Source organism: Paenibacillus nasutitermitis (assembly GCF_014641075.1).
Taxonomy (GTDB): Bacteria; Bacillota; Bacilli; order Paenibacillales; family Paenibacillaceae; genus Paenibacillus_Z; species Paenibacillus_Z nasutitermitis.
Genome location: NZ_BMHP01000004.1, coordinates 1 through 115343, shown reverse-complemented (window position 1 = coordinate 115343; position 115343 = coordinate 1). Strand labels below are relative to the sequence as shown.

Genomic DNA, 115343 nt, shown 5'->3' with positions numbered 1-115343 from the left:
ATGTTGATTGAGTTCTTTATAAAATCAGCGACTCCCTCTGTGAAGGGAATCGGACATACGAGCCAAAATCCCTGGAGCCTAAGGCCCCAGGGATTTTTATATCGCTTTTAACGCCATTACTATTTCACCTCGTTAAGGAGAAGTACCGGCAATTCTTCTGACCTCCATCAGGCTGATGCGGTGATTCGTCACCTCGTGATACAGCGTATCTTCCTCCACGTGATCGATAAACAGAATGCCGTCCAGATGATCCACCTCATGCTGAATGCATCGGGCGAGAAAACCTTCTCCTTCGATCACCCGTTCCTCCCCCGCCCGGTTCAGCGTCCGCACCGCGACTTCCTGCGCCCTTTGAACGATGCCCGCATAGCCGGGAAAAGAGAGACAGGCCTCCGGCCCGATCTGCTGCCTGCTTGCACGGATGATTTGCGGATTAATCAGCTCAATCAGCCCCTCGCCGCAATCCATCACAACGACTCTGCGAAGTATGCCCACCTGCGGCGCCGCCAGACCCGCCCGCCCATCGGAAGCATATAACGTCTCGGCCATATCGTCCAGCAGCTTGATGATTCTGGGCGTGATCGCATCGACCGGCTTGGCTTTCTTGCGGAGGATAGGATCGCCGAACGGCAAAATTTCTTTAACACTCATCCTCTTTATGCTCCTTTCACCTGATCGGACGTATGCACCCAGAGATCATTAGGCTTGCAGTCCAAAGCCGTACATAAAGCATCGAGCGTATCGGCTTTCATCTGCTTCGGATTTCCCTTCAGCAGGGCGCTGATGGAAGGCGCGGACAGCCGGTACCCCGTTCTTTCTATCAGCAGACGGCCAAGCGCCACTCCCGACCAGATTCCCCGCTCCGCCATTACTTGTCGAAGCATCCATTCCAGCATAACACCACTCCCTATTCGCGAAAAAATTAGGTAATAATTAATTTTATTAGGTATTACCTAATATTATGTCACCCGCAAAGAGAAGTAAACCTATTCGCCCCTGTAACTTTTTCGAGCCTGCCAACGTGGTGTATGATGTAACCTATGCGAGGGCGGAAGGAGGGAAAGCGGTTGTGACTGCGGGTTTGGATGAACTATACCGCCAACATATGAATGACATATACCTATATCTGTATAAACTATCCGGCAGCAGACACACGGCTGAAGACCTCACCCAGGAAACCTACTTTCGCGCTTTCCGGTTTCTGGACACCTATCAGGGCGGGAAAGTCCGCCCCTGGCTGTACAAGGTAGCCTATCACGCTTTTATCGACTGGCAGCGCAAGAAAGCCCGCCGCCGGGAGGTCCCCCTTGACACACAGCCGGAAACGGCAAGTTCCCTCAGCAGCGGACCTGAGAACAGCCTGCTCGACCGGGAACTGCACGAGAAGTTCGAGGCGCTTGCAGGAGAGCTGCCGCATAAGCAGCATCAGTCGCTGCTGCTGCTCTACTACCATCAGCTTACCTATGACGAAATTGCCGGGATTCTGGATATCCCGCTGGCCGACGTAAAAATTTCAATCTATCGCGGCAGGCAAAAATTGCGTCAATTATGGAGGAAAGATAACGATGACTCAACCAACCGATGAACAATTAAACAACAAGCTGAACGCTTATTTACGGGGAGAGCTCTCCGAAGAGGAGATCCAGCTGCTGCGCAGCGAGCTGGAGCAGAACGAAGCTTTTGCCGGGCAGCTGGAGCTGCTTCTGCTGGGGCACTCTCCCGGCACTTCCGACCAGCACCCTGAAGCCGGCTCCGGCCTGCCTGTCGATCTGCAAACCCGGATCATGCGCCGGGGCAAATGGCGAAGCCGGTTCTCTGTCGTTTCAGCTACCTTCACGACACTGGCGGCCATTTTCGTAGTTCTGATCCTATATACGTATGCGAATACCTTTTTTGCCACCCGCTGGTTCGGTCCGGAAGCCGAAGCCATCAGACGCGTCACCTCTGATGTGATCTCCTTTACCAAACCGGGAGTTATTGCCGGGAATTCCTCGACCGGAACCACGCTACTTACCTTCACAAGCCGTTATGAGCTTCGCGAGCAGATTGGCAGAAATCAAAGGAGCGTCGGCTATTTCCGGGAAAACCTGTTTTTTTCCAAAGTATCCAGCCGTTATGATTGGACCGGAGGGCAGCATACGACTTCTTTCTTTTTTCAATATCCAAAAGCCGCTGCCGATCAGGCCTCGCAGCCATCAAGCCAGAATGGCTGGGTGACGCTTGCGAAACTGCCGGAAGGCACCGTGTCCCAGCTGGCAGTCTCGTTCCGGCACCTGCTTACGCATGATGAATATTTTGCGATTATCGATAAATATGACCTCGACACCACCTGGTTTGCGGTGGATACCGGCGTTGAGAGCTCTCTTTCCGCAAACCATCATCTGCTTGGAACAGGACTCGTATTCGGTTACGCTCCGGGGGTGCTGCGGTATGGCGATGATCCCGGTTTCTCGTCCATTGAAGTGAATGGGGAGGGCGAGCGGCGGGCGGAGACCTATCTGAGAGAAATCCAATATCTGATCGATCACAGCAAATTGACAGAGGCCCTTATGCGCAACAACGCCCGGGATCCGCAGGTCAGGAAGCTGACTATGGAGGAGCGTTATAACTACATGAAGCAGAACGGGGTGAAGCTGTACGGGGCTGTTGTGACGGGTCCGACCAAAGAGCTTCTCAAGCTTAAGCAGGAGTCCGAATTCACGGTGCCGCTGGTGGGCATGACGGATTGGTGGAACTGGGACCAGCAACAAGCCAGCGGCGTGGAATACAGCTATTGACGAGAAAGGTTATCCCCCTGTGGATAACCGAAACTGTGGATATGTGAATGTGGTTTCTGAAACATATGCACAGCCTTAATTTCAATGGTATGGATAAGTGGATAAGTCTGTGGATAACAGTAAATAACAGCTGATTTGGTCTGAACCCATATATTCGACGTTTCTGCGCCAACGAGATGAACAAACGATGTCTTGTCTGTTGCCACATTATAATAGAGTACAACGGAGAAAACAGAGGCAAGGGTAATAGCGGCTATAATAATGGCAATCATCACGTTCTGCCTGCTATTCATAACCATCGTTTTGCATGCAAGCACAAATTGGAGACCGCCTTTGGTTTTGTCCAGCGGAACTAAAAAAGCCCCGTTCCTGCCTGCGAACGGGGCTTTGTTTGAGCGGCTTCGTTAATCCAGCCACCCATTCTTCCGGGCAATGCCAATGGCGTCGATCCGGTTCTTGGCCTCCAGCTTCTGGATCGCCTCCGAGAGATAATTCCGTACCGTACCCGATGTCAAAAAAAGCCGGGCTGCAATATCGACGGCTGTCAGCCCTTCCGCTGCCAGCTTCAGCACCTCGCGTTCACGCTCGCTGAGCGGATTCTCCGCCTCCCAGAAGGTCAAGGCCAACTCCGGGCTGACTGCACGTCCACCGCGATCTACACTTCGCAGTGCCTCGCCAAGCTCATGGATCGGGGAATCCTTAAGCAGAAACCCCCGCACTCCGGCACGCATCGCCCGCTGAAAATAACCCGCCCGCGAGAAGGTGGTCAGAATCACTACGCTGCAGGGATTCTTCTGCTCCTTTAATCGTTCCGCTACATCCAGCCCGCTAAGCTTCGGCATTTCAATGTCCATGATACACAAATCAGGCATAAGCGAAACAATCATGGCAAGAGCCTCTTCTCCGTCCTCCGCCTGACCGATTACTTCAATATCATCCTCCAGATCAAGCAGCGCGCTCAGCGCCCCCCGCAGCATCGCCTGATCTTCTGCGACAATCACTTTCATGTTCAACCCCGCTTCCTTACCCGATCGTTTTGGCTACGCGCGGCACCGTGAAAGTCACAGTCGTTCCACGGCCATCCAAAGATTCAATATTCAAATTGCCTTCGACCAGCTTAAGACGCTCCTTCATTCCTTTCAAGCCGTTGCCTGCGCTTATCCCCCTGCCCGAGGCCGGATCGATCCCGCTGCCATCATCGGAAACCCTTAGACGGAAGAAGTCTGTTTCCTCCATCCATTCCACTGTGCATACTTTTGCGCTGCTGTGCTTCACTATATTCGTCACCGCTTCGCGCAGGCACATGCCTAGTATATTGTCTGCAAGCGGGGACTCCGTAGAGGCATCTTCGCCATTGGCAGCATCCAGTACAATATCGGCCGCCGCCAATATTTGCTTGGCGTGAACCAGCTCGTCCCGGACCGTCACGGTATTCATTCCGGATACCAGCTCCCGTACCTGCTTCAGAGCCGCACGCGAGGTAACGTGAATATCCTTTACCTCCTGCACTGCGCGCTGTGGATTCTTGACGATCAGCTTCTCCGCCAGCTCGCTCTTGAGTGTGATCAGAGACAAGGTATGGCCGAGCGTATCATGCAGGTCCCGGGAAATTCTTTGACGTTCCTCATTTTTGGAGAGGCGTGCGATTTCTTCGTTCGCCATATGGAGCTTCTCCCGAAGCTCCCGGGATTTTTGCCCCAGCCGCATGGCAAACGGCATGAAAAGCATCACGAGCATCGCCGGTACAAGCTGAATCATTTCATCAGCGTGTTGATAAACTTTATCGTACAGGCCTATTCCGATAAACAGCGTCAGCAATGCACCGATGCCGATGCTGAGCTGTTTCTTAGTCGATACCATGCCGATGATAGGGGATGGAAAAAAAGCCATGTACAGGAAACCCTCCCCATAACGCAAGCAGAACAACGCGATAATGATCAGCTGGATCAACGCTGACACAAGCCTTCCACGATTCACCCTCGAGCTGTACAGATAGAGGGCTGCAAACACTGCAATGAGGGAAAGGCCCGCCAATAGCTCGCTCAGCGGGCGCTGCCACAGCTCATAGAGCGGAAACGCCAAATAAAATAAAAAGATAAATGAAAAATAACGGGGCGGCCCTGACCGGGGCCGCACGCCTGTTTGCGCCATATTACACCGCTTCCCGTTTTTTAAGGATATAAGAGGATAATAACATAAACACCAGCACATAAGCACCCAGAATCAGAACGCCGCTCCAGTCGATCGAACCGCCGCCAACCAGGTTCCATGCCCCCTGACCAAGCCGGAAGGTCGGTGTGAATTTGGCAATGTTCTGCAGCGTCTCAGACATCGTGGAAGTCGGCATCCATAAGCCTCCGAGTATGGAGAGCCCCATATAGATAATCATCGTGACCACTTGAACGACATCCGCATTGCGTATCGTTCCGAGCAGCGTGCCAAGCGCCATAAAGGAAAAGCCCCCGATCCAGATCCATAGCCCGCTTTCCACCCAGACTGCAGGGGAAAGCGCAATTTGTTTGCCGATTCCGCCAACAATGAACATCGCGGCAATAATGAATAGATTAATGACCGCCTGAGCGGCTACCTTCGATACAAGATACGACCAGGAAGGCAGAGGGGTAATATGCAGCATTCTAACCCAGCCTTGGGAACGCTCCTTGGAAATTCGTTGGGCAAAGGACATCAAGCTGGCTCCAATTACGCCGTATGCCGTCATCGACATCAGATAGTAGGAAGCCCAATCCGTTTCCCCCACCGTATTATTTCCCATTGTACTGGTGAAGATAAAGAAGAAACCGACCGGCATAATGATGGAGAAAAAAACAAATCGTTTATTCCGTGCCGTTCTTATCATTTCCGCCTTGCATTGTGCCCATGTCGCGCGCATACTGGCATTTTTCATATGAATCACTCCTATTTCGAGGTAGTTTGCTGGACCAGCGCCTGAAAGGCATCTTCCAATCCGCCGCTCTGAATTTCAATATCCCGCATGTCGAGCCGCTTCTCAATAAGGGCGGCAATCAACCGGTCCGTATTGCCGCTGAACAGCCGCACCTTGCGTCCGCTCCACTGAATGTCAGTCACACCCGGCATGGCCGCAAGGGCTTCCGACGTAACGGAAGCTCCCGCCGTGAAGGAGATAACACGGCCCGCCGTTTCCGACTTGATTTCGCTTGGCGTGCCGTCGGCAATCAACTGACCATTATTAATGACAACAATCCGGTCGGCCACACTGTCCGCTTCCTCCAGGTAATGGGTCGTCAGAACAATAGTCCGTCCCTTACCCGCCATGGCGCGTATCGTATCCCAGAACAGCTGGCGCGAGGTCACATCCATGCCCACTGTCGGCTCATCGAGAAACAACACCTCGGGATCGCCCGCTGCTGCCAGCGCAAAGCCGAGTCTGCGCTGCTGGCCGCCGGAGAGCGCCGTCGCCATTTTGTTCTTCTCTTCTTCCAGGCCGGAAATGCGCAGCAACTGCTCGAGCGCCAGCGGCTTCTCATAATAATGGCGGAACAGATTAATGGTCTCGTGAACCTTCAGATTATCGATCACACTGACATCCTGGAGCATAGCTCCGATCCGGTCGCGAATCCGTGTCTCGCGGGGATCTCCGCCGAGCAGTCTGACTCGCCCGCTGGTTGGCTGATGCAGGCCGAGTATCATCGACACCGTTGTTGTTTTCCCGGCACCATTGGGGCCGAGCAGCGCTGTGACGCTGCCCTTCTCGATCGTCATGGTCAAGCTGTCCACGGCTTTCTTACCTTTATAAATCTTGGTAACCTGTTCTAATTGTATCGCTTCCGTCATCTATGCTCACTCCTCATCACATGCATCAAGTTGATGCTTTTGCTGTTTACTGGCTGATTCCATCTTACCAAGTCCCATTTCAATCGGGAATTCATGAATGTAATGAGTTGCGTATGACAAGTGTCATCCGGCGGCATGAACAGAATAAGATTTTGTTGACAAAGTAAATATATCTGTGTTACGATATAGATCTATATGTAGTGTAACCTCATGGTTTTCCCCGATTTAGTTTTAGTTAAGATGGTTATCCTCCCATCCAGTTAACACATTCCTTCTATCAACGGCTGCTTTAAGGAACACGGATTCAAACTGGCGCGGTCATTGGAACCGCAAGGACGACTGAGAGGTATGGGCTTTCGTTGTTTTCGTGCAAGTGAATCGAAGACCTAAATGTTACGCTATTATATACATCGCATAAGCGCTCCGCCAACCCGATTGAATCGGCTTGACGGCGCAGCACACGCGATTCATACAAACAAATGGCCCCCGCTGATGATTCAGCGGGGGCCGACTAATTTTATGGGGTTGTTTTTTAGTTCAGGAAAACGCGGCCATTCCGACACCTTCTGCTTAACAGCAACTCCAGCGGTTACTTACTTTTATTTTGCTTAAGCACGCCGATCTTTAAGAAACTGTCTCCAGACCCCGCTCTCCTCCTCCGTCATTTCTCCAATCATGGAGGAAAAATCCACATGGCGATGGGCGAGATCCTTCAGGATATTAAACTGCTGGTATGAGCCGGTGAATCGGCTCAGTGAAGGGGAATCCGCGATGGATTCCAATCTTCCGATCTGCGGGCTCATTTCCAGCGTCAGCTCCTTGAGGCCGGTGAGCTCCGCCAATGCATGGATATCCTCCACTGACACAGCCTTCAGCTTCAGCAGGGACAGCTTCCCGCAGGAGCGCAAAAAATCCAAATTGTCGAGCGTTTCGTTCTCCAGTTCAAGCGACAGCAGCTTGGCCAGATTGCCAAGAGGCTCCATATCCTGCTGCCGCAGAACCTCAAAACCGGATATCGACAAATGGGTCAACGACCGCAAAGCGGCGATTTCGCGGATTTGCCCTGAATCCGGACTTGAGACCGATAATGACCGCAAGCTCTTGATCGACTGCAGGGGAGTCAGACTATCCGGCTGCGTATGCTCGACGTTTAGTTCCTTCAGCTTCGGCAAAACGCAAAGCGGCGACAAATCGCGCACCTCCGTCCTGGTCAGGATCAATTTCTGCAGCTCCGGCAAGGACTGAAGCGGCTTCAGATCCTGGATCGGATTGCCTCCCAGATACAATACTTTCAATTGCTTGCAGCCTGTCAGCGGTTCGATATCACGGATTTCGTTCATGCTGAGGACTAGCTCCCTGACCTCCAGACAGTGGCGAAGCGGTTCGACTCCGGTCAGGCCGCTGCGCATGAAAAGCAGCTGCTTGGCTTTGCGCAAAGCATCTGCCGTGCTTCCTCGCTTTGTCAGCAGCTTCTCCCATTGTTCATCTAGCGCGGCAAACTCATGGCCATTCTCCGGATTTTGTGCGACCGGTTCAAGAACCGGCAGTTCCATGCTGCGCAGGGCATCGAGAAAGTGAACCTCACCCTCGCGGTCATAAGTCCAATGAACATATTCATCATCACGGTGGATACTGTACGCTTCTTCCCGCACCTTGTCCCGTATGAACTGCAGCAAGTCCGACAGCCTTCGGGCTACTACATACTTGACCTCTTCATCGCGGCCGAAATTAATAATCTGCCCGCTAATTCCGAGATCACCCGGATCCGTATCCACGCCCAGATGGTTGCCGCCGCCATCCTCGCTGATCGGCAGCCAGCCCCGGTTAATATATTGCTCCTTGATCCAGCCTGCCGGAACAGAATAATGCTCGCCTTCCTCACCATAATCCTCTTCCAGGCCAGCCCATACCCCCCGCTCTGATATCAGTTCATCAAGCGTGAGAAAACGAAGCCCGAAGAACAGCCCCGGCCCATCCGCTCTCTCACCGTCATGAAGCCTGTACAGATTACGCAAGTCCTCCGGAAACACCGTTCCCAGCCTCGCTTCGATCTCATCCAACCGTTCTTCCGAAGCACCCGGATTCAGGGCGCTCAGAATCTCCGGAAACGCGTCCTGTAGCAGCGTTTTTATTTCATTCAGGTATGTTTTGAGCATTTTACCAATTCCCACTTTCCGCTAAGATGCAACTCCGAGTGACCCTGTCCGTTATTTGCAACCTGATTGGACAAGCAGCTAATCTTTCTTTCGTTACGGGGTAAGCAAATCCTTCCCGCCACTCCCCTCATTCCAGGCAAGTTGGTGAATGTACAATAGCCAAAAGACCACCGAAGATTACGCTTCGGTGGTCTTTCGCACATTGACGCTATTCCGGCCTGATCAGCCAAGCTCAATCTCCACGCCGGCCTCGCGGACAACCCTGGCCAGCTCATCATCGGGCAGGTCATCGGCAATAATGCGGTGCACATCGGCAAAGGAAGCGAAGGATACCAGCTCCTTCTCTCCGAATTTGCTGTGGTCAAGCACCACATTCACCTCCGAGGACTGCCTGATGGCCAGCTTCTTGATTTCCGCCTCGTACACATTGGAGTTGCTGAAGCCGTGAAGCAGGCTGACGCCGCTTGCACCCAGGAAAATACGGTCGAACGCCATACCGGCCACCGTCCCAGCGGCGATCGGTCCGACCAGAGAGCCTGTCGTTTCCAGCAGCGTTCCGCCGGTGACGATGACCGGAATTTGCTTGCCCGTCAGCTCCGCAGCTACATTAAGCGCGTTGGTCACCACGGTGATGCGGGCGGCCGGTTTCAGGTACCGGGCCACCTGAAGCGTCGTAGAGCCACCGTCGATAAAAATCGATTCGCCGGGCAGCACCCGCTCGGCAGCTCTTTTCCCGATCCGCCGCTTCTCTTCGGTCATATAACCGGAACGCTCCTGAAGCGCAATATCGTTGCCGAACACGATAGCACCGCCAAAGGTCCGCTTCGCATATCCGGCGGCTTCCAGCTTCTCCAAGTCTCTGCGTATGGTCATTTCCGTTACGGCGAACGTTTCCTTAAGGTCAGCGATTTTCACTTCGCCTTCCGCGTTCAGCCGTTCCAATATTTGCTGCTGTCGCTCATTAAGCACGATATTCATCTATGCGGTCCTCCCGCCAAAACGGCTCTTCGGTGATTGTATCTATTATTCACGATTTCCAAGCAAGGTTCAACTCCAGCTTGTAATCGACCGATTCGCCGGGCTCAAGCTCACGGTAATGTCCGGATCCACGCACTCCGTCCACCGTACAGTTAGCCGGTTCCAGTCCCATCACATGCTCGCCTGCTCCAGGCATCCGCCACTGCAGCAGTCGGGGCAGTGTGTCCGCCGACCAGCGGAGACTGACGGACAGCGGGGCCGGCCCGGCTCCGCCGGGGAAGGCAGGACAATGGATCGCCGCTTCCGCCATTCCCCACTCATCAGCAATGCCCGACGCGAGGCAGTGCTCATACACACGCTCGGCAGCGGCAGGATCTGGCTGTTCCCAGATGTCGTAACCTTCTGGCGGCACTCCGGCAGTTATGGGAATGACGTCCGCTTCAGGAAACGTAAACTGCGTCCCCTCGCCAAGCAGCGGAAAACCGAAATTAAAATGATAGAGCATCATATGCGGACAACACTTGAAGCCGGCATTCTCCACCCGGTCTTCGATGATAATCCTGTTCTCGCCCAGCTTGCTGGAGATGGTGCGGATGAGCCGCAGCTTCGATCCGAAGACGGCCGTCTCTTCCACAACTCCGGATACGCTGAGCGTAAGCTCATCCCCGTTCCATACCTCGGCGGCATGCACCTGCCGGGCCGGTGTATGATGAACCCGCCCATGCAGCCCATATCGTCCAGTGCTGTCCTCTGCTGGTGAACCCACATGGGACAGCCCGCAGGTCATCAGCAATCCGCCGGATGCGGTGCGAAGCCAGTTGGTCCCTTCCGCCTCATAGTAAGCGGGGTGGACATCTCCATTCGGGGATTGCCAGCTGATCGGCGTTCCGCCCAGCTCTGCAAGCGAAATATCAAGTCCCTTGGAGGGGATGACATTATAGGCCAGTCCGGCGCCGGTCCGCACCTGGATCATCTCAACGCCCTTCTCCTTGCCTTCCGTCAGCTGCATACGCCGCACGCTGCCGATTTGACCGATGCTGCCGACATGTGCCTCAAGCTCGCGGCGGGTCCACTCCCTACCATATAATCGCATCCGCATATCCACTCCTAATTTTAGGATGTCAGAATCCCTTCAGCCACTGCTTAAACGCTTGTTCTCCGATAATTAAGCTTCGTCTTCTGTAATGACAGGCATCCGCTCAATATTCGGATCCGTGAAAATATCAAATTCATCCCGGCTGGTGCTGGAAAATTCGGAAACAATGGAACCTTCGTCACCCGCCTGGAACCAGTGCTTGGTTCCAGGCGCAATCGTATACTGCTCGCCCGGGCTGAGTGAAACTTCATGAAAAACCGTATAATAGGCGCTGCTGGCCGCCGGAACCACGGCTGCTATTTGCTCGGTCGGCGCCCCTTCCACGTACAGGAAAACCTTGCCCCAGCGGCAGCGGAAGGTTTCCATCTTCCCTGGCTCTCCGGCAATCGGCGGATGGATATGCTCCGGGCAGGTTTGCCGCGGAAAGAGTACAAGCTCCTTGGCGCAGTAGCGGTCTGTATTCACATAAGTAATAAGCTCCAGGCCTTCCGTTTCCAGCCGGTCCAGTCCAAAACCTGCCACTTCAATTCCCGCCTGCTCCTCAGCTGTAATCGTGATGCCCGCTTCCGCGAACATTGCTGCCGCACGCTGCTGCGCTTGCTTCACTTCGCTTCTTAACATAATGAATTGACCTCCTTTAATATAAAGGCTGCTAACCAATTGACCTATGTTTGTGGGACTTCCTTATGCGCCCTGCTGCTATCTGACTTACAAATGGCACCGGGGCTGAGTACAATTCCACAGCCCCAGGCAAGCCCGCAAAGCAGGCAGCTTCATCTTGTCTTCTTATCCAGGTCCCTGCGACCTGCGCAAAAGCGCCTGAGGCAAGCCTACTTGGCCGACCATACGCCGCTTTGGGCATCATACCGCCAGCCGGGGAGCGACAGGGTCACGTCCCGCTGCTTCCAGCCAGCGCCAATGCGCCCGCGGACCTCTTCCCAGAGCGGGATGCCGCTCGTCGCATCGGGTTGCTCCACATTGCATGCGCCAACGCCGACGGCGCTGCGCAGCGCCTCCTCAAGAGACAACCCCTTGACCATAGCGGTGAGAAATCCGGCAATCGTACAATCGCCTGCCCCTGTCGTTCCCGCTACTTCAACCGAATAGCAGGGTGCCAGAAGCTCGCGTCCCTCCCATTCCTCCATAACATCAGGGGCCGGCGCGCATTGGCCCATCCGTGCAAGCCGCGCGGCATCTCCCGTCGTCTTGACGTACAGCCCATGCTCGCCCAGCTTGATGGCGGCAACGGCAGCGCCCATCTCCAGCATTTCGTCAGCGAGCGACGAAAGCAGTGCGCCATCCGCATAAGCGAGCAGATCGCCTGTGCTGTTATCGCTTTCAAGCCGATCGTAAAGCTCCCGGCGCAGCATATACAGGATTTCTTCAAAGCTGGGAAGAAACACATCCACATGGGGCAAGGCCAGCTGCAGGATAGCCCGCCAATCAGCTTTACCGGCATCGGAGTCCGGATCCGGCTTCGCCATATCGAGCGAGACCGTCAGCCCTTCCCCCTTCACCCGGGACAGCAGCTCGCCAAGCTGCACGCCCCCGCTGCTGTACATGCTGCGCATGAGAGGCGGATAACCGAAATGAAACAGGCGGGCGCCCGCAAGCGCCTCCGCCTGCACATCAGCCGCTTCGAACGTGTCGTTCGTACCCGTGCAGTGCAGGAAGGTGCGGTCCACCCCCGGCGGGCTGATGACGATGGAGTAGGAGCTGTGTCCGCCCTCGGAGCGGATCATGCCTTCCGTCAGCTCCGGGCCATAGCCGGCCAGCACCTCCAGAATGGCTTTTCCGAACCAGTCCTCTCCGATCTTGCCCATCAGACTGGTACGGATCCCCAGGCGGTGCAGCGCAAGGCCCGTGTTGGACACCGCGCCACCCGTGGAGATGACAGCCGGTCCGACATCGACCAGCTTGCCGGGCACCAGAATGCCGCTTTCCTTGGCATGCAGGGCAGGAATCAGGTCCAAACAAATATGCCCGGCAACAATAACCTCCGCCGCTTGAGCGCTCAACTTAATCCCTCCAGTCAATCGCTACCGTTTGTCCGGTACGCTGCGACTCCAGCGCAGCCGTGAACACGCGGTGGCTTCCCGCCGCTTCCTCCGGCGTTGCGCAGCGGAACGGCTGCTGCATCTGCCCGCCGCTTGTCAGCTCGTCGCAGAAAGCCGCCCACATCTGCAGGATGGAATCGGAGAAACCGAATTCGAAGATCCCGCCGGTAATCGTGCCGTAAGCCGATTTATATGGCGCATCGGCGACATGCCAGGCCTGCACGCCACCCGGCGCGTAAGGAAGCGAAGCCACCTGCTTCGGATTCTTGGTTGTGAACTCAGCTGAGAATTCCGTCCCTTGTATGCGGATAAACCAGGTGTTGGCGTGTCCCGGTGCAATACGCTTGGTGGACAGCACCATCGGGAACTTCTGATCTGCGGTTTCGACTTCGCAGGCCAGAATCGCATTATCCCACGTTTCGCAAGCGGCCTGGCCGCCTTTGCCGTCAGGACGCTCCTCTACAATCTTGGACAGCAGCGCCCGCACATTGGCAGGCTTCCAGCCAAAACGGATCGGCAGATGGAGCACATGCATGCCGAGATCGCCCATACAGCCGTACTCCCCATTCGTCGCAATTCTCCGCTTCCAGTTGATCACCTTGGTAGGATCAAGATCGCTGGAGTGCCAGAAGCCCGCTTCGACCTCGATGATCCGGCCAAACCGGTTCTCGTTCACCCACTGCACGATTTGTTGAGCGCCCGGGAAGAAAGGAAACTCGGAGGAGCAGCGGACAATCACGCCGGGATTGTCCCGCAGCGCCTGCTCGATAACGGCATTCGCCTGCGCGTCGATGCCAAACGGCTTCTCGCCTAACAGATGCTTGCCGGCCTGGATAATGTCCACATAGATCTGCGCATGCAGATTATGCGGAACTGCGCAGTAGACGGCATCGACGGACTCGTCGGCGAGCAGCTCCTTGTAGTCGGAATATGCCGCTTGGACGCTCGGCACATGCTCGGTGAACCACTGTGTCGCCGCAGGATTGGCATCGCAGACCGCGACGATGCTCGGCTGGAAATCAACATCCGCCAGATGCAGCCAGCGCGCGGCGGCGCTTGCGAATTCCTTGCCCATCAAGCCGCATCCGATGACGCCGAAACGTATTTGCTTTTTCTCCATTATTGTCCTTCTCCCTTCAACAATTCAAGCGCTTCTGCAGAAGATGCTCCATGATGCACAATGGCCATCAGCGCATTGGTCATTCCCGCCGGGTTCAGGTGCTGGATCACGTTGCGGCCATACACGATTCCCGACGCGCCTTGGTTCATCAGCTCCACGGTCCGGTCGACGATTTCCTCGTCGCTTGCCCGGCCGCCGCCGCGCACCAATACAGGAATGCCGGACGCCACCTCGATGACACGGTGGTATTCAGAAACATCATCGCAAGGATCGGCTTTGATCACATCGGCGCCAAGCTCCACGCCCTGGCGGACCAGCGCCATAATCTTACGGATATCGCCATCCACCATGTAGCCGCCCTTCTGCTCATTGGGCAGCATGACCAGCGGTTCTACCATTAACGGCATGCCGTACTTCTCGCTTTCGGTCTTTAACACCGAAATGTTTCTTACACACTGGTGGTGAAGTTCAGGCTGGTTGGGGAGCAGCAGAAGATTCACGCATACAGCGACCGCATCGAGGCGGACAGCCTGTTCGATGGCGCGGTCAACCAGCTCGCTGAACAGGAACTTCGGCAGCTCCGAGCCGTAGATATTGGCCGCATCCGTACGCAGCACAAGGCCAGGCTTCTTCTTGCCGGGGATGGTCTGCAGAAGACGCGCTTGGCCGGTACTGAGCTGGATACAATCCGGATTGGCTTCCACGATGGTTGATATCGCCTGCTTCATGTTTTCAATACCTGCCAAAAAAGAAAACTCGTTAAAAAAACCATGATCGATTGCAACATCAAAACATTTTCCTTGCTCACTGAACATTCGATTCAAACGCGGGGTTACCGGCATCATGATCAACTCCTTATAATGTTTAAATGTAACAAATAATGTTGTTTTATAACTTTTATATTAGTATAAACCTCTTTCGTTGTCTATGCTTTTATATAAAAAGGCATTGCACGCGACCGGCGCAACCTTTCCGCGATATCCAACGTTTTACAGATGATAGCCTGCAAGCAGCAGATCATTCCTTTCTACTAACATAATGAAAGCATGGTGAATTCTGATGACGTTCCACAAAATCAAAAAAACAGCCATCGCGCTATTGTCGGCTGCACTGTTGGCAACAGCGGCGCCCGCCCTTGCCGCACCCGCCGCGGCTGCGGCTCAGAAACAGGAGCAGCTTGTCCTGCACATCACGTACAACGGGTTTGAACGTACGCTAAGCTACCCGCTGCTGATTACACCCGGCCGGGTATGGATGGGCGTCTACGATCTGGGTGATGCGGTACAGGATTATAGACGTGAAGTCGACGATAAATCCGGCACCGTTATCTTTACCAGTCCCTGGCGGCGCATCGAGCTGCATGTCGGCAGCAAAACAGCCGATATCAATGGGAACAAAATTTCCCTCAGTGCCGCTCCACTCCGCAAGCATGGCATCATTTATCTGCCTGTACAGGTGCTTACCAAGCTGATGAATCAGGGCGTGCAGTGGGACACGAAGCAATCCCGTCTGACCGTTCGCACCGAGACCCGCGTCTTATCTGTGGGCGGTGCCGATTCCTGGTTTTGGGTGGATAAGCTGTACGGGAATATCTATAAAGCAAAACCGAAGCAGCATGCGGTCAAGATTGCCCGCACCACCAAAGATTTGCGTTATGCAAGTGAGCTGCAGATCGACATCCTGGGCAACGACAAGCACCTGCTTCGCATGATGGATGGATACGCCGAGCCGCACATTATAACGAAGCTGCTGGTTAACCAGAACCAGCTGGTACACGAAGCGAAGGTTCAGTACAAGGAAAAGTGGTATGTGCCCGGCATTGAACGCGCAGGCGAGGATCTGCTTATGATCAATGGCCGCAAGCTGGCGGTTGTATCGCCGGAAGGCTTTGTGAGCGCCGAATATAATATGCAGGAGCTGGGAGGCGCCGATGAGGATTATGTGGTAGAGGCCCTATACGATGATGCGCTTCTGCTGCGCACTTATTCCTCGCGCACGTTACGGCTTATTGACCTCAACACGAAGAAAAAGTACCTGCTCGGCCAGGAGCTGCTCAGCGAGGAAGAGCAGAAGGCGATCGAGAGCAGCAACGCTTACGGGTATGGTTTTCAGGGCGACCAGCTCACCCTGACGGGCCGGAAAGGAGATCAGTTCACTTTCAAGCACAGGAGTCTTCTCGCACCTTTCGACGAATCCACCTTAACCTTTACCCTTCCCCGCGAATCCGCAGCGGACAGCTAACAAAAATAAACCGCCGAGGCTCCAAGCCTTGGCGGTTCATTTTATTTGTCAGACCCCCGCAGGACGGGCTCTTCCGCAATGAAAACGATTCTGTGCTTGCCCGTATCCGTTGTCCGGAAAAACCATGTATAGAACATCCGGGTCATCCACAAGGTCCCCATCACGCTCAGCCAAGTCCAATACCAGAACCAATGCAGATACATAATCAGCTCCGTATGATTTTTAAACCATAGTTCCGGCACGACAATGGCCATCGCAACGAGCATGTAATAAACAGTTTGCCAGAGCGCCTTTACTCCCGCCGGATAGATCAAGTTGAAATAGACGGCAATGACCGGATAGGCGATATATTCGAACGTGATGCTGGTATGGCTGCCTATATGGAACATTCTCACGGGATAAGCGAGCAATCCCCATTCCACCGCGAAGATCCCCAGTATCCATGTAATCAGCTGATGGAACAGCACGATGACATGCGCCTCCCGCCTGCGTTCCGGGGGTACCAGCAGAAACGCGATGATACAAAGAGTGTTTACCGCCATGAGTATATAATGATCAGCTTTGATCGCCATTAACGTTGTCCCCTTTTGCCCGAAGCTGGTAAAACCATTCATAATATTTACGTGTCCCGTAAAATCCGCCCAGGTAGACAAGTGACCTCCATATCCAATGGAAATGCTCGTAACGGATTAACAAGGTATGGCGGGCGACAAGGGAAATAACCAGGGTCAGGGAGCCGATATATAGCAGCATGTAAAGCAGTTTTCTCCATTTTCCCCGCCGTGGGTAAAATAAAACAAAAAAGACCGAAACAGCCGGATACAACATAAAGTAGAGGCTGAAATTGCTCCCCAGTGCCAGAGGGAACTCCCTTACCGGATTACGCATCAACCCGAGCTCGACAAGTACCAGGCTGGAAAGCCAAGTGATGGCTTGATTAAACAGGAACAGAAGGGCTACCTCCCGATAGCGCTCCCGCGGGAAAAGCAGCAGAACCGGGATACAAATTATCCAGATTGCCGCCAATATCATTCGCTCGACCGCCATGCCCATGCCCATGCCCTCCCATAAATCCGCCGTCATCTATAAATATGACTGTATTCCCGCCATTCTAAACCTGCCTGTCCAACAAATACCCGCTTCGATATGGAAGTATGGAACGATTGCGAGGGCCGCGGATGGGGACAAAAAAAAGCGCCGTCCGCATAAAAATGCAGATGGCGCCGGAATGCTTTTTATTCAGGTCTCAGGGACCTTAAGACTTCTCGCTATATAAATAACCGGCGTAGAGGCCGCGGAGATCACGAATTTAATGATGTAGGTTGTCAGAAAAATCTCCAGCCACACATCAAACGGATATTCGCCGCCGAATGCAATCGCGCAGAAAATGAGCGAGTCCACTAACTGGCTGATGCCTGTGCTTCCGTTATTGCGGATCCACAACTGGCCGGGCTTCGGGAAGACCCGCTTGAGAAAGGAATATATCCGCACATCGAGAAACTGGCTGGTGAAATAGGCGCATAAGCTGCCAAGCGCGATCTTGGGCAGCAGCCCGAAGATAACCTCCAGCGGTTCCTGGCCAAAGTCTCCTTCCTGAGACTTGAAGACCAGCGCCATTTGCATCACGATCATCGACATGAGCATGAAGAAAAAGCCGAACCAGACCGCTTTCTTCGCTTCCTTCTGCCCGTATCTCTCATTCAGCAAATCCGTTGTCAGGTAAATCGTGCCGTACATCGTGTTGCCGAGCGTCATGGTCAGCCCAAACATCTCGATCGTCTTCACCACCTGAATATTGGCGAGAACCGTTGCTACCGCTACCCATACATATAGCCCATTCTTGCCAAACATACGGTAGCATAACAGAAACAGCGAGAAGTTGACGAGGACAAACAAGACGCCCCAATAAAAATTAAACATGCCAAATTACCCTCCTAGTTTTGATAACGCGGGAGTGTCCCGAACCGCGGCTTCGCATCATGCGAAGCGTTTTTCATTATAGCACAGAGCGGTGCAGTTGACTGCTGCTAGGTATATCCTGCCGTGCCTTATTTCAGCAGGCTGACAATACGGTCCTCAAATTTGAGCGGCGCGGTCATGGGCGAGAAGCGTTTGACGGCCTCCCCGTTCCGGTTGACCAGAAATTTGGTGAAATTCCATTTAATCGCCGAACCCATCAGACCGCGCGTGGATTTCTTTAAGTAGTCAAAAAGCGGATCGGCATCCGGCCCGTTCACATGAATCTTGGCAAACAGCGGGAATGTCACGCCGAAATTGATCCGGCAGGCTTCCTGAACCTCGCTGTCGCTGCCAGGCTCCTGATTCTGAAATTGATTGCAGGGGAAGCCCAGCACCGTGAAGCCCTGCTCCTTATAGGTTTCATACAGCTTTTGAAGCCCGTCGAACTGCGGGGCGAAGCCGCATTTGGTCGCCGTATTCACAATCAGCACAACCTGACCGCGGTAATCCGCCAGCGACTGCTGTCCGCCATCCATGGTCTTTACGCTGAAATCATACATATTCAAAGCCCATCACCTCTTTCTAACGACTTTTCTTCTATTATAACCTCCATGTCTGCCAAAAAGCCCGTCGGCGGCTGCGTTTTCCCTACACCACAATAATAACGGTTCCGCTTAACTCGAACGGCTCCGTCCGCTCATTCGAGAAACTGTATTTACAAAACCTGCCTTTTCCGTTATTATACGATTTATGAAACATTGGTTTTATTAGATGAAACCTTATCATTATCGACGCAGGCTCCATTATATTTGGCAGCGATGTCGATACCCGCTGGAAAGTCCGTTTCTACCATTTGAAAACGAGAGGATCGATGAACCATGTCCAAAACCATTCATGTTGAAGAGGCCCCGCAATTTCCGCTGCCATTCTCGCACGCTGTCCGTTCCGGAGACTTCGTCTACGTATCCGGGCAAGTGGGTGTTAACCCCGCCAACAACGAAGTGGTCGGCAATACCATCGAAGAACAGACACGACAATGCCTGGCCAACCTCGAAATCATTCTGGGGAAAGAAGGATTGACGCTGGATCATGTGATCAAGGTAAACGCGTTTGTCAGCCGCAGCGAGGATTTCCCGGGCTACAACCGGACGTATGCGGAAGTTTTCTCTTCCCCTTACCCGGCCAGAACCACAGCTCCTGTTGATCTTGGCGCCTATTTGGTTGAAATCGACGTGATCGCTTACGCTCCCGCCAAACGGGGTGAAAGCCAGTAAGCATAAGATGCGCGGATAGCGGCCGACCTCATAAGTTACTTGAATTGAGCGCGTACGAGCAGCTCATCCGCTGGTGCGCGCAGATTATCGCCGATTAATGTGGACTGCATGAAAGTGAGGGAATACAAGTATGAAGCTGGCCGTTGCAGGAATTTTCCATGAAACGAATACATTCGCCCCGGGAATAACGGAATCGGATGATTTTGCCCGGGAATGGGTTCAGGGCAACGATGCTTTTTATAGAAGATATGAGCATACCGGCACATCAATGGGCGGCGTTATTGACGGCGCACAGCTGGAGCAGGCGGAGCTTGCTTGCGGCCTGTACGCGGCGGCCACGCCAAGCGCCATGGTAAGCCGCAATGCGGCGGAGGCTTTAATGGATGCCGTGCTCTCTTCTATCGATTTGTCATCCGATGGCATTATCCTTATCCTGCATGGCGCAATGGTCGCTGAGGGAATGTCCGATGTGGAAGGCGAGCTGCTTCGCCGGATCCGGGAGCTGACAGGACCCGCCATGCCCATCGCCATAACGCTCGATCTGCATGCCAATATCAGCCGGCAAATGGCAGACCATGCCGATCTCCTGGTCGGTTATGACACGTATCCGCATATTGACGCCTGCGAACGCGCAGTGGAAGCCGTTCAACTGCTGGCACGCATGATTCGCGGCGACATCAAGCCGGTCCTCTCCCTGGCCCAGCCGCGCCTGCTTATCGTCCCGCAGGTGATGCTGACTGACACGGATGGCCCGATGAAGGCTTTGATGGAGCGGGCGTTCGCTATCGAACGCGATCCGGCTATCCTCAATGTCACCGTTGCGGGGGGCTTCCCCTACAGCGATGTGCCGGATGCGGGAGTCGCATTTGTGGTGACGGCGGATCATAACGCACGCCTTGCCGCGCAATATGCGGAGGAGCTTAGTCTTATGGCCTGGGAGCTTCGGGACCAGCTTAAATCCGCCGGATATGCGGCAGCCGAGGCCGCAGCGCTTGCTTTTGCGGAACCGGAAGGCCCGGTTATACTCGTCGAAGGATCGGATAATGTGGGCGGTGGAGCGCCAGCGGACGCCACACATGTATTGAAGGAGCTCATTGGCGCCCCGAAGAAATCGCTTATCGTAATCCGCGATGCGGATGCGGCGGCCTTGGCTCACCGGCAGGGTACCGGCACGGCGTTTCAGGCCGCAATCGGCGGCAAAAACGGCGGCCTTCATGGGGAGCCCGTCCTGATTGCAGGCGTTGTCCGCTTCCTGTTTGACGGTCCATACACTCATATTGGTCCCTATATGACGGGGCAATGGGCCGATATGGGCCAAACCGCTGTCATCGAGTCGGGAAATTTAACCGTTATCCTGACCGAAAAACGCACAGCGCCCTGGGATATCGGCCACGTCACATCAGTAGGCCTGCGTGCCGAGGACTACCACGTCATTGTCGTAAAATCCGCTGTCGCATGGAAAACCGCTTTTGGTCCTCTATGCAAAAAAATCATACCGGTCGATACGCCCGGCTGCTGCGGTGAAAATCTTTCCCATTTTCACTACACCCAAATCAAGCGTCCCATTTATCCTCTTGATTCTGAGACGACCTATAGGAGAGTGATTTCCGATGAAAACCTATGATAAGTCCATCTCCAGACTGCAGGCTGCCAAACAGCATCTGGCAGGCGGCGTAGCGAGCTCATTGCGCGCTTCGATGAAGCCCGTCCCCTTGTATGCCGAATCGGCAAAGGGCGCCCGGATCCGGGATGTGGATGGCAATGAATATATCGACTATTTGCTGGCCTACGGCCCATTGATTCTTGGACATTCGCATGATGGATTGAACGCGAGCGTCAATCAGGCCATGCACAGCGGATATGCCTTCGGCTTGCAGCATGATGGCGAGATCGAGCTTGCGAACCTGCTGGCACAGGTGCTTCCATGCGCCGACAAAGTGTCGCTGAGCGGCTCCGGCACGGAAGCGGTTATGCTGGCGCTGCGATTGTCCCGCGCCTTCACCGGGAAAACCAAAATCGTCCGCTTCCACGGCCATTACCACGGCTGGTCGGATTCCATCTTCACCTCCTTCCCCAGCTCCGGCATGAGCCAGCAGGCATCCGAAGCCGAAGCTTCCAGGGTCCCCCCGGGCACCTTTGGACAGAGCGCAAACAGCCTGGAGGATATCATTCTCTTGCCCTGGAACGACCCTGCGGCGCTGGAGTCTCTTCTGCGCAGCCGCGGCGATGAAATCGCGGCGGTCATTACCGAGCCGGTCATGTGCAATTCCGGCTGCATCCAACCGCTGCCGGGCTATCTGGAGCTGATCCGCAAGCTGACGGAGGAGCAGCAGATCGTTATGATTATGGATGAGGTCATCACCGGCTTCCGGCTTGGACTCGGTGGCGCGCATGAAAGATTCGGCATCCTTCCGGACCTGGTGGTGATCGGCAAAGCCATGGGCGGCGGGATCGCTATCAGCGCGGTGGCCGGCAAGGCCGAAATCATGCAGCTGGTGGATGACGGCAAGGTGAGCCATCTTGGAACATTGAACGGCAACTGCATATCCACGGCTGCGGCGATCGCCACCATCAGTCACCTTGCTCAAGATAATGGCGCCGTCTATGGCCGCATGGAGGAGCTTTTTAACGGGTTTGCCGACGGTATCCGTTCTCTGCTAGGCAAGCATGGGATTGCCGGTGTCGTCAACCAGATCGGGCCTGTGATGCATATGATGTTTATCGATGCCGCTGAAGTCAACGACTTCGATACGTTCAACCAACGGGATTCCGCCCGTTATGCCCGTTTTGCGGAGCTGATGCTGGAGGAAGGCGTTCTGCTTCGCCCCAATGGCTTATGGTACATCTCCACGGCGCACCATAAGCGGGATATCGAGGAGACGCTGGATGCCATGGACCGCGCGCTGGCCCGGATGCGGAGCTGATTTTACATATGGCGCCAAATACCCTAAAATGTATCCATATTTCATAATTAGGAGATTCGAGCTATGGAACCAGGGAAAGCCGAACCGGAAACACAATTAAAGGAAAAACAGGACCGTTACGCCATTCAATCGATCGAGAAAGCGATGGATGTTATCGAAGTGCTGTCGACCCATGATTCTCTGAGCCTGATCGAACTGGCGGAGCTGGTCAATCAGCCCAAGTCCTCGTTATACCGCATCATATTGACGCTGGAGAAACGCGGATTTATCAGCCGAAGCGAAGAGGACGGCAAATATTGCCTTGGCTATAAGCAACTGGTCATGACAAAGAACCTTTTAGAACGGAGCTCCCTGCGGAATGCGTCGCAAACCGAAATGATCCGTCTTGTCGACAAATTTGGAGATACGGTAAACCTGTGCGTGTTGTTCGAGCAGGAGATTTTATACGTGGATATTATTGAAGGGACTTATGCCCTGCGCATGTCAGACAAGGTCGGCTCCAAATCGCCTTTTCACGCGACGGCTACCGGCAAAGCGATCTCCGCCTTCCTTCCGGAGGAAACGGTGAAGGACATGATAAAGGCCAAGGGTCTGCCCCCGCTTACGCCGAATACGATTACAGACGAGCAGACGTTCATCAATGAGCTTAACCGCATTAAGGAGCAGGGCTTTGCTTTGGATAATGAGGAGATTGTCCAGGGTGCCCGGTGTATCGCTGTGCCGCTGTTCGATATGTTCGGCCGGATTCAAGGGGCGGTCAGCTTATCCGGGGCTTTGCACCGCCTTCCGGATGAGCAGATCGGGGCCATTGCCGATGTGATCAAAGAGGCTGGGGTCCAAATATCGCGGAAATTGGGATACGGACAACCCCCGAGCTGATCCAGGAAAGCCTCTTAAGCATCCGATGAAAGAAATCGGCGCTCAAGAGGCTTTTTTTGATGCCCTATCAGGTTATTTCACTTTCTGTGTTACCTCTTTTGGAGGCCTTGCGGTCGATTCGCGCTGAACCAGCTCCGGCTGCATGACAATCCGCTGCTTCGTGGAATCCCTGTCTCCCAAATTGCCGATCAACAGTTCAAAAACCAGCTTCACCATCTGCTCCATCGGCTGGGCAATGGTCGTCAGCGCAGGCGTGGTCACTGTCGAGAGGATCGTATTGTCGAATCCGATGACGGAAAGCTCCTCCGGTACCGCCACTCCGGCTTCCCGCGCGGCTTGAAGCGCCCCGATCGCCAGCAGATCATTGCAGCAGAACAATGCGGTGGGACGGTTGTCCCGGCGCAAAAGCTCGCCCGCTGCCCGTTTGCCGTCCGCGATACTGGATTCGCAGGAAAGAATATAGTCCTCTTCTATGGCCGCTCCCGCTTCGAAGAGCGCGAATTTGAAGCCTTTCACCCGCTCGACACTGCTGCTCACCTTGAAATTCTCCGACAATACAGCGACCTGCCGGTGTCCAAGCGCAAGCAGATGCCCGGCGGCGAACGTGCCGCCCTTGAAATCATCCGTCAGCACGCTATGCACCGACAAGCCGGAGACCTCCCTGGCAAACATGACAATCGGAAGCGATTTCCCGGCAAGCTGCATCAGCATATCCGTATTCTCGACCCCGGTTCCGATAATGATGCCGTCGATGCTTTTCTGCTCCAGCAGCCGGATGTATTTCTCCACCCGCTCATCCTTGTTATCCGTGCTGCATGTAATCACGCTGTATCCCGCTTGATGAGCCAGATCCTCGACCGAGCGCGCAATTTCCGAGAAGAAGGGATTGGATACATCCGGAATCAGCAATCCCAGCGTATAGGTTTTTTTGCCCATTAAGGCCGAAGCGATCACACTGGGCTTATATTGCAGCCGCTCCATCACCTTAAATATTTCATCCCGCTTCTTTTTGCCGATTTTGCCTTTGCCGTTTATAGCATTGGAGACGGAAGCGATGGAAACGCCCGCCTCTTTGGCGACATCATAGATCGTGGTAGCTTTCATGGCGAAACCTCATTAGCACTTGAATTGACAAAGGCGGACCTGGAAGAAACGCCCTTATCTTTCGTATATTATCCGCTGTTTCCCGGAGCAATGCAATATACGCTACTCTTCAGGCGGCGCGGATGGTTTCTTCATGATCCACTCATGCGCCGGATCGTTATGAAACTTCCATACGCGGGATGGTCCCGCCATCACATTCAGGTAATACACCTCGTAGCCCGGCGGTGCCGAGACCGGGTGGTAGCCCCTGGGAACAAGTACCGCCTGCCCATCCCCGACCGCCAAGGTTTCATCCAGCGAGCGGTCGTCCGTATACACCCGCTGCATGGCAAAACCCTGCTCGGGCTGAACGCGGAAATAGTAGGTTTCCTCCAATAAGGATTCTTCCGGGAGCGCATCCCGGTCATGCTTGTGGGGCGGGTAGCTGGACCAGTGTCCCTCCGGTGTGAACACCTCTACCACCAGCAGGCTGTCCGCCGGTTCCTGTTCAGGCAGTATATTATGAATGAGGCGCTCGATGTTTCCTTGTCCGCGTACTTCTACGCCTACGGCATCGGGACCAATCAGACGCGACGGATGATTGCCCTGCCCGGGTGCGGCGCATACCGCCAGCTCCAGCGTAGTCAGAGCTTTCACCTCATAACGATTATGGTCTGCCACATATACCGAATAAGGCGGGATCCGCTCGAACACACTCATGCGCTGCCCGATATTCAGCCATTCCCCGTCAGCCGTCTTGACGTCTGCCCTCCCGCTGAGCAGAACCAGGCAGATCTCCTTGTCAGCGGTCTCCCGCGTTAACGTCTGGCCGGCCTCCAGCCGGTAAACCTCAAACCCGACGTAAGTCCATCCCGCGGATTCCGGCGTAATCGACATCAATAAACCATCCTCGCCCGCCTGCTGGCCGGGACGTACAATCAGATTCGGCATGCTTCATCCCCCTAAGAGTTTCTAGCAACTTCCTGAATTACCCCAAAGCAAGCTGGAAACTCACTTCGGAAGGTTATGCTGAGTTTCTAGCGCAACTTCCTGAAATCACTCCAAAGCGAGCTGGAAACTCACTTCGGAAGATTATGCTGAGTTTCTGGCGCAACTTCCTGAAATCACTCCTAAGCGAGCTGGAAACTCACTTCGGAAGCATATGCTGAGTTTCTAGCGCAACTTCCTGAATTACCCCAAAGCGAGCTGGAAACTCACTTGGAAACATAAGCTATTCGAACTCCTTCAACTCCGATAGCTTCACAATCCGCCGCTCCTGATGGGACAGCTTGGCCGCCCAGGCGATCCGTTCCGCCTGTCTGCCGTCATTTCCATTGACCGGCACAGATTTCCCGTGCAGCAAGCAATCTATGAACTGCTCGGTCTCATCGATGTATGCGCCCTGGTACCGCTCCAGAAAGAAATGCAGCGGCTTCTCGCTCCTTGTCCCGTTCCCGGTCGTAATAACCGCCGTACTGGGAAAGTCATTGGCGACGGATACGGAGCCTTTGGAACCGAACACTTCCGCTCGCTGATCGTAGCCGTAAACCGCTCGGCGGCTGCCGTCAATAAGTCCTAACGCACCGTTTGCAAAACGCAGGGTAACAATAGCCGTATCCACATCGCCATATTGGGCGAATACGGGATCCACCAGAACGCTGCCCTGGGCGAAAACCTCATCTACTTCGCTGCCGCAAAGGAAACGCGCCATATCGAAATCATGGATCATCATGTCCATAAAAATACCGCCCGACACCTTGAGATACGCCTCCGGCGGCGGCTCCGGATCGCGGGAAGTGATTTTGATCAAATGGGGACTGCCGATCTCTCCGGCCTGAACATGCTCGCGGAGCCGTTTGAAATTATGGTCGAACCTGCGGTTAAAGCCGATTTGCAGCTGCACGCCCGCCTTGCGGACCGCTTCAACCGCCTCCTCCGTCTGGCGGATATCCATGCTGACGGGCTTCTCGCAGAAGATATGCTTGCCCCGCGCCGCAGCCCTCTTGATCAAATCGACATGCGTATCTGTAGACGAACAAATGAATACCGCATCAATCTCCGGATTGGACAGTATCGCTTCGCTGTCCTGCGTGACGGTGGGTATGCCTCTTTGCTCCGCCCACGCCTGCAGCTCCTCCCCGCCATAAAGATCGCTGACCGCGATTATTTCGGCCTGGGGTATCCTTCTTAAATTGTCGGCATGAATCTTTCCGATTCGCCCTGCGCCGATCACACCGATTTTAATTTTATTCACGCTCATCGTCCTCCGCTCCAACCACTTCATTCTTTCTTCCGCCGGGAATTTCGCTGGCTACCAGCGGGCGGTTACCATTTTTTTGCGTGTATAAAACTCAACGCCATCGCTGCCATTGGCATGCAGATCCCCGTAAAACGATTTTTTCCAGCCCGAGAAAGGAAAGAAAGCCATCGGGGCCGGGACGCCCAGATTAATGCCCAGCATGCCCGCATCAATCGTCTCCCGGAACTGGCGTACGCTGCTGCCGTTCTGCGTAAACAGGCAGGCGCCGTTGGCAAGCTCCGAGCGGTTGGCTATTTCGATCGCCTCTTCCAGCGTATCGGCTCTCATCACCGAGAGAACCGGGGCAAATATTTCGTCCTTCCAGATTTTCATCTCCGAGCTGACCTTGTCGAACACGGTAGGGCCGATAAAATATCCCTGTCCGTCTGCCGCTGCGTCCTTGCGCCCATCCCGGACCAGCATGCCACCTTCGGATTCTCCGGATTCAATATAATGGAGGGTCCGGTCCTTATGCGGCGCCCGGATAACCGGTCCCAGGAAGGTGCCTTCGTTCAAACCGTTCCCAATAATCAGACGGTCTGCGGCATCCGTCAGTCTCCGGACAAGCTCATCCCCGATTTCGCCGACAGCGACAACGACCGCGCAAGCCATGCAGCGCTCGCCCGCCGAGCCGAAAGCGGCGTTGACGATTTCCTTCACAGCAAGGTCAAGATCGGCGTCGGGGAGCACAATGGAATGATTTTTGGCGCCTGCCAGCGCCTGCACTCTTTTGCCGTGCTTCGAAGCCGTCGTATACACATACTCGGCAACAGGCTGCGAGCCGACAAAAGAAACAGCCTGAATGTCCTTGTGCTCCAGAATGCCGTTCACGACATCGCGGGCACCATGCACAATATTGAGCACGCCGCCGGGCAGTCCCGCTTCATGGAACAGCTCGGCCAGCCGGCAGGCCAGCTGCGGCGTCCGCTCGGACGGCTTCAGCACAAAGGTGTTTCCGCAGGCAATAGCCAGCGGGAACATCCAGCAGGGCACCATCATCGGGAAGTTAAATGGCGTGATGCCGCCCACAACGCCGATCGGATACCGGTACATGCCGGATTCCAGGTTCGTTGCGATGTCCGGCAGCTGCTTGCCCATCATGAGGGATGGCGCACCGGCGGCAAATTCGACGCATTCGATGCCCCGGAGCACTTCACCGTATGCCTCGCTGTAGCTTTTACCATTCTCCAGCGTGACCAGCTTCGCGAGTTCTTCCCAATGGTCCACCAGAAGCTGCTGATATTTGAACAATATGCGCGCACGGCGCGGTACAGCCGTGCGGCTCCAGGCGGGAAAAGCCTGCTTCGCCGCCTGAACCGCCAAATCGACATCCGCTTGTACGGAAAGCGGCACCTTCACCAGCACTTCTTCCGTGGCCGGATTATAGACGTCCTCGGTTCCCTTGGCAGTCGCGGCGATCCATTCGCCGCCGATCCAGTTTTTAAGCGTCTGTGTCATGTATGTCTCCCCATTTCCGTAGATGATGTTGAACAAGGTTGCATCCAGAAGGACCTCGAAGATCGCCCGCGGTCTGCTCTCGTCAGTTTGCCGTAATTTCGCCGCGGTTGCAGCGCTCGATATAGGTATCGACCTGCTCGGCGGTAGGCATGGCGTCCGAGCAGCTGTGGCTGGAGATTACGATGCATGCCGCAGCGCTGCCGTATTCCATGCTCCGCTCGATACTCCAGCCGGACAGAATGCCGTATAAGAAACCCGCCGCATAGGAATCGCCTGCGCCGAAGGTCTTCACCACTTTGGCCGGATAGGACTTGGCCCGATGCTCCGCGCCATCCCGCGTATAAGCGATGGAGCCTTCCTTGCCATGCTTAATAATGACGATGCCGGTGGAATAATTGAACCATTTGGCGGCCGTAAACAGGTCGCTTCGCTCCGGATTCGGCTCGAACCGCTCCATCATGTCGAACTCTTCCCGCGTGCCGATGATGATGTCGCATTTCTCCGCCGCCAGATTATAGTAGACGGCGGTTTCCTCTGCCGATTTCCACGTATACGGACGGTAATCGATATCGAATACGACTGTCGTCCCGTGCTTTCGCGCATAGTCGAGCGCCAGAAAAACAGCCTCGCGGGAAGGGCTTGCCGCAAGCGCCGTTCCCGAGATAAGCAGCACGCTGCTCCCCGCGATCAATTCCTCGTTCACCTCGGAGGGGCTGAGCTTCAGGTCGGCCGCGTTGTCCCGGTACATCAGAATGCTGCAGTCGGTTGGACTTTTGATTTCCGTAAAAGCAAGTCCCGTTACCGCACCCGTCTTGTCCGTGACCACGTTGGCCGTGTCGATTCCGTTCTTCTCCAGATAGCCGGTGATGAACCTCCCCATGGCGTCATCGGCGATCTTGCCGATGAAAGCCGTTCGAAGGCCCAGCCGGCTCATTCCGATAGTGATGTTGGCCGGCGAACCGCCGACGTATTTGGTAAAGCTCATCGTCTCTTCCATCGGACGGTTGATCTCATTGGCGTTCAAATCGACGCAGAGACGGCCGATCGCCGTAAAATCAAAGCTTCTTCCTGCGGGAAAGGTAACGTCGCTCATCGCCGGCCACCCGCCCCGTCCGGCAGGATGGATTGCAGATACGCAATCGCCTTGGCCGCATACTCGCGAGCAGGATGAATAGCAGGATCCTGCTCTCCTTCAAGCATCGCCCAGCCGCTGTAGTTTCTGACTACCAGTTCTTCAAGAATCGGACGGAAATCAATGACGCCATCTCCAGGAACCGTAAAGACCCCGTTACGGATACAGGTAATGAAATCGCATTGCCCGGCCCTGGCCCGTTCAAGCTCCTCCATACGGACATCTTTGAGATGAACGTAAGCGATCCGGTCATAATGCTTGCGCAGAACCGTCAGGGGATCGGCTCCGCCGTAAAGTGCATGGCCCGTATCAAAAAGCAGATAGACGGAGGCCGGATCGGTCAGCTCCATCAGCTTGTCGATTTCCTCCGGACGTTCGACCACGGTGCCTCCATGATGGTGATAAGTCAGCTTCATCCCATACTCCCGGGCGATTTGGCCGGCCGCGTTCAATCCTTCCGCCAGACTGCTCCAGCCGGCGTCGTCCAGTCTGAGCACCTCACGCTCAGAGGAGGAGCGTCTCGGGTCAAAATGCTGGGAACCGCCGATTTCGCAGGTGCTGATGACCGTACTGCCCATATCCTGCAGAAATTGGGCATGCTCCCGGAAGGCTTTCAGCTCGCTTTGGCGGTAGGCGGGATCCGAGAACAGGACCGATTTCCACTGGGAAACCAGCCGGATATTCCGCCGGGACAGCTCCTTCTTCAGGAGTGCGATATCCTTGGGATATTTGCGCCCCATCTCCGTACCCGTCAGACCCAGCGACTGAATATCGTCCAGGATCTGCTCATAGCCCGTTGCATCCCCATGCTCCTTCACGTCCTCGCCGACCCAGTTGATAGGATGGGCGCCTAATTGAAAAGGAAATGACATGACGTAACCTCCTAAAAGTTTTCTTGTACTTCCTTGAATACGCTCCTCTGCAACAAGAAAACTCGCATCGGAAGCATAAGCTGAGTTTTCTTGCACTTCCTTGAATATGCTCCTCTGCAACAAGAAAACTCACACCGGAAGCATAAGCTGAGTTTTCTTGTACTTCCTTGAATATGCTCCTCTGCAACAAGAAAACTCGCATCGGAAGCATAAGCTGAGTTTTCTTGTACTTAGCGCTCAATAAGCTTTTGCCGTCCGCAGCATTTTCTGCATTTCCGCATGCGCTTCCAGCACCTTGCCGCTCCCGGAAACGGCCGGAATGCCCACATTCCACCAGGACTCGTACCCGTCGGTATTCGTTCCCGGAATAACCGGGATTTCGATCAGCGTCGTGACCGTCTCTTCCTTCGCCTTAAGGAGCGCCTCGCGCAGCTCCTCCGCGGATTGCGCTTTGTAGGCCGCGGCCCCCAGGCTGCGAGCATGAGCGGCAAAATCTATCGGCATGAATCCGCCCGTATAACGGCCTGTTTGCGACTCGCGGTAGCGGAATTCATTGCCGAATCCGTCACTGCCATGTCCCTTTTGCAAATTATGAATGCACTGATAACCATGATTGTCGAACAGCAGCACCGTAAGCTTCCGGCCTTCCTGGAGACTTGTAACCAGCTCGGAGTGCAGCATCAGATAACTGCCGTCTCCCACAAGCGCGTAGACATCCCGGTCCTTCTCCGCGAGTGCGGCGCCGAACGCCCCGCTGACTTCATACCCCATACAGGAGAACCCGTATTCAAGGTGGTAGCCGCCCGGCCTGCCAACGCGCCACAGACGCTGGAGATCGCCCGGCAGGCTGCCCGCGGCGCACACCACAACGGCATCTTCCCCGACGGTTTCATTGATTACACCCAGAGCGCGGGTCTGTGCAAGGCCGTCTTCCCGTTCGAGCCCGTACAGTCTGTCAACCTCGTTCTCCCATTCCGTTCTCAGAATGGTTATCTCTTCCCCGTAATTGGCAGCATATCTCTCAGCCGTCAGTTGTTCCTTCAGCACCGAGAGGGCTTCCTTCGCATCCGCAGTCAACGCCGCCCCGCCAAGCTTAGCGGAGTCCATCGCATTGATGTTGATATTCAGAACCTGCACGTCAGGATGGAAAGCAGACTTCGATGCTGTCGTAAAGTCCGAATAACGGGTTCCAACGCCGATGATTAAATCCGCCGTCTTGGCCAGTTTGTTTGCTGCCAGCCCTCCCGTCACGCCAATCCCTCCGACATTCAGAGGATGCTTCCACGACAAAACGCCTTTGCCCGCTTGCGTCTCCGCGACGGGGATGCCAAACGATTCGGCGAAGGCTTGCAGCTCTTCCATAGCCGAAGCATAACGGATTCCGCCCCCGGCAATAATGAGTGGCCGCCGCTTGGACCGGATCAACGACACGGCACGTCCCAGCGATTCACGGTCCGGCACGCGCCTTTCAATATAATGAATGCGCTTACCAAAGAATGCCTCGGGATAATCATAAGCCTCCGCTTGGACATCCTGCGGCAGCGCCAGCGTAACCGCGCCGGTCTCGGCTGGATCCGTCAGCACCCTCATCGCATTCAGAGCTGCATTCATGAGCTGCTCGGGACGGATGATCCGGTCCCAATATTTGCTCACCGGCTTGAAGCAGTCCGTAGCCGCAACGGTGTAGTCGCAGACCACTTCCACCTGCTGCAGAACCGGATCGGGCTGCCTGGAAGCAAAATTATCGCCGGGCAGCAGCAGCAGCGGGATACGGTTTACCGTAGCGGTACCGGCTGCCGTCACCATGTTCAAAGCACCCGGGCCGATAGATGAGGTACAGGCGAAAATCTGCCTGCGGTTCTTCTGTTTGGCATACGCGGTTGCGGCATGGGCCATGCCCTGCTCGCTTTTTCCTTGTATATACTGCAGGCTGCCGGCGCTCCGCTCCAGTGCTTCACCGATCCCCGTCACATTGCCATGACCGAAAATCCCCATCACACCGGCAACAAATTTCGTTTCTTCGCCATCGATGGAAAGATATTGATTATCCAGAAAGCGCAAAAGAGCCTGTGCCATCGTCAAACGGATAGTACTCATATGATCCTCCTCAGCAATTGGATTAAGCGCTTATTCCATTTAATATCATTAACAACTAACCAGGTATAATTATCAATAAGTAAAGCGCTTAACTTATTATAGGTCGGAATGGAATGCGGAATCAACCTTTTTCTTTGATCCGCTTTTTTTGCCATACGACCGCGCTTATAGCCATCACCGGCATGCAGCGACGCAACGTCTCAACGCCGCATCAGCCCGGCCGGGTAATGCGCACTGGGGCTAGCCGCCGAGTTGACAAATGGTGGTTGTGGAGAGATTATGGGGACAATCCAGAAATATGTGATGAAGAGGGTGTTCCTTGATGACAACCAGCATGAATCCTAAGGTTGATGCATTTATTAGCAAGGCCAAAAAGTGGAAGGAAGAATATGAGAAGCTAAGAAAGATCGTTCTTGACTGTGAGCTGACCGAAGAATTTAAGTGGATGCATCCTTGTTATACGTTTGAGAACAACAACATCGTTATCATCCATGGATTTAAAGAATATTGTGCGCTTCTGTTTCACAAAGGTGCCTTGTTGCAGGATGCCCATGGGATTCTAATCCAGCAAACGGAGAATGTGCAGGCGGCGCGCCAGATTCGGTTCACCAATGTGCAAGAAATTATTGAGAAGGAATCCATCTTGAGATCCTATATTTATGAAGCCATTGAAGTTGAAAAAGCAGGTTTGCAAGTAAATTTTAAAACGAATACAGAATTCAAAATTGCTGAAGAACTTCAACATAAATTCGCTGAAATCCCTGCCTTGAAAACGGCTTTTGAAGCATTGACGCCGGGACGGCAAAGAGCATACTTGCTTTATTTCTCTGAACCCAAACAACCCAAAACCCGAGAGTCCAGGGTTCAAAAATATATGCAGCAGATTCTCAATGGAAAGGGATTAAATGATTAGAACCGTTGCAGGATGGCGATTCTTCCGCCCTGCTGGATACGCAGGTGATTGCCCTCTGCAGAACGGCATCCGCCGGCTAGAAGATGCGTGCCTCGAGGCACGAGCCGTCTCAAAGGCTGGATGGACCGTTTTAAGGGCGTGGCAACTATATACCTCGACCATTTTTTGAGCTGGTTTCTTAGAACCTTCAGTTAAAATAAATAAAAATGAGGAAAAATAGTATGCGAGAGAAAAAAGTCCGAGGAATTAAACGGAAGTCTAATAAAATGATTGAAAGAATTGAAGAAAATACATTAGAGTTCCCAACAGAATTTTACAATGGATACTGGCATCTGCACCTACCAGTTGCTCAAGACTTTATAAATTCCGACAAAACACCAAAAAAAATCAAACGACTCTGCATTCAAACACTTTTGGATAGAGCTGAACATCTAATTGGATTGAAGCCAAATGACAAAGAACAATATCGTGTTGTAGTCGCAGTTGATTTACCTGACTTATGGGGTTCGCAAATTATTATATTTAAAGGTGACTCCCATTTTAAAGATTTCTTTAACAGGAATGACGAATATCAAAGGTGGCTTCATCTATCTGATAACAGAAACATTCAAAAGGAATGGAAATTATCTGTTCCTGATGATTTGCAACTATCAGGTTTCAAAGAAGTAATTACTGATGAGGCTGGATACCACTATGAAGGTGAAATTTGGTTTATAGGGGAATTAAAATAAAACTTTAAGGGACATCTAAGTTCATACGTCTCTCTTCTTAGTCAAAAAAATTTAACAGAGATAATTAAAAAAGGGTCCGGCAAGGCCGCCAAATCGGCAGCTTCAAACCGCACCCTTCTTTAAGGCATTATTCGCAAAACACGGATGGTTTACCGGCTTCCATCATCCAGCATCGCCAGTGCCCGCACCGGCGATCCGTCCCTTCCAACAATCTTCAGCGGCGCCGCCATGAAGAAGAAGCGGCTGGCTTGAATCTGCGCCAGATTGGCCAGTCCCTCCACAATGACAATCTCGGCGCCGAGCAGCGCCTGATGGACAGGATCGAAGTCCACCGGATTCGGCGTAGGCACATCCATGCCGATCATGCCGATCTCCCGGGAGGCCAGCCACTGGGCCAGCTCCAGCGTCATATATGGAAAATCGGAGAAATAATGCTTCTGGGGAAACTGCCGGTCCCAGTCGGTCCGGTAGATGACCCTCGCCCCCTTGACGATTCCTTCCTCATAGGGCAGAAAATCCGCAATCTGCAGCGCTTCCTTCGGCTGCTTGTGGGACAGATCAACGAGCAGCGCCTCGCCGATGCATTTGTGCAAATCCAGCTGCTCGACTGTTTTGCCCGCTCTCACAAAATGAAAGGGGGCATCCAGATGGGTTCCCTGGTGTGTGCTCATGGAGAGCTGGGTCATGTTATAGCCCAGCGAATCAATGGTGTGATAGGCTGTGACATGGCATTCCGGATCATTGGCGAACGTAGGCGCGCCCTCATAAATATCCAATGACAAATCGATAAACGTGTTCATCACGCTTCAACCGCCTTCCGCATGGATTTAAAACCGCTTATGGCACCAGAAAAATTTTGCTCACATCCGCTCTGCCGTCTACCAGCTCACGGAAAGCGGCCGGTCCTTCAGACAGTTTCCGGCTCCGGGTCCAGCCCTCTGTCGTAATCCGTCCCGACTGGATCAGCTCCAGCGCCTGCCGGAAGTCCTGGTCCGAATACGTATAGGAGCCCAGCAGCGCGATCTCCTGCCTGACCAGATCATTGACCGGCAGGCTGCTTACCTGCTGCCCCAGACCAACCATAATAATTCGGCCGCCGGGGTTGACGAGCCTCATCGCCTGCTCGCGCGTCGGCTGGACGCCGACACAATCGATGATGACGTCTATCCCCTGTGGAAACAGCCCGGACCACCGTTTCTCCAGCTCGCCCGGGTGGATGACGGCCGCTCCCAGCTTGGCCGCATGCTCCAGCCGGGAGGCCTGAAGGTCCACCAGCGTGATTCGCCCGGCTCCCATATGGCGGGCCGCCTGGAGAGTCAGCAGTCCGATGGGTCCTGCGCCGAAGATCAGCACCTCTTCCAGCGGCTGTACGCCCAGCTTCACCGCGTGAATGGATACAGCAAGCGGCTCCGCCAGGGAAGCCAGCGAGCTGTCCAGTTCCTCCGGAACCGGCAGCACGTTGGCTGCCGGCGCGGTGACGAACCGGGCGAAAGCGCCGGGGCGATGAATGCCGATAATGCGTCTGCTGCGGCAAACATTTTGTTTGCCGGCAAGACAGTGGTCGCAGATGCCGCAGGCGATCAGCGGGTTGACCACCACTTTCGCGCCGATGGACAAGCTGCCCGTGTTCGCTCCCAGCTTCACAATATGGCCGCAGAATTCATGCCCCATGACCAAAGGTGCAACCCTGATGCTGCTATGTCCCATATAACCTTCCAGCTCACTGCCGCAAATACCGACCGATCTTACTTCAATAAGAACCTCATCCGCCCCGGGAACCGGAATATCCAATTCCTCCAGCGTGATATGCTCCGGTCCTTGATAAACCAACGCCTCCATGGGCGACCACATCCTTTGCTCTTATCGGATCCAACTGCCGGGAACAGCCGCGGCATACTGTTATACCGCGCAGCTTGACTTGCTTCCGGGAAGCAAGCTGTCGAACTTATGATTAAATGGTGTATTGTCCTTGCCGAGGCCGGCAACAGGCACATTGGGGCTGGCAACAGTGATACCGGTTTAGACGCCGGCAGTCGGACTGCCGGACGCCTTCGGAAACCCGCCTGTTGTCCGTTTACCGGCTGCCGCCTTTAAGGCGCATCCTTCACCCCGTTAACAATATGCAGCGGGGATTCCCCGTTGAACAGACGCTTGATTTCCAGGGCGGCATATTCCTGGAGACGCAGCAACGAATCCTCGGAATACCAGGCGCAGTGACTGGTAATGAGGCATTGCTCCAGCTGGAGCAGGGGGTGGGCCGGATCAATCGGCTCCTTCTCCAGCACATCCAGCGCTGCGCCCGCAATCATCCCCTTCTGCAGCGCCTCGACCAGATCTTCCGTGGCGATGATGCCGCCGCGTGAGGTATTGACAAGAAAGGCCGACGGCTTCATCTTCCCGAAGGATGCCAATGACATAATTCCCCGCGTCTCGTTGGTAAGCGGCAGATGGAGCGACAGAATATCGCTTGTGTGAAGCAGCGTCTCGAAATCCACCTGCTCTACCCCCAGCTCGCGGAATAATTCCTCCGGCGCATAGGGGTCATAGGCGATCGCCTTCAGGCCGAATGCCTGGGCTCGCCTGATCACAGCTCTGGCAATATTGCCAAAGCCGGCTGTGCCGATGGTTTTTCCCGCGAGTCCCATAATCGGGCGGCAGGGGGCAATCTGCCATTCCCCGGCACGGACCTGCTCTACAACCCGGGGGATCTTCCGTACCGCTCCTAGCATCAGGGCCAGCGTATGATCAGCCACTTCCTGGATCGCATAGTCGGGAATATTCACCACCGGAATATTCTTCGCTGCCGCTGCCTCCAGGTCCACATTGTCCACACCGATCCCATACCGGACAATAATGCGGCAGCGTTTGAGCGCATAGATGGCTTCTGCGGTCAGCGGCGCCCATTGCGTCAGAATGGCGTCGGCCTCCCCGCACAATGCCGCAACCTCCCCCGGCGTCTTGCATTGCCCCTTAAGAAAAGCGAAGCCAAGCGGCTGCAAAATTGCTTCCTCCTGATCCAGATTGGGAAAGCCATAATCTGTTACGGCAACGGTCAGCGTGCTCCCGCTCATTGGCTTGCCTCCTCTTTCAGGCGGATGCGGAACCGGTAATGGCCGGAACCGGCCTGGAGCACTCTTTTGCCATCCTTCATTCCCAGATCGAGAATGTGAGCCGCATCCGCTACAGCCAGGCCGCTCTCTTCAATCTGTTCCTTCCCGTCATCGGGAAGATAGATATCCGCCCGCGTATTCGCCGGGATGGTAACTTCTACATGCGCATAACCGTCCGCCGTACTCCAATGACTGCTGATGCGGCCGTACAGACTGTCATATTCACATTCCACCTTCGCCAGCCGGCCGCTGATGACAGGCTTGATATGAATATGTTTGTAGCCCGCTGCCTCAGCAGGCAGATCAATGCCGCCCATATAGCGGTATAGCCACTCCCCGACCGCTCCTAGAGCATAATGGTTAAAGGAGTTCATTCCCGGGTTCTGGAAGCCCTTCTCATCGGTCCAGCCGTCCCATCTTTCCCAGATCGTCGTAGCTCCGTGACGGATAGAGTACAGCCAGGAAGGATACGTATCCTGAAGCAGCAGACGGTAAGCGGCATCCTCATGTCCGGTATCACACAAGACAGGCAATAAATATTTAATGCCATGAATGCCTGTGGTTATATGCCAGCCATGCTCTTCAATATCGCGGACCAGATGGCCTGCAGCCGCGGATCTTTTGTCCGCCGGAATCAGATCCATGAACAATGCCATGGCATAACCCGTCTGGGTCTCGCCTTTGATGCGTCCATCGCCGCTCACATAAGCTTCATTGAACTGCGTCTTGATCTCTCCGAACAATGCGGCGTAGGCGGCTGCATCTTCCGTTTTGCCGATGATGGCGGCCATTTCCGCAAACAGCCTGGTCGAGTAGGCGAAATATGCGGTGGAGAACACTTCGAATGGCGTATCGGCATTCAGCGACAGCCAGTCGCCGAAATTCTGCGAATCCTCGCGAAGCAGCTTCGGACTCATGCGTTTCATATACGCGATCCATCCGGCCATCGCTCCGTAATGCTCTTCGATGATTCGACGGTCTCCATAGACCCGGTACATCGTCCAGGGGATAATCACGCCTGCGTCCGCCCAACCGGCCGAAGCGAAAAATGTACACTCATCCGGTATCCCTTTCAAAAATGGGACGGTATCCGTAAAAGCTCCCGTTCCGCGCTGCGCATCCACAATATCCATCATGAATTTTGCCATAAAGCCGGACACATCCATGTTATAGGAGGCCGTCCGCGAGAAGATTTGCGCATCCCCGGTCCAGCCCATCCGTTCATCCCGCTGCGGGCAATCGGTCGGCACACTGATGAAATTGGCCCGCTGCGTCCACATAATATTGCTGAACAGCTGATTGACGCCGGGATCCGAGGTTGCAATCCTTCCCGTCTGCTTCATCGCATTATGAATGACCTTCCCCGTGAGTCCGAGCAGTTTAACGTCCGGGGAAGTGGTGATTTCAATATAACGAAAACCGTGGAAGGTAAAATGAGGCTCATAGACCTCCTCTGCCGCTCCTTTGAGCGTATAGCTGTCCGTCTGCTTCGCCGTACGCAAATTTTCCGTGTACAGCGTGCCGTCCGGATTCAGCACTTCCGCATACCTCAGCGTAACCGTCGAGTCCCGCTGCCCTTGAAGCCTGATCTGCGCCCAGCCGACCATGTTCTGTCCCATGTCCACGATCAGCGCGCCCGACTCCATAGCGGTCTGCAGGGCGGGCTCCAGCTGCTCCGTAATTTGAATCGGAGGACTTGCGGAGGCCGTGATCCATCCCCGGTAATCGCCGAACTGCCGGGCGCTGCGCCAGTTGGAATCATCAAAATCCGGCTCGTTCCAGCCTTCATGCTCCAGCCGTGCGTCATACTGTTCGCCCATCATAAAATCCGAAGAAAGAATGGGCCCCCGGGCTGCTTTCCAGGATGAATCCGTGCCGAGGACTTCGGTCGTCCCGTCCGCATATTCAAGCTGCAACTGCAGCAGGAGAAGGGGGGTCTTGCCGTATTGCTCCTGCCCATACCACGCTATATGTCCGCTGTACCATCCGTCTCCTACGATGCCACCAAGGAGGTTGCCGCCTTCATGAAGCAGATGCGTGATCTCATAGGTCCGGTAATTGACGCGGATATTGTAATCCGTCCATTCCGGGGCAAACCAATCCTCCCCCAGACGCGCGCCGTTCAGGTGAAGCTCGGCTGCGCCAAGCGCAGAAGCATATAGAACGGCCCTCTTCAGAGGTTTGCCGATCTCAAAAGGCTTGCGGTAGCAGGTCGCCGGACGGCCCACCTCATCCGTTCCGTATCCCAAGCCGACCCATTTTGCTTGCCAGTCGCTGCGGGCCAGCAGTCCCATTGTCCACACACCTGGTTCACTCCAGTCAGAAGGATGCCCCTGGGCATCCCAGACCATCACCTTCCAGCAGCAAATAGAACCGGATTCCAGCGTGTTTCCATCGTATTCAACGAATATGGATTGATCCGAATCCATTTTGCCCGAATCCCACAGGTCGCCGGCACCGCTATCCAGCCGCTCTGGGGAAGAAGCAACCAATACCCGGTAAGCGGACTGCATGAATCCCCGCCCGGAGGATTGAATGACCCAGCTCAGCCGCGGCCGCGGCGAATCTATCCCGTATGGCTGCTCCATATATTCCGTACGCAGTTGGATCACTTTAATATCGCTCATGTTCTGGTCTCCTCCTATTTGGCCAAATATCCGCCGTCCGCCATAAGATCCTCCCCTGTAATGAAGGAGGCGTCATCCGATGCCAGAAACGCCACCGCGCTCGCCACTTCCTCGGGCCTGCCCTGCCGCTTGAGAATATGCAGGTCAGACACCCGCTTATTCTCACCCTCGATATCAAGGCCAAGCGCAATACAGCTGTTCTCGAAAGCCTGCGTCCGTATATAACCCGGACAGACGCTGTTCACCCGGATTCCAAAGTCGGCCAGATCCACAGCCCAGCATTTGGTCAGACCCCGAATAGCAAACTTCGTGGCATTGTAGGTGGCAAACTGGGACTGCCCAATGAATCCGCTTACAGATGACATATTTACAATAGCGCCGCTGCCGGACCTCTTCAGCAGGGGAATACAATTTTGCGTGACGAGCGTGGTTCCGATCACATTGACGCTGAGAATTTTGTTCCAGTCCTCCGGCGAAGCCTCAACGCCCTTGAACAGGAAAGCCGCAGCATTGTTCACCAGAATATGAACGTTCTCATGCTGCGAGGCGATTCTGGAGAAAAAGTCCTTCACCTGGGTCTCATCGGCGATATCGACCCGGGAGCTGAAGACGGCATTCCCGGTAGCGCGGCTAATGTTCTCCGCCGTCTGCACAACTTCGTTCTGCACATCCAGCAGCCAGACGATACAGCCCTCCTCGCTCAATCTGAGCGCGATCGCTTCTCCCAGACCCTGGGCCCCTCCGGTAACAACAGCCACCTTGCCCTTCAATCCTCTCATTGGCCACCTCCGGTTCTTGACTTCCTCTCGTAAATCTTATTTACTTTCTGGTTATATGTCAATATATCCATTATGAATAAAAATGTATATCCAATTATATATGAAATGGCATTATAGCTGATTATTATCTTTATTCGTTGAGCCAGGAAGTTACCCTTTCCTTCCATCAGCCATCAGCGGTTGTTCGGGCGAGCGGGGCGGCTTTCTTGAAGCGGTATCGCATTTAGAACCTGCGGTACCAAGGAGGGAAGCCGTCGCCATCCCCATGACTCCCAGGTTTTTCTCCTGCAAAGACAAAGAAGCCACGCCCGGATACGCGCAGTCACTGCGTATCCAGGCGCGGCTTCCGCCGCTCACTTTCATTCTCTACCATGCTGACGGTTACTCCCCAACCTCCGCGAGCCGTTTGATTTCCACAAGCCTTGGATCCAGCCGGATGTGGCGGGTTTCTCCTGTTCCCTCGATTTGGTCCACGACCAGCTGCGCCGCATGGATCCCCATCTCGGACGGGGACTGGTCAATATAAGCGGAGGGCAGCATTCCCCCCGGCACGAATCCGGGCTCGTCAAAGCAAATCAGGTTTATCCCGCTTCTGCCAAGCTGGCGCAATGCTCTTCCGATATAACGCATCAAATGCGCATCAACCGCCGCAATCGCTTCAAGATCGGCATTGCCACGCAGAAATTCGGTTATCTCCGCAGGCACATCCTCCGGTACAATCGGCTCCGAATCCTCGACTATGCCGGAGGAAACCGTCAGGCAGCGGCTGCCGGATACCGGCGGGATCCCCCGTTCCACCAGCGCGGATTGAAAGCCGAACAACCTTTCCTTCACGCCTTCGGTATACGTCTGCGGGTAAGTAACCAGCCCGATACGCCTGTAATTCAGACTCGCCAAATAATCCCCCATCAGGCGGCCGGCCTTCTCGGTATCGCAAAAGACACGGCTTGCCTGATAGTCGCTGACATATTTCTCTACAAAGACGAGCGGGAATTTGTGCAGAATCAGCCTGATCATATCATCGTGAAAATAGCCCCCTCTTGTGGCCACAATAATGAGCCCGTCAACGGGAAGTCCGAGCAAATCCCGCAGCGCTGCGGCAGCCTCCTCCTCAGATCCGCCAATGCGTTTGAACACGAGGTGGTACCCCTGCTTGCCCAACTGGGACTCCACTCCGGAGATCAAGCGGGCGGCATATTGAAATTCCATCCAGGGCATGATGACGCCGATCAGCCTTTTGGATGCGGATGAGGGAACACCAGCAGACAAGGACAAGGACGACGAGGACGACGAGGACGACGAAGGCGAAGGCGAGGGCTTCCCGTGGAGAACTTTCACAACGGAAGCCGCCTGCTTCGTCGGGGTGCCACTTTCCGAAACGAAGGTGCCTTTCCCCCTCATCCGATACAAGTACCCCTGCGTGACCAGGCCCAAGATGGCATTCTTGGCCGTGATCCGGCTGACCTGGAACTGCTCGGCCAGCAGCCGCTCCGCAGGAATCTGGGTATGCGGCCCCCAGGCGGCGGACTCGATTTGACCGAGAATATAATTCTGTATCTGGGCATACAACGGGATTAGTTTGGTGCTCATTCTTAAAAGCCGGCTCCTTCATAGTTGAAATAGGCAAATTGGATATATTGAGTATATCCCATCCGGTTTCACTCAACAAGAGTATCGCCTATTGCCGGGATGGCCGGTGCGGGCTCAAGCGGTCCTTAGCGTATTAGATTTTTAAGGAATGTCAGCCGGTAAATATGCTTGGGCCGCCCTTTGGCGCCAGCTTTCTCCTCGCCGACAATTTCGACCATTCCGGCATCCAGCCAGGAAAGCAGGAACCGGTGCGTGCTTCTGACGGTGACGCCCAGAATCGCCGCAAGCTGCTGCGCAATATAGTCCGTCCTGCCCGTACGGGTAACGGCAGCGATCAGCTTGCTCAGATAAACCGAGGTCAAGCCCGCATTCTCCGCCTGCTTCAAAAGGTCAACATCCAGTAGCGACAGATCATAAGCAAGCGGCTCCGTCATTTCCAGCGGACCGATCATGCTCTGATCCTCGCGGACAATAAAACACATATTGCCCCCGGCACTCTTCGATTGGCGCAAGGCTATCCTCGCATGTGTCCCGGCATCATTGGCCGACCGGCCGAATCCAATGCCGATGCTGAGCGAAAGCCCATGCTGCTTCTCCGCCTCTCGGGCAAGAGGAATCGTTTTGTACCCTCCTGTTTCCCGTTCAAAAATCCCCCTTGTCGTAATAAACAGATATTCATCCCCGCCCATGTGGCTCATATAGCCGTCGAGCGTCTCGACATAACCCAGCACCATGCGGTGAATATCCAGCTTTAGCCGCTGCACCTCATGCTCGGAGGCTTTGTTGACGGCCACCCGGTTGAAGTCGTCGACATTCACCAGGCCAACCACGATTTGCGATTCCTTGCTTCGCCGCGTCTCCGTCGATAACAAGGCTCTCTCTAGAGTTACAACGGTATCCTGCGCGGTAGGAATGACCCATTCATTGGGGATGCCAAGCTTCGTCAGCGCCTCAGCCACCTGTCTGACACAGGTCAAAACAGCGCGGTACTGAAGCTGCTCCACTTGTTTGCGGTGAAAGGCTATCAATTGTTCATCCGAAGCATGTGCGGTATCCTTATAATAAACCGCTTCACAAGCGGGCAGGCTCAGCTCCTTGAACGCTTTCTCCACGATCTGCGGTGAAAGGGTATCTACGGAAAAGCTGGTCAGACCGGCCTGTTTCTCCAGCCGGAACAACGCCCGGTATAGGCCAGTTCCGGTCAGAGGCACATGAATAACCGGAATGGAGAAATGAAGCTTGTCCTTCACAAGCTGGTGGGAAACCGGGTCGGTGAACAGCAGCACCTCCACCTTATCCATGAGCTCCAGGCATTTCCCCAGAATCTCATCCTCTTCCAGGTAAGGCCTTGGCAGAGGTTGGAAGGAAGGAAAGGCGCGCAGCGTATCCATCACCTGGCGGACAAGCACTTCCGGGCCGATGACCCCTATGGCGATACCCTGCTCTGCGGCAGCTGTTGGTCCATCAGACATGCACATATCTCCATCCTGTTTGAGTTAAAGAACGGCCGCAGCTGCTGCCGCACGCACGTTTACTATCGCGCCTGAAGCCCTGCAATCCGGCTGTCGACGTCAATTGCGGGGCTGCTACTTGAGACTGGCCGGCTCCGGGAAAGCCAGCAGCTTTCCTTTGGTTTGTACGACAATCATTCCGTCCGCTTTAAAGGTTGGCCCAAATACGCGGCCATAGGTCAGAAGCTGCGACACTGGCTGGGCTTTAACCAAATCGATGGCGACCAGGCGGCCATCGGTCTGGGCCACATACATGCCACCGCCGATCAGATCGATGCGGGCGACGGGATTGGAGAGGCCTCCATTGTAGAAGACCGGCCCCTTGTTCACCAGCTTGACGCCAAAAACACTTTGGCTGTCCGAGAAGATCAGCCGCCCGGCATACGGACCCAGCGCATAACGGACATCGCCGGCGGACGGCGACAGATAGGTCTGCATCGCAGCCTTGTCCGGATCCTCATTGCGGGGATAAGCGTATACTTTGAGCCCTACGGCGATATAGACCTGATCGCCGCTGATCCAGGCGGATCCCGGGGAATAGAATTCTTGTTTATCCAGATCGATCTTCTCCGGATTATATTCAACGGATTGGATCGCTTTGCCTGTCTCGATGCCCAGCGTATCCAGCGTCGTCAGCATCCCTTTGTCGATGATGGTCTGCTGCCGCTGCACGATAACCGTATCGCCTTCAACCGCAATGGGAAAACCTTTGTTCATTTTATTCCAGGCTTCCTTGCCGTTCTGCAGATTGAATGCATGCAGCACCTCGTAGGAGTAGGCGCCGGACTCGATATTTGCGGCAAATACACGCTCGCCGGCAAACAACAGCGGTCCCGGCAGAGACTCTTTATAGTCATCGCGCCATAAGAGGGAGCCGTCCGTAATCCGGTAAGCCTGAATATCTCCATTCAGCGCATACAACCGCCCGCCATTTACATACAGCTGCGAGACTCCTTTGCTAGGTATAGAAGAGGTCCACAGCTTCTTGCCGTTAGCGGCATCTACGGCATACAGCGTACCATTATTTGCAGCCGCATATACGCGGCCGTTCTCATATACGACAGTTGTCTTGATACCGCTCCCGAAGGACCACAGCTTCTTGCCTGTCCGGGTCTGAACAGCCACCAGCTGGCCGCCCTGCACCAGAAACAGCTTGTTTTCCCCTGCAGCTACGGCGCCTCCGCTCATTGCCTCGTCATCTGCCGGCTTGTCCATGGCCATGGCCCAATAATCCTTGATAGCCGGCACTTGAACGGGGGTATCGAGATTGTTGCCCACATACGATGTATGCGGATCCACGTGTGCATATACCGCGGAGCCGGCCAACATGGAGAGAGTTACTGCTGCCAGCATGACGGTTACCCGTCCCGGCAGCCATTTGATAGGGTGGAACATCTGAATCACTCACCTGCCTCATTCTGATCATCTGGCGAAATACGATTTTATTCATTTTAGCATAATTAACGGTCCATAATGGAATGAATGCTATCTTCGCTTGGGTCGGCAGCCGGATTTGTTTCCACACAAGTCAGCAAAAAGCGGCACGGATGCCGCAGTCGCTAAGACCGCGGCATTCGTGCCGCTGAGCTTTCATATGAAATGTAACGGGGTTAATCCTTAATCCCGTACATGAATTACTGTCTAATGTAAGGTAGTGCTTACTTCACAGCCAACCCCTCTATTTTTATGTACCAGCGAAGAGTCAGCTTGTTTTGCGAAAAACTCCTTGGAGCAAACTAATTATTTTTATTATTATTTTAAAAGAACCTTGAAAGAAGTCACTTAGATATTTTCGGACTAGGAACCGTACCAGGCTAAAGAGTAATGAAATAGATATTATAAGCACAAATAGTTTTATTCCAGTTTCTATAAATTCCACTTAGACACAGCACCTCCTATTCAATTCCTTTATACTAGCCCCTATGAGATGAATTCTAATGATGGGTTTCCTGCCTGTAAGGATTCTGAATAATTACCGTTCGAATATTCCATTATAACCTTCGTCCAGAATGCCTTCGCAGGCAAATTTTTCTCCAACCAAGAAACGCTCCAATTACCTTTAAACATCTCAAACACTTTATGCGCTACTTCTTTACCCATTCCACGTTCTCGATACTTTCTTAATATGAAAAACTCCGCAACTGAAACTTTAGGCGATTCACTATCAGCGATTTCCCTAACTAAAACAAATCCAGCGAGCTTGCCTGACTCCATAATAAAGAAGGGAAAACGCCCTTCTTCTGTCCAGTAATGGTCGAGGTACTTGTAGTCAAAAAGACCATATTCGTTCACATCGTTTTCACTGTTATCTTCAAATAGACTCATATCATACTGATATAATTCCATCAGGTTACGTAGTATCATTTTCTTCTCAAAGGAAACCTTGATTAGTTCCATACAATACCCACCTCGTACATTCGATATACCCCAGCCTCACCGAGAAAATCTTTTCTGGTCAATCCTTTTTCTCCAAGCAATATCCGATAATTCGTTATCGTACCATCATGTGACCTGTTACTTCAACAATTCCGCTACAAAATTACGAACTTCCTGCGGTGACTTTAAAATGATGATTTTTTAAGACTGATTCTTTCTTCGCAGCCTTCAGCCATATCCGTTCTTTTCATGTTTCGATACTGGAATCTTCTCTTCAACACACGGATCAAGCAGATCCACCTCGACAGATCAAAAAATATAATCGTATCAGCCGCCTGCAGCCTAATGTCAATTGTGCCTCCATAATTGCCGTCGATAATCCAACTTGTGTGACTTACGAGCTTCTCTTGAACATCTTTTTGCTCGTTTTTGGGCGTGCTAATCCAGCCGGGTTTCCAAAAAATCGCATCCAGATGATGAACATCAATTGATAAAATCCTACCGAGCTCGCGTGCCAAAGTTGATTTACCCGAACCTCCAGAACCTATAAGTACAATTCTTTTCATATTAATCCTCATCAAATGAATTTAATTCAACTCCCTCAGTACGATTTAGCTTAATTCATTCTCCACGGAAACCCGCGATTGTCATTCGAGTTGTGACTATTGAGTTATAATATACCGAAAGTTTTCACTGTACGAATTTTTCTTTTGCTCCACTCGTCGTAAATGGTCATAAAAGCTTTGAGAAAATTTAAATACGTGACCGAAATCCCAATCTTGTTCGCTATAGTCCTTTTGCCAAAACTGAATTTCAGTCGGCAGCGCGTTTACTCGCACCGCCGCTTGCAGAGGCAAATGATCGACAGGCGAAACCAATTTGATTGAATCTCCAGGTTTAACGTTACGACTATAGCGTAGAACTTTAATCAGCTTCATTATTGGAAGTAATCCTCTTTCGAAAAAGGAGACATGGCCTAGATCAAACAAGATGTTTAACGCATGTGAGAAAGTCAGCATGTGTCCAATTAAATCATGATGTGATTCCGCGCGATAAATGACGGGGAACTCGGTCAGCTGTTCCAGCACAAGCAATGATAGCTCTTTGGGATTCGATATAGTCGGAAAGCCGTCTTCATCTGTAATCTGCATCCTTTTCACCTCGGAAGCAGTAAAACCAATCCATGAACGTCCCGGAATCGTCCTCTCAAACGAGAGAATGAGATCGGTTATTCCTGCAATTTCCCCAGCACTTCCCCAACCTTTTAGTTCATGAATAGCCAACAAACTTGCTGCGCTGTAGATTACATTATGACCGACCCAGTGCAGCTCGTCGATCGTTTTATCAAGTGCTTCAAGTATGTCAGCTTCAGCCGTATGTGTGTTACAATCGGAACGGTGTTGAGTGCTTTTCACCCCAAGAATCTTTTGTACCATCGCTCTCGCCTGCGAAGCTATGAGTTCAGTGATTTCTTGTCTCAAATTATTCGTTGAAACGAAAAAGTAACTACCGATCGCGGCAGCACCATAATGAGCTTGCCAGATGTCACCTGTTTCTTGTTTGCATGAAGCGATGATCGTTAATCCGTCTCTCAATATGGATTGGTTCAACATCATGTCCTCCAATGTAATTTCCGTTACACTAAATTTTCGCGAGCCAATTCAACAATCCTGCCCATTAGTTGAGAAACGGCAGCCATTTGACCGGCTGCCGTTTCTCAGGTTTCATAGAGCTCCCTCAGTACGATTTAGTTTTCTCACGAATGCTCGCTATCGTTCTGCGTTAGTTCAACAACTTTAAGGTTTGTGGCTTTTTATAATTAAGAATGGTGCTAGCTTTTCTATTATGCATCACAATCGGTGTATTTCTCCATGATTCGTGTTTTTCGATTCCTTCCTTCACATATGAGCATCTAAATTTCAATTCATCTTCTGTGTATTCGACTACGCTGTGAATTGGATGCTCCCAACTAAGAACTAATACTTCATCAGGCTTCAGACTACGATATATATTTGTTAATGACTTCTGCAAATTTACTGTCCATCCAAGGGCATAAATTGATAGGGACTTATCGAAATGATCTAAGGGTAATCCTGGTATTTCCTCCATAGAGGCCTCATTAAATTGATAGTCCAATCATTCTCTTTTTGACCAACATACACTAGAGATATCAAACAAGAGGAGTTGATACTTTGGTACGTATTCTCGATAAAGCTGCCGTCCAGCCACGCCGTAGATTCAACTTGGCGAACTCATTTATTATCCGATCAGCAAGATCTCGCCTTGCAACAATCACTATACGGATTCCAGTCAATTCACAACCCAATCGGGTAGATTTGGTAGCAACAGTAGGTGTTCGAGGTGTCACTGGCATTGCGCAAATACTCTTTAGAATCTTCCGCGATGGAAGAGAGATTTTCAACACACAACAAGGTATTGAATCTGTTGGTTCTGAACAAAATTATGCAGTTACGTTCCAGGCGGAAGATAGAAATGTAAGAGCTGGTGCCCATGTTTACACAGTCACAGCAGAAAACCGTACTGCAAATACAAGAGCCGATGTTGTTGGGCCTATATCGTTTAGTGGGTTAGCCGTTAAAACGAGAACCTAATACCCTATTTGCAATTTTCAGTAAGTCCACGCTTTGCAACTTCTCTTAGATGTAGAAGCAAGGTTTCGTCTGAAAGAGAAACAAGCTCATGCGGCAGTAAATAAAGGCTTAATAAGTGGATGGCTGACTTACACTCCCAATCCTTAAATATCGTAAGGAACTCTGGAAAATACCGATCTAGCCAATTATGGACACGTCCTTGCACCACTCACAGATCAGTCGACAGATGATCGCGAATTTTCATTGCTTCCCGTCGTTCAGCGTAAATGCCCTGAGGGAGATTGGGTACAGCGTACCTTCCGTCTTTGACCAGTTGAGCGATTACTTTTGCATCCTTAACGTCATTCTTTGTTGGCGAGTTGTCGTCCAACTCTTTACTTTTCTTGACGAGTAGCGGATTTACCACGCCATACTTGACCTGCTGTGTTCTTAGGAAATGAGCAAGATTCAGTCAGTAGTGGCCTGTAGGTTCCATGCCGACAATGACGTCCTGGAAGCCTTGCTCCGCCCCCAGTTTCTCGAACCAGCTAACGAAGTATTCATCTCGATTATTTTCAAACGCAATTGGCTTCCCGTACTCGACTCCGCGGTAGTCTTCGCGCGAGCCACATGTTTGAATTTAGCGATGTCTACACCGACAATTAAGGTTGAAGAAGTGATTTGATTAATTCTTTCATTTTGAGTAGAATGCATGTTGTAGTCTCCTTGGTTTGTTTTTGGATCCGACGCTGGCCAGCATCTGGGACCCTAAACATCATACCAAGGAGTCTTTTTATATTTCAAACTCCGTATTTCTTCTGTATTCGAATTGTCTCTCTTACTCCAGGCTTATCTAACCCACTTGTTAACTAGGCTCCGGAACGTTCGGGGTCAGAGATTTATTATCAATAGGAGAAGAAAGTACGATGGACGTCGCGAATTTCCCGTACTTTACGATTTGATTTTCGAATATCTCTAAATCTGGCAGCGACTCGGTAACTACTTTCAGCAAGTGATTGTACTCTCCACCACTTATTCTGTGGCACTCAATGACTTCCTGGGCGGATCGGCAGAAAGCATAGAAAGATTCGCAATTCGTTGCTCGCAGCCAGATGACCGCCATCGCATGCTTACCTATCTTTTCTCTTGCAACTACCGTCCGATAGTTTCTGATAATCCCCCTTTCCTCCATCCTCCGAACTCTCTCCGTCGCGGCAGGCTGGGTTAGCCCGACCATCTTGCCTAGTTCCGTCATCGAGATTCTTGCATTATCCTGCAGAGCTAACAAAATATACTTATCAACCTGATCCAAGTTAGCCACTTCCTTATATTGTATAAGCGAACGGTACATTATTTCTTAATTATCTAAGCGAATCAATGAAAACACTTTGTTTACACCATGTAACATCTCTATATTATCAAATATAATTTGTGGAGTAAATTGAAACGAGGAGCGAGTTCATATGAGCATGAGCAAAAAGGTAATTGTAATCGTTGGGGCAGGTACCGGTGTGAGTTCAAGCGTAGCCAGGAAGTTCGGTTCACACGGGTTCAAAGTTATCCTTGTTGCCCGAAACGAAAAAGTATTGGCAGAACTAGTGAGAAGCCTTGAAACCCAAGATATTGAGGCATATGGATTTACAGCGAACGCCGCAGATCCCGTTGCTCTTCAAATGGCATTCGAACATATCAAAAGAGATTACGGAATCCCAGAAGCGCTAGTCTACAATGCGGCAGTAATTAAACTAGGTACCGCATCGAAACTAAAAGAGGCCGAGCTGTTGGATGATCTAAATGTGAATGTGGTAGGGGCTTTAAGTAGCGCTTTACAAGTCATTCCCGACTTCATCGAACGGAAGAGCGGAACGATCTTGTTCACAGGCGGCGGATTTGCCTTGTATCCTTCTTACGAATTGGCTTCTTTGTCTATCGGAAAGGCCGCTCTACGCAGCTTAGTCTATACATTGGGTGAAGAATTGGAACCTTACGGCATCTATGTGGGTACTATCACAATCGCTGGTACAGTTGCGGTTAACACAAATTTCGACCCTGATCGAATCGCCCATGCTTATTGGGAAATGTATGAAAAGCAGAATGAACGTGAGCTCATCTATCAATAGTGTTCCCTCTAAATCTGCAGCGAAATTAAGGGGAACTTTGGGGCAACTGTTTTTGCATAAATCTGCCCGTCAATAAGTGTATAAGTGGAGCTACCCTTTGCGGCAGCTCCACACTATCGGTTGAAATAGGTAAGCATTTGAAGTGATCTCCAGCTTTTCCCCTGCTCCACACGGAGCGTGCCAGTTTCCCAGCACTCCGCGTCCCCTCTAACTGAATGTACTAGATCATAAGTTCCTCGTTACTCATAGATTTGGGTGAGTTAGATTGGTTCAAGTCCGTATCTTTCACGGTACTGGTTGGCTTTGATTTTCATCAAATCCGTTATACCAAGTCTATGCATGAGTAAGTCAATTGTCTCTTTTTGTGTTTGATGAATAAGCTGTTGTACTTCTTTGTGGAGAATGCGTAAGTTACTGAACTTGTCGCTTCCTCCAAGATGCAATGGGGTAAAGTGGTGACAATGAACATCGGTGGCGAACAGGTACATGCCTGTAATTTCGCACTTTCCCAATTTCATACTGTAACGACTCAACCGAATTGGTTCGGGATGTTGGAGTTCATCAAGTGATATATTTCTTGACGTAGATCCGGTCGAAGCTTTTTGTATATCTGTTCTCTTCCTGACGTTGTGAAGAGCGAGAGGCTTCGGCTGAAGCCCATGCTGTTCTTTGTTTTCACATTAGCCAGAGGGAATAAATATATATCTGCAATTCGGAACGTTCTGTAACCCATGCTGTAAAATTTGCTGTATGTTGGCGGAGGGTTAGCAGGATGTTCATATTTCCCGACCTGTTTAAGACGATTGTACAGGCTTGGAGATCTTAGGCAAGACGTGAGAACGCCACACTAACATGTGTTGCTCGATTGAAATAGTTATGAATCCCCAAAACAAACCTGTTGAAGAGAGTTGCATCTAGAGCAGTTGGTGGGGCCTTTATTTTTTGAATGCGTTTTTTGGCTTCAGTCTTGATTTTCTGCTTCTTATTTGCTTTAATGCCTGTGTGGGCTACTCGCTTCTTTCCCTTTTTATTCGCGCGGATCGTGAATCCAAGGAATTCCGATTCTCGCTTTCGCAGTTTGTCCTGCATAGTCAGACTCACTTCAAATTCAGCACCCTCGCTCATACCGTTCCTTGTTTTGATATCTCCTCTTCCAGCCGGCAATTGAATCCATAAATCTCTACACCTCTCTAAAGCACCACATACTTTGGCGTTTTAAAAGTAAAAGTTCCAATTTAAGGTACAGGCGAATTAGGGGGTTACGCATAACTGCCAGTTAATTCAATGGAAACGGCAGCCGATCATATGGCAGAATGACCATGGACGATCTCGTCAACGACGTGCTCGATCGGTGCGGTGGCGTCGATTATAATCCCGTTTTTCGGAATGCCTACTTTTGTTTGGTGCAAGCGCCGAATGATTTCCCGTTCTTCTATTCTGCCACCCCAGTCAGTTGGGTCCAGCGCCACTCGCTCATCAATCCGCCGGAGACAGGTTTCCAGGTCGACCTCAAGGACAAACACGCTGTCGAAGAGATCAATGAATTCGGGAAAATTCCGCGAACCACCGCAGAAAAATGTTACCGCCTCATCTTGATTGGCGACCAAAGCTTTCACTTTATCTACATGCCAAATATGGTGTTCGTGTTTAAAGCCATCCCTCGGGGTACCGGTTTCCGGATCGCCTTGATAAGCCAATTCACGGTCACCATTAATGGCATGGTAGCCGCGTCGCTGCAATTCGTTGCAGACCGTAGTTTTGCCGGTGCCGGAAACGCCTTCAATCAGATAATTCCTAATGCCCACAGCAGACCCTCCATTCAACTGGATAAGCACAAAATATTGGCTTACCATACTGATTGTGACTCAACATGGAAGCTGTACAGCAAACTCCGCCCCTCCATCGGCGCTGTTCTTCACTTCGATTGATCCACCATGTAAGATTACAATTTGCCTTGTGATTGCAAGGCCAAGTCCAACGCCCCCGCTTCGTTCCGACTTATCGACCTTGTAGAACCGATCGAACAAATGCGGAATCTCTTTTTCCGGAATACCCGGTCCGGTATCCTTGACGATAACGACTACAAATGCCGGATCCTCCGATGGGGAAATGCGAATGGAAATATCACCTCCAGCAGGTGTATAGCGGAGGGAATTGCCTACCAAATTCAAGAAGACTTGCTTGATTCGCTTTACATCAATGTTTACGTCAACTCCCGCCTCACGGTCCGGACCGAATAAATGAATTCCGTGAGCCTCGGCCTCAGGCTGGATAAGTTCAACCAAGTCCGTGAGCAGGCTTGTCAGATCGCTTTTTTTCGTTTGTAAATGCAGTTCTCCCGCCTCAGCCGATGTTAGAAAACGCAGCTCATCGACCAAATGGATCAAGCGCAGCACTTCATCGTGGAGCGGTAGCAGCGCCTCAGGGTTAACGGGTGTTGTATTCTGCTGGACCAGCTCGAGCTTGGTTAATACAATCGATAACGGGGTCCGAAGCTCATGCGCCACATCCTCAACCAGCCGTTTGCGACTGTTTTTGGTCTTGCGCAGCTGACGTGTCATCTTGTTGAAAGCACTGCTTACCTGACCATACTCGTCCATTCGTTGAATGGGGATTTCCGTGTCCAGTTGTTCATCCGCCACTTTTTCCATCACGGAAATCAGCCTTTCTAGCGGCCTTGTCATCAGCCCGGATAGCCAATAGCAGATAACAAGAGCTAGCCCGGCTGTGAACAGGGTGACATTGACTGCTTTCACCTCCATTTGATCCATGACATAGTCTTTGAAACCCGCAATTTGCCCCGGATTAATATCCCTCGGTACACCTTCTGTAAAATACCTGCCAAACAGGCTCCCCAGATACCCCTGAGTCGTTCCGATATAAGCCGTACTAACCAGAATCACCAGCAGAGCCATCCCGCTGAATATTTTAAACCGGACCGTCATAAAGCATCACCGAATCGATAACCGAACCCGTAAACCGTTTGTATGTATTGTGGGTTGCCAGGGTCAGGCTCCAGTTTCTTCCTCAGCTTGCTAATATGCGAATCCAACGTTCTCTCATAATTGATCAATTCCTCGCCCATCGCCGCTCGCATCAGCTGCAACCGACTGTAGACCACGCCAGGTCGCGATGCAAGAGCGATTAAAAGCTTAAACTCCGTAGGAGTAAGCGTGATGATTTCCCCTTCTCGGGTAACCAGATATCTCGCCTGATCGATGATTAGATTCCCTCGTTGCATGACGTCATTCTCATCATGCTTCGTTTGAACCCTGCGCAAAACAGCGTGAATGCGGGATGTCAACTCCCGTAAACTGAACGGCTTCGTCATATAATCGTCGGCTCCGAGCTCCAGACCGATGATTTTATCGCTTTCCTCGGATTTGGCCGTGACCATGATAATCCCACAATTGACGGTCTGCCTCAATTCGCGGCATACCTCTATTCCGCTTTTTCCCGGCAGCATCCAGTCGAGCACAACGACATCGGGATTAGCTGTCTGAGCGATATGCATCGCTTCAAGACCGTCCATGGCAGTCTGGACCTGGATTCCTTCCTGCTCCAAATACTGCTTCATCGAGTCAAGCATTTGCTTCTCATCCTCAACGATAAGAACCTTCGTTTTCATGTTATGTTCCTTCCTTATGTCATGTCTATTGATGGTATTATAGCACTCGATTTGGCGTTTCTTGGTAAGTTCCATGCAAAAAACAGGATTCCTCCACAAGTTCTAAACATCTGATCTGTACAATGATGTAAGAACCAAATAATGACTTGGAGGAATTCCACATGACAAGAATGAGTCTTTATGGATACATCAGCTTTGCCGGCGTCATCATTTTTACCGTATTGATGTTGGCGCTGCACTCAATGCAGCCTGAAATTTCCATACTATATGATGCGATGAGCTATTATGTCTACGGTCAGCAAGGCTGGATGCTTCCGGCAAGTCTTATTGGACTAGGGGCTGGATCCCTCGCACTTGCAATCGGTATGTGGCACACGCTGCGGGGCGGTTTTGCTAAAGCGGGGGGATTGTTCGTTGCGATTTGGGGCCTCTCCTTGATAGTTGCAGCCATTTATCCGACAGATCCCCCGGGAAGCTGGAATCAGCCTCCTTCGACGAGCGGGATGATTCATTTCACAGCGGCCAACCTGTCCTTTATTTCCCTGATGCTAGCTTCCGTATTTCTTGCGCCTGTACTTGCGAAAGACTCGCGATGGAGCCCGGTCAAGAAGTGGATCATACCCATCACGAGCCTAACTGTCATTTCGCTCATATTGATCATGATATCTATATCATCCATTTTCCTATCGGACGGAGCTCCGCTTTATTTCGGATTGACAGAACGCTTGTATATCCTGAGTTGTCTTTGTTGGATCATCATGTCTTCCATAGGATTACGACAAACAGGAAGATGACTAATCATTAACTCATAAGCCCAATATTTTGGAGGGACTTCCACTTATGTTGAATTTTACGGATATCTACACGATGTTTACTTTATATGAATTCCTGTTCTCGATTGGTATGATCATTGCGCTCATAATATCGGGATATTTCGTGAAATCCATTGGCTATAGCCCAACCATTAGGGCTCGATTTGATCGAACTCGCTCTTGCTCTGACAAAGCAATCCCAAGTACGCATAAAGCACATCGGGGTGCGTCGCGCTCGGGCGATCGGTGCCCGGCAGGTTATAGCGAATCAGACGTTTTGGCTATACGTGTATGGGAAAGGAGTAGGCCGATGAGTGCGAAGCCCGAATGGGCCGTCAACGTTTCCAAGGACTCATCCAGATTAAAGCGAACAGGCTTCATGCTGCACCTCCAGGGTGAATGCGCCAATAGAGAAAATCATTACTTTGCTCTATTTCACTCCCTCAGACGTGCGATTTCTATCATTTTCAGTTTTTCATTTCACGGATTCAGGATAAAGTTTATGGCTATGTACCTGTATTAATTTAAGGAATTTCATTTGCAGATCATAAAATGCACTAAATGATTGTAATGATATAATCAATATGTTATTGTTGGAAAAGAGTTACAATACATTCCAATACAAGGAGGAATTATATGAGCAGAAAGATTTGCGGATAGTTGCAATCACTTTTTTGTAAGCGCTTTACCTTGTTCGTTTTTTTGCAACTACAACTACTTGCGCATCTCCGATCCAACGATGCTTGTAAGTTCATATCAGGCGACTACATCAAATGCGACGTGAAATTGAAAAACAATGCTTCGGAGCGTTCGGTATCGAAATCATCAAGAGGGAACCGGTCTTCATGACGCTTTACCGGGACGACTTTCGTCACATCCGACAACTTGCAATAAACAAGGATCGAATCCCTTTACGAATCTATCAATTATTGGCGAGGAGTAGGTAATAATGAAAAAATCCAAGCATATTCGAAAAGTGTCCATTGGCATAATGGTGTTTGTCTTATTTCTCTGTACGTCTGTTGCAACCGCTTTCGCCGGACAAAAAGACGATTCGCTTTTTGATGTAAAAGCGGATTATAAGGCGAAGGGCAACGGCACAGCCGACGATACGAAGAACATTCAAAAAGCGATCGACGACGCGCAACGCTCCGGCGGGGGAGTTGTGTATTTCCCGAAAGGCAAATACAAGATCACTTCAGCGCTGACGGTAACGGGAAGCAACGTCATTCTGAAAGGGATCGGCAAAGCTTCCGTGCTCGTTCAGGCCAAAGATACGGGGGCCGTCGTCAAAATCGGCAATCCGACGGTTTTAGACAAGACGACGTTCAATAAAGTCGTCAATTTGACGATCGACCGCGCCGTCGCACCGAACCCGGATTTCGAAAATCATCCTTCCTACGGCATCTTCGTCGAACGTGCCCGGTTTACGGACATTGATGGCGTCACCGTCTACAATGCCGGCTACGGCATCGCAGTCGGCGTCAAAGGAGCCGTAGGCATCCCCAACCAATTCACGAACATCGTGAATTCTCGCGTAATGTTGGCTGGCAGCGTTCGCGGGTCGAGCGCGTTTCCTGGCGCGAACGTCGTTTATTGGTCGGGAGCCGATCACAAAATGACAAACACGTTCCTTGAGCCGACCCATGTCGGGGTGTCGATGGAAGACAACTCGAACGCGCTCAGTCTCGATAATGTGACCGTCGTCAACGGTGGTCCCTTCGATTACGGTGTCGTCAGCACGGGCACCGGGTTTGCGCGCTACATCACAAATTCCATACTCGAAAACGCCAAACAACAGCAAATTTACATTACCGGATTGACGCAGCGGTTTACGCTGGCCAACTCCTGGCTCGGCGCCGGCGATTCGGAGGGCGTCAAGCGCGGTGGCGTTCTTATCGATCCGAAAGCCAGCAAAGTGACGATACTGGGCAACCGGATCGGGCATCAGAAGTCTGCCGGCGTCTTGAGCCAAGGGAACGACGTTATTATTTCGAACAATATTTTCGAAGACAACGTTACGAGCGGCGTGGAGGCGGACAGTCTCGAAGTGCGCGGCGGCGAGAATGTCACGATTCAGGGCAACCGGATTTTTTCTCCAACCGACCGGTCCGGCATTGGTTTGTACGACGGCTCGAACAAAGTTCTGAATCATTTTATCGTGACGGGCAACGATTTGTCGGACAAACCCGGTCTTGGTATTCTGAACCAGGCTTCCGGAGAATCCGCTATCGTCAAGGACAACCAGCTTCCGCCGGAAGGTCCGGGAAATCCGCAAGAAAGACCAACCTACGTGTCGCATAAAGCGGCTACGCCTGTCACAACGGACGGGGTCAAAAGCGCAGGCGAATGGGATAACGCAGGCGAAATAACGGTGTCCACCGACTCTGCGGATGTTAAAGCATTCGGCCAAGTATGGGGCGCGGTAGACGATGCCGCAGATCTGACCGCAAAATACAGGGTGAAATGGGACGACGACTATTTGTACTTGCTTGACGAGAGGACGAGCGACGACGTGTTGCAGTTTACGGAAACGGGTGGGCTTATGTTTTTGTCGGACGCAACGATGATGTTCCTCAATCTTTCCGGCGAGCAGTCGGGGGCGGATTACAAAAACGGCGATTTCGCCCTGTTCTTTACGCCAAGCGGGCCGGACTCTAAACCTCACGCGTTCGTACGCGAAGGAAGGGACTCGGGCAAAGTCGAGTACGCGACGGAAGAAATCAAGATGGGATCCAAGCTAGCAGCCAATTCCTACACGCTCGAGGTCGCCATTCCATGGAGTTTGCTCAAAACGACACCGTCGGCACTTTCCGGTTTCAAGGCGGGCTTTTCGTTACTCGCGACAGATCGGGACGATCCGAACGACTGGGGTCAAATCATGTGGGTAGGCAACGGGGATGGGCAACAGCATTGGGCTTCCATGATATTGGAATAGTGGCGATATTTAATCCGAACGGCGAATGTCGGCCGTTTGCACTGAATAACAATGCTTCTTCCTGCCCAAAGCACTACAAGCTGTAGAATCTGATAGAGAGAAGCAGTTCCAGTCACTGGAATCGCGGGTCCGTTTTGAAAAATAAGACGTTACAAAAGCGATCAAACGGACTTTCAATAGATCGCTGATAACAAATTCGCCTTCTTCTGCCGAAGAGGGCGTTTTTTTGCGTCGCGCGCCCAGCCAAGCCAGGTACAACTAATTGAGCATGCAGACTTGACTTAAATGCTATATTTGATATGATAATTAAAAAGTCGAATTCAGGTGAGATACGATGTCAAAAGAGATGAGAATGCCGTTGTATTTGACGATACAAGAATATTTTAAGCAAAAAATCATTTCGAAAGAGCTGCTGCCGAACGATCGAATTCCGACGGAAAAAGAGTTGATGAAGCAATTTAACGTAAGCCGGATTACGGTTGCGAAAGCCCTTTCTCTCTTGGCAGAGGAAGGGTGGATCCACCGGATTCCGGGACGCGGTAGCTTCGTTGCCGAAACCGTTCCGGTTCTGCATGACGACGTCCCGGGCCAACACGATCCGGTCTCCCCCCTCGAGTCGGTGAGAAATCAATCGTTGATCGGTCTGATTATCCCGCATATCGACAGCTTCTTTGCCATTCGTTTGCTTCGCGGCATAGAGCAGGTGTTAAAAAAGAATGGATATTCCTTTGTTATCATGGTCACTTACAATTCCAGGGAAGAGGAGCAAAAAGCGATTCGTGAACTGATCTCCAAAGGCGTAGCGGGCTTACTCATTTTCACGGGAGATCAGGAAATATATAACGACGAGCTGTTGACGTTGAAAGTCAAACGATTTCCGTTCGTACTGGTCGACCGTTATTTGCCGGGGGTGGAAACGCATTATATCGGATCCGACAACAAGTCGAGTGCGCGGGAGGCCGTTTCTTATTTATGGGAACTGGGACACCGGGATATTGCCATATGCAGCAATACGCAGCTGCCTACCGTTACCGTGAATGACCGCATTGATGGCTACATGGAAGAATTGAAGAATCGGGGAGTGATGATCAATCCGGCTTTGATGCTAACGGACATCGAAGTGGACGCAGCGGAAGAAATCAACCAAGATCATCCGCTATACAGATATATCAAAGCCCGGAGCGCCACAGCCTACCTTGCTATGCACGCTATGCTCGGCGTACACATTACCCGCATCGCCAAACATATCGGCTTGCGTATCCCTGAGGATATTTCCATCGTGACTTACGACAACCCTTTCCCCCGATTCGGCGATGACTTGGATTCTTTTACCCACATAGCGCAGTCCGAACAGCAAATAGGCACCGAAGCCGCGCGTGTGCTGATCGAGCTGCTGCAAAAAGGGGATCGCGCTCAAGGCTACCGGAAAATCATCGTACCGCCGAAGCTGGTGCCCGGGAAATCGACCGGTTCTCTGGAATTGCACCAACAGGGAATCGACCGGTGAGTTGGTGGGTTGGACGAACTGGTTCTGCAAGCTTGAAAAGGTGTTGGAACCATACTCGCCTGTTTATCCCGAAAAAATCAAAACCGGCTGCACGCTGTTTGCAGCCGGTTTATATTTACTCATTAATAGGGTCAGCCTGGAGAAGAGGCCTTTTTGCAAAAGTCCAAAAAGATGCGGGATCATCCCGAAACAAAAACAACGAGCACCCTAAGGAGCCCGCTTGTACCTGCTCTTCCACTATGAAACGTTTCTTAATCCCGTTCCTCCAGGTTACGCTGCAAATACTGCTCCAGCGTATTGGTGATTTCGAATACCGTATGCGCCAGATCATAGTTCTCAAACGCATGCTCGCATCTGGCATGTGCCGCCATGTCCGTCTCGTAACGGCTTAGCCGCTCCTCGATGACATCCCCGCTGATTCCCTCCTGACGCTGGCGCTCTTCAACGGTCCCCCGGTCGGCATAGATGAACAGCCGGACCACCTGAGTCCCGTAGATCTGCTTCAGCATATCCGCGCCCTCCGCGTTCACAATCAGGTAGATGCAGCCGTTATTCCGGAAGCTGCGGCGGATGTCGTTGTCCCGGATTCCGTATTGATTTGAATTGATGGTCACGCTTTCAATAAAATCACCGCTTGCATCCAGCTCTTCATACAGCTCAGGAGTAATGAAATGGTAATCCTGACCGTTCACTTCCCCGGGTCTGGGCTTGCGTGTCGCGTACGACAGCACCTTGGTCAGCCCCAGAGTGGAACCTACGCTGTCTGCTATTGTTTTGCGTCCCGACCCGTCCGGACCAGTAAAGACAAATATAAATTCGCGATCACGGGAATCTGCCATTCTCATTACCTCCTTCTTCCTCTTATTACCTATATTCAGCGAAACCCGGGAAAATCCTTCATCTCTAAAGCAAAAAGTGAGAATTGTCCACTTTCTCAGACGATTTCAATGTTATTTTGCATATTCGTGGAACTATTGGCTGCAGGGGTGAGTCCTATTTAGTGGGGTGAATGCGGTGGAACACGATCATTGGAAACATGTTCTCTCCATGGACAGCGCCATGCTGGAGGACATGATGGACCGATATGGAAACGATATATGGAATTACGCTTATTTCCTCACCAAAGACAGAGAGCTGGCCAAGGATATTGCCCAGGAGGTATTTATTAAAGCCTATTACAGCATCCACACCTTTCGGGGTCAGTCCACTCTGAAAACCTGGCTGCTTACGATAACGCGGAATACGGCCTTCCGCTCCAAACGCTCGGCTTTTCTGCGCAAGGTAAAATTGTTGGCCTATGTACCCTCCGGGAAAACCATGCCATCAGCAGAGCAGGAAAGTCTCGACAAGCAGGTCGTCGATGACATCTGGAAGGTGATTATGGACCTTCCGCAAAAATACCGGGAGGTGCTGACATTGGACATGCATTATGGTTTATCCATGGATGAAATGGCACAGCTGCTGAAAGTAGCCGCGGGAACCGTAAAGTCCAGGCTTCACCGCGCCCGCGGCAAGGTCGAGCAGAAGCTTAAGGAGGTGCGCTTGTGAGCAGCAAACCGCAGTGGTATGAACGCGGCCGCAATGGCCCCTTTGAGGGAGAGCCTTTCGACGCCGGTATGCGGCAGCAGGTCCGGCAGCGGATTAAGAAGCGTCATGAAATATCATCCGGAAAACGGCGGATGCCTGTCTATATGCTGTCCGCTGCGGCTGTCGTGCTGCTCGTTGTAGGCCTTTGGATTTCTTTCCTGGACAAAAGCCCCATCACTTCCCCCACTGACTCATCCGCCATCGGGAGCGGCGGTGGACAGGACGGGCAGCAGCAGCTTCAGCCGGTCATCCGGGCGGAGGGCGCTGCGGATAATGGGCGGCTCTTGATTGTCCCCGACGGGGAAGAAACGCAGGACGTGCTGGGAGCCCCCAGCTGCTACGGGCTGGAAACGGATATCAGCTTCAAGGGCAATTATCGTGTGGTTTATGAAACACACGGCAAACAAAACACAATTGCCGCCCTTGCGGATCTGAATTTCATTCAGCCTTCCGCCGGAACGGCAGCTTTGACACGGCTGCAGTTTCCCGAAGCCGATGTGTTCCTGCTGATCCCACAGTATAGGGACTGCCACGGGATCAGCTTCTATGCCTATGCCGTTGCCAAGGACGGCGGGGAAGCTTTTCCGCTCACCTTCAGCACAGACGGAACGCAGAGCGACACCTCCTACTATGCTCCGGACCAAGCGCCGGGTGTCGATGACGGCAGGCTTGTTCTCCCTTCCACCGAGGGGCCTGGGGGCGAGACGGCGGAAGGACCGCAGGACCGGATTTTCACGCTTGATCTGACTGCCAGATCTTTTGTCCAAATCCGGGACCAGACCGGGCAGCCAACCGGTGGCTCCTAGCGAATGCCAGTCTTTCGTTTATATGCAAAAAAAAGCGTGTTATCCCCCATGGGACGAACCTCTGTTTGTGAGACAGGGGTCAGCCCTTAGGATAACACGCTTTTTCACCTATAGAACTGGTTCTTCATCAATTGTAAAGCGGATCAGTACTGGTCAACTGATTGATCTCGCGGAACTGAACTTCGCCGTTCTCCGCTATTGTCATGTCAAACACAACCCAGTAAATTTCATTCCCGGCGCCTTCCGGTACGGTATATACCTGTGTAGGTTCCGTTACAGCGCCTCTGTATACTTCGATTCGGGCACCGGACATTCTCAGGGTGCTCAGGCCGGAGTAATGATGCACATAGAACGTATAGGTTCCGTTGACGTCCTTGCGGATCGTGGTCGTTTCCGGTCCATAGGAGGTGGTATCATCCAGATCCAGATCGACAATCAATTCCCCTTCATGCATATAGCTCTTGCCTGCATACCAGGTATGGAATTTCCCGCCGTCAAATTTCGGCCCCAGAAGATGGGAATCCAAATCCCGCGGATCATTTCCCCACGTCAGAACAATTCTTGTCTCGAGCGCGTTCGGAATTCCGATGGCGGTTTGGTTCTCCGCCTCATTTTTCACATTTGCAGCAGATACCGCGATTAAATAAGTCGTAATATAATCGGTTCCTTCACCGCCAAGCTCGCCCGTATAGATCCCAGGCGGCAAATAAATGAAATAATTGCCTCTGGCATCCGTCGTCGCTTCGCCCGCGATGTCGCCTTGAGTGGTGTTAAAGCCCTTGCGGAACGTAATCTTCAGTCCCGCTACCGGACTGCCGGAAACATTCTTGATATGTCCGCCGAAGCCCGTCAGCCTGATCGAACCGCTCTGGCTGCCTGCGAATTTGGTTTTGTCCGCATTGGCTTCTACCGTAACATACAGAGTGGAACCATAGCTGTCAACCGGATCAAACGTGAACCTTCCTTCACTGTATTGCAGGTTCGCCAGTTCATAAGCAGCACCATTCACTGTAGCGCTGACTGTGAAATCAGACAATGTCTCATCGGTTACATCCCCGTTGAACGCAACATCAATTGCGCCGTTCGTCACACGAATGCTTCCAATGGTCGGATAGGACTCGCCTGGTTTATAGACGGAAACCGTTACCGGCACTTGAATTTGGAAGTCACCGTAATTGGCATTGATATACGTCATGCCATCGCCGACAGCAGTGACATTCCCGTAGACTACCTGTGCAACAGAGAGATCGCTGCTGCTCCATGCCGCAAAGGAAGTCAGATCTCTGCTTCCATCGCTTTTAATGCCTGTAAAGACGATTTGGTAGGTTGCCCCTACTGCAGACAGAGTAAATTCCTGCGGCGTGTACGTGGTGCTGATAACCGTAGGGTCTGCAACAATGACAGGCTTTCCGGCTAATCCGCTGAAATCTACGCCTTCCACATTGACTTGTGCGGACTGGATGGTCCCCTGTCCGGCAAAAGTAACAATCGCATCCGCGATTAAACGCGATACGGTCGATCCTTCAGCCAGATGGAAAGACGCGTTCAAAGCCCGCGCGAATACGTTCAGATCCCCGATAGATGAGCCGGAAGCAAGCGTAACCGCAACCTGCTCTGCACGGACCATGACCGAATCAAACGATCCGTTAAACGTAATCGCCGCATTTTGCGGTACGGATTCAGTGATGTCTACGGGACCGATGCGGCCCACAGAACCCGTTGTTTCGAGAATCGCACCGGATTGAAGCTGAATTTGCTCCACATTCGTTCCGTTCTCCAGCACAAGCCGGATGCTTCCATCCGCTTTGTTGACGATCACCGTGGCCAGAATCGAGTCCGCCACGTGAATGCTGTTGGCGCCGCCCCCGAACACTTTGGTTTCGCCTGTTACGGTAACATGATCAAGCGTTACATCGCCATCGCCGATACCACCAAGAAGCGAAAGATTTCCATTAATGGTCGTGTTCTTCAAGACCACATCGCGAGAGCTGATCGTGACATTGCCGGTCACATCGCCAAGTGAATATTCTCCTGGAGCCGTGATGGTATTCGATACGGGAGTTTCTCCGCCGCCGTTTCCACCATTGCCATTACCATTGCCGTTATTGCCGCCGGTGTTGCCCTCGCCTTTATCACCGTCGGTGCTGCCAATCGGTCCGCCATTGAATCCCGGATCGTCTTTGACTTTGGGCTCTTCTGTCTCTTCATCTCCGGCGTTGTCCGGCAACAGAAGCAGCGCCTTCGCCGCATAAGTCTCTTTATGGACAATAAATTCGTAGGCCAGACGCGCCAAAGCCTGGCGGTCAGCTATACCCGCAGGATTAAAGCGGAACGAACCCTCCTTACTGGCGACGCCTTTAATGAATCCCAACTGGTATGCAAAGGATACCGCCGGTTTGGCCCAGGCTGATACCTTAGCCATATCCGAAAGGCTCTCATCCAGCTTCAAGGATTTGGCATCTGTTTCCCAACCGAAAGCACGAATGAAAAACACAGCCAGTTCCTCTCGGGAAACGGTTTTGTCCGGGGAAAAGGTCGTGGAGGAGGTGCCCTGGGTAATACCCGCTTTCACCAACGCGCCCACATAACCGGCAAACCACTTGCCTGCCGATACATCCTTGAACGCGGCAGCCTCTGCTGCGTCCTGCTCCAAATTCATGGAAAGCACCAGAATTTTCGCCAGCTGCGCCCGGGTAACGGATTCAGCAGGCTTGAAGGTTCCATCGCCGAACCCGGAGATGATCCCCTTGTTTACTAATTCCGTAATCTCATCTTTGGCATAGGACTTGCTTATGTCGTTTAAGGAAACGCCTGGTTCCTTGGCCGCAAATACATAATGCGAAGAAAGAATCGATACGATCATTGCAAATACTAATAATGAAGATACTTTCTTATGTAACAGTCTTAAGCCCACATTCGTTCTCTCCCTTTAATCCATCTGGTTTGTTGTACATCAAAGATGACTTACCTGCCCACCCGACTCGAATCCAATAATCACTCCTTTACAATAACTGGTAAATTTATAGGCCTATTAGATCAGGTTAATATTACCATGTATGAGATAATTCTCAACACATTTCCTGCCATTTTTAAGTGAATTTTAGAATACCGTGTCGAATAGACTAGTTTTTTTATGTCAAACGACCCACATACCATATATAAATGATAAATCGCAAGAAATTATTCGCTACAAACAGGCTGCTCAGCAGCTGCCCCATCCGCCTCAAGCGTGTGAGAATAAGGGTTCGCTTCCGGCCTGAAATATAGCAATCCATAAGAAATACCGGAATCTGTGGCATGTTACGCTGAACAAAGGATAAACTCTAAACCAAAGGATGAAAGGATGCTGCAAAATGGCTAAACATACAACCTATTTCATGTCGGAGGATGCGAGAGCTCAGGCTGAGTTCTATATCCAGTCGCTTGGCGGGAAAATAAACTCCATTACGACCTACGGCGAGCTCCCCGATGCCCCTGAAGAGCTGAAGGACAAAGTGATCAACATGAGCTTTAAAGCAGCGGGGGTGAATTTCTATATCTCCGATTCTGATTATGACCAGCTCCGGCACGGAAACGCGGTTCATCAGTCTCTCGAGTTTGCGACGGAATCCGAAGCACGCGAAGCTTTCGCCAATCTGTCGGAAGGCGGCAAGGTGACGCATCCACTAACGCCGGCTTTCTGGGGAGCCTTGTTCGGCCAGCTTGAAGACAAATACGGCATATCGTGGATGATCACTACCGAACCGGTAGCCGATACCACGCAGCAGGCTTAACCACTCCGCTTTCTTGACTCTATATGGCACAAAAAGAAGGGCAGCCGGAAACATGAATTCATGTTTCCGGCTGCCCTTCTGTCCTTATTTCTCACTTTGCCGACTTTAATCCCCGTTCATATGCTGTTTTGTAAATATTCAGAATTTCATCTACACCGAGTTTTTGCAGGTCGCTCGCATACTGGCTCCATGTATCAAGACTTTTGGTTCCAAGTACGAACTTGGCGACATTCTCCTCGCGAAACTTGTCAATTTCCTGACCCTTCGTTGTCAGAACCAAAACCTCCTCAGGCGTAAAGGCAGGTCTCGGCTGCTGCTTATCCACATATTTCGGCGCTTGTTCATATGCATATTTCAGCTCATCCGAAGCCAAAGCAATAATCGTATCGGAGTCATACCAAAGGTTTGCTCCGTAAGTTGCAATTCCCGTTTTTTTCTGCAGATCGGTAAGGTCGGCATAGCCTCCGGTAAACTCTTTTTTGCCATCGCCATTTACTTTGTACGAATTTCCCTCTTCTCCCCAGCTGACAATATCTCTGCCCTCTTCAGAATAGAGATAATCGATGTATGTCATCACATTATCGATTTGCTTCGAGGTGGAAGACACCATAATCCCCGACTGGTCAAATTGCGTATTTGCATTAAGAGCTTTACCATTCTCCCAACCGGCAGGAGGAGGCATGAAAGTAAGGTTGAAGTCCGGATTCTCCTGACGCATAGGCTTGTTAAAGAAATCAATTCTTCCAATAAAGTCGATGGTGACAAACGCCCGGTTCGTGGAGATGATATCTTGCCACTGCTTCGTATCAATCGACAGGAAATCGGGAGGGATTAATCCTTCCTTCAAAAATGTATGCAGGTATTCAACGATTTTCTTGTAATTATCCTCAACGGGAGCATACCGCCATTCTTTTTTCTCAAAATCATAATAATATTTACTGCCCGTTTCAAATGACGGTGCTATATTCAGAATTTTATCCAAACCATTGCGGAAGGAAAGCGGATAGCTTTCAGGATATTTCTCTTTTAATTTCTTGAGAACCGTGTGCAGTTCATCCCAAGTTTTCGGCTCGCTCAGCTGGTTCTGATCAAAGATGTCTTTCCGGTACAAATACATCATGGCATTGGTTACACCGAGTCCTTCACTGGGGAACATATACAACTTTCCGTCCGCAGACATGGTATTCTGTATAAGGGTCGGATACGCTTCCATAAACTTTTTAAAATTCGGCATATCTTTATCCACATAATCAAAAATATTGGCCAAAGCTCCCTGGTCCCCAAATTTCTTCGCGAGTTCTCCGTCCAGCGTCAACATCATATCAGGCAGATTTCCGGAGGCAACGGTAAGATTTAACGCATCGCTTAATTCGCCGGACGGAACCTGAACATCCAGCGTGACCCCTGTTTTTTCCTTGAGCAGCTTCCATACGAGCCAATCTTTGTTATACGGCCAGCTTGGAAGCGAATAATTAAGAAACGATATCGTGGATTCCTTTGGTGCAGCTTCTCCCGCAGCCGGTTCCGCTGCTTCTCCTGATGATGACGCATTTTCACCTTTTTTTGTGTTTTCCCCCGCCGAACCTTCATTATTGGAGCTCGAACAGCCTGCAAACAATCCCATCGCGAGTACGAACGAAATAATAACGAATAACTTCTTCATTCCAATTCTCCTTTTCCCTTTTGTATTTTCCCTCTCGCCTTCCCTTAAATCCTATATTAACCCTTGACCGACCCGATCATTGCGCCTTGAACAAAATACTTTTGCAAGAACGGGTAGACCAAAAGAATGGGAACCGTAGAAATGATAATGGTCGCATATTTCAAAGATTCGTCCACGATAAGCGCATCCTGCCCAATGGAAGTGACTTGAACAGAAGTGATTTGCCCGGCTAAAACGATATTCCTGAGCACAACCTGCAGCGGAAACAAATCCGCATCCCGCAGGTACAGCAGCGCGGAATAGAAGTTGTTCCATATCCCGACGGCATAGAATAGACCGATTGTCGCCAGCACAGATTTGGAGAGCGGGATGACAAGACGGAAGAAGATACCGATATCATTCAATCCATCAAGCTTCGCGGATTCCTCCAGTTCCTTCGGAAAGCTTGAAAAGAACGTCCGCATAATAATCAAATACCAGGAGACTACCGCAGTCGGCAAAATCATCGCCCATCTCGTATCGACCAGCCCGAGACTTTTGACCACCAGGAAAGTGGGGATCATACCCCCGCCGAAAAATAGGGTGAACACGATGAGCATCGTGAATGTCCGATGGAAAAGCATTTCTTTTTTGGATATCGCATAAGCGCCAGCGGATGTGACCATAAGCGAAAGAGCCGTTCCCGCTACGGCATAAATCACAGTGTTCAGATACCCGGTTGAAATTCGCGGATCCTCCAGCACAAGACGATAGACTTTGAAGTTTATGCCTTTCGGCCATAAACTGATTTGACCTGAAAGCACATAAATATCCTTGCTTAGTGAAACGGCAATCATATAAACAAAGGGATATAAGGTTGCAACCACTACACCAAGCAGAATTAAAACCATCACGACTTTGCCCAAGCTAAATCTAGCTTTCACCGGATTCACTCCCCCCTACCATACGCTGGTCTCTCCAGCCTTACGGCTAATATAATTGGCAGAATAAATAAAGATCAGACCGATGATCCCCGTGAATACATCGATAGCCGCCGCATAGCTGAAATTGCCCTGTCCCAGACCCGTCCGATATACAAAGGTGCTGAGAATATCCGATGTCTCGTAAATAGCAGGGTTATACATCAGGAACACCTTTTCGAAGCTGATATCGAGCACACTTCCAATATTCAGGATAAACAAAATGACGATAACGGGCGTAATACCCGGCAATGTGATATGAAACGTTTGCTTCCACCGGCTGGCCCCATCCATTCCCGCTGCTTCATACAGTCTCGGGTCAATCGACGAAAGGGCGGCCAAATATAAGATGGTCTCCCATCCCGTATGCTGCCAAATTTCTGAAGCCACGTATATGGCGCGGAAAAATTCCGGTCTCGACATAAAATTAACGGGGTCCATCCCGAGTGTTTCAATCACCTGATTGACAATCCCGCCAGAAGGCGACAGAAACATCAGAACCATACTTACAACGACTACATTGGAAATAAAATGAGGTAGATAGCTGATTGTCTGTACGAACTTTTTGAAGAACAGATGTCTGACTTCATTTAAGATAAGAGCCAATAGGATCGGCGCAGGAAATCCAAATAAGAGCTTATATAATCCGAGAAGAAGCGTATTGCGCATTAGTTTGAAGAAATCATGACTGTGGAAGAACATCTCATAATATTTAAAACCAACCCATGGGCTGTCGAATACCCCTTTAAACAAGTTGTAATCTTTGAACGAGATGATGACCCCGAACATCGGCAGATACCGGAATAAAATGTAGTAAATCAGACAAGGCAGGAACAACAGCAGCAAATATTTACTTTGGTTAAATCTTCTCAATAGCGTTTCAGCCATTCACATTCTCCTGTCCTTAGAAATTCGCGGGTGCCCCTTGCATTTAGCGGATGGTATTATATTATTAGATAAAATTAGAGAATTACATTGTCGCTTTTATGATTTCTTCATCAATCGGGGCATAAATGAAGATTAGTGAAGGAATTCGAAAATGTGACATACCGGGGGATTCACTTATGCAAAAGGTGCTGCAGCTTAAATTGAAAACGGATTCTTTATTTATTCGACTGTTAATCAGCTTCCTGATTATTATCGGGCTGCTTGTTTCCTTCAACTTCTATTCGTTTGCTTTTTTCCGCAATAACATACAGGATGAGATCATCCAGTATAATACGTCCAATTTGAAGAACACGACCGAAGGCTTCGAGAAGCATTTCCAGTTGTTGAATAATCTTGTCCTGGGGTTGTATATGAACGATCAAGTGGGGTTGTTATTAAATAATAAGAACATGAATTATTATCCTTCCCGTCAAATGACCCGGGATGTGCAGAATGTCGTATCCAACCCTCTCCTGTATATAGACAATCTTGTCCTTTACTTTAAAGACAGCTCATTTATATTGGACAAAAGCGGAAGCACGAGAGCGGAAACGATGTTCTCCAAATTTTATCAAAGCGATGCTTATCCCTATGATTTCTGGAAGAATCAATTCAAAGATAACGATGCCTTTCATATATATCCTGCTGTCGATTTTAAAGAAATCATCTTCAAGAACGCTTCATCCCCGAGAGGCAAGCTGTTTCCCATTATTGTTAAAAACAAGTTCATTCAAAATTTCTATATCACCGCTTTTATTGATGCGGACAAGCTGATTCACGCCTATCATCGTTCGATCAATGACAACTTTTATATCCTCGACCATCAAGGAACCGCTCTATTTTCCTCGAACATGACAGACGGGAAAATACTGCCCGATCCTGCGTCTGAGCTGGATGGGAGCGCAAGTTACAAGAAGCATGGGGATTCTTATTATTTCTATAAAACAGGGAGCTTCACAGGACTCACCTACGTCAATATCATTCCTGTCCAAAATATATCATCACAAGTCACCCGCTTAAATTACACCCTTATCTCGTTGTTTATTGCTGCTGTCGCGATCAGTTTAATCGCTTCCATATTGTTTAGCATGCAGATTCATAGTCCGGTCAAACAAATCATTCGTTCGTTTCAACAGTTCAACACGCGAAATCCCGTCCGCAGCCGGATCAAGGAATTTCAGGATATTCATACGGTTCTGGCCAATAAGAATTCGTTGCTGAAATATTATGCGTATTCGAATGAACTAAAGAAGATCAATCGTAACTTTCATGAGTTAAAGGACCCTTTGACAGGCAATAGGCCTTTCCTGTTTATCCTTTTCCAGCTCACCTTTAAGCATCGTTTTTATGATGAATTCAGCGCCGATAGCGATCGGGCCATAAATTTCATCAGAGAATATATTAATCGTGCCCTGTTAGAAAAATACGCGGATTCCAGTGCTTTTCAAATTGAAAACAATCAAATTCTGACCCTGATTTTCGCCGACGATGGCGATGCGCAATTGTTGGAAATTTTGGAGCAATTGAAGAAAGTATTCGATCTGGACCGGGACCTTTGCTATTTGACGATTGCAGTCAGCACCGTCCATCAACATTCATCAGAGTTCACTTCGGCATACGAGCAGGTCATTAAACGCATCCAGCAGCGAAAACTAATGGACGAAACCCAAATCATAGGGGAGGAAGAAGACCGGACGCCCGCGTATAGCCTTAATCTGAACCTGGAGAGAGAATTCGAGATCTATATGCAATCCGGCAATGAGCTGGAGCTCATCCGCTTTACTCACAAGGTACTCGCCATGATGCAGAAGAAAGACGCAAGCGCTTCTGACTTCTATCAAATAGCCGAACTGTTGTCCAGGAAGGTGTTCCGGGCCTTGACTGAAAAGAACCTGGACCCTGGGCCTGACTATGCCGCGGATCAATTGTCCAATCGGCTGGCTGATTGTCATAATCTGGATCAGCTCACACAGCTTCTCGAACAGCTTCTATCCCATTCAGCCCGCTTGATCAGACAAAAGAAAGAAGCGCGTGATGTAATCACGAGCTTCGTCTATGAATATATCGAGAACAATTATGCGGAAGATATTTCACTCGATACCGTTGCGGACAAAATGAATATTACCGGAGGTTATTTATCCTCTTACTTTAAAGAGAAAACAGGCAAAAATTTCATTGATTATTTGAATGAGATCAGAATCACGAAAGCAAAGGAAATCCTGCTGCAATCGAATATGAGGATTCAGGATGTCGCCTTGAAAGTGGGCTACCAGAACATGAACTCCTTTAACCGCATGTTCAAGAAATACGCGGGATCAACCCCGAGTGCATTCAGGCAAACCCATGCCAAATCCGATTAATGTCCGAAATCAAGATAATACGTTGTCTGCTTTGGAATGAATTCTTCCAGTTTCTTTATGGTATCCGGATCGCCTTGCAAACGTTCTGCCCAGTGTAGAAAGGAAGGCGACCGGTAACCGAGCAGCATCGTGGTTAAGGTTTGAATGTCACAGGAAACTTTCCTATTAACGGCGTCCGAGCGTTCAATAACAGCTGCGCCATCGCTTCCGATCTTCAGCAGAAATGCGCCATCGTTCCAAGGTGCGAAACGGTCATGGACTAAAAGCGAGAATTCCGCCGATGCTCCAGCCCTGAACCGGTAGCTCCGCAGAAATCCCTCGACATCTACGATCCTTGCCATCAAGTGAGTAACCACCGTTGTTTCCAGTCCGATTGGATTATCAATCAGGGACGCGAAGCAGTCATCTGAAGGGGCTGTGAACTGAACAAAGTCGTACATACTGTTCTGCTTTCTGATATATTCCCACAGCCCCTTCTGGCTGTCTCGATCCAGATAAACCATCTCGTGAACGGTAAGCAGCCGGCTCTTGATCTGGTAGATGATGTACCCGGTCGATTCGCCGCTGCCATTCGTGTATAGGGCAATTAAACCTTTCTTGCGTGCAAAAATGGTAGACGTCCAGCGCCGCTCATCTCTCCTTAATGGACCGTTGTAACGGGAAGCATACTGCTCATACACGGGATCAAGCAAGGAGATGTCCGGTTCAATCCGCCTGACCTGCCCGCTCCCTTGCCAATCCGGGACACGGTCTACCCGTAATTTGTACCTCCGGTAATCGTACATCATTTCCCATCCGTATTTCCGGTAGAAAGGATAGGAGAAAGGCCCCAGCGTCGAGAGGGTGCACCCCTTCTCATACATGGCTTGTATGCCGTGAACCATCAATTTGCCGACCGTACCGCCGTTACGATATTCCGGCCAGGAAGCGACTCCGGCTATCAGACCGGTTTTATGCCCCTTCCCCTGAACAAACGTTTCTACCGGGAGAATGACGATATTGGAGGCCAGATCCTTATCCATAAAATATCCCCATACTTGTTCCGGCAGGGCTTGGACGAGAGGCTTGTTATCTATTTCTTCGTGCTGAAAAGCGAAATTGATCAATTTGCGGCTTTCCGCCATCTCATCCTGATGTAACTGCCTGATACTTTCCATATTCATTTCTCCTTTCCGTTGGTTCAACCTGGTAACAATATATTTCAAACCTGACACGAAAATAAATCGTCGATTTTCCGATTGGGTTCATGATATCGCTAAAAGATGGAAATCAGTGAAAGGTTTCGAAAATGTGACACGTTTAAAATCAGGCGCATACAGATGAAGAGGCAATTATTCCATTAGCCCATTCAGCGACCCCAGAAACCGCTCAACGCCTGCAAGCCCCTCCTGCTCCAGTACCTTCAGCAGCTGGGTTCCAATAATGGCGATATCGCATTTCCCCCGAAGATAAGCGACATCCTCGGCGCTCTGAATGCCGAAGCCGACGGCGACCGGCGTCTTGGCATAGCCTGCGACCCGGGACAAGAAGGCATCTGTTTCTCCGCCGAAGGAGGTTTTCGAGCCGGTAACCCCTTTGCGCGCCGCACAATAAAGAAACCCTCCTGTCTGTCCGGCCAGGTAACCCAGACGGTCATCCGGCGTATACGGCGTCGCGATCAGAATCGGCTCCACGGCATATTCGCGGCATGCCTCCAGGAACGTTCCGCTCTCCTCCGGATACGCATCGGGCACAATCAGGCCGCGAATGCCCATATCCGCGCATTCCAGGGTGAATGCTTCCGTGCCGTATTGCAGCACGACATTATAGTAAGTCATCAACAGAAACGAGATGCCGGGAAAATCCTCCGCTACCCGCCGGGCAAAATCCAAACACTGCCGGGTAGTGGTGCCGCTTGCCAGCGACGCTTGATTAGCTTTTAGAAATACCGGCCCATCGGCAATCGGCTCCGAGAACGGAAGCTGAAGCTCCACCAGGTCTACGCCGCTTTCGTGGAACAAGCGGATCATTTCGTAATTGGTATCGAAATCAGGGTAACCCAGAATCTGATGGGTCATCAGTTGAATCGGCTTTTCCCCGCGCCTGCTGCTTATCTCTTCAGCGAGACTGATCTTCGAATTGGCTGTTCTTCCGCTTGATAAACCCTTTCCATTCTTCATCCTGCAACCCCTCCGCTATGTTAAAGATGTCCTTGTCGCCGCGTCCGGACATATTGATGATGAAAATGTCCGATTTCGAAGATTCGGCAATATCCTGGAACGCTCCAGCAAAAGCATGCGTCGACTCCAGTGCCGGAATCAGCCCCTCCGTCTTCATCACAAGCTGCAGCGCTTCGACCACTTCCGCATCGGTGGCAGCCGCAAAACGCACCCGGCCTTTCTCCGATAAGTCAGCCAATATCGGGGATACCCCGACATAATCCAGGCCGGCGGCGATGCTGTACGTATCCTTCATCTGGCCGTCGCTGTTTTGCAGGAACATCGTCCTGTAGCCCTGGGCAACGCCCGGTTTCCCTTCCCCGTAAGCAATCCGGGCGGCATGGTTGCTCGAATCCCTGCCCTGGCCGCCTGCCTCCACTCCGACCAGACCCACCTCGTCATGAGGGAAGAACGCCTGAAATACGCCCAGCGCATTGGAGCCCCCGCCGACGCAGGCATATACGCGATCCGGCAGACGGCCAGCTGCCTGCAGAATCTGATCCTTTGTCTCGACGCCGATGATGGATTGAAAGAAAGCGACGATAGCGGGAAACGGATGCGCACCCGAGGCTGTTCCCAGCACATAATGCGTGGTCTCAAAGCTCGACACCCAATCCCGCAGCGTTTCATTAATGGCATCCTTCAGGGTCTGGGAGCCATAATCGACGCCGACAACCTCCGCTCCAAGCCGCTTCATCCAGAACACATTGGCATACTGGCGCTCCATATCCTCGCGTCCCATATAGATCGTCGCGGATAAACCGAGCTTGGCCGCAACCGTTGCTGTCGCCACCCCATGCTGGCCCGCGCCTGTCTCGGCAATAATACGCGTCTTGCCCATCCGCTTGGCAAGCAGCGCCTGCCCCAGCGCATTATTGAGCTTATGCGCTCCGGTATGATTCAGATCCTCCCGTTTGATGTAGATCTTCGCTCTATCGAAATGTGCCGTCAGCCGGTCCGCGTAGGTCAGAGGCGTGGGCCGCCCGGAGTAATTGGCAAGCAGGGCGCAGTATCGCTGCCAGAAATCCCCGTCATGCCGGATTTCTTCAAAATGCCGGCTGATCTCCGCGAAGGCAGGTACCAGTATTTCCGGGATAAACGACCCTCCGTAAGCACCGTAATAACCATTTTCAGAAACCAGCGTATTCGCTGCATCGGGTATGGAGCCCGCCGCATGATTTGTCATTGGAATGATCCCCTTCCTGTTGCCTGTTCTCCCTTATTGCTGATGATGAAAAGCCATAACGGCCTTGGCTGTCGCCGCATCCGTCACCAGAATGTCGATCCATCTGCCGCGCAGAACGGCTGTTATGGCTTCTACCTTGCTTAGGCCCCCGGCAACCGCGATGACATTGGGAATCCCCCGCAGCTCGCCCGCGGACAGGCCGATGAACCGGCCGCTCCCGGGATAGACCATCTCCTGTCCGTCCCCGTCCAGAAAAGAACCGCACAGATTCGCGGCAGCTCCCTGTGCCCGCAGCTGAGCCATATCCTCCGCGCTGAAGCTTCCCGATGTGACCATCGTCGCCTGCTCGCCCGCTTCGCCGATACTGACGATCGCTACCCGGCTGCGCTGCGCAAGGTCAAGCACCTTTCCGATCTCCGGTTCCTGTCGCAGCAGCGCCCCGGTCGCTTCACTCGCTACAACGGCAGGCGCATGCATAAGCCAATATTTCGCTTTCAGCTTGCTGGCGAAGGTCATGGTGTTGGAGCTGGCATGCCAGGCAGCGCCCGCGGAGCCCCAGCCTCCGACCAAAGGCACGAACTGAAGCCCTTCCCTGGCGAAATAGATCTCGTCCGCCACACTGGCAACGGTCCTGCCAGCCATCACGCCCACGATATCGCCGTCCTTCAGCACCGACTCCAGCAAAGCTGCGCTTGTACGGCCCAGCTGTTCATACAGCTTATCCCCGCGAGCTTCCGGCGAATCCACGATCAGCGCATCGTGAATGCCGAATGTTTCAATAAGCGTCCGCTCCAGCTCCTGTTCCGTGGAGAACGGATTGTTAATGGAAATGCGCACAATCCCTTCATTCTTGGCCGCCGTAAGCATCCGGCTGACATGCGGGCGCGAAATGCCCAGGCGCTTGGCGATTTCCTGCTGATTCAAGCCATCCTCGTAATAGAGCCGGCAAATTTTCACCAGCAGCCGGAAACGTTCATGATTCATCTCGGACATAGGGGTTCTTTGCACCTTTCGTATCTCATTATGTACATTTGTTCATTAATAGAACTTATGTACATAGTATACGACTGCAGCCGGCAAATTGTAAACCCTGGAAATTCTGACCCATGAGCCAAGTGAGCACCTGGAATGAGCACTTGGAATAAACATTCTGAATCCACTGGGCAGAAAAAAACAGCCTTGGAGCCCTTCCACTTGCAAAAGGATTCCAAGACTGCTGCATACACGCTTCAAGTCTATAACTGCTTAAACAAATTCCAGCCGGCCGAATTTCGCCGGCACATGATAATTCACGATGCCTGTCGGCTGCCAGGCGGTATATTCACGCCGACCGTCCCGCTTGTCGTCGATCCGGTAAAAGTTAATCCGCCACTTGTCCCCCGCCGAGATCGGGCGTTTGAAATTCCGCATCGGGATATGGATATCATACCGTGTCCAGCCGCTCTCAGCCGGTTCAACAATGCTTTGCAGACCATCGAAATGCCATTCGGTACGGACATCAATGCTCCCTTGGAGATCGTTGGTGATGTACGCATCGAAAATAACGTTATACGGGCTGATTTGAAGCTCCAGATACTCATGCCCGTCACCGGTTTCATCGATAAACACTTCCACCACATCCTGCTCGTACAAAGGCTCGTCATGCTTGGTGTAGTCCGAGACGATATAATCGTCCTGGCTTGTAAAGCGTATGTACAGACCCTCATTATTCCAATAAGCCTGAACATAGGTAAGCGCTTCGGGTACTGCGCCCGTCACGACCTCAGACAATTGTATACGCGCTGCCTGTTCCCAGGCATCTTCCGCGTTAACGGTCTCCAGACAACGGTATAAACGGCTTTCTTCCATTTTAAAATGCTCCTCTCTTCTGTTGATTTATATACACATTGACCCTATCATCCCAGATTGCCAGTTCCCTGTAAATGGTTATTTTCGGTACTTCTGCCCCTTGAGTCGGATAGGTCCCCCGCCTTAAGGCCAGCATCAAAAACCGCCGCGGGACTGTTTTAGACCTTCCCCAGGAAAGCTACAATAAGATTATCGAATGAAGCCGAATCCCATCACCCTTGAAAATAAGAAAGGAGTTTGTCACTTATGAACAAACTATATCTCTCCAGAACAGATCGGAAAATCTCCGGATTATGCGGAGGCCTTGGCAAATATCTCGGTATTGACCCGACAATCCTCAGGGTTATCATGGTCGCTGTAGGATGCTTCAGCGCTGGCAGCATCTTCCTGATCTACCTGCTCGCAAGCTTTATCATTCCCAAAGAGCCCGAGAATCCGATTATGGACATGCATAACTTTCATTACAACCCGTACAACTAATGGAATAACAGGCACATCAAGATAACTGCAAAAATGAACAACCAACATAAAGGAGTGTATGAACAATGGGAGTTTTAAACAGACTAGTCAATATGACCAAAGCAGCGGCCAACGAGCTGATGGATAAGCTGGAAGAACCGGGTATGATGCTCAACCACTATGTACGCAATATGCAGACGGAAATCGAAGGTATGCAGGCAGAGCTTCACAAGCAGGAGGCCGCGGTCCGCATTCATGGACAGCAGGCGGAGGAAGCCGGCCGCATTGCGGACATGTACGAGGCAAAGGCGCTGGAGGCCATAACGAATGGTCTTGAAGCGGCTGCCCGCGAAGCTCTCGCAGCCAAGCTGCATTATACGGAGAAAGCGCATGAAGCTGCCGTATGGCAGGAAAATGCAAAAAGCCGTATCGCCGAGCTGACCCAGCGCTTGGAAGATGCCAAAGCCGAACTGAAGGTCATGCAGAAAAAACGCGAGGAATTGGTGGCCCGCATGCAGCAAACGGCAGCCAAAACTCATTCGTCCACGCCAAGCTTCAGCTATGGCTTCGAAGAAGGCAGCGCTGCCCGCGGTTTCCAGCGGATGGAAGACAAAATCAATCAGTGGGAAGCTTATGCGCAAGTGAAAAAAACGCCATACGGTCATGCCGGAGCTGCCGGAACAGCTGGCACATTCACGACGGATTCCGCTGAGCAATCGGCGAAGGAATCGCTGATCGACGAGCAGCTGGAGCAGCTTCGCAAACGGACAAACGCCTAAACGGTGAATGATGTGAATCCTTTTTCCGCCCGTTACCCCGCGGGGAAAATGACGCTGCAATTGCAGTTGCAGCTCCACATCAGGCTATAATAACATCAAATAAAGGCCTCCTTCAACAGTCTGCGTTTAGAAGCGCGCAGACCTCGAAGGAGGCTTTTTTCTTCGATATTCATTATTCTTTCGGACTTTTTTCTTAATGACTGCCAATTAATGAATGACGATTCGCACAAATAAAGCGATAATGAAGAAAATGCGTTCTAATTGGAAGATCAGAGAGGAGTAGGCGAATGAATATTATTTACAGCCGTCCTTTTGTACGGGTCACATCCAGTCTTATGTACCGCATGAATACATCAATTATTGAAACGGAGGATCTGCTGCTGCTGGTGGATCCGGGCTACCTGCCTTCCGAGATCCAGGCGATCCGCTATCATATTGACGAGATCCGGGATTCACGGCCGCTATATCTGCTTTTCACCCATTCCGACTTCGACCATATTGCCGGCTATGGGGCATTCACGGATGCGATCACAATTGCCGGACAAGCCTTTGCGGAGCAAACCGATCAGGAACAGGCCATCCGCGAGGTTCAGCTTTATGACGACGAAGGTTATTTGGACCGGCCCTACGATTTGCTGTATCCGCCTGTCGATTACGTGATCCGCGAAGAAGGCCAGACGCTGCATATCGGCAATACTGCATTAACCTTCTACATCGCCCATGGCCATAATCCCGACGGCATCCTGACCGTGATTGAGCCGCTGGGGCTGCTGATCGCCGGCGACTACGCCTCCGACATTGAGTTCCCGTTCGTTTATTACAGTTTTCCCGAGTACCGCGAAACCTTGAACACCATGCAGCGGTTAATCAAAAGCGGTTCTATCCGGGTCATGATTCCCGGCCACGGCTCTGTAACGGAGCAGCAGTCGGAAATGGAACGGCGCGTGAGGGTATCGCACGATTATCTGAATCTGGCCGAGGCGGAAGCGGAATCCGGCAATCAGGCACCGTTCGAGCGTTTCCTGGAGCGGCAGGGCTACCGCTATTCGCTGAGTCTGACCCGCAGCCATCAGAACAACATCAAGCTGCTTCGCGACTGACGCAATAGATGAAAAAGCCGACCTTCCTTTATCGGAAGATCGGCTTCTTGCCGCTTGCGGGACTGCATTCCAGATGCTGCCGCCACCGGCGGTTATTAGCTTTGGCTTTCCATTTTTGTTTTGAACGCATCCAGCTGCTTCTGCAGCTCCGCGAGCACTTTATCGTACCCGGCTGTCTTCAGCTTGCTGCGGAATTCTTCCACTGCTTTGGCCGGATCGCCGGCCTTGCCGTAGGTAATAGCCGGGCCGAGCTCTCCGGTCACTTGAGAAATAGCGGTCAGCTCCGATTCAACGGGCGATTTGTCGAAGACAAACTGGCCGTATGGATAAGGTTTTTTGATTTGGTTGTATTCATCGTAAAGCGTGCTTTCCAGTTGGTCCCAAGTGGTGACGCTCGGAATTTCAAACTTGTCGACCCGGCCGCCCCAGAAGTCGGAATAGAATGCGTCCTTCGCTTCATTGTAGCCAGCAGGCTGTTGGCGTTTGCCGTCTACGACTTCATATTGTACGCCTTCAATGCCGTAGTTGAGCAGGTGATAGATTTCTTCGTCGTTCCGAAGCAGATCATAAGCCATCAGCGCACGCTCCGGATTTTTGCTATGCGCGCCAACCGATGTGCCGCCGTGGGTAATAGACAGCTCCAGCAGGTTATTGCCGCGTGTGCGGCTGAACGGGAACATCTGCAGCTCCGAGCCTGGCTGTTTTTTGTCCATCTCTACGCGAAGACCGCCGAATGTCTGCGTATGATGCTGATCAAGGCCCGAAAGTCCCGCCTTGAGCGCTTCGCGGTTGTCCGTTTTGTTGTTCAGCACATCCTCGCGCCAATACCCCTTGTCTGCCCATTCCTTCATCATCGTGGCGAAAGACAGGAACGTATCCTCGAAAACCGGACTAGCTGCGGTGTAACGTTCATCATACGACTTGGTCGTGAATACCGGCAGGTATCCGGTTGATATCGGAAGCTCCAGCTCATCGGTGTACGAAGCCGTGAACCCGCCGAAAGTGCTGGTTCCAGCCGAAGTGTCCCAAGGAACAACGCCTTTTTTATTGTCTTTCACATATTGCAGGTATTTGCCGATCGTTTCCCAATCCTTGACGGGCTCCGTAATGCCCGCTTCCTTGGCCCAGTCGCCGCGGTAGTAGAAGCCGTGGTTGACCCATTGCGTATAATCGTTCTCCGGGATGAGGATGATTTTGCCGTCGTTTTTGCTTTCGTCCCAATCCTCCTTCGGAATGGAATTAAACGTCTCCGGCGCATATTTCTCCAATAGGCCGTCGAGCGGCAGGAACGCGCCGCGCTGCGCATTTCCCCATGTATCCAGCCAGTCCGTCCCGATCGTGATCAGGTCCACAGGCTCGCCGGAAGCAAGCAGCAGATTGTATTTGGTTTGCCAATCCGCCCATTCCACCCATTTCCACTCCAGCTGCACATTGATTTTGGCTTTCATTTTTTCATTGATTTTGTCGAGCACTTTCTCGAACTGCCCGTTCTTCGGTTTGTCGCCCAGCACCACATAGCTGATTTTCACAAGCTTGGAAGTGTCAATGGCCTTGTCTGAACCGTTATCTACTTCCGCCCCCGCATCTTTGCCGGAGCCTGTATTTCCGTCCTTGCTCCCATTATCTTTTTTCTCCCCGGAGCATGCGGTCAGAGTGAACACCATCACCAGCGCCGTCATCAGCAGAAATGCTTTTTTCATATTAAACATACACTTGCCTCCCCTTCTCTTCTTGATTTAGAACATGTATGCGAAGGAATCCCGTCTTCTAACCGGGCGTCCGTCCCCATCATCCTTTTACGGCGCCTACCGTGATACCTTTAATGAAATACCGCTGCACGAACGGGTAAAAAAGAATGACCGGCCCCGTAGCCACGATAGCTGTCGCCATCTTCATGGACTCCAGCGGCACGTCCCTTAATTGCACATTGGAAGCGGCGGACGAGTTTTTGATAAAATCGGCGCTCGTGATGACATTGTAGAGAAACAGCTGCAAAGGCCGGTATTTGACATCGGGGGACAGAAACAGCATGGAGTTGTACCATTCGTTCCAGTAACCCAGTGCTATGAACAGGCCGATTGTAGCCAGAGCGGGTGTCGTCATGGGAAGGATCAGCTTCAGAAAGATTGTGAAGTCTCCTGCCCCGTCGATTTTGGCCGACTCTGTGATCGCATGCGGGATCGAACGGACGAAGCTTTTCATCATGATGATCAGAAATGGCGTGAGCAGCCCTGGCAGAAGAACGGCCAGATAGTTGTCCTTCAGACTCAAATACTGGGTAATCAGCAGGTAGAAAGGCACCAGCCCGCCGGAGAACAACGTGGTGAAATAAATGAAGAAGGAAATTCCATTGCGGTACTGAAAATCGGGACGCTGGAGACAGTAGCCTGTCATGGCTACGAGGAACAACCCGATGGCTGTGCCCACGATAGTCAGCGCCATCGTAACGACATAGGAGCCGATGATCAGTCCGGGGTTCTCGAATACAATCCGGTAGGCGAAGGTACTGAACTCCTTGGGCCAGAAATTAAAGCCGGAGAGCTTGATGGAGCTCTCGGCCGTAAACGATGTGCCCAGCACAAGCAGAAAGGGCAGCACGCAGCAAAGCGCAAACAGGCCGATGAACACATAGCCGACAAACTGGACGGTAAACTCCGTGGCATCCCGCCGGATGCGTTTGACCGGCGGCGCTAGCGATTTTTCCATTGCTTCCTCCTCCTGAAGTCTGTCCGGGTGGACTTTTCTTTGCACCTGTCATCCATACGCCCTAGAACAAGGAATTCTCCGGCGACGTTTTGCGGACGAACCAATTGGCGGACAAGACGACGGCAAAACCGAAGACCGATTGGTACAGACTGACGGCACTTCCCATCGAGAAGTTGAAATTGGTCATCAACGACCGGAACACAAACGTCTCGATAATATCAGTCGTAGGATACAAAGCGGTATTGTTGGCGCCGACAAGGTTGTAGAATAATCCGAAATTGCCTTTCAGAATGCCGCCAAGCGAGAATAGCAGCAGGATAATGAAGGTCGGCTTCAGCCAGGGCAGCGTAATATGGCGAATCCGCTGAAAGGCATTGGCCCCGTCGATCTCGGATGCTTCCACAATCTCCTTATCCAGCCCCATAATAGCGGCGAAATAAATGATCGATCCGTATCCCGTTGACTGCCACAGGTAGGTGAATACGATAATGAACGGCCAGAGCGTAGGATCGGAATAGGTTTTGACAGGCTCCATCCCAAACGATTTCAGAATGCCGTTCAACACCCCGTAATCGTAACTGAGGATGTTGTAGGCAATGAGTCCAATCAGGACGGCCGAGATGAAATAAGGCAGAAACATGAGGGTCTGCGACACTTTTTTAAACCACTTGCGCCGGATTTCATTAAGCAGCACAGCGACGAATATTTGCAGCACATTGCCGATCAGAATGAACGCGATATTGTAGGCGACCGTATTGAAGGTCAGCCTCCAGAGGTCGCCGGTCATAACCAGAAAGCGGAAGTTCTCAAAGCCGATAAACGGACTATGAAAGATCCCGTCCGTATAGTTGTACCTGATGAACGCCAGATACAGCCCGGGCATCGGCAGATAAGCGAAGATAATGAAGAACACAATGGCGGGCAGGCACATCAGCAGCAATACCCGGCTGTTCCAAAACCGTCTGAACCGGCCTCCCTTGTCGGCTGCGGCTTTCGCGGCCGTACGGGGTTTAATCAGAGTAGCCATAGGTCTTCCTTCCCTTCCGGATAATTAATAGTCCGCATGAGGCTATACAGGTAAAAAGGTGAACGCATCCAGCTGTCCGGGAGCTCCGGAGTCGACGGCTTCCAGCATGACCGACAGGCAGCAGCCCTTTTCCGCCATCCAAGGTCCAGGCAGATAGAAGGAATCCGGGCTGCCTCCCGTCATCACAGGGCGTTCTTCCCCGCCCGGCAGCCACAAGCGTCCGACGATGCGGTCATTCAACAGGACGGTCAGCTTCAGGCCGTTACCCTGAACATGAACGCGGTAGCCGCGTCCTTCGGCCGAGAGCCCGATTTCCCCGAACAGCCAGGCCACCGTGCCTGAATCGAGTGTCAAGGGCAGCTGCTCCCAAGCCGAAGTCGAAGCCCCTTGGCTTCGAAGCTCTGAAGCCTGCCTGGCAAGCTCCTGCTCTCCGGCTCCGGCCAAGGACCAATCGGCCGCTTCCGTTCCTTCGTAGAGAAAGACCTGGCCGACGGGAGCACCCTGGAATCGTTCCAAGCGCAAGGTAAGCTCCGTCTCCCCGCCCGGCGTGACAAACGCGCTGATATCAACGTATGGATCGATTGATCGAATCTCCCCTGCCTCCCGTCCGTTAACCAGAACGCGGGCATAGGCTTCGAATCCCTGGAAATGCAAGGTCCAGCTGTTTGCGTCCGCGGCAGCCTTGAAGCTTCTCCGAAACTCATGGAGCTGCAGCTCCTCATCCGACAGCCAGCCTCCAAAGTCGACGATCGGCCGATCGCCGCTGCCGGCCGTGGCGGGTGATGCTTCATTCTTCAACCTTATTGCCCAGTTGCCGGACAGATCGTACCGGCCCCAAATGGTGGCGATTCCGGCTATGCCCTTTAAGGACAAGAGTCTGAGCGCCGGCAGGCGCGGATCATGGAAATTGGTATGGCCCCAGATTTCTACGCGGGCGGCCATCCTCTGGGCGGCGGCGACGGATGCGGGATCCGTCTCCTCAAGGTAACGGCTGCTCCCACCAGGGACCGAAGTACCCAGATAGCGGCCGTCGGCGTACAAGGAAACGACATCGCTGCCCTTCCGAAGCAGCCAGCCCTTGACCGCCCTTCCCGGCGGCAGCTCAACGGCCGCCCCATACCACGCATAGCCGCGATAGATTCCCGCCTCCTCCAGGACGAGCGCTCTGTCGCTGCTGATACGCTCCGTGTGCGCCGGCGCTTCCGTGCCGGAGATCATCGAGCGCGTCCAGGCTTGCGGCTGCCCGCCGGCCACGTTTTCCGCCGCGGCTGCGTCATGATTTGTTTCTTTCGGGCCGCTTCGCGTGGCCGAATGCTGACGCAGGATCGGCTCGCAGCGCTCATCCAGCGATTCCATATCCAGCGCCGAGCGCCTGCCGCTCAGCAGCAGCTTCAGTGTGCGGCCGTCGTCAAACCCGACCTCGCCATGCAGCGTATCTTCGCCGGGTGGCGGAAAAACCAGAACGGTGATGCTTCCTTCGCGGGTGACAGCCGCCTCCGGGACCCGGACCACCGCGGTTTCCGGCAGCTCCAGCAGAATGTGCGACTCTCCCTCCGCATGAAAGGAAAGGACCGTCGTATTCCCTCCATGCTGAGCCCAATAGAGCTCAGCGGTTGAGAAGGCAAGTCTGCCGGGCAGCTGCCAGTGTGCAAGCGGCACCTCGTACGGCAGAATAGCAGAGCCTCCTGCTGCGGCGAGCCGCGTTTTCCCATGCAGCGCGGTGTCCTCCAGCCGCACCGCCACGTCTGCTTCAGAGGAGCCTGCGTTTGCCAGAAACAGCAGCTCTCCGCCCTCTGCCAGCCGCAGACTGAAAGGTCCGATCAGCCCCTCCGGGTCCAAACCATCGCCGGCTTCCAGCACTCCCCTTCGTCCTTGCGCCTTAGCCCCGCCAAGAGAAGGACCATATGCGGCAAGCAGACGGGCGAGCATACGGCCCTCATAGGCCTCCTCCCTAAGATGGCCTTCGGGAGAGATCATGCCGCCGAAATCATAATCGGACGTGAGAAAAGCAAGCGGGCTGCCCCAGTTGTTCGTTGCGTTCGTGAAACCAAAATCCGTCCCCGATACTTGCAGATAAGGACCCAGCAGCTTGGTGCCCGCCGAGAGCAGACGCCGCAGCAGAAAATGCGACCGGTTCGTTTCCGTAACGAGCAGCGGCATGCCGCGGGCTTCCAGTTGTTCGCGGTAATGGAGCACTTTCTCCTCGAAGTGGGCGTCCAAGTCATTGGGATAAAAGTTGCAGGTCACGACAACATCGTCGGCAAAACCCGACGCTTCCCAGAGTCCGCCTTGGCCTGCACAGGCGAGCAGCGGGACCGTAATACCGTGGCCGCGCGCCATATCCCGCAGCGAGCCGATATAACCGGCAGGATCCTGACATCCGTAGAAGTCGAGTTCATTCTCCAGCTGAACGCCGATAATCGTTCCTCCCCGGTCCGCCTGAAACGGAGCCAGTATCGGAAGGATACGGTCAAACCAGCGTTCCACGGCCTTCAAGTAAGTCGGATCGTTGTCGCGCAGTTTCAGCGTCGTGTCGGCCAGCAGATAGCCGGGAAGTCCGCCCCCGTCCCACTCGGAGCAAATATAAGGACCAGGCCGGGCAACCACCCAAAGTCCTGCCTCCGCCGCGAGCTTCAGAAAGAAAGCGGCATCCTTCTCTCCTTCAAAATCCCAGCAGCCTTCCGTGAGTTCATGATGATTCCAAGGAAAGTAGACATCGATGGAACGGTATCCGATCGACTTGAGCTGCTGCATCCGCTCCCCCCAATGGGCCTTCGGGATACGGAAATAGAACAAAGAAGCGCAGAGCAAAATTTCGGGAGATCCATTCAGATGCAAGGCATGACCGGACATGGAAACAGTAGGCAGCTTATTGATCGATACGTCCAAATTATGATCCTCCTCAAAGTTAACGTCTTACGCGCAACTTCACCCGATTAATGTAACCGGATTCATGAAACCCGTTACATTATGACCAAAAAATAAATACACTTCTTGTACCGGTTGTGTGCTTTATTTAGAGCGGAGCGTCCAGGACGGAATTCTCTAATTAAGTCAGCGGTCCAATTTGGTGTATCGCGTCTTTCGAATCATTCCATGCAGCCTAAACTGTCTGGCACAATGTAAGGGCTTTCTTTTTTTTGATTTTAGTATGTGCTTTCCATTCTGTCAACGATTTTTTTCGCTGACCGGGTACATCGTTCCCAGCCGGGCAGCTATCCGGATACCGGTCGAAGCTCGCATCCACATTCGCCGCCACCGTCTCGTCGTCCTATTCTTTAGCTATTTCCCGCTTCTTCTATTCCGCCTTGCCTGGCTGGTCACACGGCTGGAGGAGCAGTCGATTCCCGTACAACCAGCTCCGGAGACAGGATCGTCGTCTTGGCGACTTTCGTCCGCGTAATCAGCTTATCCATCACGCCAGCGGCTGTCCGGCCGACTTCATGGCACTTCAAGGAAACCGTCGTCAGCTCCGGAATACTGTGGGCGGCAAACGGAATATCGTCAAATCCGACAATCGAAAGCTGCTCCGGAACGGAGATGCCTTCCCGTCGTGCCGCTTTAAGTGCACCGATAGCGACCAGATCATTGGCGCATTGCAGCGCGGTCGGCCGCTCCCCTATCGGCAGTTGGAGCAGTTCTTCGGCCAGCTCAATTCCTTGGGCTACGGAAAAACCTCCGGTACGGATCCAATCGCTCCGCTCTTTAATGCCGCTTTCGCGCAGCACATTCCGGAATCCCTGAATCCTTTGAATCGTATTGGACATCTGTTTAAATCCGCCGATGAACGCGATATTACGATGCCCCAGCTCCACGAGATGGCGGGCAGCAAGCTCCGCGCCCTTCTTCTCGTCCACCGCAACCCGGTGAAGCGAGGCTCCCGGCAGATTGCCGTTGATCAGCAGAACGGGAACCCGCTTGCCCGCTTCCACCACTTCCTGGACCATTTCCTTGGACGGTTTGGCCAGATTAATACGGCCGCCAATCAGAACAATGCCGTCGACCTGCTTTTCCATAAGAATATTGAGAAAACGGGTTTCCCGGTCGTATTGCTCGGTGAAGTCGCGGTTTGAGGATACCGAATCGCAAAGGAAGAACGTATAGCCTTTGCTTCTTGCCTCAATATCCAATCCGGACAGCACTTCGGGAAAAAAAGGATTGGTGATGTCCGGCAGGATAATCCCGATCATGCCTGTCTCTTTCTTGAACAGACTCCTTGCAAGGGCATTCGGCTGAAACTGGTGCTTGGCGATAATGCCGGCAATCTTCTCCCGGGTGGACTCCTTGACGGGAGCGCTGTTGTTAAGGACCCGCGAGACTGTGGCGACCGAAACATTGGCTTCTTTGGCAATATCGTAAACGGTCACGGGTTTGATCATGCTCTTGATACCTCTCTCTTTCCGATAATGTGAAGGGGAGCTTGAATGGTTTTTCTAAGAATAGCAAAATCGTGGACAAAAATATAGAACCGCTGAAAAAAAAAGCAGAGCCGACATTATTGTCCGCCCCGCTTTCGTAATCGCAAGCACTCAACCCTTAATCAACCGGTTGAATCCGGATCACGGATGAGTCTTCCTCTTCCAATCCGTCGAAATAAAGCCCCCGCTCCATAAGCTCGCTCCCCTGCACCGTCAGATCCCGGTTTTCGCAAAGCCAGTCCAGCCGGTAAAAGCGGTCCGCATCCAACTGCGCCAGCCGGATATGGCGGCTCGGCTCGGCCCCATGCAGCCGAAATACAAGCAATAAGTGCTCATCGCCAGAGGCAATCGAATATTGGAAAGCAGCAAAGCGGTCGCCCCGCCCCTCCCGTTTCGGCTGATCCGTCAGACGGCGTACATCCCCCGCTCCGACAAACCGCCTGATATGTTCCTTGTACAGCCGGATATTCCACGCAAACCGCTCGCGTACCCATTGCGGAAGATCGGGAAGCTTCTGCGACATTCCGTAACCGCCAAGCATCCCGGTCCGGATGTAATAATCCAGCTGATGCGCCTTCATGTCCGGATCGAGGGGATCGAAATTCTGGAATGCATGCTTCCCATTCTCATCGGACATCCAGTCGCTGTACCCCCAGTGCAGGCAAACATCGGGAGCCAGCATCGTGGAAGCGCCCCAGAACAGCTGGAGGCTGTGCTCCGGCCAATCGGGATCGCTCAGAAACACGTTATGCGACTGTTTCATCAGTCCAAGATCGATGCGCAGCCCTCCGGATGCGCAGTTCTCCAGAACGACTTCCGGGTGCGTCGCACGAATACGCTCCAACACCGCGTAATAGCCGCTGTAGTGGGCATAAAGTCCGTCGCCCGCGCCATGACCGTGATCGGTACGGCTGCAGCCTGCGCCCGGATCAAGGTTGAAATCCAGCTTGATCCAATCGCAGTTGTAGCTGGTAATGATCCGGTCGAGCACCTCATACGCCCATTCCTGCGCCTCGGGACTACCCATGCAGACGTATCCCAGTCGTTCGCTTCCCCGGCTCGCCACAAATTCCGGGTGACGCTCGGCCAGGCGCGCATGTTGGCCAAGAGCCTCGATCTCGCACCAGAGCCCGAACATCATTCCCTTGTCGTGGACATAGTCCGACAAAGCGCGGATTCCGCCAGGGAACCGTACCGTGTTTACCAGATCCCAATCCCCGCGGTAATCGAACCAGTGCGTTGAAGGATCTGACGGCCCGAACCAGCCTGCATCCAATGTGCACACTTCCACCCCCAGTTCGGCTGCGGCATCCACATTGTCCTTGAATACCTGTTCATCAATCAGCACATCATTGTATGGCCACCAATGGTTCCATTCCACCGGGAGCCGCTTGGACAGCAGGTTGGAGGGATACCAGAACGCCCGACCTACCTTGGCAAAATCGACGGAAACGGTATTCAGATTGCCCGATGTGCCAAGGCCCAGGGCAACATGCACGCTCTCCACCGTTTCGCCCGGCTGCAGCACCTTCGCAAACTCCCATTCGCTCAGTCCGCCGCTGACGGCATATCCGCCATCCGCAAGCCTTTCGAACCGGAATTGCCAGTTACCTGACCACATCGCCGATCCTGCCAGAATGCCGCCATCCTCCCTGTACAAGGCGAACCAGGGATGCTGCCCTTTGGAGGAACGCCCGTGGCGGGTTTCGATTACCACATCCTGCTCCAGCTTCTCTCTGATGCTTTCAAATTCCTGGCCCCAATCGCTGGTATAGTACATCAGCTCATATTCGGCAGCTTTCAGCCGGTACGAAATGGAATCCATTCGCGAGATCACGACGTCCTGATCGCTGTCGCTGGTGACCGTCAGCCACTTCTCTATGGTCCCCGCTTCCGGAAACAGCTTCGTAAAGCTGCAGATGGTTAGTTTCTTCCGATCGAGACGCCAACGGTTTTCCCGCAGCCGCGAGCCGTGCCCGGCTTCGTTAACCTCATCCCCCAGGAAAATAACGCCCTCGGTTAACGCATCGATGCGCTCGCCGTCCGCGATGACCGCAAACTCCGGACTGCCGCCATTATGGAGCCACTCGGACTCTCCGGCAAGCGAAAGTCCCTTCGCCGCGCCGCCATTATGCACATCCCATTGCAGAACCATTTTCCCGTTGGTCAAGCTTCCCTGACTGTTCGTATTCATTAGCAACAGCACCTTCCTTACCTAATATGATGACCGGAGGACCGAAAAACAAAGGACTGCTCTAAGGCATAACCCTTATCACAGCCCTCTATTCTTTCGTTACTTCGAAAGAATTTCGTTAACCTGTTCGTCCAATTGCTTCAAGCCTTCATCCACCGTTATTTTGTTGTTGAATATTTGATCACCGATTGGAGCGAGTGCTTTGTCTTGCGCTTCGCGCCATCTGAGGTGATAAATATCCCCGATCATGCCATATTTCTTCCAATCGAATCGGGCTGCCTCATAACCTTGCGGCGCCCATGAAGGCATCGCAACTTCTTTGATCGCCGTCTCGTTTACCGGAATCCAGGATTGCTGCTCGGCAATCGTTTTTTGATTGTCCGTCATCGCCCACTTCATGAATTCCCACGCTTCTTCCGGATGTTTGGATTTCTCCGTCATCCCGTAACCGCCCACCCAGTAAGGCACGGCACGGTTTCCATCCCATTTGGGCATCGGAGCCAAATCCCATTTGAGGTCTTTTGCCGCTTTCATGGAGGCGATATCCCAGTCTCCGCCGACATACATGCCGATTTTACCCGTCAGGAAGTCTCCGCCCAGCGCGCTGGACTGCGAGGCATTCGGCGCTACGCCATGCTTAAACACCAGGTCCTGCAAGTATTGCAGCGCATTTTTCGTTTCAGGCGTATTAAACGTCAGCTTCTCCGGATCGTGAATATTGTCGGTCAGCTTGCCGCCCTGCTCCTGGCTGAGCGCCATCCATCCCCACCATGCGCCGAGCGACATGGTTGTACCGAATTGTGTCGTTTTGTCGCCCGATTTGATCGTCAGTTTCTGAGCCGCGCTGAGGAAATCATTCCAGTCCCAATCCTCTGTCGGGTAAGATACATTGGCTTTGTCGAACAGATCCTTATTGTAATAAAGCACAAGAGTCTGATAGTTTTCCGGAGCAACATACATGTTTTCCCCATCAAACTTTAATGGCTCAAACAGATTCTCATTAAAATCAGCCATGTTCAAATCGCGTTCGAAATACGGCTGCAGATTTTTCATCAGCCCTTTTTTGTACCATGCATAAGCGGGAACATCCCAATAGAACAGATCCACCGGCGAGTTGGACGCCAGGGACATCTCAATTTTCTTGAACGTTTCGTCCCATGGCAGCAGCGTCATTTTCACTTCGATATTGGGATGCGACTCGTTAAAACGCTTCACCTTGTCCTTCTCTTCATCATCCAGCGCCGGACCGTTGGACCATCGGATAAAATTCAACGTTACTTTTTCTTTTTTGCCGCCTTCATCCGCCGGCGGGTTGTTCTTGTTGCCCGGGTCGTTCTTGCCGTTTGTTCCACTGGAGCAGCCGAACAGAAGTGTAAGGATCATTACAGATACGATGGCCAAAGCGAATTTCCCTTTTCTTTTCATGCCCAATCCCTCTTTTCATTATGTTGGCTTGCTTGACTAACCTTTCACACCGGTAAATACCATGCCTTTGACAAATACCTTCTGACTGAGGAAATACAAGATAACACAAGGGGTAATCGCATACAAGGAGGCTGCCATCAGCAAATGCAAATCCGGTGATGACCGGGCCGAGCCCTGAAAATAGGACAGCCCCAGAGCCAGCGTCCTCTTGTTCTCATCCGTCAAATAAATCAAGGGACCCATAAAATCGTTCCAGGTTCCCATAAAGGTGAACACGCCAACTGTCACCAATACCGGCTTGCTCAGCGGAACGATGATTTTATACCAAATGCCGTAGGTGTTGCAGCCATCGATGCGCGCCGAATCCTCCAGCTCATAGGGGATACCCATATAAAACTGCCGGATCAGAAAAATGTAGAACGCGCTGCCGAACCATGCCGGAATAATGAGCGGCAGAAAGGTATCGATCCAGCCCATTTTGTTGAAAAAGAGATACGTCGGCACCATCGTCACGGCACCAGGCAGCATCATCGTGGACAGCAGCACCAGGAAAATCAGATTCCGGCCCGGCGCGTTCAGCCGGGAAAACCCGTACGCCGCAAAGGAGCAGGAGAACAAGACACCCGCAAGGACAAAAACGACGATAATGGCGGAATTCAGCGTATACAAGGGAAACGGAAACGTCGTTAACGCATCCTTGTAGTTGTGCCACTGTACCGGAGACGGGATCCATTGCGGCGGGAAGATGTAAACATCCGTCTTCCTTTTGAGCGAAGTGGAGACCATCCATGCAAACGGAATCAGAATCATCAAGGACAATAGACAAAGCACCAGATAGCTGAATGCGTCGTGCCAAAGCTCCGAAACTCTTTTTGAACTCCTTTTACGGACCGGTGCCGGCTTACTGACAGGACGAGATTGAGTGTTTACCTTCATTTTCCCGACCTCCTGTTTCCTTCGTAAAAGACCCACATCGGCGACGATTTAAAGACAAGCAGTGTAAACAGCAGAACAATAAGGAAGATCACCCAGGCAAGCGCGGAAGCATATCCCATCTGCAGGTAGGAGAAAGCATTGCGGTACAGATACAGCACGCTGAACAGGGTCGCGTTGTTCGGGCCACCGGCTGTCATGATAAACCCTTCCGTAAACACCTGCAGTGCCCCGATAATGCCCGTAATCAGATTAAAGAAAATGACCGGCGAAAGCATGGGGAGAGTGATGTGAAAAAATTGTTTCCGCTTGTTCGCACCGTCGATTTCGGAAGCTTCGTACAAGTCAGTCGGAATGCCTTGCAATCCGGCCAAATAAATAAGCATGCTCCCGCCGACTCCCCAAAGACTCATCATAATGATCGGGGGCAGCGCCCATTGTTCATCGATGAACCACTTCGGTCCTTCGATGCCGATGGTGCCAAGCGCCCAGTTGATCAGGCCGAAATCGGGATTGAAAATCCATTTCCATAGCAATGCAACGGCAACGCCGGACATTACCGCTGGCAAATAGAAGATGGTACGGAAGAAGTAGATGCCGCGAATATTGCGGTTCAGCAGCACAGCCAGAACCAAAGAAACAATCAGCACCATCGGAACGCTGGTAACCGAATAAGTCAAGGTAACTTTAAGCGACTGCCAGAAGAGCTCGTCCTGAACCAGCGTCTTGTAATTGTCCAACCCGATCCATTGGGGCGTGCTCAGAATGTCATATTCCGTAAAGCTGAAATAAAGAGACGCCGCAATGGGGCCGAGCATAAAAATGAGCAGACCGAGAATAGCCGGACTCATGAATACATACGCATCCAACGCTTCCCGGCGTGACCGGGTCAACCACTTGCTCTTTTGTTTCATGATAAGCATTCACCTCCATTGTTTTTTCAAAAGCGTCATGAGCGAATAGCGGTCAGTCCGCAACTCCACCCCGAAACGTTTCGGAAATACAGGAAAAAAAATGCTGAAATATTAAGATCCCTATTTCAGCAGTATAGACGTCATCATGCAATCGTTTTCATTGGGTCCAACACGGGATACCGGATTTGCGAGATATCCCGTTTCCGTTTCCCGTTTCAAGCCTTTTATGTTGGCCGGGGTACCAGCCCCGCTTCCTCAGGCTGGCTTGAATCCTTCTTCGTTCAGATATTCTTCCGCCTCATCGGAGGTTTCGAATACCATTTCGAGGTTAAGTCCCGCATAGACGTACCATAGATCGTCCTCACGCCTCAGTTCCAGGGATTGTCCATCCGGACCGCTCCACATGCTGGCCATACCATCTCTTGCGCCTGCCGCGGCCTGCTTCCTCCGGCTCTTGGGCTGGGGAGCTTCCGGCACCTTGATGGACAACGAGCGGATCGAATCGTCGATCAGCGCACGCAGCTCCTCTGCAGAACTTTCGCGTATATTCACAAATCCCCGCTCATCGGTTTCATAACCCCGGAGCAGTCCCGCATAGACAAATCCGTTCCCCCCCGGATGCAAATGAAACACGACGATTTTCTTATCATGAGCGGATTCATCGTAATGAAAGTTCACCCGTCCAAGCGAAACGTTTTTTCGCTCAAGCTGGGGAAATGTCTCAATGATCGCAAGCTTTTCTTCAAAACTAAGCATAGTTACAACCTCCAGGTTACAGTGCCGATTTTGCCTGTAAGTATATCATAATGCTTCATTCCGATGATAGCTTGTCCTCATGCCTTCCCGCCGGCAAAACTCCGGTAACCTCGCCGTCCGTGTCGATATGCTCTACGGCTGCAAGGCCTTCAAATACAGTCGCGATGACGGCACAGGTTACCGTTTCCCCCGGCTGCAGCGTTTGATGCGTACCCTGTTCCACGCCGCCGCTTACGCTGACGGGATATCCCGTGCATGGCTCCAGCACAACCGTTTGCAAGCCGCGCCAGCCGCCATAGGAGGCAAACAGCCAGCAGCTCGGAAGAACGGCGGCATCATAGCTTAAGCCAAATCCGATTCCCGCCCGGGTGTGGGTCAAGGCGCACCATCCCGCATGCATGCCGGTCGCATACTGGAATTCGCTGACCCCGGAGGATTCAGGCAGTACCTGGCGCATATCGTATTCCTTGCCGCTGCTGTCTTGCGAATACGGCCAATCGTAACTATACGAGGTACGGCCGGTCCGGGGTGCGCCAAAGCTCTCCATCTGCATCCGTCCCGCAGGCAAATCGATCCGCGAATGCTCGTCCGCCGCCATGGCCGCATGCAGCTTCCACAAGTAAGGCTGAGGTTTCCTGCCCGTGTTGGTGATGGTATGCTCGAACCGCAGCTTCGTTTCCCCGGCGCGGAGCGTGATTCTTTTGCTCAGGAGGCTGCCGCTGATCGGCGTTTCCACCCACAGTCTCAGTACGGCCTGCTCCGGGTCCGCTTGTTCCACGGCATACTGCCAGGGCAGGGTCCATATTTCCCCGTGGTCGGGATACATCTCGCCTGCGATTATCTCCGCTTCATCGTTCGGGTACAGCTCGTCCCAGCCGCCGAAAAACTGGTCGTCGTACACGGAATGAAACGGCAGCTTGCGCGGCTGGATTCTCGGGTTCTGCCAGAGCAGATCCCGGCCGCGCGGTTTATAGGTGATTTGCCATATTTTCGCCCCAAGATCCGGCATAATGACGACGCGCAGAGCGTCATTCTCCAGGATAACCGTCCGGATATCCTGATAGGTCCAATTCAGATCGACTTTTACTGTCACCGCTAACCTCACACTCCCAGTCCTGCTTTTCCAGGCAAATCGAGCATGCATTCTTCCTGATCACCGTATGACTTACGCTCCTGGCTGAAGGTCTGGCCTTCCGGAGCGCATCCTTGGCTTATTCCGTTATAATAGCGAGCAAATCCTCCCGCAGCGGCGTGAAGGTTTCCACCACAACGGAATCCTCCAGCGCCTCGACGGCGTGCTCCACATCGCCTGGCACAAAAATCTGTTCGCCAGCCCCGACGATATGGGTCTGCCCGCTCATCGTCAGCGCCAGCCTGCCGCTGATTACGAAGGTCAGCTGCTCATGCGGATGAGCATGCGCAGGCCCTTTGGCTCCGGTATCGAAACGGATCATCATACTCATGATATTCCCGCCTGGCGGGAATATCTTGCGGCTGATCCCCGCCGCCGGCGAATGCCATTCTCCAAAAGCCGTCATTGGCTTGCACCTCCTGGTATCAGCAGCACTTTGGACACTTCGCCCGGCTGGTTCAACAACGTCTCATACCACTGCGCCCCTTCGTGAAGAGGAGCTTCGACAACACCTTCCGCAAGTCCCATTCGACCCTCGTGGATCCAGTTCAGCGCAGTATGGAAATTAAGCTGCGAATAAGCGAACGATCCCGTCAGCGAAATTTCGCCGCGGATGGCGGCATTTACCGGGAGCATGGATTCATCCTCATGCAGTCCGGTAAAGACGACGCGTCCGCCGGAGGTGCATGCCAGCACGCATTGGCGGCGCGTCAATCCGGCACCAACCGCATCAATCGCGACATCGGCCCCTGCTCCGCCGGTCAGCCGCAGCACCTCTTCCAGCGTATCGGCTTGCGAAGGGCAGACCAGATGCCTGGCCCCCATCTTGCCGGCGATCGCAAGGCGGTCCTCGTTCATATCGACAGCGATAATTTCCTTAACTCCGTATTGTAGCACCGCCTGCAGCGTGAGCATGCCGATCGGCCCCATGCCCAGAATCAGCATCGTATCCGAAGGTTTCGCAGCCGCAAGCTCCGCTGCCCTGACCGCGCATGCGGCAGGCTCCGCCATCGCAGCCTGCTGGAGAGTCATCCCCTCAGGCAGCGCATGAAGAAATGCCGCCGGAATTTTCACATATTCCGCATTGCTTCCCGGGAGAGCCGCGGACAACAGCTTGCGCGCTACGCACAGCTGCTGCCTGCCGCTCAGGCATTTCACGCAATGTCCGCAGGTCACAAGCGGATTGGCCGTAACGCGCTGGCCGATTGACCATTGGCCGGCGGCTTCGATCCGGCTGCCCATCGAAGCGATGGTGCCGGAGAATTCATGACCGAAGATCATAGGCGGCTTGCGGAGCGCGTTTTTTCCCAGATATCCGCTCAGCTCCGAGCCGCAAATACCCGAGTACGCAACCCGTATGACCACTTCGTCCTCCCCTGCGACAGGTTCTTCCGTTTCTCTCATATTCATCAATCGGGGACCTTCGTATATAAGCGCCTGCATGCATAGTCTCCTTCGCTGGAAGAACCGGCTATCGCCATCCTCAGAGGCAGAATGAGTAGAAATTATCAGCGATATCAGGTTCTTCCCTGTGAAATATTCGTGTTAAAACGTGATGGACAAACCGCCGTCTACGGGCAGAATTGCACCACACATATAAGAAGCGTCCTCCGATGCCAGAAAGGCGATCACACCTGCCACTTCCTCCGGCTGTCCGGAGCGTCTTTGGATGATTTTGCCGCGTGCGACATAGATGGACTGGAACCAGTCCGTCTCATGCTCCTTGACCCCATCGACGACCGACATCGGTGTGTCGATGAAACCGAGCGCGACTCCGTTCACCCGTATACCCTCGTCCATCAGCTCAAGCGCCGTGTTGCGCGTCAGCTGGTCCATGGCCCCCTTGGCCGCATTATAATGCGACGACTCTTCAAGAGCCCGGGTGCCATTAATGGAGGAAACATTGACGATACGCCCCGGGATGCCTTTGGCCTTCATCAATTGGCCCGCCGCCTGCGTGCAGAAAAAAGTCCCGTCGACGATAATGTCAAACACCTTGCGCCAGGCGGCGCGGTCGGCGCCAAGAAAGCGGATGGGCTCAAAAGCCGCCGCATTGTTGACCAGAATGTCCAGTCGGCCATATGTCCGCTCCATATGGGCGAAAATGCCTCTGACCGACTGTTCGTCAGAGACATCGCCGGCAATGAATTCCACTGCAAGCCCCTGTTCCGTTAACATACGTGCGGCAGCTTCTCCCGCATCGGCCCGCCTGCCCGTAATGACAACCTTCGCCCCTTCAGAGGCGAGCCGGCTAGCCGTGGCATAACCAACCCCTGTCGCTCCTCCGGTCACAAGCGCTACCTGGCCCTCAAATCTGCGTATAACCGCCATCGCAATGCCCCCTTATTTCACCCGGAATTTCTCCACTAACGCTTCATCTACGGTAACTCCAAGGCCCGGCAGATTCGGCACCGAAACATAACCGTCCTTGAACACAATCGGTTCCGCTACCAGATCCCGTGCCAGCGGCGAGGTCGATACCGTATGCTCGATCATAAAACCATTGGGGATCGAAGCGGCAAAATGGGTGCTTGCTGCTACCAGAATGCCTGTCTTGAAGGCATGCGGAACGACTTTCTTGTGGCGCTCATTAGCCATATAGGCAATCCGCTTGCCTTCTGTCAGACCGCCGCAGCGTCCAAGATCAGGCTGAATGATATCCACATGACCATCTTCGATCAATCTGCGGAATGCGGTCACGCCGCTCTCCTGCTCGCCACAGGCAATATTCAGGCTCGTACGGTCCGACAGCTCCCTGTAGCCGGAGATATCATCCGGATGAAGCGGTTCCTCGAGCCAATACACGCCGTATTTCTCATAAACCTCCGCCATTCTCAGGGCGCCTTTGAGGTCCCAGGCAAGACCGGCATCTATCATGACGTCAATGTCATCGCCAACTGCTTCGCGGATGGCGCGGATCTGCTGTTCATCGAATTTGGCATCGCGGCCGATCGGCCCCCAGCCGAATTTCATCGCTTTATACCCTTGGGAGACAAACTGCTCCGCAAGCCGGACCGCTTCTTCGACCGTATCCGGCATAAGCGAGCTGGCATAAGCCCTCAGCTGCGAGCGGTATGTACCCCCAAGCATTTCCGAAACCGGACGGCCGGCATGCTTGCCCGCAATATCCCAGAGCGCCATATCGATGCCGCTCATGGCATGAATGGCCGGACCGCTGCGTCCAAAATAAATCGTGCCCCGGTACATTTTATCCCAGAGGCGGTCGATTTCCAGCGGGTTCTCCCCGATCAGCAGCGATCTTAGCCCCGTAGCGATCGAATGGGATGGAGGCGCATCGATTGCCGCTTTGGCCACGAGCGGAACGGAATCAACCTCGCCCAGACCGGTAATGCCTTCGTCTGTGTGGATGCGGATCATTAGGGTATCCTGGGTGCCGTCACATTTGCTGGCATCCAGATCAGGGATTTTCAGATAGATGGATTCGACTTCGGTAATTTTCATGAATGGATCCTCCTGCTTTCTTTCCTTATTTATTTATGAGTGCCGTATTGCTGCGGATTAATCTTTAATACCGTTATCTATTCAGGAAGTTAAATTTCCTTGCATCGGTACTTCAAGACTCTGCAGCTTCCATTCGAGACCGCTGGGAGAGCGTCTTTGTAACCGTGCCGGTACCATCATCGGCTTGCCGATATTTTGTAATACAACGATCCATGGAGCGCGTGAATATTCTCTCAGATGATTTAAAATCCGTGCATAGCGCTTTCATAATCTGGTTTTATTCTACCTCCACCACTTTAATATTGTCAACAATATTAAAGTGGTTTGTATTATGAAAATTGTTTACAATTATCAACCTCGTGATTTTTTTCTCTTTTAGCAGTATACTTAACGTATTCAAACAATTGTTTACACTAGAAGGAGATTTCCTGACATGGCTGAATTCACATTTAAACAGCAAGCCAATACCTCTTTACGGGAGAAAGTGACCAATGATTTGCGGGAAGCGATCCTGAACGGCCACCTTCAGCCTAGAGCAAGAATCAAGGAGATGGAGATTGCCGAGCAAATGGGCGTCAGCCGCGGCCCGATTCGCGAAGCGATCCGGCAGCTGGAGCGGGAAGGCCTTCTGATTTCTTTTCCTTATAAAGAAACGGTTGTCGCCGATTTGGATGCCGAGGAGGTTCAAAATATTTTGAATCCCATCCGCTTCCACATTGAATATTTCGTGGTGCGGCGCTACCTGGATAAAATGGATGATGCTTTCTTTGCGAAGCAGGAGGGGATCATCAACGAGATGCGCGCTGCCGTGGAGCAGGGCGAGAAGACCCGGCTTGTGGATCTGGATCTGCTTTTTCACCAGAATATCCTGGATATGGCTACAGAACGTACCGTTATGCTCACCTGGCAGAGCATTGTCAATCAGATCCGTCTGCATTTTTCCAAAAACCTCCCGTATTATGATTTGAATCATATGGAGAGCGATCACCAAGTGCTGCTGGACGCCTTCCGGACCAAAGATCCCGATCAAATTCAGCAGGCGATTCTTCGGCATCTGGAAAGCGACGATAACCTGCTCTGTTTCACCAAGTAGATATACGTCCGTCCTGAATAACGTGCCTGTATTTTGCAGGAGGCACGTTTTTCAACCCTCCTTGCAGCTCGTATTACCGTCCCCTCTGGCTCTTTCACTGCCTGCAAGCCGGTTTTTCCTTCTTGCGTACACCCACTACACCGTTCTGCACGCTCCAAGAAGGTTTTTCCTTCTTGCAGCTCATGAAGTTGTTCCCGTCTGCTCCTTTGCTGCCTGCCCCCTAAAAAAGAACCTCCAACCATCGGCACGACAATGGGATCGGAGGTTCTTTTATGTTTGAGCAGAAACGTAAAATACTGACCGGTTTAAGGAGGCATCGCCCTTCCACAAACATGTGGTCTATTTCGTTACCATCACGCGGCTAAGCGCCGACGGACCATTCCGTTACCCTAGCCATTACGCAATGTTGCGGCAAAGTTACCCTTTCTCGCCCGGCGTCATATTCTCGTACAGAAAATCAACCAGGTGAACAGCCTGCATATCCTTGTCCATGCCGCTCTTGTTGATGCCCAGCTTCATCTGCAGAAGACAGCCGGGATTGCTGGTGATCATATAGCCCGCGCTTGTATTCTTTGCGTTCTCCATCTTATGATCCAGAATTTGATTGGCCATGTCCGGCTGCGTCAAATTGTATATGCCTGCAGAGCCGCAGCAGCGGTCAGACTCTACCATTTCCACAAATTGCGCACCATCGACGCTGCGCATTAACCTGCGCGGAGCATCGGAGGATTTCATGACATTGCGCATGTGGCAGGAATCCTGATAAGTGATGCGGGCGGATTCACTTGCTTTGACCTCGAATTTCGGCAGCCTGCCGTGCTCGACGATCAGGCGGCTGACATCCACCGCATGGGAAGCGAACCACGCTGCATCCTCCTTCCACTGCGGATCATGATGCAGCAGATGGTCGTATTCGCAGAGCAGAGCCCCGCAGCCTCCGGCGTTGGATACAATCCACTCCACGCCCGCTTCACGGAACACGCGGATATTGGTCATGGCCAGCTTCTGCGCGCCATCGGCCTCCCCGCTGTGGGCATGGAGCGCGCCGCAGCAGGTTTGCTCATCCGGAATAATAACTTCAAATCCGGCTTCCGTCAGCAGCCTGACGGTGTTGACATTGGTCTTCGTAAACATGATGTCCATGATGCATCCGCGGAAAAGCCCGACAGTGGCGATCCGCTTGCCTTTGGCTGGATGGCGGACGCCGATTTCCTTGACGACCCCGGCGCTCGACGTTTCCGGAAGGATCTTCTCCATGTTCTTCATATGGTCCGGGAACATATTCATGATCCCGGTGCTGCGCGTCAGCGTCTGCAGACCGGATTTCTGGTACATCTTCAGAGCGCCGCCCAGCAATCTCATCCGTTTGGGATGCGGGAACAATCCTTCGAACGCCAGCTTACGCGCGGATTTGACCCACCAGCGGTGACGGACCGTATGGTCCTCCACGGCATCCCGCGTCTGCTCGATCAGCTGTCCGTATTTCACGCCTGCCGGACACGCCGGCTCGCACGCGCGGCAACCCAAACAATGATCCATCTGCGTCTCGAAAGCATCATCCGGCTGCATAACGCCGTCGACCACGGCTTTCATCAAGGCAATCCGACCCCGAGGGGATTCTGCTTCAAGTCCCGTTTCCCGGAAAGTCGGACAAGCGGGAAGGCAGAAGCCGCAGCGCATACAGTTCATCAGCTCATCGTAATCCAGCTTCTTTTGCAGCGAATCGACAAGCGACACGGTCATTCCCGGTTCCTGCAGCTGCTTAGCCATGCTCAATCACCACCCGTTTCCGCGCCGCTTTGGCGAATATTTTGCCCGGATTCAAGAGGCCCTCCGGATCGAAAGCCTGCTTGATTCCCTGCATGACGCTAATGCCTGCGGGACCGACCTTCCACTCCAGGAACGGCGCCTTGACGAGCCCTACCCCATGCTCCCCGGTAATCGTCCCGCCAAGGCGGATCGCCGCTTCGAAAATATCCTCGAAAGCCGCCTCCACGCGGTGGACTTCTTCCTGATCGCGTGCATCGGTCGTCGCGGTAGGATGCAGGTTTCCGTCCCCGGCATGACCGAAGGTGCATATCTGCACATTATGCTTCAGAGCGATCTTGTTAATTTCAAGCACCATATCGGCAATCTTCGAGCGCGGTACGGTTGCGTCCTCGAGAATGGTCGTCGGGCGAAGCCGGGCAAGAGCCGTAAAGGCGCTTCTTCTGGCTGTCATCAGCTTGAGTGCATGCTCCTCGTTCGCCGCGATTTCCGTACGTTCCGCATTCTCGGCTTTGCAGATCTCCGATATCCGCTGGATATCGCGTTCAACCGTTTCCTCGTCACCATCCTGCTCGATCAACAGAATCGCCTCCATATCGAGCGGCAGCCCCAGCTTGGCAAAATCATCGACGACCCGTATTGTGGGACGGTCCAAAAACTCCAGCGTAGCCGGAATAATCCGGTTCTCGATAATACTGGACACGGTGCGGGCCGCGCCATAAATATCCTTGAACATGGCCAGCATCGTTTTCTTGTACTTCGGAGGCGGAATCAGCTTCAGCGTCGCTTCGGTAATGACGGCAAGCGTACCCTCCGAGCCGACAAGCAGCTTCGTTAAATCGTAGCCCGCGACATCCTTCATCAGCTTGCCTCCGGTGCGGATGATTTCGCCATTCGCCAGAACCGCTTCCAGTCCGAGCACATAGTCCTTGGTCGTGCCGTATTTGAGACCGCGCAATCCTCCGGAATTCTCGGCAATATTGCCGCCGATTGTGGAAATCGCCATGCTGCTGGGATCCGGCGGGTAGAACAGCCCGAGCCCCTCAATATGAGTGCTGAACTGCTTGGTATTCAGTCCCGTCTGCACCGTCGCCGTCAGATTCTGCAGATCGACCTCCAGAATCTTGTTCATCCGGTGCATGACCATCACGACTCCGCCGTTCACAGGCACCGTACCTCCGCACAGATTGGAACCCGAGCCGCGGCTGATCACCGGTATGCGGTGGCGGCCCAGTACCTTCAGCGTTTGCGAAACCTGCTCCGTGCTGGCCGGATAAATGACGCCATCCGGAAGCGATTGCAGCATCGGCGTTCCATCGTATGAATGGGTGACAAGCGCTTCCTGATCATCCCGTACCCACTGATCGCCCATAATGGCCTGCAGTTCTTTCTTCACTGCTTCAGGTAACATATACGTACAACCTCCTAAGCGTTTTCTTGTATTCCCTTGAATATGCTCCTCTGCTACAAGAAAACTCATATCGGAAGCATATGCTAAAGGATTATGATATAATGAATTCGATTGATCAGGTCATCTGATGACTTTTATAGGAAAAAGTATATCACACCCTTTCAAAAACGGGTACAATAATTTATATATTCAAATTCCAAAGGATTACATTTCATCCCTTTAAATATCCTCTATCAAGAAGCTACGGGAAGGATTGCTATCACGTGACAAATACAAGACCGCTTAAAAGCAGTGAATGGGTCATGAATGATTTGAAGACGCAAATTGCTTCCGGCAGCTGGAAGCCCGGGGACAAGCTCCCCTCCGTCGTTGATCTGGCGGCGCAGTTCGGAGTGGGCCGCTCGACGATCCGCGAAGCGCTCAGTGCGCTGAAGGCAATGGGCATGCTGGATATCCGCCAGGGCGGCGGCACCTATGTCAAGGCAGACGCTCCCGAGCAGGCACAGCCGCTGGACAATGCCGAGTGGATGTCCCGGGCCGAATCGCTGCGCCATATTCTGGAGGTGCGCAAGGTGCTGGAATCCGGCTGCGCTGCGCTCGCCGCCAAACACCGCTCGGAGGATCATCTTCAACGGCTGCGGGATACGCTCGAAGAGATGGGGACTTCGCTGGGAGACGAGCAGGCAAGCGAGCAGGCAGATGTCCGGTTTCATCTCCAGATCGCCGAAGCTGCGCAAAATCCGGTGTTGACCGATCTGGTCCGCTCCTTATCCGAGAAGCTGCATGACAGCATGAAGGACACGCGGGCTTTGTGGTTCTATGCCGAGCTTCGTTCGGCCGAGCGGCTGCTTGGCGAGCATACCGGCATTTATGAAGCGATTGCCAATCAGGACGAACCCCTCGCCGCGCAGCGGATGGAGTCTCATATCGCAAAGGTGGAACGGGTGCTGTACGAGAAAACCAACCGGGCTTGATTGACCGGCTGCCGGCTGGTTTCCCTTCCGGCTTAAGTGGCCGGCGGTCGGCAAACATACATGGGCGGAGCCTTATGTATGGCTCCCAGCACCTCCGAGACAGAGAAAAAAATGCCGGTCCAGAGCGCAAAATAGCGTTCTGGACCGGCATGTCTTGTGTAGCGCCCTTGGCGGGGGTGAGTATACATCACGAGATTTAACGGGGATAACGATTAAGAGAGCCTTCTACTGCCAGGCGATTCCAGCCTCTTCCAGCAGGGCAGTCAACGCATACACAGCCGCAATTACCCGCTCCGAATCAGTCGCCTCAGGGAGATAGGCATGCAAATGCGGCTCAACCGACAGGAACCCTTGGAAGCCGTCTTGCTTCAATGCCGCGAGAAGCGCCGGGAACTCTCCTTCGCCCGCCCCAGCCGGCACGAACATTCGCGGGTTGCGGGAAGCATCCTTGATATGAATATAGTCGACGTATGCCGACAGCTTAGGATAAGCTTCACTGGCAGGCCTGATATCGTTGTTGACGAAATTCCCGGGATCCAAGGCCAGCATGGCGTGCGTGGAGTTGCATGCCTGGAGGATCGTCAGGCAATGCTCAGGAAGATCCCCATAAACGCCGCTCTCATTCTCAATAATGAGGACAACATTCCCTTGTTCGGCAATACGCGTCAATGCCTTCATCCGGAAGATCACTTCTTCCCGGTATGCCGCATGTTCCCCTTCTGGTATGAAATACGAGAAAATACGTATATATATGGCTCCAAAATAGTGTGCAGCGGACACAGCGGCATGCATGGCTTCTATCTGAGGCTCAAAAGGATCCGTAATGTTATATTTGCCGATCGGCGAACCGATGGATGAGATGCGAAAGCCTTTTTCATCCAGAATCGACTTTGCCCGCGCTTTATCCTCATCGGTTAAGGCCAGCACATTCTTGCCCCATATATTGCGCAGTTCAATATGGCGCAGCCCCAGACCGGCCATGACCTCCAACTGCTCAGACAAATCCATCGATATCTCATCAGCAAAACAGGTAAGCGTCATCATATTCAGCAAGTCCCCATTCCTCCTATTTCTCCCAGCTAGCCGGGGAAAGACGCTGCGATATCCCCTTCATCCGCCTGGACGACCTTCTTCACGTAACGGGATGAAGCAATCAGCTCTCTGAGCTTCGCTTCGAATTCATCTCCGCTGAAAGGCACGTCTATAGTTTGTTTGTTAAAGGAGGACAGCATGATCCCGTTGGCTATGGTCAGCCCCTTGATTCCCTCCGTACCATGGGCAATGAGCTCGCCTCCGCCGTTTTGAACGGCTTTGACGAACAATCCGGTTACGACATGATGACCGCTTGGCGCATCGGTATTAACCTGAATTTCCTCTTCTGTATATTCAACGCCTCCGAAACGCTCTTTGGTTTCAAGACCGTATTCCAGCATTGATTTGCGGTTCCGATAAAGCATCAGCTTCTCATTCTCGTAAACCAGCTTCCCGAGCTCGCCTATAATCTCAAGCCGATTCGTCCCCGGCGACTCCGCAGTCGTCACAATAAGATGGCCAATCATGCCGTTGTCATGTTCAAAATAAGCCGTGACTTCGTCTTCCACTTCAATATGGCGATACTTGCCGATATGCGCATGCCCGCTGATGACCGAAGGAACGCCGACCAGCCATTGATACATATCCAGCGTATGCGGACATTGATTTGTCAAGATTCCTCCGCCTTCGCCCGCCCAGGTCGCACGCCAGCCGCCGCCATCGTAATACGCTTGGGAACGGAACCACTTTGTATGAATCCATGTTGTGCGGGTTAAACGGCCAAGCTCGCCGCTGCTGACGATCTGCTTGATTCGGGCGTAGAACGGAAGAGTCCGCTCCTGAAACATGATGCCGAAGACGAGCGCCGGATTTCTCCGCTTCGCCTCCTCGTAAGCATCAATTGTTTTCTGCGCATCGTTGATATGAACAGCCAGCGGCTTCTCCGTCATGACATGCAGCCCCTGCCTGAAGGCTGCCTCGGATATAGGCGTATGATCATAATGCGGAACCGCAATAATGACGGCTTCCAGGCCGGACCGTTCAAAAAGCTCCCTGTAATCGTAATAAGCCGTCGATCCGGCGTCAGCCGCGGCTTTATCCGCCTTTGCCCGGTCCACATCGCAGACGCCGACCAGCTCAATGCTGTCCATTGCCTGCAAATAGTGGAGGTGATGCCCGCCGATGCCGCCGAGCCCAACCAGCCCGATTTTGACCTTGTTTGGTGTCATGCTCATGAAGGATTACCCCTCCCTTTTCAAAAATAAAGGATATTCTTCTTTTTATCTGTTTTATTGTAGAATAGATAAAAAGCAATTTCCTTGCATTCTATGCTATAAATCTTGCTTTTCTTGGCTTAATCAAAGAAGGAGGAGCTAGAAATGCTCGATACTTATTTAACTTCCATCGATGAGCATATTCATTTCGACCATATCCAGAAACAAGTGCATAATATTGATTTTCATCTGCATCGCGGCTGCGAGATCTATTTGCTCATTCAGGGGGACGTTCAATATTTCGTGGAAAAATCGGTCTATCCGGTCGCTTACGGGGATCTCATCATTACCAACGAGCATGAAATTCATAAGCCTGCTTTCCAGTCCAATGCCGTATATGAGCGGATCACACTGCAATTTATGCCTGTGATAATGTCCCCATTCCGAACCGCCACCTATGATCCCGTACAATGCTTCTACAACAGGCCCCATGGCGAAAACAACAAGGTGCCGCTTGGCGCAATGGATCTGACTTATCTGCGCACCCTCTTCGCCAAATATGCCGAGCTCTGCCGGCTCCAGGCGCAAGGCAATGGGATCCTTAAGCTCAGTTGTCTTATGGAGTTGCTTGTGTTCATCAATACTGCTTTCAGCAGCGGCCATACAGCCGAAGACAACCGTTTTATGCACGAAAAACTGTCGCCGGTGCTGAATTATATTGAAGCTGAGCTCGCAGGAGACTTGTCGCTGGATCATCTGGCGAAGCAGTTCTACATCAATAAGTTCTATCTCATGAAGCTGTTTAAAACCTACACGGGCAGTACCATTCATGAATACATCATCTCCAAACGCATCGCAGCCGCCAAACGCTATTTATCCGAAGGATGCAATGTTACTGAAGCGTGCTTCCAATCCGGCTTTCGCGATTATACGGCCTTTCTTAAGATGTTTAAAAAGAAGGTCGGCCTGCTGCCAAAGGATTATGTGTAGACAAGCCTTACCCATCCGGCCGTTCATCAAAATAATTTTACTCCTCCGCAACCTAAATGCCCCCCTCCCCATCTAATACCTATCGGGACGCCGAAGAAGGAAAGGAGATGCAGCCATTGGATGCATTCGCAGCCGTCCGGGAGGCCCGGCAGGGATCAAGAGAAGCGTTCATCGGCTTAATACGAGACAATGAAGCAATGATGTACGCGATAGCCAGGAACTTGTTAAAGTCCGAAACGGACACTGCCGACGCTATTCAAGAAGCCATATTAAATGCCTATAACGGAATCGGAAGCTTGCGGGAACCCGCTTACTTCCGGACTTGGCTGGTTCGGATTCTGATTAACGCATGCAGGCAGATCAATCGGCATAACAGCAAATATGTCCCCATGAGGGATGGCGTCGAGCTAGCAGACCCGCACGTCAATCCTTCTGCGCAATTGGAAATGGAGGACCTGCTCAGCGGATTGGATATGGAGCACAAAGAGGTGGTGGTGCTCTATTATATGGATGACATCTCCGTAAGGGATATTGCGCAGATGCTGGATTTAACCGAAAGCAACGTCAAATCCCGCCTGTACCGGGCGCGAATGAAGCTCGCCGCTTTAATGAAAGAGACGGAAGCATGGGAGGGATTGCGATGAACCCCGCACATTCTGATTTGGACAAGCATATCAAGGAGCATCTGCGTCTACAGGGAGAAGGCATACCGGTGATAGTAAGAACCCGCATTGATCAGACGCTTGCCAATTTGCCCGGCAAGCCGGACAGGCGCAGAGGAAGAAACAGGGCCCGCAGCATCATCGCGTCATGCCTGGCCGGCTGCATCGTGCTTACGGCATCGGCGTTCGTTATGAAGGACAGTACATTCGCCGAATCGGTCAAACCTTATATCCATTCCGTATTCTCCTGGATGGGCGACAAAGGACTGTCCAGGGAGCTTGAGACTGAGACGCCCGAAGAGCTTCCTGTTCTCGCCGAGAAAACAAGCAGCGGCTACACGCTCCGCATTCACGAAGCGCGCTTCGACGGCCTGCGGTTATCCTTCAGTTATTCCCTCGCGAAGCAGGACGGCAGCGTGCCGAAGCAGACGTTTATCACGCCCGCTTTCCAGCTGGACCCATCCATCAAAAAAATGGCCCCGGGTACGCTTAAGTCCGATTCCAGCAGCCTATGGGGAGAAGACAGGGTCGGCATCGTCAATTATTTCTTTGATTCGCCGCTTCCCGATCAGTTCCCATTGAACATCAGCGTGCCTAAGCTCGCGATCTCCACGCCGGATGCAGCCGGCCAAACCACAATGGCCGGTGACTGGAGCTTCGCGATCGACATTCGCAAATCCGGAACCGTCGCCGTCCAGTCCTACGGAAAGGAATATACCAGAGAGCGTGAGAATATCCGCTTTGGCGTTGTACGGTCCCGTTTGTCACCCGTTGCCTCGGAGTGGAATTTCCACTGGGAGATACCTGCAGCGATCATGAAAAAATACGGTCCATCGCTTGATTCGCGTACCCGATACGGCATAAAATACAAGGTCACAGCCTCAGATAGCGACCTTTCTGTCATTACCTCGATCAGCAGCAGCCGCGCCAAGGACCGCTCCCTGCCGATGGATCAGCAGACAAGCCAGGAGGATATCCGGCTATTTACCGATCCCCTTCCCGACGGTGCCAGGAACGTCAAGATTGTACCCATCCTAATGGTCTTTCCGCAGCCCGATACCGATGAGACTTACCAGGAAAAACCGCTGGACTCGTTTGCCGTTGAAATTCCGGTTCCCTGACAAGCAGCAAAAAAAGCAGCGTCTGATTTCACTCAGGGCTGCTTTTTTCATCGGGAAACTTGCGTATAGCTTTTTGTGTCAAGCGTCACCGCCCCCGGTAGCCACCTTGGATTCAAACCGCAGCTGCCTCCTTCCAGGGCAGATATAGCGTAAACCGGCTGCCGCGTCCCTTCTCGCTTTCCAGTCCGATAACCCCCCCAAGCAGCTCCGCGAACTGCTTGGAGATGGACAGACCCAGACCCGTTCCGCCGTAGGTTCGGCTTGTCGATCCATCCAGCTGCTGAAAGGCTTCAAATATGAGGGAATGTTTGTCTTTGGGGACGCCGATTCCGGTATCCTGCACAGAAAAAGCAAGCCAGTCACCCGGCCGGACTTCCCCGCTGCCTGCCTCTTCAACCTCCACCGCCTTATAGACGACCAGTTGAATACTGCCGAAGGCTGTAAATTTCACGGCGTTGGACAACATATTGTTCAATATTTGCCGCACCCGCTGCACATCCGTATACAAAAACTCCGGAACCCCGAATTCCCGCTTCACCGTCAAATTGATATTTTTCTTCAGTGCAACCGGTCCAAACGTATACTTGAAATGCTGAAGCAGCTCACTGACGCTGAATTCCTCCCGGTTCACTTCCATATGACCGGCTTCGATCTTGGACATATCAAGCACATCGCTGATCAGCTTCAGAAGATCCTCCCCGGAAGAGTGGATAATGCTTGCGTACCTGACCTCTCCCTCAGAGAGATTCCCGTCCGAATTGTCCTGCAGCAATTGGGCCAATACCAGCATGGAATTAAGCGGTGTACGTACCTCATGGGACATATTGGCCAGAAACTCCGATTTATAACGGGAGGCCAGCATGACCAGCTCATTTTTCCTCTCCAGTTCAATTTTTGCTGCTTGAAGCTCCGCCGTTCTCTTCTCGGCGAGGCGGTGCTGCTCCTCCAGCCGCTCATTATATAAGAGCAGCTCCTGCTTGCGGTTGGCCTCCATAATGAACTCCCGGAGAATCAGTACAAACATAAAACTGAGGATCACGCTTAAAATATAGGAGCCGGGGGCTATTCTCCACAAATAATGCTCCATCGGGATGACACCGAACAAGGCAATAAAAATGACGTTTATGGTATTTACAGAGAAAATGACCGTCACCATCTTCTTGTAGAATCCAAAACGCCTGCGTGCAGCTTCCCTTACCACAAAATAACAGGCCGCGCTCATCACCAGCATATTGATGGAGCCGACCACTGCAGCCTCGTTCAGGCCAAAGGTGAGCCGGGCGAGAGCTACGCCTGCACCGATAACGATGATCGATGCCTGGTGACGGACAAACATCGGGGCGATAATAATGGTCATAAACCGGAGATCGAATAGGGTACCCGAGCTGAACCGGAAGCCGTACTGCATCGATGCCCAGCCCCCGAGAATGACCAGTACGACAAACAGGGCTTCTTTCCAACCAGGCGTGAGCTTGTAGATCAGATATTTATATACGAGACTCGCTAAATACATCAGCAGAAGCATGATACTGATATTCGCAAAAAATGTTTTTACAAAAATGCCCAATTCCTGCATGATCCTAACCCTTCTGCAACCTGATTTAGAATGCGTTTGTATTATTGAATCCATTTCATAATTGATTTTTCCCTAATTATAAAGTTGATTCTATTATAACTAAATTTAATTGTAGAATGTGTTTTTTCAATAAAACGTTCTCTTTCCCGCAACTGCCATCTAAGGAGCAAAGATTGCGGCAATGGGTTCCGGGGTAAATCCTTATTATAATGAAACTTCCAATACCGAGGCGGGAATTAACACTCCAGATATTTAGCCAAAATCTGCGGACTCCCCTGTCCGTGTACTATTTCTTCCATGAAGACTCAAACAAATAGGCCGCTTGCTTCTTTTTCATCGAATCAGCGTGCATTGCCAGCAGTTCTTTGAAAGTCTGAGGAAATGGAACAATGCGGTCTTTGCTGCCTTTTCCTTTGTTGATCCTGATCTGACAGTAATGAAAATCGATGTCCACCAGCTTAATGCTGATTAACTCACTGACCCGGACACCTGTATACATTAGAGTTTTCACGATCATCATATCCTGAAAATTCTTGGCCTTCCAAACCACTTCATAGTATCTTTTTAATTCTTCTTCTGTCGGCACGTAAGGTAGCTTCTTTGATGATTTTGGAACCTCAATTTCAAGCTCGCTCCTTAGATGCTGAAACAAACTTTTTAAGGAAGCATAGTCCGGTCGTTCTGCGCGAAGATACTTCGCCAGTTCCCGGGCTTTCTTTTTTTGCGGATAATCGTTTTTCAATCATGCCAGCTCACCCTCCAATGGAAGTCTTTCCTTCATGTCCAATCGGAATGTGCCATAAAGGGGTCCGGTATGCTTAAATTCCTTGACCAAATCTTTTAACGTTTGTTCGTTTACAACGGGGTACAGGACATCTTTAATGATACAATGCGGTCCAGCGTGGGAGGTACGATTTTTAATTCATGGAATCGTCGGTAAACGCGTTCCTTTAAATGCTCAAATTCATGATCGTGATGCAGAACATGTTGGCATAGCCATTCTGTCACTTCCTGAGCGTCCTCTATCGTATCCTCTCTGAACCCAAAGAACTCCCGGATCTGCGTTCTGTGAGGTGTTTCCAGAAATTTCTTAACAACCAAGCCCCAAGGCATAGCTTTAGTATTTATTGTTGAGTTGATAAAACAAGACAAGATTTGTCTTGTTAATATGCTACATTTACTCATGCAACCAACAAAATATGAGAAGGATTGGTGGATATTTTGAATGAGATCAGTACATTCGTGCAGCGCTACAGCGAGGTATGGAACGAGACGGACGTCGGTCACCGTAGAAGGGTAATCGCAGAACTTTGGTCAGAGGATGCTAGCCATTATACGGAGACACTCGAAGCGCATGGACACGATGCGATTGAGACCCGAATTACCGAAGCGTACGGGGAATTTGTCGGCACGGGTAAGTATGTTTTTAAGGCTCTTGACAATGCTGCCAGTCATCATAATGTTATGAGACTCCAGTGGGTTATGCTGCCGCAGGATGGCGGTAAGGCAGCTGCTCTGGGAACTGTCTTTATCGTATTAGGCGGTGATGGCCGTATCCTGTCTGACTACCAATTTTCTGACGAGTTATAAATAAAGGAGGAGTTTATTTGAAAAGCTATCATATCAATATGGGTATGGGACTTGCGGGACTTACCATTAAGGAACATGATATACCGGTTCCCGGTCCGGGAGAAGTACTTGTTAGGGTACGAGCTTGCTCACTCAATTTTCGGGAAATCATGATTATTTTCCAAGGCTTCTACCCGCTACCGGTTCTACCGGACGTTATTCCGGTTTCGGACGGAGCCGGCGAAGTTGTACAGATTGGGGAAGGCACGACCCGAGTGAAGCCAGGTGACCGAGTTGCAGCTTCTATCTTTCCGAACTGGACCCATGGTCCCTTCAGTTTGGAAAACGCTGCGCAGATCGGCGGCTCGATTAACGGTATGTTGACCGAGTATGTCGTTCTTAGTGAAGACGCGCTTGTCCATATTCCCGACCATCTTTCCTTCGAGGAAGCTGCGACATTGCCTTGCGCTGGCGTTACGGCATGGAATGCGCTCCATTGCGGCCGACCGACGGAAGCCGGGAACACGATACTTACTCTCGGCTCGGGTGGCGTATCTCTCTTCGCTCTTCAATTTGCCAAACGACTCGGCGCACGCGTAATCGCAACGACTTCAAGTGAAGAGAAAGCGCAAAGGCTTAAAGATTTAGGTGCCGACGATGTGATCAATTACAATGAAGTGCCGGATTGGCATATGGCCGTACGTGAATTGACGGATGGCCGTGGTGTCGATCGCGTAGTGGAGGTTGGTGGCGCCGGCACGCTCGAAAAATCGATCATGTCAACTGACTTCGAGGGACAGATCAGCTTGATCGGAGGCCTTGCCGATGCGGTGAGTACGGTTGACTTCAACTCCCTCGTCTCTAATGTATACTCTTTATGGTCCATTGCCGTTGGCAACCGTGTGCACTTTGATGCTATGAACCGCTTCATTGCCGACAATCAGTTGAGGCCTGTCATTGATCGTATATTTCATTTCGACGAGGCTGAATCAGCCTTAAAATATTTAAAAGAACAGCCGCGTTTTGGCAAAATTGTCATCCGTCTCGACTGATCACCCGCTCATCATTTCTTATTGCCTTGTGAAAGCCGCTTCTAGTGTCGCTAGGCTTTTCCCTATCGTCCCATAGTAAAGCAAATAATCCGGATCCCTAATTAAGGAATCCGGATTGCGTAATATTTGGGGATTACGTCTAGCTTAGGGTTCTCAGTACTTGTAAAATTTTTTCAGGCTCCAACATACGCATAAAGTTCGGATCGACATGGGCGTATCGAATCATGGCATTACTGTCGATCACGTACGTTGCCGATACCGGCAAAAACCAACGGTCCGTTGCATTATATTCCGCCAAATTGATTTCTAATTTCTCGTACATACCCTTGAGCGAACCCGAAACCTCGTACAAAACATGATATTGACTCGCCACGCACCCATCCGTGTCGCTCGTTACAAGGAAAGAAAGTTCCTCTTTTTCTTGTTGGCTTAAGGTGTTATCCGGACTTTGGGGTGAAACCGCGATTAGTGAAGCTCCAAGTTCCTGGAACTGCGGCAACACCTCTTGAAAAGCTCGCAGCTGAAGGTTGCAGAAAGGGCACCAGCCCCCGCGATAAAAAATCAAAATGACGGGTCCTTTGGCTATCTCTTCAGTTAGATTAATCTCTCTACCGAGCGCATCCATCAACGTAAAGTCAGGAGCTATGTCACCGACTTGCAAGCCACCCGCGATTCCTGATCTTTGTAGATATTCGATCGATTTTTGAAGAATTTGATACTCTGCCGGTAAGTGACTACGAAACTCTTCTTCCTGGGCCTCGAACTTTTGGTTTATATATTCGCTCATGTTGGTTTCAGCCTCCTATTTTTTTAAGTGCAAATATAGCGTATCATCTAAACTAGACAGATCATGACTTGTTTAATAGATGCACAATATAACACAAAGGATAAGGATGCTATTGTTAAAATCACAACGGCTCGTCCAACTCATAATGGTGATCAACGCCAAAAAATCATTTACCGTTCCGGAACTTGCCGAGGAATTCGGTCTCTCTACTCGTACGATTACCCGCGATTTGCAGGAATTGAGCGCATTGGGCATTCCGATTTACTCCGTACAAGGAAGGGGTGGGGGCTATAGGCTTTTGCGCGAGAGGATGCTTCCGCCAATTGCGTTCTCGGAACACGAAGCGGTCGCGATGTTTTTCGCTTGTCAGTCTCTGCAGTATTACGGTTCGTTGCCTTTTGACGAGGGAGCAGCAGCCGCTCTTCATAAGTTTTATCATTACTTGCCCGCCGACGTAAAGGAACAAATTGATCGATTAAAAAATAAAGTCGCGATCTGGAGTCCACATCGATCGATGTCCTCGGCTTGTCTAAGGACAATCCTACAGGCCGTAATGATTCGGAGCGCCGTGACTATAGAGTATAAATCTAGTCATGGCATATCGGTCAGAGACATTCAGCCAGTTGGCCTCTATTCGAGCCAAGGCTACTGGTATTGTCCGGCTTACTGCTTTCAACGAAAAGCTTACCGGTTATTCCGTGGGGATCGAATAAATTCCGCGAGCTTGAACCTGTCCATCGAGTGTCTGGAAGAAGTAGACAATAGATCCGTGAAGGATTGGAATGCACCGGAATTATTAAAAATGGAGAAAACAGCTCTGACCGTCAATTTAACGCCTAATGGTGTACGAGCTTTTGAATCGAGTTCGTTCGGAGATTCCATCGATTACCGGGAAGATGGAAGTGGTACGGCTCATATTTTGGTCCCAATCGATAATCTTTCATTCTTTGTGAATTTGATTTGGGGTTTAGGGGAGGATGCAGAAATCTTGGAGCCAGCAGAAGCAGTTGATTTCATCAAGCGGAAGATAGAGAAGATAAAAAATATTTATGAATGACTAACTGAAAGGCTCTTTTTTTGCTCCCCTTATGAAAAAGAGGCAGAAGAGATGTTGAAGTTAATTTCTTGAAAATTTCCATTTCAATCCATTAGTTTGCGGGTGGTATCAGCTACGCTGGTAATACCTCTACAGCAAACAAAGCGGATGGAATATCCGCTTAAAAATGTTGATGGGAACCGAATTATGCTACTCTGTAGACGAAGCTACCGTTATATTCAGAGATGCGTGCCATTATTCAGGTAGTGCTTTCTCATTTTATTAAAGACGAATAAGTGGCTTATAAAATGGAGACGATCGGTTCTGTGGCGTGTGTGAAAAGGGTTTTTCGCCCGTCAAAAGGAGGCCACGATGAACGAAACAACATTAGAGCTTCAGTTATTTGAGAACTTAAAGCCTGAGTTAACATCGTTCTGTTACAGAATGTTAGGATCCATCGATGACGCGGACGATGCTGTTCAGGAAACCTTTATTCGTGTTTGGCAAAGTTGGCAGTCATTCAGGCAGGATTCCTCATTCAAAACATGGGTTTATCGGATTGCATCAAACTTATGCCTGGACAAGCTAAGACAAGCCAAACGCCGCACGCGTCCCGTTGACCTATCCGACCCAGCGGTACCTGTCGACGAACTCCGCGAAAAGCTTCCTGACTCAGCTTGGATTTGGCCTGCCCCTGATTTCTCGGGGAGTCCGGAAGATATCTTCATTCGCAAAGATACCCTTGAACTCTGTTTTATTACACTCTTACAGGCCTTACCCCCCCGTCAACGTGCGGTTCTTATTTTGAAGGATGTATTCGAATGGTCCTCCAAACAGATCGCAGAAACTTTAGGAATATCTCCGGCAGCGGTTAACAGCGCCCTGCAAAGAGCCAGAGAAACGATGAAGCGAGCGAAACTTCATTCTAACGAGTTTAGTATGATGGATGTCGAACCTGATCGTGAGCTGCTATCACGGTATGTGGAAGCCTTCGAACAA

The 115343-nt window shown here is 51.9% G+C and carries 104 protein-coding genes and 3 pseudogenes; 30 read left to right on the top strand and 77 right to left on the bottom strand.

Annotation, left to right across the window (positions count from 1 at the left end; translation table 11 throughout):
• Positions 1 to 132 precede the first annotated feature (132 nt).
• Positions 133 to 651, bottom strand: a complete 519-nt coding sequence (gene def / locus IEY46_RS25135; RefSeq protein WP_188996380.1) for a peptide deformylase — start codon at positions 649 to 651, stop codon at positions 133 to 135.
• Between the two features lie 5 nt (positions 652 to 656).
• Positions 657 to 896 carry a helix-turn-helix domain-containing protein gene (locus tag IEY46_RS25130; RefSeq protein WP_188996378.1) on the bottom strand — a complete coding sequence of 80 codons (240 nt, stop codon included), beginning with the start codon at positions 894 to 896 and terminating at the stop codon, positions 657 to 659.
• Between the two features lie 173 nt (positions 897 to 1069).
• Here IEY46_RS25130 and IEY46_RS25125 point away from each other — a divergent pair, with 173 nt between their 5' ends.
• Both IEY46_RS25125 and IEY46_RS25120 read left to right on the top strand, forming a co-directional pair.
• Positions 1070 to 1585 (top strand): RNA polymerase sigma factor, encoded by a 516-nt coding sequence (locus tag IEY46_RS25125; protein ID WP_229750536.1) that lies wholly within the window; start codon positions 1070 to 1072, stop codon positions 1583 to 1585.
• On the top strand, positions 1566 to 2777 hold the full coding sequence (locus tag IEY46_RS25120) for an anti-sigma factor (protein WP_188996373.1): 1212 nt from the start codon (positions 1566 to 1568) through the stop codon (positions 2775 to 2777). Before IEY46_RS25125 ends, IEY46_RS25120 begins: the two co-directional genes overlap by 20 nt.
• Here IEY46_RS25120 and IEY46_RS25115 read toward each other — a convergent pair.
• The 12 genes from IEY46_RS25115 to IEY46_RS25060 all read right to left on the bottom strand — a co-directional run bounded on the left by IEY46_RS25115 (position 2771) and on the right by IEY46_RS25060 (position 14842).
• Positions 2771 to 3094, bottom strand: a complete 324-nt coding sequence (locus tag IEY46_RS25115; RefSeq protein ID WP_188996371.1) for a hypothetical protein — start codon at positions 3092 to 3094, stop codon at positions 2771 to 2773. The two genes, IEY46_RS25120 and IEY46_RS25115, sit on opposite strands and share 7 nt — an antisense overlap.
• An 87-nt stretch (positions 3095 to 3181) precedes the next feature.
• Complete coding sequence (locus tag IEY46_RS25110) at positions 3182 to 3784, bottom strand: response regulator transcription factor (protein WP_188996369.1); 603 nt, start codon at positions 3782 to 3784, stop codon at positions 3182 to 3184.
• A 16-nt stretch (positions 3785 to 3800) separates the two neighbouring features.
• On the bottom strand, positions 3801 to 4928 hold the full coding sequence (locus IEY46_RS25105; protein WP_188996367.1) for a sensor histidine kinase: 1128 nt from the start codon (positions 4926 to 4928) through the stop codon (positions 3801 to 3803).
• 1 nt (position 4929) lies between these two features.
• Positions 4930 to 5682, bottom strand: coding sequence for an ABC transporter permease (locus IEY46_RS25100; RefSeq protein WP_188996365.1), 753 nt, complete (start codon positions 5680 to 5682; stop codon positions 4930 to 4932).
• Between the two features lie 11 nt (positions 5683 to 5693).
• The gene (locus IEY46_RS25095; RefSeq protein ID WP_188996363.1) at positions 5694 to 6590 is read right to left on the bottom strand and encodes an ABC transporter ATP-binding protein; all 897 of its coding nucleotides are present in this window, start codon (positions 6588 to 6590) and stop codon (positions 5694 to 5696) included.
• Between the two features lie 608 nt (positions 6591 to 7198).
• Complete coding sequence (locus IEY46_RS25090; protein ID WP_188996361.1) at positions 7199 to 8746, bottom strand: SMI1/KNR4 family protein; 1548 nt, start codon at positions 8744 to 8746, stop codon at positions 7199 to 7201.
• Between the two features lie 222 nt (positions 8747 to 8968).
• Entirely contained in the window at positions 8969 to 9724 is a 756-nt protein-coding gene (locus IEY46_RS25085) for a DeoR/GlpR family DNA-binding transcription regulator (protein ID WP_188996359.1), read from the bottom strand.
• A gap of 49 nt (positions 9725 to 9773) precedes the next feature.
• Positions 9774 to 10817: an aldose 1-epimerase family protein gene (locus IEY46_RS25080; RefSeq protein ID WP_188996357.1), complete on the bottom strand. Its 1044-nt coding sequence runs from the start codon at positions 10815 to 10817 to the stop codon at positions 9774 to 9776.
• Positions 10818 to 10889: 72 nt separating this feature from the next.
• Complete coding sequence (locus IEY46_RS25075) at positions 10890 to 11441, bottom strand: D-lyxose/D-mannose family sugar isomerase (RefSeq protein WP_188996355.1); 552 nt, start codon at positions 11439 to 11441, stop codon at positions 10890 to 10892.
• Between the two features lie 209 nt (positions 11442 to 11650).
• The gene (locus IEY46_RS25070; RefSeq protein ID WP_188996353.1) at positions 11651 to 12838 is read right to left on the bottom strand and encodes a carbohydrate kinase family protein; all 1188 of its coding nucleotides are present in this window, start codon (positions 12836 to 12838) and stop codon (positions 11651 to 11653) included.
• A gap of 1 nt (position 12839) precedes the next feature.
• Complete coding sequence (locus IEY46_RS25065; RefSeq protein ID WP_188996351.1) at positions 12840 to 13997, bottom strand: Gfo/Idh/MocA family protein; 1158 nt, start codon at positions 13995 to 13997, stop codon at positions 12840 to 12842.
• Positions 13997 to 14842, bottom strand: a complete 846-nt coding sequence (locus IEY46_RS25060; protein ID WP_229750535.1) for a class I fructose-bisphosphate aldolase — start codon at positions 14840 to 14842, stop codon at positions 13997 to 13999. The genes IEY46_RS25065 and IEY46_RS25060 overlap by 1 nt, the downstream gene beginning before the upstream one ends.
• Before the next feature lie 214 nt (positions 14843 to 15056).
• Between IEY46_RS25060 and IEY46_RS25055 the strand changes: the two genes are divergently transcribed.
• Complete coding sequence (locus IEY46_RS25055) at positions 15057 to 16238, top strand: copper amine oxidase N-terminal domain-containing protein (protein WP_188996349.1); 1182 nt, start codon at positions 15057 to 15059, stop codon at positions 16236 to 16238.
• 41 nt (positions 16239 to 16279) lie between these two features.
• On the opposite strand, the gene IEY46_RS25050 is transcribed toward IEY46_RS25055, so the two are convergent.
• From IEY46_RS25050 to IEY46_RS25035, 4 genes are all read right to left on the bottom strand, one after another.
• Positions 16280 to 16810, bottom strand: coding sequence for a CBO0543 family protein (locus IEY46_RS25050; protein WP_188996347.1), 531 nt, complete (start codon positions 16808 to 16810; stop codon positions 16280 to 16282).
• Positions 16794 to 17291, bottom strand: coding sequence for a CBO0543 family protein (locus IEY46_RS25045; protein WP_229750534.1), 498 nt, complete (start codon positions 17289 to 17291; stop codon positions 16794 to 16796). Before IEY46_RS25045 ends, IEY46_RS25050 begins: the two co-directional genes overlap by 17 nt.
• Before the next feature lie 186 nt (positions 17292 to 17477).
• On the bottom strand, positions 17478 to 18158 hold the full coding sequence (locus IEY46_RS25040) for a queuosine precursor transporter (protein ID WP_188996343.1): 681 nt from the start codon (positions 18156 to 18158) through the stop codon (positions 17478 to 17480).
• 128 nt (positions 18159 to 18286) lie between these two features.
• Positions 18287 to 18763, bottom strand: coding sequence for a glutathione peroxidase (locus IEY46_RS25035; RefSeq protein ID WP_188996341.1), 477 nt, complete (start codon positions 18761 to 18763; stop codon positions 18287 to 18289).
• A gap of 312 nt (positions 18764 to 19075) precedes the next feature.
• Here IEY46_RS25035 and IEY46_RS25030 point away from each other — a divergent pair, with 312 nt between their 5' ends.
• The 4 genes from IEY46_RS25030 to IEY46_RS25015 all read left to right on the top strand — a co-directional run bounded on the left by IEY46_RS25030 (position 19076) and on the right by IEY46_RS25015 (position 23274).
• Positions 19076 to 19471, top strand: coding sequence for a RidA family protein (locus IEY46_RS25030; RefSeq protein WP_188996339.1), 396 nt, complete (start codon positions 19076 to 19078; stop codon positions 19469 to 19471).
• Between the two features lie 130 nt (positions 19472 to 19601).
• Positions 19602 to 21095, top strand: coding sequence for a M81 family metallopeptidase (locus IEY46_RS25025; RefSeq protein ID WP_188996337.1), 1494 nt, complete (start codon positions 19602 to 19604; stop codon positions 21093 to 21095).
• Entirely contained in the window at positions 21082 to 22395 is a 1314-nt protein-coding gene (locus IEY46_RS25020) for an aspartate aminotransferase family protein (protein WP_188996335.1), read from the top strand. Before IEY46_RS25025 ends, IEY46_RS25020 begins: the two co-directional genes overlap by 14 nt.
• A 63-nt stretch (positions 22396 to 22458) precedes the next feature.
• Positions 22459 to 23274 (top strand): IclR family transcriptional regulator, encoded by an 816-nt coding sequence (locus IEY46_RS25015; RefSeq protein WP_188996333.1) that lies wholly within the window; start codon positions 22459 to 22461, stop codon positions 23272 to 23274.
• A gap of 72 nt (positions 23275 to 23346) precedes the next feature.
• On the opposite strand, the gene IEY46_RS25010 is transcribed toward IEY46_RS25015, so the two are convergent.
• The 7 genes from IEY46_RS25010 to iolD form a co-directional block, all read right to left on the bottom strand.
• Entirely contained in the window at positions 23347 to 24378 is a 1032-nt protein-coding gene (locus IEY46_RS25010) for a LacI family DNA-binding transcriptional regulator (protein ID WP_188996331.1), read from the bottom strand.
• A gap of 102 nt (positions 24379 to 24480) precedes the next feature.
• Positions 24481 to 25308 carry a 5-deoxy-glucuronate isomerase gene (gene iolB, locus IEY46_RS25005; protein WP_188996329.1) on the bottom strand — a complete coding sequence of 276 codons (828 nt, stop codon included), beginning with the start codon at positions 25306 to 25308 and terminating at the stop codon, positions 24481 to 24483.
• A gap of 280 nt (positions 25309 to 25588) precedes the next feature.
• Positions 25589 to 26611 carry an inositol 2-dehydrogenase gene (iolG, locus tag IEY46_RS25000; protein WP_188996327.1) on the bottom strand — a complete coding sequence of 341 codons (1023 nt, stop codon included), beginning with the start codon at positions 26609 to 26611 and terminating at the stop codon, positions 25589 to 25591.
• Between the two features lie 57 nt (positions 26612 to 26668).
• Positions 26669 to 28114, bottom strand: a complete 1446-nt coding sequence (locus tag IEY46_RS24995; RefSeq protein ID WP_188996325.1) for a CoA-acylating methylmalonate-semialdehyde dehydrogenase — start codon at positions 28112 to 28114, stop codon at positions 26669 to 26671.
• Positions 28115 to 28196: 82 nt separating this feature from the next.
• A complete protein-coding gene (gene iolC, locus IEY46_RS24990) occupies positions 28197 to 29207 on the bottom strand; it encodes a 5-dehydro-2-deoxygluconokinase (protein WP_188996323.1) in 1011 nt (336 codons plus the stop codon).
• Positions 29204 to 30118, bottom strand: coding sequence for a myo-inosose-2 dehydratase (iolE, locus tag IEY46_RS24985; RefSeq protein ID WP_188996321.1), 915 nt, complete (start codon positions 30116 to 30118; stop codon positions 29204 to 29206). Before iolE ends, iolC begins: the two co-directional genes overlap by 4 nt.
• A gap of 237 nt (positions 30119 to 30355) precedes the next feature.
• Positions 30356 to 32215, bottom strand: a complete 1860-nt coding sequence (iolD, locus tag IEY46_RS24980; protein WP_188996319.1) for a 3D-(3,5/4)-trihydroxycyclohexane-1,2-dione acylhydrolase (decyclizing) — start codon at positions 32213 to 32215, stop codon at positions 30356 to 30358.
• Positions 32216 to 32537: 322 nt separating this feature from the next.
• On the opposite strand from iolD, the gene IEY46_RS24975 reads away from it, so the two are divergent.
• Both IEY46_RS24975 and IEY46_RS24970 read left to right on the top strand, forming a co-directional pair.
• Positions 32538 to 33128 carry a YdeI/OmpD-associated family protein gene (locus tag IEY46_RS24975; RefSeq protein ID WP_188996316.1) on the top strand — a complete coding sequence of 197 codons (591 nt, stop codon included), beginning with the start codon at positions 32538 to 32540 and terminating at the stop codon, positions 33126 to 33128.
• 221 nt (positions 33129 to 33349) lie between these two features.
• Entirely contained in the window at positions 33350 to 33859 is a 510-nt protein-coding gene (locus IEY46_RS24970; RefSeq protein ID WP_188996314.1) for a DUF3916 domain-containing protein, read from the top strand.
• Positions 33860 to 34008: 149 nt separating this feature from the next.
• Here IEY46_RS24970 and IEY46_RS24965 read toward each other — a convergent pair whose 3' ends face one another.
• From IEY46_RS24965 to IEY46_RS37115, 13 genes and pseudogenes are all read right to left on the bottom strand, one after another.
• Positions 34009 to 34659, bottom strand: a complete 651-nt coding sequence (locus IEY46_RS24965) for a cyclase family protein (RefSeq protein WP_229750585.1) — start codon at positions 34657 to 34659, stop codon at positions 34009 to 34011.
• A gap of 37 nt (positions 34660 to 34696) precedes the next feature.
• Complete coding sequence (locus IEY46_RS24960) at positions 34697 to 35698, bottom strand: zinc-dependent alcohol dehydrogenase (protein WP_188996310.1); 1002 nt, start codon at positions 35696 to 35698, stop codon at positions 34697 to 34699.
• A gap of 251 nt (positions 35699 to 35949) precedes the next feature.
• Positions 35950 to 36930 carry a C-terminal binding protein gene (locus tag IEY46_RS24955; RefSeq protein WP_188996308.1) on the bottom strand — a complete coding sequence of 327 codons (981 nt, stop codon included), beginning with the start codon at positions 36928 to 36930 and terminating at the stop codon, positions 35950 to 35952.
• Positions 36927 to 39596, bottom strand: a complete 2670-nt coding sequence (locus IEY46_RS24950) for an alpha-L-rhamnosidase (RefSeq protein ID WP_188996305.1) — start codon at positions 39594 to 39596, stop codon at positions 36927 to 36929. Before IEY46_RS24950 ends, IEY46_RS24955 begins: the two co-directional genes overlap by 4 nt.
• 14 nt (positions 39597 to 39610) lie before the next feature.
• Positions 39611 to 40375, bottom strand: a complete 765-nt coding sequence (locus IEY46_RS24945) for an SDR family NAD(P)-dependent oxidoreductase (protein WP_188996303.1) — start codon at positions 40373 to 40375, stop codon at positions 39611 to 39613.
• Between the two features lie 150 nt (positions 40376 to 40525).
• Positions 40526 to 40738, bottom strand: coding sequence for a hypothetical protein (locus IEY46_RS24940; RefSeq protein WP_188996301.1), 213 nt, complete (start codon positions 40736 to 40738; stop codon positions 40526 to 40528).
• Positions 40739 to 40756: 18 nt separating this feature from the next.
• Entirely contained in the window at positions 40757 to 41965 is a 1209-nt protein-coding gene (locus IEY46_RS24935) for a GntR family transcriptional regulator (protein WP_188996299.1), read from the bottom strand.
• Positions 41966 to 42090: 125 nt separating this feature from the next.
• The gene (locus IEY46_RS24930) at positions 42091 to 43437 is read right to left on the bottom strand and encodes a GGDEF domain-containing protein (RefSeq protein WP_188996297.1); all 1347 of its coding nucleotides are present in this window, start codon (positions 43435 to 43437) and stop codon (positions 42091 to 42093) included.
• Positions 43438 to 43551: 114 nt separating this feature from the next.
• Complete coding sequence (locus IEY46_RS24925) at positions 43552 to 44871, bottom strand: outer membrane protein assembly factor BamB family protein (RefSeq protein ID WP_229750584.1); 1320 nt, start codon at positions 44869 to 44871, stop codon at positions 43552 to 43554.
• Positions 44872 to 45396: 525 nt separating this feature from the next.
• A complete protein-coding gene (locus IEY46_RS24920) occupies positions 45397 to 45873 on the bottom strand; it encodes a GNAT family N-acetyltransferase (RefSeq protein WP_188996293.1) in 477 nt (158 codons plus the stop codon).
• 179 nt (positions 45874 to 46052) lie between these two features.
• Positions 46053 to 46418, bottom strand: a pseudogene (locus IEY46_RS24915) (P-loop NTPase family protein); the annotation flags it as partial.
• 96 nt (positions 46419 to 46514) lie between these two features.
• Positions 46515 to 47465 carry a hypothetical protein gene (locus IEY46_RS24910; protein ID WP_188996291.1) on the bottom strand — a complete coding sequence of 317 codons (951 nt, stop codon included), beginning with the start codon at positions 47463 to 47465 and terminating at the stop codon, positions 46515 to 46517.
• Between the two features lie 169 nt (positions 47466 to 47634).
• On the bottom strand, positions 47635 to 47988 hold the full coding sequence (locus tag IEY46_RS37115) for a methyltransferase domain-containing protein (protein ID WP_373288882.1): 354 nt from the start codon (positions 47986 to 47988) through the stop codon (positions 47635 to 47637).
• A 56-nt stretch (positions 47989 to 48044) separates the two neighbouring features.
• Here IEY46_RS37115 and IEY46_RS24900 point away from each other — a divergent pair, with 56 nt between their 5' ends.
• Positions 48045 to 48464 carry an exosporium protein C gene (locus IEY46_RS24900; RefSeq protein ID WP_188996287.1) on the top strand — a complete coding sequence of 140 codons (420 nt, stop codon included), beginning with the start codon at positions 48045 to 48047 and terminating at the stop codon, positions 48462 to 48464.
• A gap of 22 nt (positions 48465 to 48486) precedes the next feature.
• Here the strand turns inward: IEY46_RS24900 and IEY46_RS37240 are convergent.
• Both IEY46_RS37240 and IEY46_RS24890 read right to left on the bottom strand, forming a co-directional pair.
• A pseudogene (locus IEY46_RS37240) lies at positions 48487 to 49157 on the bottom strand (IS110 family transposase); the annotation flags it as partial.
• Between the two features lie 151 nt (positions 49158 to 49308).
• Positions 49309 to 49755 carry an Lrp/AsnC family transcriptional regulator gene (locus IEY46_RS24890; protein ID WP_188996285.1) on the bottom strand — a complete coding sequence of 149 codons (447 nt, stop codon included), beginning with the start codon at positions 49753 to 49755 and terminating at the stop codon, positions 49309 to 49311.
• 151 nt (positions 49756 to 49906) lie between these two features.
• On the opposite strand from IEY46_RS24890, the gene IEY46_RS24885 reads away from it, so the two are divergent.
• Positions 49907 to 50563, top strand: coding sequence for an SDR family NAD(P)-dependent oxidoreductase (locus tag IEY46_RS24885; protein WP_229750533.1), 657 nt, complete (start codon positions 49907 to 49909; stop codon positions 50561 to 50563).
• Positions 50564 to 51385: 822 nt separating this feature from the next.
• On the opposite strand, the gene IEY46_RS36510 is transcribed toward IEY46_RS24885, so the two are convergent.
• The 4 genes from IEY46_RS36510 to IEY46_RS24865 form a co-directional block, all read right to left on the bottom strand.
• Positions 51386 to 51688, bottom strand: coding sequence for a hypothetical protein (locus IEY46_RS36510; RefSeq protein WP_229750532.1), 303 nt, complete (start codon positions 51686 to 51688; stop codon positions 51386 to 51388).
• Positions 51689 to 51864: 176 nt separating this feature from the next.
• Positions 51865 to 52368: an ATP-binding protein gene (locus IEY46_RS24875; protein ID WP_188996282.1), complete on the bottom strand. Its 504-nt coding sequence runs from the start codon at positions 52366 to 52368 to the stop codon at positions 51865 to 51867.
• Positions 52369 to 52428: 60 nt separating this feature from the next.
• The gene (locus IEY46_RS24870) at positions 52429 to 53508 is read right to left on the bottom strand and encodes a HAMP domain-containing sensor histidine kinase (RefSeq protein WP_188996280.1); all 1080 of its coding nucleotides are present in this window, start codon (positions 53506 to 53508) and stop codon (positions 52429 to 52431) included.
• The gene (locus IEY46_RS24865; protein ID WP_188996278.1) at positions 53505 to 54191 is read right to left on the bottom strand and encodes a response regulator transcription factor; all 687 of its coding nucleotides are present in this window, start codon (positions 54189 to 54191) and stop codon (positions 53505 to 53507) included. Before IEY46_RS24865 ends, IEY46_RS24870 begins: the two co-directional genes overlap by 4 nt.
• Before the next feature lie 161 nt (positions 54192 to 54352).
• On the opposite strand from IEY46_RS24865, the gene IEY46_RS24860 reads away from it, so the two are divergent.
• A complete protein-coding gene (locus IEY46_RS24860) occupies positions 54353 to 54985 on the top strand; it encodes a DUF998 domain-containing protein (RefSeq protein WP_188996276.1) in 633 nt (210 codons plus the stop codon).
• Between the two features lie 276 nt (positions 54986 to 55261).
• Here the strand turns inward: IEY46_RS24860 and IEY46_RS36825 are convergent, their stop codons facing one another.
• Positions 55262 to 55384: a hypothetical protein gene (locus tag IEY46_RS36825; protein ID WP_268239544.1), complete on the bottom strand. Its 123-nt coding sequence runs from the start codon at positions 55382 to 55384 to the stop codon at positions 55262 to 55264.
• A gap of 568 nt (positions 55385 to 55952) precedes the next feature.
• Here IEY46_RS36825 and IEY46_RS24855 point away from each other — a divergent pair.
• Positions 55953 to 57941: a sugar-binding protein gene (locus tag IEY46_RS24855; protein WP_188996274.1), complete on the top strand. Its 1989-nt coding sequence runs from the start codon at positions 55953 to 55955 to the stop codon at positions 57939 to 57941.
• 334 nt (positions 57942 to 58275) lie between these two features.
• Positions 58276 to 59448 carry a GntR family transcriptional regulator gene (locus tag IEY46_RS24850; RefSeq protein WP_188996272.1) on the top strand — a complete coding sequence of 391 codons (1173 nt, stop codon included), beginning with the start codon at positions 58276 to 58278 and terminating at the stop codon, positions 59446 to 59448.
• Positions 59449 to 59699: 251 nt separating this feature from the next.
• Here the strand turns inward: IEY46_RS24850 and IEY46_RS24845 are convergent, their stop codons facing one another.
• Entirely contained in the window at positions 59700 to 60287 is a 588-nt protein-coding gene (locus tag IEY46_RS24845) for a guanylate kinase (RefSeq protein WP_188996270.1), read from the bottom strand.
• A 175-nt stretch (positions 60288 to 60462) separates the two neighbouring features.
• On the opposite strand from IEY46_RS24845, the gene IEY46_RS24840 reads away from it, so the two are divergent.
• Both IEY46_RS24840 and IEY46_RS24835 read left to right on the top strand, forming a co-directional pair.
• Positions 60463 to 60996 (top strand): RNA polymerase sigma factor, encoded by a 534-nt coding sequence (locus tag IEY46_RS24840; protein ID WP_188996268.1) that lies wholly within the window; start codon positions 60463 to 60465, stop codon positions 60994 to 60996.
• Positions 60993 to 61841, top strand: a complete 849-nt coding sequence (locus IEY46_RS24835) for a hypothetical protein (protein ID WP_188996266.1) — start codon at positions 60993 to 60995, stop codon at positions 61839 to 61841. The genes IEY46_RS24840 and IEY46_RS24835 overlap by 4 nt, the downstream gene beginning before the upstream one ends.
• A gap of 127 nt (positions 61842 to 61968) precedes the next feature.
• Here the strand turns inward: IEY46_RS24835 and IEY46_RS24830 are convergent, their stop codons facing one another.
• Entirely contained in the window at positions 61969 to 64755 is a 2787-nt protein-coding gene (locus IEY46_RS24830) for an S-layer homology domain-containing protein (protein WP_229750531.1), read from the bottom strand.
• 439 nt (positions 64756 to 65194) lie between these two features.
• On the opposite strand from IEY46_RS24830, the gene IEY46_RS24825 reads away from it, so the two are divergent.
• Positions 65195 to 65614: a VOC family protein gene (locus tag IEY46_RS24825; RefSeq protein WP_188996262.1), complete on the top strand. Its 420-nt coding sequence runs from the start codon at positions 65195 to 65197 to the stop codon at positions 65612 to 65614.
• A 91-nt stretch (positions 65615 to 65705) separates the two neighbouring features.
• On the opposite strand, the gene IEY46_RS24820 is transcribed toward IEY46_RS24825, so the two are convergent.
• Genes IEY46_RS24820 through IEY46_RS24810 form a run of 3 tightly spaced genes read right to left on the bottom strand, consistent with a single transcriptional unit; the run spans position 65706 to position 69124 of the window.
• Positions 65706 to 67277: an extracellular solute-binding protein gene (locus IEY46_RS24820; RefSeq protein ID WP_188996260.1), complete on the bottom strand. Its 1572-nt coding sequence runs from the start codon at positions 67275 to 67277 to the stop codon at positions 65706 to 65708.
• Between the two features lie 56 nt (positions 67278 to 67333).
• The gene (locus IEY46_RS24815; RefSeq protein WP_229750530.1) at positions 67334 to 68200 is read right to left on the bottom strand and encodes a carbohydrate ABC transporter permease; all 867 of its coding nucleotides are present in this window, start codon (positions 68198 to 68200) and stop codon (positions 67334 to 67336) included.
• Between the two features lie 15 nt (positions 68201 to 68215).
• Complete coding sequence (locus IEY46_RS24810) at positions 68216 to 69124, bottom strand: ABC transporter permease (RefSeq protein WP_188996258.1); 909 nt, start codon at positions 69122 to 69124, stop codon at positions 68216 to 68218.
• A 176-nt stretch (positions 69125 to 69300) separates the two neighbouring features.
• On the opposite strand from IEY46_RS24810, the gene IEY46_RS24805 reads away from it, so the two are divergent.
• A complete protein-coding gene (locus IEY46_RS24805; protein ID WP_188996256.1) occupies positions 69301 to 71523 on the top strand; it encodes a helix-turn-helix domain-containing protein in 2223 nt (740 codons plus the stop codon).
• Here the strand turns inward: IEY46_RS24805 and IEY46_RS24800 are convergent.
• The 5 genes from IEY46_RS24800 to IEY46_RS24780 all read right to left on the bottom strand — a co-directional run bounded on the left by IEY46_RS24800 (position 71520) and on the right by IEY46_RS24780 (position 76755).
• On the bottom strand, positions 71520 to 72680 hold the full coding sequence (locus tag IEY46_RS24800) for a GNAT family N-acetyltransferase (RefSeq protein WP_188996254.1): 1161 nt from the start codon (positions 72678 to 72680) through the stop codon (positions 71520 to 71522). The two genes, IEY46_RS24805 and IEY46_RS24800, sit on opposite strands and share 4 nt — an antisense overlap.
• Before the next feature lie 174 nt (positions 72681 to 72854).
• Positions 72855 to 73682 (bottom strand): tryptophan synthase subunit alpha, encoded by an 828-nt coding sequence (gene trpA / locus IEY46_RS24795; RefSeq protein ID WP_188996252.1) that lies wholly within the window; start codon positions 73680 to 73682, stop codon positions 72855 to 72857.
• Positions 73621 to 74907, bottom strand: coding sequence for a tryptophan synthase subunit beta (gene trpB / locus IEY46_RS24790; protein ID WP_188996250.1), 1287 nt, complete (start codon positions 74905 to 74907; stop codon positions 73621 to 73623). Before trpB ends, trpA begins: the two co-directional genes overlap by 62 nt.
• 33 nt (positions 74908 to 74940) lie before the next feature.
• Positions 74941 to 75900: a sugar-binding transcriptional regulator gene (locus tag IEY46_RS24785; RefSeq protein ID WP_188996248.1), complete on the bottom strand. Its 960-nt coding sequence runs from the start codon at positions 75898 to 75900 to the stop codon at positions 74941 to 74943.
• A 252-nt stretch (positions 75901 to 76152) separates the two neighbouring features.
• The gene (locus tag IEY46_RS24780) at positions 76153 to 76755 is read right to left on the bottom strand and encodes a carbohydrate-binding family 9-like protein (RefSeq protein WP_188996246.1); all 603 of its coding nucleotides are present in this window, start codon (positions 76753 to 76755) and stop codon (positions 76153 to 76155) included.
• A 246-nt stretch (positions 76756 to 77001) separates the two neighbouring features.
• Here IEY46_RS24780 and IEY46_RS24775 point away from each other — a divergent pair, with 246 nt between their 5' ends.
• From IEY46_RS24775 to IEY46_RS24765, 3 genes are all read left to right on the top strand, one after another.
• A complete protein-coding gene (locus IEY46_RS24775) occupies positions 77002 to 77235 on the top strand; it encodes a PspC domain-containing protein (RefSeq protein ID WP_188996244.1) in 234 nt (77 codons plus the stop codon).
• 65 nt (positions 77236 to 77300) lie between these two features.
• Positions 77301 to 77993 (top strand): PspA/IM30 family protein, encoded by a 693-nt coding sequence (locus IEY46_RS24770; protein WP_188996242.1) that lies wholly within the window; start codon positions 77301 to 77303, stop codon positions 77991 to 77993.
• Between the two features lie 287 nt (positions 77994 to 78280).
• Positions 78281 to 79093: an MBL fold metallo-hydrolase gene (locus tag IEY46_RS24765; RefSeq protein ID WP_188996240.1), complete on the top strand. Its 813-nt coding sequence runs from the start codon at positions 78281 to 78283 to the stop codon at positions 79091 to 79093.
• Positions 79094 to 79188: 95 nt separating this feature from the next.
• On the opposite strand, the gene IEY46_RS24760 is transcribed toward IEY46_RS24765, so the two are convergent.
• The 15 genes from IEY46_RS24760 to IEY46_RS24690 form a co-directional block, all read right to left on the bottom strand.
• On the bottom strand, positions 79189 to 80802 hold the full coding sequence (locus IEY46_RS24760; protein WP_188996238.1) for a DUF3502 domain-containing protein: 1614 nt from the start codon (positions 80800 to 80802) through the stop codon (positions 79189 to 79191).
• A 79-nt stretch (positions 80803 to 80881) separates the two neighbouring features.
• On the bottom strand, positions 80882 to 81799 hold the full coding sequence (locus IEY46_RS24755) for a carbohydrate ABC transporter permease (protein ID WP_188996236.1): 918 nt from the start codon (positions 81797 to 81799) through the stop codon (positions 80882 to 80884).
• A gap of 61 nt (positions 81800 to 81860) precedes the next feature.
• Positions 81861 to 82730 (bottom strand): ABC transporter permease, encoded by an 870-nt coding sequence (locus IEY46_RS24750; RefSeq protein ID WP_229750583.1) that lies wholly within the window; start codon positions 82728 to 82730, stop codon positions 81861 to 81863.
• A gap of 138 nt (positions 82731 to 82868) precedes the next feature.
• Complete coding sequence (locus IEY46_RS24745) at positions 82869 to 85715, bottom strand: beta-galactosidase (RefSeq protein WP_188996232.1); 2847 nt, start codon at positions 85713 to 85715, stop codon at positions 82869 to 82871.
• A gap of 431 nt (positions 85716 to 86146) precedes the next feature.
• Positions 86147 to 87205 carry a LacI family DNA-binding transcriptional regulator gene (locus tag IEY46_RS24740; RefSeq protein WP_308422837.1) on the bottom strand — a complete coding sequence of 353 codons (1059 nt, stop codon included), beginning with the start codon at positions 87203 to 87205 and terminating at the stop codon, positions 86147 to 86149.
• 157 nt (positions 87206 to 87362) lie between these two features.
• Complete coding sequence (locus IEY46_RS24735) at positions 87363 to 89438, bottom strand: alpha-galactosidase (RefSeq protein WP_188996230.1); 2076 nt, start codon at positions 89436 to 89438, stop codon at positions 87363 to 87365.
• Between the two features lie 99 nt (positions 89439 to 89537).
• A complete protein-coding gene (locus IEY46_RS24730) occupies positions 89538 to 90863 on the bottom strand; it encodes an ABC transporter substrate-binding protein (protein ID WP_188996228.1) in 1326 nt (441 codons plus the stop codon).
• Positions 90864 to 90899: 36 nt separating this feature from the next.
• Complete coding sequence (locus tag IEY46_RS24725; protein ID WP_188996226.1) at positions 90900 to 91799, bottom strand: carbohydrate ABC transporter permease; 900 nt, start codon at positions 91797 to 91799, stop codon at positions 90900 to 90902.
• Positions 91796 to 92710, bottom strand: coding sequence for a carbohydrate ABC transporter permease (locus tag IEY46_RS24720; RefSeq protein WP_188996224.1), 915 nt, complete (start codon positions 92708 to 92710; stop codon positions 91796 to 91798). The genes IEY46_RS24725 and IEY46_RS24720 overlap by 4 nt, the downstream gene beginning before the upstream one ends.
• 255 nt (positions 92711 to 92965) lie before the next feature.
• Positions 92966 to 93466, bottom strand: a complete 501-nt coding sequence (locus IEY46_RS24715; RefSeq protein ID WP_188996222.1) for a hypothetical protein — start codon at positions 93464 to 93466, stop codon at positions 92966 to 92968.
• A 55-nt stretch (positions 93467 to 93521) separates the two neighbouring features.
• Positions 93522 to 94559, bottom strand: coding sequence for a DUF4432 family protein (locus tag IEY46_RS24710; protein ID WP_188996220.1), 1038 nt, complete (start codon positions 94557 to 94559; stop codon positions 93522 to 93524).
• A gap of 118 nt (positions 94560 to 94677) precedes the next feature.
• Positions 94678 to 95004, bottom strand: coding sequence for a cupin domain-containing protein (locus tag IEY46_RS24705; protein ID WP_188996218.1), 327 nt, complete (start codon positions 95002 to 95004; stop codon positions 94678 to 94680).
• A complete protein-coding gene (locus tag IEY46_RS24700) occupies positions 95001 to 96041 on the bottom strand; it encodes a zinc-dependent alcohol dehydrogenase (protein WP_188996216.1) in 1041 nt (346 codons plus the stop codon). Before IEY46_RS24700 ends, IEY46_RS24705 begins: the two co-directional genes overlap by 4 nt.
• Positions 96042 to 96143: 102 nt before the next feature.
• Positions 96144 to 96929: an SDR family NAD(P)-dependent oxidoreductase gene (locus IEY46_RS24695; RefSeq protein WP_188996214.1), complete on the bottom strand. Its 786-nt coding sequence runs from the start codon at positions 96927 to 96929 to the stop codon at positions 96144 to 96146.
• Positions 96930 to 96941: 12 nt separating this feature from the next.
• Positions 96942 to 98060, bottom strand: a complete 1119-nt coding sequence (locus tag IEY46_RS24690; protein ID WP_188996212.1) for a mandelate racemase/muconate lactonizing enzyme family protein — start codon at positions 98058 to 98060, stop codon at positions 96942 to 96944.
• 433 nt (positions 98061 to 98493) lie between these two features.
• On the opposite strand from IEY46_RS24690, the gene IEY46_RS24685 reads away from it, so the two are divergent.
• The gene (locus IEY46_RS24685; protein ID WP_188996210.1) at positions 98494 to 99153 is read left to right on the top strand and encodes a GntR family transcriptional regulator; all 660 of its coding nucleotides are present in this window, start codon (positions 98494 to 98496) and stop codon (positions 99151 to 99153) included.
• 417 nt (positions 99154 to 99570) lie between these two features.
• Here IEY46_RS24685 and IEY46_RS24680 read toward each other — a convergent pair whose 3' ends face one another.
• Complete coding sequence (locus IEY46_RS24680) at positions 99571 to 100923, bottom strand: (Fe-S)-binding protein (RefSeq protein ID WP_188996208.1); 1353 nt, start codon at positions 100921 to 100923, stop codon at positions 99571 to 99573.
• Positions 100916 to 102331, bottom strand: a complete 1416-nt coding sequence (locus IEY46_RS24675) for an FAD-binding oxidoreductase (protein ID WP_188996206.1) — start codon at positions 102329 to 102331, stop codon at positions 100916 to 100918. Before IEY46_RS24675 ends, IEY46_RS24680 begins: the two co-directional genes overlap by 8 nt.
• A gap of 263 nt (positions 102332 to 102594) precedes the next feature.
• On the opposite strand from IEY46_RS24675, the gene IEY46_RS24670 reads away from it, so the two are divergent.
• The gene (locus IEY46_RS24670; protein ID WP_229750529.1) at positions 102595 to 103305 is read left to right on the top strand and encodes a FadR/GntR family transcriptional regulator; all 711 of its coding nucleotides are present in this window, start codon (positions 102595 to 102597) and stop codon (positions 103303 to 103305) included.
• 225 nt (positions 103306 to 103530) lie between these two features.
• Here IEY46_RS24670 and IEY46_RS24665 read toward each other — a convergent pair whose 3' ends face one another.
• Both IEY46_RS24665 and IEY46_RS24660 read right to left on the bottom strand, forming a co-directional pair.
• Positions 103531 to 104349, bottom strand: coding sequence for a sugar phosphate isomerase/epimerase family protein (locus IEY46_RS24665; protein ID WP_229750582.1), 819 nt, complete (start codon positions 104347 to 104349; stop codon positions 103531 to 103533).
• Positions 104350 to 104384: 35 nt separating this feature from the next.
• On the bottom strand, positions 104385 to 105572 hold the full coding sequence (locus IEY46_RS24660; RefSeq protein ID WP_188996202.1) for a Gfo/Idh/MocA family protein: 1188 nt from the start codon (positions 105570 to 105572) through the stop codon (positions 104385 to 104387).
• A 144-nt stretch (positions 105573 to 105716) separates the two neighbouring features.
• Between IEY46_RS24660 and IEY46_RS24655 the strand changes: the two genes are divergently transcribed.
• The 3 genes from IEY46_RS24655 to IEY46_RS24645 all read left to right on the top strand — a co-directional run bounded on the left by IEY46_RS24655 (position 105717) and on the right by IEY46_RS24645 (position 108324).
• Entirely contained in the window at positions 105717 to 106541 is an 825-nt protein-coding gene (locus IEY46_RS24655; protein ID WP_188996200.1) for an AraC family transcriptional regulator, read from the top strand.
• A 116-nt stretch (positions 106542 to 106657) separates the two neighbouring features.
• Complete coding sequence (locus IEY46_RS24650) at positions 106658 to 107185, top strand: RNA polymerase sigma factor (protein ID WP_188996198.1); 528 nt, start codon at positions 106658 to 106660, stop codon at positions 107183 to 107185.
• A complete protein-coding gene (locus IEY46_RS24645; protein ID WP_188996196.1) occupies positions 107182 to 108324 on the top strand; it encodes a DUF4179 domain-containing protein in 1143 nt (380 codons plus the stop codon). The genes IEY46_RS24650 and IEY46_RS24645 overlap by 4 nt, the downstream gene beginning before the upstream one ends.
• A 112-nt stretch (positions 108325 to 108436) precedes the next feature.
• On the opposite strand, the gene IEY46_RS24640 is transcribed toward IEY46_RS24645, so the two are convergent.
• Both IEY46_RS24640 and IEY46_RS24635 read right to left on the bottom strand, forming a co-directional pair.
• A complete protein-coding gene (locus IEY46_RS24640) occupies positions 108437 to 109900 on the bottom strand; it encodes a sensor histidine kinase (RefSeq protein WP_188996194.1) in 1464 nt (487 codons plus the stop codon).
• 286 nt (positions 109901 to 110186) lie between these two features.
• Positions 110187 to 110642, bottom strand: a complete 456-nt coding sequence (locus tag IEY46_RS24635) for a tyrosine-type recombinase/integrase (RefSeq protein ID WP_229750528.1) — start codon at positions 110640 to 110642, stop codon at positions 110187 to 110189.
• Positions 110643 to 111112: 470 nt separating this feature from the next.
• Between IEY46_RS24635 and IEY46_RS24630 the strand changes: the two genes are divergently transcribed.
• Positions 111113 to 111490: a hypothetical protein gene (locus tag IEY46_RS24630; RefSeq protein ID WP_229750527.1), complete on the top strand. Its 378-nt coding sequence runs from the start codon at positions 111113 to 111115 to the stop codon at positions 111488 to 111490.
• Positions 111491 to 111507: 17 nt separating this feature from the next.
• On the top strand, positions 111508 to 112521 hold the full coding sequence (locus IEY46_RS24625; RefSeq protein WP_188996192.1) for a zinc-dependent alcohol dehydrogenase family protein: 1014 nt from the start codon (positions 111508 to 111510) through the stop codon (positions 112519 to 112521).
• Between the two features lie 139 nt (positions 112522 to 112660).
• On the opposite strand, the gene IEY46_RS24620 is transcribed toward IEY46_RS24625, so the two are convergent.
• On the bottom strand, positions 112661 to 113308 hold the full coding sequence (locus IEY46_RS24620; RefSeq protein ID WP_188996190.1) for a peroxiredoxin-like family protein: 648 nt from the start codon (positions 113306 to 113308) through the stop codon (positions 112661 to 112663).
• Positions 113309 to 113420: 112 nt separating this feature from the next.
• Here IEY46_RS24620 and IEY46_RS24615 point away from each other — a divergent pair, with 112 nt between their 5' ends.
• Positions 113421 to 114365, top strand: coding sequence for a helix-turn-helix transcriptional regulator (locus tag IEY46_RS24615; protein ID WP_188996188.1), 945 nt, complete (start codon positions 113421 to 113423; stop codon positions 114363 to 114365).
• 348 nt (positions 114366 to 114713) lie between these two features.
• Positions 114714 to 115343 (top strand): annotated as a pseudogene (locus IEY46_RS24610) (RNA polymerase subunit sigma-70); the annotation flags it as partial.

What these genes read in the sequence shown, in the direction of transcription:
- IEY46_RS36825 (WP_268239544.1), bottom strand. Translation starts at nt 55,384, where the DNA reads ATGAAGCCTGTTCGCTTTAATCTGGATGAGTCCTTGGAAACGTTGACG.
- IEY46_RS24750 (WP_229750583.1), bottom strand. Translation starts at nt 82,730, where the DNA reads ATGTGCCTGCCCGCCATTGTGTTCTTCATTATCTTCGCTTATCTGCCG.
- IEY46_RS24685 (WP_188996210.1), top strand. Translation starts at nt 98,494, where the DNA reads ATGGCTGAATTCACATTTAAACAGCAAGCCAATACCTCTTTACGGGAG.
- IEY46_RS25120 (WP_188996373.1), top strand. Translation starts at nt 1,566, where the DNA reads ATGACTCAACCAACCGATGAACAATTAAACAACAAGCTGAACGCTTAT.
- IEY46_RS24700 (WP_188996216.1), bottom strand. Translation starts at nt 96,041, where the DNA reads ATGCAGGCGCTTATATACGAAGGTCCCCGATTGATGAATATGAGAGAA.
- IEY46_RS25030 (WP_188996339.1), top strand. Translation starts at nt 19,076, where the DNA reads ATGTCCAAAACCATTCATGTTGAAGAGGCCCCGCAATTTCCGCTGCCA.
- trpB (WP_188996250.1), bottom strand. Translation starts at nt 74,907, where the DNA reads ATGACAAATCATGCGGCGGGCTCCATACCCGATGCAGCGAATACGCTG.
- IEY46_RS24760 (WP_188996238.1), bottom strand. Translation starts at nt 80,802, where the DNA reads ATGTTTAATATGAAAAAAGCATTTCTGCTGATGACGGCGCTGGTGATG.
- IEY46_RS24775 (WP_188996244.1), top strand. Translation starts at nt 77,002, where the DNA reads ATGAACAAACTATATCTCTCCAGAACAGATCGGAAAATCTCCGGATTA.
- IEY46_RS24930 (WP_188996297.1), bottom strand. Translation starts at nt 43,437, where the DNA reads ATGTCTGATGGACCAACAGCTGCCGCAGAGCAGGGTATCGCCATAGGG.
- IEY46_RS24970 (WP_188996314.1), top strand. Translation starts at nt 33,350, where the DNA reads ATGCGAGAGAAAAAAGTCCGAGGAATTAAACGGAAGTCTAATAAAATG.
- IEY46_RS25065 (WP_188996351.1), bottom strand. Translation starts at nt 13,997, where the DNA reads ATGGAGAAAAAGCAAATACGTTTCGGCGTCATCGGATGCGGCTTGATG.
- def (WP_188996380.1), bottom strand. Translation starts at nt 651, where the DNA reads ATGAGTGTTAAAGAAATTTTGCCGTTCGGCGATCCTATCCTCCGCAAG.
- IEY46_RS24725 (WP_188996226.1), bottom strand. Translation starts at nt 91,799, where the DNA reads ATGAAGGTAAACACTCAATCTCGTCCTGTCAGTAAGCCGGCACCGGTC.
- IEY46_RS24715 (WP_188996222.1), bottom strand. Translation starts at nt 93,466, where the DNA reads ATGCTTAGTTTTGAAGAAAAGCTTGCGATCATTGAGACATTTCCCCAG.
- IEY46_RS24820 (WP_188996260.1), bottom strand. Translation starts at nt 67,277, where the DNA reads ATGAAGAAGTTATTCGTTATTATTTCGTTCGTACTCGCGATGGGATTG.
- IEY46_RS24740 (WP_308422837.1), bottom strand. Translation starts at nt 87,205, where the DNA reads ATGATCAAACCCGTGACCGTTTACGATATTGCCAAAGAAGCCAATGTT.
- IEY46_RS24660 (WP_188996202.1), bottom strand. Translation starts at nt 105,572, where the DNA reads ATGAGCATGACACCAAACAAGGTCAAAATCGGGCTGGTTGGGCTCGGC.
- IEY46_RS24860 (WP_188996276.1), top strand. Translation starts at nt 54,353, where the DNA reads ATGACAAGAATGAGTCTTTATGGATACATCAGCTTTGCCGGCGTCATC.
- IEY46_RS24855 (WP_188996274.1), top strand. Translation starts at nt 55,953, where the DNA reads ATGAAAAAATCCAAGCATATTCGAAAAGTGTCCATTGGCATAATGGTG.
- IEY46_RS24960 (WP_188996310.1), bottom strand. Translation starts at nt 35,698, where the DNA reads ATGGAGGCGTTGGTTTATCAAGGACCGGAGCATATCACGCTGGAGGAA.
- IEY46_RS25090 (WP_188996361.1), bottom strand. Translation starts at nt 8,746, where the DNA reads ATGCTCAAAACATACCTGAATGAAATAAAAACGCTGCTACAGGACGCG.
- IEY46_RS24955 (WP_188996308.1), bottom strand. Translation starts at nt 36,930, where the DNA reads ATGAGCGGGAGCACGCTGACCGTTGCCGTAACAGATTATGGCTTTCCC.
- IEY46_RS25025 (WP_188996337.1), top strand. Translation starts at nt 19,602, where the DNA reads ATGAAGCTGGCCGTTGCAGGAATTTTCCATGAAACGAATACATTCGCC.
- IEY46_RS24845 (WP_188996270.1), bottom strand. Translation starts at nt 60,287, where the DNA reads ATGGCAGATTCCCGTGATCGCGAATTTATATTTGTCTTTACTGGTCCG.
- IEY46_RS25060 (WP_229750535.1), bottom strand. Translation starts at nt 14,842, where the DNA reads ATGATGCCGGTAACCCCGCGTTTGAATCGAATGTTCAGTGAGCAAGGA.
- IEY46_RS24965 (WP_229750585.1), bottom strand. Translation starts at nt 34,659, where the DNA reads ATGAACACGTTTATCGATTTGTCATTGGATATTTATGAGGGCGCGCCT.
- IEY46_RS24655 (WP_188996200.1), top strand. Translation starts at nt 105,717, where the DNA reads ATGCTCGATACTTATTTAACTTCCATCGATGAGCATATTCATTTCGAC.
- IEY46_RS24645 (WP_188996196.1), top strand. Translation starts at nt 107,182, where the DNA reads ATGAACCCCGCACATTCTGATTTGGACAAGCATATCAAGGAGCATCTG.
- IEY46_RS36510 (WP_229750532.1), bottom strand. Translation starts at nt 51,688, where the DNA reads ATGAGCGAGGGTGCTGAATTTGAAGTGAGTCTGACTATGCAGGACAAA.
- IEY46_RS24925 (WP_229750584.1), bottom strand. Translation starts at nt 44,871, where the DNA reads ATGTTCCACCCTATCAAATGGCTGCCGGGACGGGTAACCGTCATGCTG.
- iolB (WP_188996329.1), bottom strand. Translation starts at nt 25,308, where the DNA reads ATGCCGAATCTGATTGTACGTCCCGGCCAGCAGGCGGGCGAGGATGGT.
- IEY46_RS25075 (WP_188996355.1), bottom strand. Translation starts at nt 11,441, where the DNA reads ATGTTAAGAAGCGAAGTGAAGCAAGCGCAGCAGCGTGCGGCAGCAATG.
- IEY46_RS24800 (WP_188996254.1), bottom strand. Translation starts at nt 72,680, where the DNA reads ATGGAAAGTATCAGGCAGTTACATCAGGATGAGATGGCGGAAAGCCGC.
- IEY46_RS25010 (WP_188996331.1), bottom strand. Translation starts at nt 24,378, where the DNA reads ATGAAAGCTACCACGATCTATGATGTCGCCAAAGAGGCGGGCGTTTCC.
- IEY46_RS25015 (WP_188996333.1), top strand. Translation starts at nt 22,459, where the DNA reads ATGGAACCAGGGAAAGCCGAACCGGAAACACAATTAAAGGAAAAACAG.
- IEY46_RS25080 (WP_188996357.1), bottom strand. Translation starts at nt 10,817, where the DNA reads ATGCGATTATATGGTAGGGAGTGGACCCGCCGCGAGCTTGAGGCACAT.
- IEY46_RS25095 (WP_188996363.1), bottom strand. Translation starts at nt 6,590, where the DNA reads ATGACGGAAGCGATACAATTAGAACAGGTTACCAAGATTTATAAAGGT.
- IEY46_RS24995 (WP_188996325.1), bottom strand. Translation starts at nt 28,114, where the DNA reads ATGACACAGACGCTTAAAAACTGGATCGGCGGCGAATGGATCGCCGCG.
- IEY46_RS25105 (WP_188996367.1), bottom strand. Translation starts at nt 4,928, where the DNA reads ATGGCGCAAACAGGCGTGCGGCCCCGGTCAGGGCCGCCCCGTTATTTT.
- IEY46_RS24640 (WP_188996194.1), bottom strand. Translation starts at nt 109,900, where the DNA reads ATGCAGGAATTGGGCATTTTTGTAAAAACATTTTTTGCGAATATCAGT.
- IEY46_RS25045 (WP_229750534.1), bottom strand. Translation starts at nt 17,291, where the DNA reads ATGGGCATGGCGGTCGAGCGAATGATATTGGCGGCAATCTGGATAATT.
- IEY46_RS24695 (WP_188996214.1), bottom strand. Translation starts at nt 96,929, where the DNA reads ATGGCGGTTATACGCAGATTTGAGGGCCAGGTAGCGCTTGTGACCGGA.
- IEY46_RS24865 (WP_188996278.1), bottom strand. Translation starts at nt 54,191, where the DNA reads ATGAAAACGAAGGTTCTTATCGTTGAGGATGAGAAGCAAATGCTTGAC.
- IEY46_RS24785 (WP_188996248.1), bottom strand. Translation starts at nt 75,900, where the DNA reads ATGTCCGAGATGAATCATGAACGTTTCCGGCTGCTGGTGAAAATTTGC.
- IEY46_RS24850 (WP_188996272.1), top strand. Translation starts at nt 58,276, where the DNA reads ATGTCAAAAGAGATGAGAATGCCGTTGTATTTGACGATACAAGAATAT.
- IEY46_RS25100 (WP_188996365.1), bottom strand. Translation starts at nt 5,682, where the DNA reads ATGAAAAATGCCAGTATGCGCGCGACATGGGCACAATGCAAGGCGGAA.
- IEY46_RS24885 (WP_229750533.1), top strand. Translation starts at nt 49,907, where the DNA reads ATGAGCATGAGCAAAAAGGTAATTGTAATCGTTGGGGCAGGTACCGGT.
- IEY46_RS24720 (WP_188996224.1), bottom strand. Translation starts at nt 92,710, where the DNA reads ATGAAACAAAAGAGCAAGTGGTTGACCCGGTCACGCCGGGAAGCGTTG.
- iolD (WP_188996319.1), bottom strand. Translation starts at nt 32,215, where the DNA reads ATGAGTACTATCCGTTTGACGATGGCACAGGCTCTTTTGCGCTTTCTG.
- IEY46_RS24780 (WP_188996246.1), bottom strand. Translation starts at nt 76,755, where the DNA reads ATGGAAGAAAGCCGTTTATACCGTTGTCTGGAGACCGTTAACGCGGAA.
- iolE (WP_188996321.1), bottom strand. Translation starts at nt 30,118, where the DNA reads ATGTCATTTCCTTTTCAATTAGGCGCCCATCCTATCAACTGGGTCGGC.
- IEY46_RS25130 (WP_188996378.1), bottom strand. Translation starts at nt 896, where the DNA reads ATGCTGGAATGGATGCTTCGACAAGTAATGGCGGAGCGGGGAATCTGG.
- IEY46_RS24940 (WP_188996301.1), bottom strand. Translation starts at nt 40,738, where the DNA reads ATGAAAGTGAGCGGCGGAAGCCGCGCCTGGATACGCAGTGACTGCGCG.
- iolC (WP_188996323.1), bottom strand. Translation starts at nt 29,207, where the DNA reads ATGAGCGACGTTACCTTTCCCGCAGGAAGAAGCTTTGATTTTACGGCG.
- IEY46_RS24945 (WP_188996303.1), bottom strand. Translation starts at nt 40,375, where the DNA reads ATGAGAGGATTGAAGGGCAAGGTGGCTGTTGTTACCGGAGGGGCCCAG.
- IEY46_RS24935 (WP_188996299.1), bottom strand. Translation starts at nt 41,965, where the DNA reads ATGAGCACCAAACTAATCCCGTTGTATGCCCAGATACAGAATTATATT.
- IEY46_RS24870 (WP_188996280.1), bottom strand. Translation starts at nt 53,508, where the DNA reads ATGACGGTCCGGTTTAAAATATTCAGCGGGATGGCTCTGCTGGTGATT.
- IEY46_RS24810 (WP_188996258.1), bottom strand. Translation starts at nt 69,124, where the DNA reads ATGGCTGAAACGCTATTGAGAAGATTTAACCAAAGTAAATATTTGCTG.
- IEY46_RS25020 (WP_188996335.1), top strand. Translation starts at nt 21,082, where the DNA reads ATGAAAACCTATGATAAGTCCATCTCCAGACTGCAGGCTGCCAAACAG.
- IEY46_RS24665 (WP_229750582.1), bottom strand. Translation starts at nt 104,349, where the DNA reads ATGATGACGCTTACCTGTTTTGCTGATGAGATATCGATGGATTTGTCT.
- IEY46_RS24675 (WP_188996206.1), bottom strand. Translation starts at nt 102,331, where the DNA reads ATGTTACCTGAAGCAGTGAAGAAAGAACTGCAGGCCATTATGGGCGAT.
- IEY46_RS25055 (WP_188996349.1), top strand. Translation starts at nt 15,057, where the DNA reads ATGACGTTCCACAAAATCAAAAAAACAGCCATCGCGCTATTGTCGGCT.
- IEY46_RS25085 (WP_188996359.1), bottom strand. Translation starts at nt 9,724, where the DNA reads ATGAATATCGTGCTTAATGAGCGACAGCAGCAAATATTGGAACGGCTG.
- IEY46_RS24690 (WP_188996212.1), bottom strand. Translation starts at nt 98,060, where the DNA reads ATGAAAATTACCGAAGTCGAATCCATCTATCTGAAAATCCCTGATCTG.
- IEY46_RS24705 (WP_188996218.1), bottom strand. Translation starts at nt 95,004, where the DNA reads ATGACGGCTTTTGGAGAATGGCATTCGCCGGCGGCGGGGATCAGCCGC.
- trpA (WP_188996252.1), bottom strand. Translation starts at nt 73,682, where the DNA reads ATGAAGAATGGAAAGGGTTTATCAAGCGGAAGAACAGCCAATTCGAAG.
- IEY46_RS24680 (WP_188996208.1), bottom strand. Translation starts at nt 100,923, where the DNA reads ATGGCTAAGCAGCTGCAGGAACCGGGAATGACCGTGTCGCTTGTCGAT.
- IEY46_RS24920 (WP_188996293.1), bottom strand. Translation starts at nt 45,873, where the DNA reads ATGGAACTAATCAAGGTTTCCTTTGAGAAGAAAATGATACTACGTAAC.
- IEY46_RS25110 (WP_188996369.1), bottom strand. Translation starts at nt 3,784, where the DNA reads ATGAAAGTGATTGTCGCAGAAGATCAGGCGATGCTGCGGGGGGCGCTG.
- IEY46_RS24910 (WP_188996291.1), bottom strand. Translation starts at nt 47,465, where the DNA reads ATGTTGAACCAATCCATATTGAGAGACGGATTAACGATCATCGCTTCA.
- IEY46_RS24620 (WP_188996190.1), bottom strand. Translation starts at nt 113,308, where the DNA reads ATGAGCGAATATATAAACCAAAAGTTCGAGGCCCAGGAAGAAGAGTTT.
- IEY46_RS24755 (WP_188996236.1), bottom strand. Translation starts at nt 81,799, where the DNA reads ATGGAAAAATCGCTAGCGCCGCCGGTCAAACGCATCCGGCGGGATGCC.
- IEY46_RS24735 (WP_188996230.1), bottom strand. Translation starts at nt 89,438, where the DNA reads ATGAATACGAACAGTCAGGGAAGCTTGACCAACGGGAAAATGGTTCTG.
- IEY46_RS25050 (WP_188996347.1), bottom strand. Translation starts at nt 16,810, where the DNA reads ATGGCGATCAAAGCTGATCATTATATACTCATGGCGGTAAACACTCTT.
- IEY46_RS24950 (WP_188996305.1), bottom strand. Translation starts at nt 39,596, where the DNA reads ATGAGCGATATTAAAGTGATCCAACTGCGTACGGAATATATGGAGCAG.
- IEY46_RS24770 (WP_188996242.1), top strand. Translation starts at nt 77,301, where the DNA reads ATGGGAGTTTTAAACAGACTAGTCAATATGACCAAAGCAGCGGCCAAC.
- IEY46_RS24805 (WP_188996256.1), top strand. Translation starts at nt 69,301, where the DNA reads ATGCAAAAGGTGCTGCAGCTTAAATTGAAAACGGATTCTTTATTTATT.
- IEY46_RS24825 (WP_188996262.1), top strand. Translation starts at nt 65,195, where the DNA reads ATGGCTAAACATACAACCTATTTCATGTCGGAGGATGCGAGAGCTCAG.
- IEY46_RS24730 (WP_188996228.1), bottom strand. Translation starts at nt 90,863, where the DNA reads ATGAAAAGAAAAGGGAAATTCGCTTTGGCCATCGTATCTGTAATGATC.
- IEY46_RS24975 (WP_188996316.1), top strand. Translation starts at nt 32,538, where the DNA reads ATGACAACCAGCATGAATCCTAAGGTTGATGCATTTATTAGCAAGGCC.
- IEY46_RS25040 (WP_188996343.1), bottom strand. Translation starts at nt 18,158, where the DNA reads ATGTTTAATTTTTATTGGGGCGTCTTGTTTGTCCTCGTCAACTTCTCG.
- IEY46_RS24765 (WP_188996240.1), top strand. Translation starts at nt 78,281, where the DNA reads ATGAATATTATTTACAGCCGTCCTTTTGTACGGGTCACATCCAGTCTT.